Source organism: Brevundimonas halotolerans, assembly GCF_003730275.1.
In the GTDB taxonomy this organism is placed as follows: Bacteria; Pseudomonadota; Alphaproteobacteria; order Caulobacterales; family Caulobacteraceae; genus Brevundimonas; species Brevundimonas halotolerans.
Genome location: NZ_QTTA01000020.1, coordinates 56,391 through 143,537, shown reverse-complemented (window position 1 = coordinate 143,537; position 87,147 = coordinate 56,391). Strand labels below are relative to the sequence as shown.

The 87,147-nt window shown below is 68.0% G+C and carries 83 protein-coding genes, 2 tRNA genes, 1 pseudogene and 1 riboswitch (1 of these 87 cut by a window edge); of the genes and pseudogenes, 41 read left to right on the top strand and 45 right to left on the bottom strand.

What is annotated here, in order from left to right; genetic code table 11:
* Positions 1-187, bottom strand: a pseudogene (locus EG854_RS10540) (cell envelope biogenesis protein OmpA); the annotation flags it as partial.
* A 208-nt stretch (positions 188-395) separates the two neighbouring features.
* On the opposite strand from EG854_RS10540, the gene EG854_RS10535 reads away from it, so the two are divergent.
* Both EG854_RS10535 and EG854_RS10530 read left to right on the top strand, forming a co-directional pair.
* Positions 396-1,304: an SDR family NAD(P)-dependent oxidoreductase gene (locus EG854_RS10535; RefSeq protein WP_123288076.1), complete on the top strand. Its 909-nt coding sequence runs from the start codon at positions 396-398 to the stop codon at positions 1,302-1,304.
* A gap of 162 nt (positions 1,305-1,466) precedes the next feature.
* A complete protein-coding gene (locus tag EG854_RS10530; protein WP_123288075.1) occupies positions 1,467-2,669 on the top strand; it encodes an acetyl-CoA C-acyltransferase in 1,203 nt (400 codons plus the stop codon).
* Here the strand turns inward: EG854_RS10530 and EG854_RS10525 are convergent.
* From EG854_RS10525 to otsB, 3 genes are read right to left on the bottom strand one after another with little or no spacing between them, the layout of a single operon-like run.
* The gene (locus EG854_RS10525; RefSeq protein WP_123288074.1) at positions 2,666-4,078 is read right to left on the bottom strand and encodes an alpha,alpha-trehalose-phosphate synthase (UDP-forming); all 1,413 of its coding nucleotides are present in this window, start codon (positions 4,076-4,078) and stop codon (positions 2,666-2,668) included. The two genes, EG854_RS10530 and EG854_RS10525, sit on opposite strands and share 4 nt — an antisense overlap.
* Complete coding sequence (locus EG854_RS10520) at positions 4,075-5,859, bottom strand: glycoside hydrolase family 15 protein (RefSeq protein ID WP_123288073.1); 1,785 nt, start codon at positions 5,857-5,859, stop codon at positions 4,075-4,077. The genes EG854_RS10525 and EG854_RS10520 overlap by 4 nt, the downstream gene beginning before the upstream one ends.
* Positions 5,856-6,671, bottom strand: coding sequence for a trehalose-phosphatase (gene otsB / locus EG854_RS10515; protein ID WP_241153213.1), 816 nt, complete (start codon positions 6,669-6,671; stop codon positions 5,856-5,858). The genes EG854_RS10520 and otsB overlap by 4 nt, the downstream gene beginning before the upstream one ends.
* Before the next feature lie 258 nt (positions 6,672-6,929).
* On the opposite strand from otsB, the gene EG854_RS10510 reads away from it, so the two are divergent.
* The 5 genes from EG854_RS10510 to EG854_RS10490 are packed head-to-tail and all read left to right on the top strand — an operon-like array spanning position 6,930 to position 12,036.
* Positions 6,930-7,928, top strand: coding sequence for a KpsF/GutQ family sugar-phosphate isomerase (locus EG854_RS10510; protein ID WP_123288091.1), 999 nt, complete (start codon positions 6,930-6,932; stop codon positions 7,926-7,928).
* Position 7,929: 1 nt separating this feature from the next.
* On the top strand, positions 7,930-9,228 hold the full coding sequence (locus EG854_RS10505; RefSeq protein ID WP_123288071.1) for a glycosyltransferase family 4 protein: 1,299 nt from the start codon (positions 7,930-7,932) through the stop codon (positions 9,226-9,228).
* Positions 9,229-9,232: 4 nt separating this feature from the next.
* Positions 9,233-10,465, top strand: a complete 1,233-nt coding sequence (locus EG854_RS10500) for a glycosyltransferase family 4 protein (RefSeq protein ID WP_123288070.1) — start codon at positions 9,233-9,235, stop codon at positions 10,463-10,465.
* A 58-nt stretch (positions 10,466-10,523) separates the two neighbouring features.
* Entirely contained in the window at positions 10,524-11,666 is a 1,143-nt protein-coding gene (locus EG854_RS10495) for a polysaccharide biosynthesis/export family protein (RefSeq protein WP_123288069.1), read from the top strand.
* A complete protein-coding gene (locus EG854_RS10490) occupies positions 11,659-12,036 on the top strand; it encodes a hypothetical protein (RefSeq protein WP_123288068.1) in 378 nt (125 codons plus the stop codon). Before EG854_RS10495 ends, EG854_RS10490 begins: the two co-directional genes overlap by 8 nt.
* Here the strand turns inward: EG854_RS10490 and yihA are convergent.
* The 4 genes from yihA to rpmH are packed head-to-tail and all read right to left on the bottom strand — an operon-like array spanning position 12,026 to position 15,077.
* Positions 12,026-12,667, bottom strand: coding sequence for a ribosome biogenesis GTP-binding protein YihA/YsxC (gene yihA / locus EG854_RS10485; RefSeq protein WP_123288067.1), 642 nt, complete (start codon positions 12,665-12,667; stop codon positions 12,026-12,028). The two genes, EG854_RS10490 and yihA, sit on opposite strands and share 11 nt — an antisense overlap.
* On the bottom strand, positions 12,664-14,481 hold the full coding sequence (yidC, locus tag EG854_RS10480; RefSeq protein ID WP_123288066.1) for a membrane protein insertase YidC: 1,818 nt from the start codon (positions 14,479-14,481) through the stop codon (positions 12,664-12,666). Before yidC ends, yihA begins: the two co-directional genes overlap by 4 nt.
* A 34-nt stretch (positions 14,482-14,515) precedes the next feature.
* Complete coding sequence (locus tag EG854_RS10475; RefSeq protein ID WP_123288090.1) at positions 14,516-14,905, bottom strand: ribonuclease P protein component; 390 nt, start codon at positions 14,903-14,905, stop codon at positions 14,516-14,518.
* 37 nt (positions 14,906-14,942) lie between these two features.
* Positions 14,943-15,077 (bottom strand): 50S ribosomal protein L34, encoded by a 135-nt coding sequence (rpmH, locus tag EG854_RS10470; RefSeq protein ID WP_123288089.1) that lies wholly within the window; start codon positions 15,075-15,077, stop codon positions 14,943-14,945.
* Between the two features lie 137 nt (positions 15,078-15,214).
* Between rpmH and EG854_RS10465 the strand changes: the two genes are divergently transcribed.
* The 4 genes from EG854_RS10465 (at position 15,215) to EG854_RS10450 (ending at position 19,670) form a co-directional block, all read left to right on the top strand.
* On the top strand, positions 15,215-16,051 hold the full coding sequence (locus EG854_RS10465; RefSeq protein WP_241153212.1) for a TVP38/TMEM64 family protein: 837 nt from the start codon (positions 15,215-15,217) through the stop codon (positions 16,049-16,051).
* Complete coding sequence (locus EG854_RS10460) at positions 16,048-17,532, top strand: sensor histidine kinase (RefSeq protein ID WP_123288064.1); 1,485 nt, start codon at positions 16,048-16,050, stop codon at positions 17,530-17,532. Before EG854_RS10465 ends, EG854_RS10460 begins: the two co-directional genes overlap by 4 nt.
* Before the next feature lie 70 nt (positions 17,533-17,602).
* On the top strand, positions 17,603-17,992 hold the full coding sequence (locus EG854_RS10455; RefSeq protein ID WP_123288063.1) for a hypothetical protein: 390 nt from the start codon (positions 17,603-17,605) through the stop codon (positions 17,990-17,992).
* Positions 17,993-18,074: 82 nt separating this feature from the next.
* The gene (locus EG854_RS10450; RefSeq protein ID WP_123288062.1) at positions 18,075-19,670 is read left to right on the top strand and encodes a carboxylesterase/lipase family protein; all 1,596 of its coding nucleotides are present in this window, start codon (positions 18,075-18,077) and stop codon (positions 19,668-19,670) included.
* Positions 19,671-19,727: 57 nt separating this feature from the next.
* On the opposite strand, the gene EG854_RS10445 is transcribed toward EG854_RS10450, so the two are convergent.
* Positions 19,728-19,804 (bottom strand) — tRNA-Arg (locus EG854_RS10445).
* Positions 19,805-19,985: 181 nt separating this feature from the next.
* Between EG854_RS10445 and EG854_RS10440 the strand changes: the two genes are divergently transcribed.
* Positions 19,986-21,740 carry a gamma-glutamyltransferase family protein gene (locus tag EG854_RS10440; RefSeq protein WP_123288061.1) on the top strand — a complete coding sequence of 585 codons (1,755 nt, stop codon included), beginning with the start codon at positions 19,986-19,988 and terminating at the stop codon, positions 21,738-21,740.
* A gap of 4 nt (positions 21,741-21,744) precedes the next feature.
* On the opposite strand, the gene EG854_RS10435 is transcribed toward EG854_RS10440, so the two are convergent.
* Positions 21,745-22,653: a lipid A-modifier LpxR family protein gene (locus tag EG854_RS10435; RefSeq protein ID WP_241153211.1), complete on the bottom strand. Its 909-nt coding sequence runs from the start codon at positions 22,651-22,653 to the stop codon at positions 21,745-21,747.
* Between the two features lie 143 nt (positions 22,654-22,796).
* Positions 22,797-24,749, bottom strand: a complete 1,953-nt coding sequence (locus EG854_RS10430) for a ribonucleoside-diphosphate reductase subunit alpha (protein ID WP_375782299.1) — start codon at positions 24,747-24,749, stop codon at positions 22,797-22,799.
* A 333-nt stretch (positions 24,750-25,082) separates the two neighbouring features.
* Positions 25,083-25,186: riboswitch (yybP-ykoY riboswitch) on the top strand.
* Positions 25,187-25,295: 109 nt separating this feature from the next.
* On the opposite strand from EG854_RS10430, the gene EG854_RS10425 reads away from it, so the two are divergent.
* A complete protein-coding gene (locus tag EG854_RS10425; protein WP_241153210.1) occupies positions 25,296-25,886 on the top strand; it encodes a TMEM165/GDT1 family protein in 591 nt (196 codons plus the stop codon).
* A 156-nt stretch (positions 25,887-26,042) separates the two neighbouring features.
* Positions 26,043-27,104 (top strand): ribonucleotide-diphosphate reductase subunit beta, encoded by a 1,062-nt coding sequence (locus EG854_RS10420; RefSeq protein ID WP_123288059.1) that lies wholly within the window; start codon positions 26,043-26,045, stop codon positions 27,102-27,104.
* Here the strand turns inward: EG854_RS10420 and EG854_RS10415 are convergent.
* Genes EG854_RS10415 through EG854_RS10405 form a run of 3 tightly spaced genes read right to left on the bottom strand, consistent with a single transcriptional unit; the run spans position 27,101 to position 29,769 of the window.
* Positions 27,101-28,270, bottom strand: coding sequence for a serine hydrolase domain-containing protein (locus EG854_RS10415; protein WP_164462001.1), 1,170 nt, complete (start codon positions 28,268-28,270; stop codon positions 27,101-27,103). The genes EG854_RS10420 and EG854_RS10415 overlap by 4 nt on opposite strands.
* A 1-nt stretch (position 28,271) precedes the next feature.
* Complete coding sequence (locus EG854_RS10410; protein ID WP_123288057.1) at positions 28,272-29,033, bottom strand: molybdopterin-dependent oxidoreductase; 762 nt, start codon at positions 29,031-29,033, stop codon at positions 28,272-28,274.
* On the bottom strand, positions 29,014-29,769 hold the full coding sequence (locus tag EG854_RS10405; RefSeq protein ID WP_123288056.1) for a cytochrome b/b6 domain-containing protein: 756 nt from the start codon (positions 29,767-29,769) through the stop codon (positions 29,014-29,016). The genes EG854_RS10410 and EG854_RS10405 overlap by 20 nt, the downstream gene beginning before the upstream one ends.
* 97 nt (positions 29,770-29,866) lie before the next feature.
* Between EG854_RS10405 and EG854_RS10400 the strand changes: the two genes are divergently transcribed.
* From EG854_RS10400 to hisC, 5 genes are all read left to right on the top strand, one after another.
* Positions 29,867-30,493, top strand: a complete 627-nt coding sequence (locus EG854_RS10400) for a glutathione S-transferase family protein (RefSeq protein WP_123288055.1) — start codon at positions 29,867-29,869, stop codon at positions 30,491-30,493.
* Between the two features lie 505 nt (positions 30,494-30,998).
* Positions 30,999-33,899, top strand: a complete 2,901-nt coding sequence (locus EG854_RS10395; protein WP_241153209.1) for an ATP-dependent DNA helicase — start codon at positions 30,999-31,001, stop codon at positions 33,897-33,899.
* A complete protein-coding gene (locus EG854_RS10390; protein WP_123288054.1) occupies positions 33,896-34,960 on the top strand; it encodes a DUF2125 domain-containing protein in 1,065 nt (354 codons plus the stop codon). The genes EG854_RS10395 and EG854_RS10390 overlap by 4 nt, the downstream gene beginning before the upstream one ends.
* A complete protein-coding gene (locus tag EG854_RS10385; RefSeq protein WP_123288053.1) occupies positions 34,960-35,607 on the top strand; it encodes a hypothetical protein in 648 nt (215 codons plus the stop codon). Before EG854_RS10390 ends, EG854_RS10385 begins: the two co-directional genes overlap by 1 nt.
* A gap of 23 nt (positions 35,608-35,630) precedes the next feature.
* Positions 35,631-36,725, top strand: coding sequence for a histidinol-phosphate transaminase (gene hisC, locus EG854_RS10380; protein ID WP_123288052.1), 1,095 nt, complete (start codon positions 35,631-35,633; stop codon positions 36,723-36,725).
* Between the two features lie 4 nt (positions 36,726-36,729).
* Here hisC and EG854_RS10375 read toward each other — a convergent pair whose 3' ends face one another.
* From EG854_RS10375 to EG854_RS10360, 4 genes are all read right to left on the bottom strand, one after another.
* On the bottom strand, positions 36,730-37,170 hold the full coding sequence (locus EG854_RS10375) for a hypothetical protein (RefSeq protein ID WP_123288051.1): 441 nt from the start codon (positions 37,168-37,170) through the stop codon (positions 36,730-36,732).
* The gene (locus EG854_RS10370) at positions 37,170-37,994 is read right to left on the bottom strand and encodes a TIGR02186 family protein (protein WP_123288050.1); all 825 of its coding nucleotides are present in this window, start codon (positions 37,992-37,994) and stop codon (positions 37,170-37,172) included. The genes EG854_RS10375 and EG854_RS10370 overlap by 1 nt, the downstream gene beginning before the upstream one ends.
* 2 nt (positions 37,995-37,996) lie before the next feature.
* Entirely contained in the window at positions 37,997-38,920 is a 924-nt protein-coding gene (locus tag EG854_RS10365) for a sulfite exporter TauE/SafE family protein (RefSeq protein WP_123288049.1), read from the bottom strand.
* 124 nt (positions 38,921-39,044) lie between these two features.
* Positions 39,045-41,753 (bottom strand): SEL1-like repeat protein, encoded by a 2,709-nt coding sequence (locus EG854_RS10360; protein WP_164462000.1) that lies wholly within the window; start codon positions 41,751-41,753, stop codon positions 39,045-39,047.
* A gap of 199 nt (positions 41,754-41,952) precedes the next feature.
* On the opposite strand from EG854_RS10360, the gene EG854_RS10355 reads away from it, so the two are divergent.
* The 3 genes from EG854_RS10355 (at position 41,953) to EG854_RS10345 (ending at position 42,930) form a co-directional block, all read left to right on the top strand.
* Positions 41,953-42,156 carry a hypothetical protein gene (locus tag EG854_RS10355; RefSeq protein WP_123288047.1) on the top strand — a complete coding sequence of 68 codons (204 nt, stop codon included), beginning with the start codon at positions 41,953-41,955 and terminating at the stop codon, positions 42,154-42,156.
* Positions 42,157-42,217: 61 nt separating this feature from the next.
* Entirely contained in the window at positions 42,218-42,727 is a 510-nt protein-coding gene (locus EG854_RS10350; RefSeq protein ID WP_123288046.1) for a pyridoxamine 5'-phosphate oxidase family protein, read from the top strand.
* Positions 42,727-42,930, top strand: coding sequence for a hypothetical protein (locus tag EG854_RS10345; protein ID WP_123288045.1), 204 nt, complete (start codon positions 42,727-42,729; stop codon positions 42,928-42,930). The genes EG854_RS10350 and EG854_RS10345 overlap by 1 nt, the downstream gene beginning before the upstream one ends.
* A gap of 3 nt (positions 42,931-42,933) precedes the next feature.
* Here the strand turns inward: EG854_RS10345 and argF are convergent, their stop codons facing one another.
* The 5 genes from argF to EG854_RS10320 form a co-directional block, all read right to left on the bottom strand.
* Positions 42,934-43,851: an ornithine carbamoyltransferase gene (argF, locus tag EG854_RS10340; protein WP_375782298.1), complete on the bottom strand. Its 918-nt coding sequence runs from the start codon at positions 43,849-43,851 to the stop codon at positions 42,934-42,936.
* 44 nt (positions 43,852-43,895) lie between these two features.
* Complete coding sequence (locus EG854_RS13305; protein ID WP_277424051.1) at positions 43,896-44,144, bottom strand: GxxExxY protein; 249 nt, start codon at positions 44,142-44,144, stop codon at positions 43,896-43,898.
* 21 nt (positions 44,145-44,165) lie between these two features.
* Positions 44,166-45,344: an aspartate aminotransferase family protein gene (locus tag EG854_RS10330; protein ID WP_123288085.1), complete on the bottom strand. Its 1,179-nt coding sequence runs from the start codon at positions 45,342-45,344 to the stop codon at positions 44,166-44,168.
* A gap of 108 nt (positions 45,345-45,452) precedes the next feature.
* Positions 45,453-45,986, bottom strand: coding sequence for a YcxB family protein (locus tag EG854_RS10325; protein ID WP_123288042.1), 534 nt, complete (start codon positions 45,984-45,986; stop codon positions 45,453-45,455).
* Between the two features lie 17 nt (positions 45,987-46,003).
* Positions 46,004-46,852: an ABC transporter permease gene (locus tag EG854_RS10320; RefSeq protein WP_123288041.1), complete on the bottom strand. Its 849-nt coding sequence runs from the start codon at positions 46,850-46,852 to the stop codon at positions 46,004-46,006.
* A gap of 211 nt (positions 46,853-47,063) precedes the next feature.
* On the opposite strand from EG854_RS10320, the gene gcrA reads away from it, so the two are divergent.
* Positions 47,064-47,582 carry a cell cycle sigma 70 cofactor GcrA gene (gene gcrA / locus EG854_RS10315; protein ID WP_123288040.1) on the top strand — a complete coding sequence of 173 codons (519 nt, stop codon included), beginning with the start codon at positions 47,064-47,066 and terminating at the stop codon, positions 47,580-47,582.
* Between the two features lie 252 nt (positions 47,583-47,834).
* On the opposite strand, the gene apaG is transcribed toward gcrA, so the two are convergent.
* Positions 47,835-48,239: a Co2+/Mg2+ efflux protein ApaG gene (gene apaG / locus EG854_RS10310; RefSeq protein ID WP_123288039.1), complete on the bottom strand. Its 405-nt coding sequence runs from the start codon at positions 48,237-48,239 to the stop codon at positions 47,835-47,837.
* Positions 48,240-48,324: 85 nt separating this feature from the next.
* On the opposite strand from apaG, the gene EG854_RS10305 reads away from it, so the two are divergent.
* The 3 genes from EG854_RS10305 to EG854_RS10295 all read left to right on the top strand — a co-directional run bounded on the left by EG854_RS10305 (position 48,325) and on the right by EG854_RS10295 (position 50,445).
* Positions 48,325-49,350, top strand: a complete 1,026-nt coding sequence (locus tag EG854_RS10305) for a 2'-deoxycytidine 5'-triphosphate deaminase (protein WP_123288038.1) — start codon at positions 48,325-48,327, stop codon at positions 49,348-49,350.
* Between the two features lie 208 nt (positions 49,351-49,558).
* Positions 49,559-49,635, top strand: a tRNA-Lys gene (locus EG854_RS10300).
* A 42-nt stretch (positions 49,636-49,677) separates the two neighbouring features.
* Positions 49,678-50,445, top strand: a complete 768-nt coding sequence (locus tag EG854_RS10295) for a hypothetical protein (protein ID WP_164461999.1) — start codon at positions 49,678-49,680, stop codon at positions 50,443-50,445.
* Positions 50,446-50,464: 19 nt separating this feature from the next.
* Here EG854_RS10295 and EG854_RS10290 read toward each other — a convergent pair whose 3' ends face one another.
* Together EG854_RS10290 and EG854_RS10285 are read right to left on the bottom strand one after the other, a co-directional pair.
* The gene (locus EG854_RS10290) at positions 50,465-51,733 is read right to left on the bottom strand and encodes an MFS transporter (RefSeq protein ID WP_123288036.1); all 1,269 of its coding nucleotides are present in this window, start codon (positions 51,731-51,733) and stop codon (positions 50,465-50,467) included.
* On the bottom strand, positions 51,730-52,200 hold the full coding sequence (locus EG854_RS10285; RefSeq protein ID WP_123288035.1) for a cupin domain-containing protein: 471 nt from the start codon (positions 52,198-52,200) through the stop codon (positions 51,730-51,732). The genes EG854_RS10290 and EG854_RS10285 overlap by 4 nt, the downstream gene beginning before the upstream one ends.
* A 43-nt stretch (positions 52,201-52,243) precedes the next feature.
* On the opposite strand from EG854_RS10285, the gene dapE reads away from it, so the two are divergent.
* Positions 52,244-53,404 (top strand): succinyl-diaminopimelate desuccinylase, encoded by a 1,161-nt coding sequence (dapE, locus tag EG854_RS10280; RefSeq protein WP_123288034.1) that lies wholly within the window; start codon positions 52,244-52,246, stop codon positions 53,402-53,404.
* A gap of 5 nt (positions 53,405-53,409) precedes the next feature.
* Here dapE and EG854_RS10275 read toward each other — a convergent pair whose 3' ends face one another.
* On the bottom strand, positions 53,410-54,732 hold the full coding sequence (locus EG854_RS10275) for an amidohydrolase (protein ID WP_241153207.1): 1,323 nt from the start codon (positions 54,730-54,732) through the stop codon (positions 53,410-53,412).
* A 97-nt stretch (positions 54,733-54,829) separates the two neighbouring features.
* Here EG854_RS10275 and EG854_RS10270 point away from each other — a divergent pair, with 97 nt between their 5' ends.
* Genes EG854_RS10270 through EG854_RS10260 form a run of 3 tightly spaced genes read left to right on the top strand, consistent with a single transcriptional unit; the run spans position 54,830 to position 57,010 of the window.
* On the top strand, positions 54,830-55,189 hold the full coding sequence (locus EG854_RS10270; RefSeq protein WP_123288033.1) for a hypothetical protein: 360 nt from the start codon (positions 54,830-54,832) through the stop codon (positions 55,187-55,189).
* 39 nt (positions 55,190-55,228) lie between these two features.
* The gene (locus EG854_RS10265) at positions 55,229-56,524 is read left to right on the top strand and encodes an MFS transporter (RefSeq protein WP_123288032.1); all 1,296 of its coding nucleotides are present in this window, start codon (positions 55,229-55,231) and stop codon (positions 56,522-56,524) included.
* 54 nt (positions 56,525-56,578) lie between these two features.
* Positions 56,579-57,010: an SRPBCC domain-containing protein gene (locus EG854_RS10260; RefSeq protein WP_123288031.1), complete on the top strand. Its 432-nt coding sequence runs from the start codon at positions 56,579-56,581 to the stop codon at positions 57,008-57,010.
* A 15-nt stretch (positions 57,011-57,025) separates the two neighbouring features.
* Here the strand turns inward: EG854_RS10260 and EG854_RS10255 are convergent, their stop codons facing one another.
* The 10 genes from EG854_RS10255 to EG854_RS10200 all read right to left on the bottom strand — a co-directional run bounded on the left by EG854_RS10255 (position 57,026) and on the right by EG854_RS10200 (position 67,240).
* The gene (locus EG854_RS10255; protein ID WP_123288030.1) at positions 57,026-57,997 is read right to left on the bottom strand and encodes a type II secretion system F family protein; all 972 of its coding nucleotides are present in this window, start codon (positions 57,995-57,997) and stop codon (positions 57,026-57,028) included.
* Between the two features lie 28 nt (positions 57,998-58,025).
* Positions 58,026-59,003 (bottom strand): type II secretion system F family protein, encoded by a 978-nt coding sequence (locus EG854_RS10250; RefSeq protein ID WP_123288029.1) that lies wholly within the window; start codon positions 59,001-59,003, stop codon positions 58,026-58,028.
* Between the two features lie 5 nt (positions 59,004-59,008).
* On the bottom strand, positions 59,009-60,646 hold the full coding sequence (locus EG854_RS10245; RefSeq protein WP_123288028.1) for a TadA family conjugal transfer-associated ATPase: 1,638 nt from the start codon (positions 60,644-60,646) through the stop codon (positions 59,009-59,011).
* Between the two features lie 8 nt (positions 60,647-60,654).
* Positions 60,655-62,190, bottom strand: coding sequence for a cellulose synthase operon protein YhjQ/BcsQ (locus EG854_RS10240; RefSeq protein ID WP_123288027.1), 1,536 nt, complete (start codon positions 62,188-62,190; stop codon positions 60,655-60,657).
* Positions 62,191-62,196: 6 nt separating this feature from the next.
* The gene (locus EG854_RS10235) at positions 62,197-62,877 is read right to left on the bottom strand and encodes a CpaD family pilus assembly lipoprotein (RefSeq protein ID WP_123288026.1); all 681 of its coding nucleotides are present in this window, start codon (positions 62,875-62,877) and stop codon (positions 62,197-62,199) included.
* 8 nt (positions 62,878-62,885) lie between these two features.
* Positions 62,886-64,301, bottom strand: a complete 1,416-nt coding sequence (locus tag EG854_RS10230) for a type II and III secretion system protein family protein (protein WP_123288025.1) — start codon at positions 64,299-64,301, stop codon at positions 62,886-62,888.
* Between the two features lie 5 nt (positions 64,302-64,306).
* Positions 64,307-65,227: a Flp pilus assembly protein CpaB gene (gene cpaB / locus EG854_RS10225; RefSeq protein ID WP_123288024.1), complete on the bottom strand. Its 921-nt coding sequence runs from the start codon at positions 65,225-65,227 to the stop codon at positions 64,307-64,309.
* Between the two features lie 120 nt (positions 65,228-65,347).
* The gene (locus tag EG854_RS10220; protein WP_123288023.1) at positions 65,348-65,863 is read right to left on the bottom strand and encodes an A24 family peptidase; all 516 of its coding nucleotides are present in this window, start codon (positions 65,861-65,863) and stop codon (positions 65,348-65,350) included.
* Positions 65,864-65,986: 123 nt separating this feature from the next.
* The gene (locus EG854_RS10215; protein WP_123288022.1) at positions 65,987-66,166 is read right to left on the bottom strand and encodes a Flp family type IVb pilin; all 180 of its coding nucleotides are present in this window, start codon (positions 66,164-66,166) and stop codon (positions 65,987-65,989) included.
* Between the two features lie 894 nt (positions 66,167-67,060).
* Positions 67,061-67,240 (bottom strand): Flp family type IVb pilin, encoded by a 180-nt coding sequence (locus tag EG854_RS10200; RefSeq protein WP_123288020.1) that lies wholly within the window; start codon positions 67,238-67,240, stop codon positions 67,061-67,063.
* A 284-nt stretch (positions 67,241-67,524) separates the two neighbouring features.
* On the opposite strand from EG854_RS10200, the gene EG854_RS10195 reads away from it, so the two are divergent.
* The 3 genes from EG854_RS10195 to EG854_RS10185 are packed head-to-tail and all read left to right on the top strand — an operon-like array spanning position 67,525 to position 68,997.
* Positions 67,525-67,911, top strand: coding sequence for a pilus assembly protein N-terminal domain-containing protein (locus EG854_RS10195; RefSeq protein WP_123288083.1), 387 nt, complete (start codon positions 67,525-67,527; stop codon positions 67,909-67,911).
* A 1-nt stretch (position 67,912) separates the two neighbouring features.
* Entirely contained in the window at positions 67,913-68,452 is a 540-nt protein-coding gene (locus tag EG854_RS10190; RefSeq protein WP_123288019.1) for a TadE/TadG family type IV pilus assembly protein, read from the top strand.
* A 56-nt stretch (positions 68,453-68,508) separates the two neighbouring features.
* Positions 68,509-68,997, top strand: a complete 489-nt coding sequence (locus EG854_RS10185) for a TadE family protein (RefSeq protein WP_241153206.1) — start codon at positions 68,509-68,511, stop codon at positions 68,995-68,997.
* On the opposite strand, the gene EG854_RS10180 is transcribed toward EG854_RS10185, so the two are convergent.
* Genes EG854_RS10180 through EG854_RS10165 form a run of 4 tightly spaced genes read right to left on the bottom strand, consistent with a single transcriptional unit; the run spans position 68,994 to position 72,052 of the window.
* Complete coding sequence (locus EG854_RS10180) at positions 68,994-70,292, bottom strand: anthranilate synthase component I family protein (protein ID WP_123288017.1); 1,299 nt, start codon at positions 70,290-70,292, stop codon at positions 68,994-68,996. The genes EG854_RS10185 and EG854_RS10180 overlap by 4 nt on opposite strands.
* Positions 70,289-71,068 carry a tyrosine-protein phosphatase gene (locus tag EG854_RS10175; RefSeq protein WP_123288016.1) on the bottom strand — a complete coding sequence of 260 codons (780 nt, stop codon included), beginning with the start codon at positions 71,066-71,068 and terminating at the stop codon, positions 70,289-70,291. Before EG854_RS10175 ends, EG854_RS10180 begins: the two co-directional genes overlap by 4 nt.
* Before the next feature lie 55 nt (positions 71,069-71,123).
* Positions 71,124-71,426 carry a winged helix-turn-helix domain-containing protein gene (locus EG854_RS10170; protein ID WP_123288015.1) on the bottom strand — a complete coding sequence of 101 codons (303 nt, stop codon included), beginning with the start codon at positions 71,424-71,426 and terminating at the stop codon, positions 71,124-71,126.
* Positions 71,426-72,052 carry a hypothetical protein gene (locus EG854_RS10165; RefSeq protein ID WP_123288014.1) on the bottom strand — a complete coding sequence of 209 codons (627 nt, stop codon included), beginning with the start codon at positions 72,050-72,052 and terminating at the stop codon, positions 71,426-71,428. The genes EG854_RS10170 and EG854_RS10165 overlap by 1 nt, the downstream gene beginning before the upstream one ends.
* Before the next feature lie 123 nt (positions 72,053-72,175).
* Here EG854_RS10165 and EG854_RS10160 point away from each other — a divergent pair, with 123 nt between their 5' ends.
* Positions 72,176-72,928, top strand: coding sequence for an SAM-dependent methyltransferase (locus EG854_RS10160; protein ID WP_123288013.1), 753 nt, complete (start codon positions 72,176-72,178; stop codon positions 72,926-72,928).
* Here the strand turns inward: EG854_RS10160 and EG854_RS10155 are convergent.
* From EG854_RS10155 to EG854_RS10145, 3 genes are read right to left on the bottom strand one after another with little or no spacing between them, the layout of a single operon-like run.
* Complete coding sequence (locus tag EG854_RS10155) at positions 72,925-74,370, bottom strand: AMP nucleosidase (RefSeq protein ID WP_123288012.1); 1,446 nt, start codon at positions 74,368-74,370, stop codon at positions 72,925-72,927. The genes EG854_RS10160 and EG854_RS10155 overlap by 4 nt on opposite strands.
* A gap of 44 nt (positions 74,371-74,414) precedes the next feature.
* Positions 74,415-75,509, bottom strand: a complete 1,095-nt coding sequence (locus EG854_RS10150; RefSeq protein ID WP_123288011.1) for a hypothetical protein — start codon at positions 75,507-75,509, stop codon at positions 74,415-74,417.
* A gap of 38 nt (positions 75,510-75,547) precedes the next feature.
* Positions 75,548-76,417, bottom strand: coding sequence for an alpha/beta hydrolase (locus EG854_RS10145; protein WP_123288010.1), 870 nt, complete (start codon positions 76,415-76,417; stop codon positions 75,548-75,550).
* 555 nt (positions 76,418-76,972) lie between these two features.
* On the opposite strand from EG854_RS10145, the gene EG854_RS10140 reads away from it, so the two are divergent.
* Positions 76,973-77,284, top strand: coding sequence for a hypothetical protein (locus tag EG854_RS10140; RefSeq protein WP_123288009.1), 312 nt, complete (start codon positions 76,973-76,975; stop codon positions 77,282-77,284).
* A 77-nt stretch (positions 77,285-77,361) separates the two neighbouring features.
* On the opposite strand, the gene EG854_RS10135 is transcribed toward EG854_RS10140, so the two are convergent.
* Positions 77,362-79,458, bottom strand: a complete 2,097-nt coding sequence (locus EG854_RS10135) for a S9 family peptidase (protein WP_123288008.1) — start codon at positions 79,456-79,458, stop codon at positions 77,362-77,364.
* 123 nt (positions 79,459-79,581) lie between these two features.
* Here EG854_RS10135 and EG854_RS10130 point away from each other — a divergent pair, with 123 nt between their 5' ends.
* The 6 genes in view from EG854_RS10130 to addA are tightly spaced (at most 1 nt apart) and all read left to right on the top strand, a layout consistent with a single transcriptional unit that may run on beyond the window.
* Positions 79,582-80,427 carry a GNAT family N-acetyltransferase gene (locus EG854_RS10130; RefSeq protein ID WP_123288007.1) on the top strand — a complete coding sequence of 282 codons (846 nt, stop codon included), beginning with the start codon at positions 79,582-79,584 and terminating at the stop codon, positions 80,425-80,427.
* Position 80,428: 1 nt separating this feature from the next.
* Complete coding sequence (gene tsaE / locus EG854_RS10125; RefSeq protein ID WP_241153205.1) at positions 80,429-80,890, top strand: tRNA (adenosine(37)-N6)-threonylcarbamoyltransferase complex ATPase subunit type 1 TsaE; 462 nt, start codon at positions 80,429-80,431, stop codon at positions 80,888-80,890.
* On the top strand, positions 80,883-81,971 hold the full coding sequence (gene amgK / locus EG854_RS10120) for an N-acetylmuramate/N-acetylglucosamine kinase AmgK (protein ID WP_123288005.1): 1,089 nt from the start codon (positions 80,883-80,885) through the stop codon (positions 81,969-81,971). Before tsaE ends, amgK begins: the two co-directional genes overlap by 8 nt.
* Positions 81,968-82,681, top strand: a complete 714-nt coding sequence (murU, locus tag EG854_RS10115; RefSeq protein WP_241153204.1) for an N-acetylmuramate alpha-1-phosphate uridylyltransferase MurU — start codon at positions 81,968-81,970, stop codon at positions 82,679-82,681. The genes amgK and murU overlap by 4 nt, the downstream gene beginning before the upstream one ends.
* Positions 82,678-85,695, top strand: coding sequence for a double-strand break repair protein AddB (addB, locus tag EG854_RS10110; RefSeq protein WP_123288004.1), 3,018 nt, complete (start codon positions 82,678-82,680; stop codon positions 85,693-85,695). Before murU ends, addB begins: the two co-directional genes overlap by 4 nt.
* Positions 85,692-87,147, top strand: partial view of a double-strand break repair helicase AddA gene (gene addA / locus EG854_RS10105; protein ID WP_123288003.1) — the 5' portion only. The gene runs 2,006 nt beyond the window's last position; only the first 1,456 of its 3,462 coding nucleotides appear in the window; its start codon is at positions 85,692-85,694; the stop codon falls past the right edge of the window. The genes addB and addA overlap by 4 nt, the downstream gene beginning before the upstream one ends.

The window sequence follows — 87,147 nt, the reverse complement described above, 5'->3', positions numbered from 1 at the left end:
ACGCCGCCCAGCCTTCCTTGACCTCGAAGTCATAGCCATTGGGCCGGGCCGTGTCGAAGCCGTAAACGTCGTTGGCCTTGTGCCAACCCGCGTCTACCGCGCCATACCAGCCATTCGGCTCAGCCGAAGCCGCACCTGCGGCGAAAAGGCCGGCTGCGGCGACGCTGGCGAGAAGTTTTACCTTCATGCTCATCCCTCTAAATTCTGATCGTCAAACTTGACAGTGTGCCCCTGCTTACACGGGCGGCTCCAAGCATCGAACGGGATTATGCTGTTCGAGTTCCGGAATTGACGCATCGGTGGCGCGACTGTGGCCCGATTTCAACACAAATCCCCATTTCGGGGCGCCAATCTCCTGCTAGGAGAGGCCATTCACCATTAGGGGAGACGCCCGGATGCGGCAGGAACTGGACGGAAGGGTGGCCATCGTCACCGGCGCGGGCGGCGGACTGGGCCGTTGCCATGCCCTGGCGCTGGCTGAACGGGGCGCAAAGGTTGTCATCAATGATCTTGGCGGTGCCCGCGACGGCACCGGCGGATCGCTGACCGCTGCCGAGGACGTGGTCAAGGAAATCGAGACCCTGGGCGGCGAGGCCATGGCCGACGGCGCCTCGGTCACCGACTATGCCGCCGTCGAGGCCATGGTGGCGCGGACCATGGAGCGCTGGGGCCGCGTCGATATTCTGGTCAACAACGCCGGCGTGCTGCGCGACAAGTCTTTTGCCAAGATGAATCTGGACGATTTCCGCTTTGTCGTGGACGTCCATCTGATGGGGGCGGTGAACTGCACCAAGGCCGTGTGGGAGATCATGCGCCTGCAGAACTATGGCCGCATCGTCATGACGACCTCCTCCTCCGGCCTGTACGGCAATTTCGGCCAGTCCAACTATGGTGCCGCCAAGATGGCACTGGTCGGGCTGATGCAAACCCTGTCGATCGAGGGCGCCAAGAACGATATCCGCGTAAACTGTCTGGCGCCCACGGCCCATACCCGTATGACCGAGGATCTGGGCGCGGCCCTGCCGCTGGATCAACTGGGGCCGGAACTGGTGTCGCCGGGGCTGGTGCATCTGGTCAGCGAGGACGCGCCCACCCGCTGTATCCTGGCCGCCGGGGCCGGCGGGTTCGAGCGCGCCTATGTGACCCTGACGCAGGGCATCCGTGCGACCGGCGCCGACGCCCGCGAACAGGTTGCGGCCCGTTTTGGCGATATCTCGGACCGTTCGGACGAGATCGTGCCGGAGATGGGTGCAGCCCAGGGCATGATCGAACTGGGCAAGCTGCAGAAAGCCTTGGGCGCCTGACGGCGCGCGCCTATGTTCGCCGCGCGGCGGCTCACGGCTTGAGGCGCCAAAAGCCTTGTCTTGACGTCGCGGCAGGCGCGTACAGATTTGGAATAACCCGCGCTCAAGCAGCGAGCCTCCGCGAGGCGAGCGATAGCGCCCTACAAAGAAGGAGCATCGCAGATGCGTGAAGCCGTCATCGTCTCGACCGCCCGCACCCCGATCGGTCGCGCCTATCGCGGGGCCTTCAACGACACCCAGGCGCAGCAACTTGGTGCCCATGCGGTGCGCCATGCGGTCGAACGCGCGGGCGTCGATCCCGCCGAGATCGAGGATGTGGTGATGGGCGCGGCCCTGCAGCAGGGCTCGACCTCGACCAATGTCGCGCGTCAGATCGCGCTGGCAGCCGGCCTTCCGTCCAGTGTCGCGGGCATGAGCCTGGACCGGCAGTGCGCCTCGGGCCTGATGGCCATCGCCACGGCGGCCAAACAGGTGATGGTCGACGGCCAGACGGTCGCCGTCGGCGGCGGGCTGGAGAGCATTTCCCTCGTCCAGAACCAGCATATGAACCTGTATCGCTTCAAGGATGAGGCGCTGCTGAAGCAGGCGCCGCACATCTATATGTCAATGCTGGAAACCGCCGAGGTGGTCGCCGACCGCTATGGCATTTCGCGCGAGGCTCAGGACGAGTACGCCCTGCAATCCCAGCAGCGCACCGCCGCGGCCCAGGCCGCCGGCTATCTGGACGCCGAGATCGTGCCCATGACCACCACCATGCAGGTGATGGACAAGGCCACGGGCCAGACATCCTCGAAAGAAGTGACCCTCTCGAAGGACGAGGGCAACCGCCCGGAGACCACGCTGGAAGGCCTGTCATCGCTCAAGCCCGTGTTCGGCGGCGGCGAAAAGATCGAAGCGGGCCGCTTCATCACGGCCGGCAACGCCAGCCAGTTGTCGGACGGGGCCTCGGCCTCGGTCCTTATGGAGGCCAGGGACGCGGAAAAGCGCGGCCTGACGCCGCTCGGCCGCTACGTCGGCATGGCCGTGGCCGGCTGCGAGCCGGACGAAATGGGCATCGGGCCGGTGTTTGCCGTGCCGAAGCTGCTGAAGCGCCATGGCCTGACCGTCGATGACATCGGCATCTGGGAGTTGAACGAGGCCTTCGCCGTGCAGGTCCTGTACTGCCGCGACAAACTGGGCATTCCCAATGACCGGCTGAACGTCTCGGGCGGAGCCATCTCCATCGGCCACCCCTACGGCATGTCGGGCGCGCGCATGACGGGCCATGTGCTGATCGAGGGCAAGCGCCGCGGGGCCAAATACGGCGTCGTCACCATGTGCGTCGGCGGCGGCATGGGCGCGGCCGGCCTGTTCGAGATTTACTAGACCTCGGGCACCGGTTTCGCCCCGCCTGTCGGGATCGCTTGCAGGGTTGCGACGAACATGTCGCGCCACAGGGCGACGTCGGAATCGCGCACGACCTGCATCAGGGCCTGCCAGCGGTCCTTACGCTCGGCCAGCGGCATGGCCAGCGCGCGGCTGAGGGCGTCGGAAATTTCCTCGCGGCTGAAGGGATTGATCAGCAGGGCCTCGGTCATCTCCTCGGCGGCCCCGGCAAAGCGCGACAGGATCAGCACGCCCGGGTCTTCGGGGTCCTGTGCCGCGACATATTCCTTGGCGACCAGATTCATGCCGTCGCGCAGGGGCGTCACCAGGCCAACGCGGGCGGCGCGATAGATGCCGGCCAACTGGTCACGCCGGTAGGTGCGGTTCAGATAGCGGACCGGCTGCCAGTCGACATCGCCATAGGTGCCATTGACGTGCCCGGCCAGGCTGTCGAGACGGCTCCGGATGTCCTGATAGGCATCGACGTCGTCGCGGGACAGGGGCGTGACCTGCAACAGGAAGACCTTGCCGCGCTGTTCGGGCTTGTCCTTGAGGAACTGCTCATAGCCCAGCAGCCGCTGCTCCAGTCCCTTGGAATAGTCCAGCCGGTCGACCCCGACGATCATCGAGCGAAAGGCCGCCGACGCCGCCATCCGGTCATAGGTGCGGATGCCGAGCGCAGAGTTCCGCGCCTCGACGAAGGCATCGACGTCGATGCCGATCGGAAAGACGCCGGTCTGGACGGTCTTCCCGAAGGCCATCAGGGCATCATTGGGCAGAAGGCGGCCATGGATGCCGGGCTCTGACGCCACATAGTCCCGGAACAGGTCCAGCCACTCGCGGGTGTGAAAGCCCAGCAGGTCAAAGTCGAACAGCGATTCCACCAGCCGCCGGTGATAGGGCAGCGTCACCAGCAGTTGCCGTACCGGCCAGGGCGTGTGCAGGAAGAAGCCGATCCGGTTCTTGATGCCGCGCCGCCTGAGGTCCCGGGCCAGCGGGATCATGTGATAGTCGTGGATCCAGATCAGGTCGTCGGGCTGGATCAGCGGGGCCAGCGCCTCGGCGAACCGGTCATTGGTGCGCTCATAGCCCTCGCCGAAGGAGCGCTCATAGGCCGAGAGGTCTACCCGGTGGTGGAACAGGGGCCACAGGGTCTTGTTGGCATAGCCGTTGTAATATTCGTCGACGTCCTGGGGCTCCAGATCGACGAGGGCGACGGTGACGCCGGCCCGGTCCTCGATCTGGGCCTCGGGTTTCCAGACCGGCGTGGTGTTGCCGGACCAGCCAAACCAAAGGCCATCATACTTTCGCAGCGCCGCAGACAGGGCCATGGCCAGCCCGCCGGCCGAGCCCGCCGACGGGTCTGTGGGCGCCGAGACGCGGTTCGAGACGACGATCAGGCGGCTCATCGGACGTCCGTCCACGAACGGCTGAGCAGGATGGCGCAGTTGATGATACCGACCAGGGAATAGGTCTGGGGATAGTTGCCCCACAGCTCTCCGGACTCGACCGCGATATCCTCACTGAGCAGGCCGGCATGGGTTCTGCGGGCCAGCATTTCCTCGAAGATAGCTCGGGCCTCCTCGTCGCGACCGTTCTGATGCAGGGCCTCGATGAACCAGAAGGTGCAGAAGTTGAACGCCGTCTCGGGCTCGCCGAAGTCGTCGGGCTCGACATAGCGGAACAGGAAGGGACCCTTCTTCAGATCGCGCTCGATCACCTCAAAGGTGCGGGCCATGCGCCGGTCGTTGAGGGGCAGGAAGCCGACGTCGGTGAGTTGCAGCAGCGACGCATCCAGTTCTGTGCCGCCGAAGCTGGCGGCGAAATGGCCCTCCCCCTCCAGATAGGCCTCGGCCTCGATCCGTTCACGGATGATACGCGCCTTGTCGGCCCAGTCGGCGGCGCGATCCTTGAGCTTCAGATGAAGCGCGGCCTTGGCCAGCCGGTCGCAGGCCGCCCAGCACATGACGGCGGAATAGGTGTGGACCCGGGCAAAGGTGCGGAACTCCCACAGGCCGGCATCGGGCTGGTCGTGCATCTCAAAGGCGCGCTGGCCGACCCGCTCGAGGGCGTGGAAGTCCTCCAGCGTGCCCGGCCGGATCATCCGCTGGTCGTAGAAGGCCTGCACCAGCGGCAGGACAATCTGTCCGTAGACATCGTGTTGCAGATGCTCGCGCGCCTGATTGCCGACGCGCACCGGCTTCATGCCGCGATAGCCCTCGACCGTCTCCGTGATCCGTTCGTCGATATTCTCTTCCAGGCCGACGCCATAGACCGGCTGGACGTGGCCGCCGTCGGCCTGGTCGACCAGGTTGCGGAGATAGACGAGGTAGTTCTCGAGAATGTCGACGGCGCCGAGGCGGTTCAGGGCGCGCACGGTGTAATAGGCGTCGCGGATCCAGCAGTAGCGGTAGTCCCAGTTTCGGCCGCTGCCGGGGAATTCGGGCACGGAGGTGGTCAGGGCCGCGACGATGGCGCCGGTTTCCTCATAGGCGCACAGTTTCAGGGTGATGGCGGCGCGGATCACCGCCTCCTGCCAGTCGAGCGGCAGATAGAGTTTGCGCACCCACTCCTGCCAGTAGGCCACCGTGCGGTCCCGCGCGGCGATCAGTCCCGGGCCCACGTCCTGATCGTAGGCTTCGTCGGGCCCGAAGAAGAAGGCCATCGGCTTTTCGAGCCGGAACACCCGCTCATTGACGATATGGCTGACCGGGCAGTCGGTCGTCAGGCGGAAGGTGGCGCCGGTGCACAGATAGCGGATGTGATTGGAACCGCGGGTGCTGTCCGCCCTCCGCGCGCCCCAATCGGCGGCAGGCCTGAGACGGATGGCGATCCGGGGCGTCCCGGACAGGGGCCGGATCAACCGGCCAAAGGCCAGCGGACGATAGGTGCGCTGCTGATGCGCATGGCGGGGGCAGAAGTCGATGATCTCGAGGGCCGAACCATCGACCGCATGGAGAATCGTGCGGAGAATCGGTGTGTTGCGCACATAGTCCTGCTCGGCGCTGACCTGGTCTTCCAGCACAATGTCCCAGAAGCCATGCTCCGGATCGCTGCCGTCCATCAGGGCCGAGAACAGCGGGTCGCCGTCGAAGCGGGGCGCACAGGCCCAGACATAGCGCCCCTGACGATCGATCAGGGCACTGACGGCGCAGTTACCGATGGGGGCAAGATCGACGGAGGGCTTCATTGGGCGGCCTCGGCCAGTTGCGTCAGCCAGTCACTGACGGCCCGCGTATCCGCCAGACCATAACGCGCGGCACTGACCCAGCGGGGATCGACCAGAATACCGAACCCGCCCGCCGCCTCGGCCGCGCGAAAGGCAGCTTCGTCGGTGCGATCGTCGCCGATCATGACGGGACGCGCGCCGGCAAAGGGCGGTTCGGCCAGAAAGGCGGCCAATGCCCGACCCTTGTCCGTGTCGCCCCCTTTCAGCTCGACGACCATATGGCCGGGCTGAAGATGCAGGCCGTGATCCCGGGCAAGCGTTGTCGTGGCGTGGCGGACGTCGGCGGCCCGATCCGGCGCATTGCGGTAGTGGACGGCGACGCCGACCCCCTTGTTCTCGATCTCGACACCGTCGGCGATCTGGGCGCTGAGGGTCTGGGTCAGCCCTTCGACCGCCAGCGCCACATCGGCCTCGGCCCCGCGGCTCTCGACCTGTCCGTCAGCTGCCCTGCGCTCCAGACCATGCACCCCGGCGACCGGGACCACGCGGCCTTCCAGAATGCGGTCGACATCGGCCAGCGCTCGCCCGCTGAGCACCGCCACCCGCCCGTCCAACGCCGCGATCAGGGCGTCCAGCAGGCGCGAGCGACGCGGATCAGGGACGACATCCTCGGGCCGGGATTCAATCGGGGCCAGCACACCGTCGAGATCCAGGAACAGGGCCAGCGGCCCCCGGTTCCGGATCAGGGACGCCGGCGCCGGGGGTGGCGCGAGGTCTCGGGGGTCGGTCGGGGCGATCACGGCAGTCATCAGGTCGGGTCGGATCTTTCTCATGGCACGGGGCTACGCCGGAACGGGTGCCCGCAGTCTCGGGAGAGACCATCCAACGGGGGAGGAAGATGGTCGGCTCGGGGTTGCGGTGCTGCTAACGCCCCGCTGCGGCAAAGGTTGTCGCCTAACTGCGGTCAGGTCAAACCGCCGGGCTCAGGGATCTGAGAGGCAGGGTCCGGCATTGTGAAACGAGGCGGGATGCGGCACATCCTGCGGCTTCCTATCCGGCGGGCCGATGACGGCCGATCTGACGCGCGTGACATGACCCAGCCCCCCTTCGATGCCGACACCACCCAGGCCATTACCGATTACGCGCGCCGGGTGATCCGGCTGAACCGCGAGGCGCTGGAAGCGCTGGAGAACGGGCTGGACGACAGCGTGGCGCGCGCCTGTTCCGTGATCCTGTCGCGACCCGGCTATCTGGTGGTGACCGGCATGGGCAAGTCCGGCCACATCGGCGGCAAGCTGGCGGCGACCCTGGCCTCGACCGGCACCAATGCCTTCTTCGTCCACCCGGCCGAGATGAGCCACGGGGACCTGGGCATGCTGCGCGATGACTGCACCCTGCTGGCCATCTCCAATTCGGGCGAGAGCCGCGAGCTGCGCGATCCGCTGATCTTCTGCCAGCGGCGCGGCATTCCGGTGATCGGCATGACCCAGCGGCCGCAGAGCTTCCTCGGCCGCAACAGCGCCGTCCTGCTGCAGCTGCCGCAGGTGGCCGAGGCCTGTCCCAACAATCTGGCGCCGACCACCTCGACCCTGATGACGTTGGCGCTGGGCGATGCCCTGGCCATGGTGCTGATGGAGCGGCGCGGGTTCTCGGCCGAGGCCTTTGGCCTGCACCACCCGGGCGGCAAGCTGGGCATGGGCCTGCAGAGCGTGCGCGACTGGATGGGCGACCGCCCACGCAAGGTCGCGACGGTCACGCGCGACACCCCCTTTGCCGAGGTGATCTCGGCCATCACCGAGGGAATGAAGGGCGCCACCGCCGTGGTCGAGGCCGACGGGCGCCTGGCCGGGATCGTCACCGACGGCGATGTGCGCCGCGCCTTTGGCCACGAGCCGACCTCGCTGAAGGACCTGACCGCCGGTGATCTGATGAGCGCCAGCCCCAAACAGGTGTCGCCCGACGCCCGGATGAGCGACGCCGTCGACATCCTGACGCAGAACCGAATCTCGACCCTGCTGGTGGTCGAGGACGACCGGCCGGTGGCGATTATCCACCTCGCCGAACTGATGCAGGCGGGCTACGTCTCCTGACATGACCCGTGTTTGTATCGACGGCTTCAACATCGGCATGGCCAAGGGCACGGGGATCGCCACCTATGGGCGCAACCTGCTGCGGAATCTGAATGACGCCGGGCTGGACACCCAGGTCCTGTATGGTCCCAACGCGGCGATCAACAAGAAGCGGCCGATCCTGAACGAGATCGCCCTGATCGACGCCCACACGCCGCGCGACCGGCCGCTGCGGCGCAAGATCGAGACGCTGACGGCGCGGCTGGGCAAGACGGCGACGGGCATTGCGCCCAGCGACACGGTCATCTGGCCGTCGCGCGGAGGTGGGCGGCCTGTGGCCTCGGCCTACTGGAGTTCGCCCCGGCTGTTTTCGACCGCCAACCGGGCCTTTGCTGCGGACAGGGTGTTCACGCCCCTGAGCTTTCGCTCGCACGAGGCCGTCGCCCGGCCGGATGTGATGCACTGGACGACCGCCCTGCCCTGTCAGGCGCGGGGGGTGCCCAACATCTATACGATCCACGATCTGATCCCGCTGCGTCTGCCGCACACCACGCTGGACAACAAGCGGCTGTTCCTGGGCCTGTGCCGGCAGATCGCGAAAAAGGCCGACCACATCGCCGTGGTGTCCGAGGCGACCAAGCGCGATGTCATCGACATTCTGGGCGTCGAGGAAGACCGGATCAGCGTCACCTGGCAGTCCGTCGGCATCCCACCCCGCCTGCTGGCCAAGTCCGACGAGACCGTGGCCGCAGAACTGGCCAGCGTCCACCAGCTAGGCTGGAAGGGCTATTACCTCTATTTCGGGGCCATCGAGCCCAAGAAGAATCTGGGCCGGATCGTCGAGGCCTATCTGACCTCGGGTTCGACGCGGCCGCTGGTCGTCGTCGGGGGCCGCGCCTGGCTGGACGAGGACGAGACCGCCCTGATGCACCAGATCCGGCGGACCAAGAAGGCCCGCGAGAAGCGCATCCGCCTGTACGATTTCCTGCCGTTCTCGCTGCTGGTCGATCTGATCCGGGGGGCGCGGGGCACCCTGTTCCCGTCGATCTATGAGGGGTTCGGCTTGCCGGTGCTGGAGTCGATGGCGCTGGGCACGCCGGTCGTGACCTCGACCGCCGCCTCCCTGCCCGAGGTTGCCGGCGATGCCGCCCTGATGGCCGATCCCTATGATACGGCGGCCATCGCGGCGCAGATCCGGGCGCTGGACGCCGATGATGATCTGGCCGCCGATCTGTCGGCACGCGGCCGGGTTCAGGCGGAGGTCTTCAGCCCCGAGGCCTATCAGGCACGCCTGAGCGCGCTTTACGCCCGGGTGGCCTGAGGGGATGGCCCGCACCGTCCTGTTTGATGCCGGGCGTCTATTGCAGCGCAGCGGGCGCACGACCCCCACGGGGGTGGACCGCGTCTGTCTGGCCTATGCCGAATGGCTGATGGGCCACCCCGATGTGCGCTTCGTCCCGGTGCGCAGCCGGGGCGATCACCTGACGGCGCTGGACCGGAAATGGTTCGGTGAACTCGCGGCCTCCCTGCGTGAGCGGTGGACCGGTAATGGTGTGGGCGAGGCCGAGCGCACCCTGACCGACCTGCTGGCCCGGCCGCGCGGGGCGCGCTCGCTCTCTGGCCCCGTCAGCCGCGAGCGTGAACCCCGGCGGCAGGCGATGACGCGGCTGTTGATGTCGCGCGCCCTGCCCGAGGTCAGCCGGGGCACATTGTACGTCAATGTCGGCCACAGCGGCCTGACCAGTCCGCGCCTGCTGGCGAAGCTGGCGGAGGACGGGGCCCGTTCGGTGCTGATGGTGCATGACCTGATCCCCATCACCCACCCGGAATACTGCCGGCCGGGCGAGGGCGGACGGCATCGCACGCGGATGCGTCTGGCCCTGAAGCAGGGGTCGGTGCTGGTGGTGAACTCCGACACGACCGCCAAGGTGCTCAAGGCGTTTGCCGAGCGGGAGGGGCTGGCGACACCGACCGTGGTGGTCGCGCATCTGGGGCTGGAGCCGCCGTTCGCGGAGCCCGGCTGGCGGCCCGCCGAGCGCCCGTATTTCGTCCATGTCGGCACGGTCGAGGCGCGCAAGAACCTGACCTTCCTGCTGACCTTGTGGCGGCGTCTGGAAGAGCTGAGAGGGGGCGAGACCCCGGCCCTGGTCCTGATCGGCCGGAATGGTTGGGAGAATGAGTCCGTCATGGACCATCTGGAGCGATCGCCGCCGCTGCAGGGGCTGGTGCATCAGGCGTCCGAGCTGCCGGACGCGGCCCTGTCGCGGCTGATGCGGGGATCGCGCGGGGTGGTGGCCCCTTCGGCGGTCGAAGGGTTCGATCTGCCCGCAGTCGAAGCCATGGCCATGGGGGTGCCCCTGATCGCCTCGGATATTGCCGCGCACCGCGAACTGGTACCCAAGGCGAAACTGATCGACCCGCTGGACGGTCCCGGCTGGCTGAAGGCGCTGGACCGGGCCGCGCGCGGCGACGGGCAGCCCGCGCCCTACAAGCCGCCCAGCTGGAGCAGCCACTTCCAGATCGTGGCCGAGGCGCTGGGGATGAAGCCCGGTATCTGACCGCGCAGCCGGTCAGGCGCGACTGGCGCACCCTTTGAAACGCCGGTAAGTCAGACGCATGGCCCGACGTCTTGCCCTCCCTGCCCTGTTGTCCGCCCTGGCGCTGGCCGGATGCTCCACCCTGCCGGTCGAGGGGCCGTCGGCGCGTGATGTCAACGGCCATGCGGGCGACCAGAGCTATGCCGTGGTCGAGCTGGACGCCGGCGTCAGCCAGATGCTGAGAGCCGTCCCGGTGGACGCGACCGCGTCGCTGGCCGGGGCCGAGAGCACGGCGCCGCTCGACCGGATCGGGGTCGGCGATACGCTGTCGGTCTCAATCTATGAGCCCAGCGGAGCCCTGTTCGGCGCCCGCGGCGGCGGCGGTACGGTGCAAGGCGCCAGCCAGACCCTGCCCATGGCCGTGGTCGCCGACAGCGGCACCATCCAGATTCCCTTTGCCGGAATCGTCGCGGTCGAGGGCCTGACCGTCGCCGAGGCCGGGTCCGCCGTGCGCCGGGCCCTGATCGGGCGGGTCGGCAATCCGCAGGTCACAGTCGCGCGCGCTGAAGCCCCCTCTACCGGGGTGACGGTGCTGGGCGAGGTGCGCACACCGGGCCGGGTGCCCCTGTCGGTCAGCCGCGACCGGCTGCTGGATGTCATCGCCGCCAGCGGCGGGCCGTCGCGCAGCCCCGAGGAGATCGAGGTGCTGGTCAGCCGCGGCCAGACCACCTGGCGCGCGCCCTATAGCGCCGTCACCACCCGTTTCGACCAGAATGTGCGGCTGGCACCGGGCGACCGGGTCAGCCTGGAATACCGGCCGCGTCGCTACAGCGTCATGGGCGCGCTGGGGGCGGTGTCGCAGGCCGAGATGGGCCCCGGATCGCTGACGCTGGCGGCGGCGCTGGCCCGCGCCGGCGGTCCGAACCCGAATACCGCCGATGCCCGGTCGGTGCTGGTGTTCCGCTTTGAAAGCCCGGCGGTGGCTCGCGCCCTGGGTCTGAGCCAGCCGCCCAGCCCGCGCGGGGTGCCGGTGGTCTATCGGCTCGATCTGTCGGGACCTTACGGGATGTTCGTCGCCTCGGATTTCGAGATCCGGCCGGATGATCTGGTGTTTGTGCCGCGCGCGGGATCGACCGAGCTGCGCGAGTTCTTCGAACTGGTCCAGAGCGTGACGCGGGTGGTCTATGACGTCTCGGTCACCAGCGCTCTCAACCTTGACTGACCGTTCCCCGACCGCGCGGCTGGCGGCGCTGAGGGCGTCGGCTCTGGCGGTCTATCGGGCCCATGACCTGCCGACAAAGGCCGGTTTTTACCGCAAGGGGCCCAAGGCCAAACGCTGGACGCGGCTGGCCGATGATCTGGATGCGGGGGCCCGCTGGGACCTGATCCGGGCCCATGCGCCGGACAGTGGCTGGCGCTTTCTGGAGCGCGATCGGCTGGGCGAGACGCATGAGGCAGCAGCGGTGCGCGAGGCAGCTAGGGTTCTGGTGGCCTGTACGCGGCTGGAGACGGCGCTGGAGGGGGCTGAGGGGACGCTGGTCGCGCTGATCGATCTGGCCCTGTCGCTGCCCGCCGGGCCGCTTAAGGCGTAACCTCGGCAGCGGTCATGGCGAAGGCGCGCAGCTCCGCCATGCCGGTGCCCTTTTCCGATGAGGTCAGGGCCACGTGCGGATAGGCGGCCGGGCGTTTGGCGATGGCCTTCAGCGTTTCGGCGACCCGCTTTTCGCCCTCGCCCGACTTCAGCTTGTCGGCCTTGGTCAGCACGATCTGATAGCTGACGGCGGCCAGATCCAGGGCGTCGAGCGCCTCGGTATCGACCGCCTTCAGCCCGTGGCGTGCATCGATCAGCAGATAGACCCGCTTCAGCGTCACCCGGCCGCGCAGGTAATCCCGGCCCAGGTTCTGGAACCGCTTGACCTCGCCCTTGGACGCCTTGGCCCAGCCATAGCCCGGCAGGTCGACCAGACGCATGCGCCCGTCCAGCTCGAAGAAATTGACCTCGCGCGTGCGGCCCGGCTCGTTCGAGGCGCGGGCCAAACCCTTCATGCCCACCAGGGCATTGATCAGGCTGGACTTGCCGACGTTGGAGCGACCGGCGAAGGCGATCTCGGGCCAGTCGGGCGGCGGCAGCTGCTCGATCCTGGCGCAGCCCATGATGAAGGTGGCGGGCCGCGCGAACAGCACCCGCGCGGTCTCCAGCTCTTCCTCGGTGAAGTCGGTCACGCGGCCTTCTTCTTGAAGTAGCGGTCGATGAAGCTGTCGATCGGGTTCTCGGCCTTGAAGCGGTGCATGATGATGTACTGCTGCAGGATCGACAGGATGTTGTTCCACGCCCAGTAGACCAGCAGGCCGGCCGCGAACGGCGCCATGATGAAGGTGAAGACGAACGGCAGGAAGGCAAAGATCTTGCGCTGCATCGGGTCGGGCGGCGGCGGGTTCATGGCCATCTGCAGCCACATGGTCAGGCCGTAGAAGATCGGCAGGATGCCGAGGCCCAGCGTGCCCACCAGCAGACCCCCCAGCAGGGGCAGGCTGCCCGGATCCCACGGGATCAGGCCGAACAGGTTCCAGATGTTGGACGGATCGCGTGCCGACAGGTCCTGCAGCCAGCCGAAGAAGGGCGCGTGGCGCATCTCGATGGTGACGAACAGCACCTTATAGAGGGCATAGAAGACCGGGATCTGGATCAGGATCGGGATACAGCCCGCCAGCGGATTGATCTTCTCGCGCTGATACAGCGCCATGGTTTCCTGCTGCTGCTTCTGCACGTCGCCTTCGTGCTTCTTCTTGATCTCCTCCATCTTGGGCTGGAGCTTGCGCATCTTGGACATGCTCTCATAGGCCTTGTTGGCCAGCGGGAACATGACCAGCTTGACGACCACGGTCAGGGCCAGGATGGCCAGTCCGAAATTGCCCAGCACGCCATAGAAGAAGTCGACGATCAGGAAGATCGGGCGGGTCAGGAAGAACAGGAAGCCCCAGTCGATCGCATAGATGAAGCGCGGCAGGTCCAGCTGCTCCTCATAGCTCTTGAGGATTTCGTTGCGCTTGGCGCCGGCGAACAGGTGGCGGGTCTCGGTGATCTGACGGCCCGCCTGGATGGTCACGGCCTCGCCCAGCATATTGGCCTGCATGGACGTGACATTGCCCTGCTCGCGGGTGCGGAACTCGGCCTCGATGGACTCGCCCTGATCCGGGATCAGCGCGGCCAGCCAGAATTTGTCGGTGATGCCCAGCCAGCCGCCGGTCGATTCCTTGCGGATCGGAGGCTTCTTGGCCCAGTCCTTGTATTTGTGCTGCTCGGTCGAATAGCCGCCGTTCTCACCAAAGGTGCCGATAGCGCCCTCGTGCGAGATCATTTCGCGGCCCAGCGTCGGCGGCACGCCCTGGCGTTGGACCGAGCCATACGGCGCCAGCGTGATCGGCTGGGCGCTGAAGTTGGCGACCGTGTCGGTAATGGTGAACAGATATTGCTCATCGATCGAGATGACGCGGGTAAAGCGCAGGCCCTGACCATTGTCCCAGGTCAGGGTAACGGGCGTGGCGGGCGTCAGGGTTTCGCCCGACGTCAGCCGCCAGGGCGTGTTCAGCCCGGGAACGCCGCCGGCGACGTTGGTGCCCAACCAGCCGAACTGGGCGAAATAGGCATATTCCATGCCCTGCGGCCGGAACAGCTCGACCGGCTGGTCCGAGCCCAGCGTCTGGTCATAGCCCAGCAGGAACAGGTCATCGATCTTGCCGCCTTCCAGCGACAGGGAGCCCTTCAGCGTATCGGTCTCGATGGCCACGCGGCTGGCGCCGGCAAGGGCCGCCTGGCGGTCGGTGATGAAGACGGGCGGGTTGGCCGGGATGTCGCCGGAGTCGGTCGGCAGGGCGACGCCCGGCTGGCTCTGCTCTGCCACGGTTTCGCGCTGGGCATCGAGAGCCGCCTTGCGCTGATCCGCCTGGGGCTGGAGCACAAAGGCCTGATAGGCGAACAGGAAAATCACCGTGACCACGATGAAGATGATCGTGTTCCGATTGTTGTCGAGGTTCATGGATCGGCAGTCCTGGCCTGGTCTGGCGGAGAATTCAGGGCGCAGGCGAGGCCGAAGGCCCGACGGGCGCATCCGGCCGCGGCGGGCGCGGGGTCGCGAGCCTTGTAAGGGCCCATTTCACATCGTCAAGCAAACGTGGCCATGCACGGTCCACCGTGCCCATGCGCGCAATCAGCACATAGTCGGATCCAGGCCGTCCCAGTTCGGGGATCAAAAGGCGCGCCGCCTCGCGCAGACGGCGTTTCGCGCGGTTGCGGATCACGGCCCCGCCGACCTTGCGCGTCGCCGTAAAGCCCACACCGATCAGCGGGTCGCCGTCGCCCCGGTCGCGTCTCTGGACCACGACACCGCCCCGGGCTTCAGACATGCCTTTCGCGGCCGCCAGAAACTGGGGCCGCGAAGTAAGGCGTTCAATGCGGGTCATGGCCACATGGTCTCTCCGGACGGAGAGACCCGACGCATCAGGCGGTCAGGCGCTTACGGCCCTTGGCGCGACGGCGCTGAACGATCTTCTGACCGTTCTTCGTGGCCATCCGCGAACGGAAACCGTGACGGCGCTTGCGTACGAGTCGCGACGGCTGATAGGTCCGCTTCACGGTCGGCTCCATATATCTAGCAGTGACGCGGCAGACTTGATGGCGTCCACCGCAGGAGGGCGGGCGTATAAGACCCCGGGGCGCGGGTGTCAACGCCGTCGGCGTGCTACCGGGCCCCAGAAAGAGACCGTGGAGCCATGACTGAGCCCCGAATTCCTGCTGATCCCGAGGCCGTGCCGGGGATGGATTCCGCCCTTCCACCGGTGGCCGAGGCGGCGGTGAGCAGTCACACACCCCGCTCGGCTCGCGACTGGGCCCTGCGCCTGTCGCCCATCCTGGCGCTGGCGGCGCTGGTCATTCTGGCCTTTGCCATGGGCTGGAACAAGTATCTGTCGATGGAGATGCTGCGCGAGCACGGGCTGAATCTTCAGGCCTTTGCCGCCGAGCAATTCCTGCTGGCGCTGATCATCTTCATCGCCGTCTATGCCCTGGCCACCGCCAGCACCATTCCGGGCCCGGTGTTCCTGACGCTGCTGGGGGGCATGATGTTCGGACCGCTGGTCGGGGCGCTGGCCCAGGCGACCGGAGCGACGCTGGGCTCGATCGCCATATATATGTTGTATCGCAGCGCCATCGGCACCTGGCTGCGCGCCAAATTCGAGGCGGATGCAGGCATGATGCACAAGATCGCCACCGGCATCGACCGCAATGCCTTTGTCACCCTGTTGACCCTGCGCCTGATCCCCAGTGTGCCGTTCGTGCTGATCAATGCCACGGCCGGCATGGTCGCCGCCCCGCTGCGCCCCTATATCGCTGCGACCTTTCTGGGCCTGTTGCCCTCGACCTACATCTACACCTGGATTGGATCGGGGCTGGGCGACCTGTTGCAGCAGGGGGTTCAGCCGGACCTGAACATGCTGGTCTCGAAATTCTTCTGGCCTCTGATGGGGGTGGCCTTTCTGTCGATCCTCCTGCCGCTGATGATCAAGGGCGGTCAGGCGTGGTACAAGCGTCGCCAGAAGAGGATGGCATGACGGCGACCGCGGACCGGGTCTATCGCTGGGCGGTGAAGCCCCTGACGGCCCTGAAGGCGCGCGCCGATGCGCCTGTCGCGGCACGACCGGAGCCCCGGGTCATCTCGGGGCTTGCCTTCCGCCTGCTGCTGCTGACCGTGATATTCACCTTCGCCGTCGGCGCCCTGATCATCGTACCCAATGCCGCGAGTTTTCACGAGCGCTGGCTGCGCGACCGGCTGCAGGCGGCCGAGCTGGCCTCCACGGCCGTCGAGGCCCTGCCCTACAGTATGGTCGATGATGAGGTAGCCGAACAGTTGATGACCATCGGCGGCGTCCAGGCCGTGGTGGTCGGCGATCAGGGGGTGCGCCGCCTGTTGCTGCAAGCACCCAATCTGCCACGCACGCCCGATGTCATCGACCTGAGGGGACGGGGCACCTGGGCGCGGGTGGTCGAGCCCTGGCGCACCCTGTTCGGACACCCCGACCGCTCGATCCGGGTGCAGGCCCGGCCGCGCTATCGCTCGGGCGACTATGTGGAAATCCTCGCGCCCGCCGAGCCGCTGAAGCAGGAGCTGCGCGCCACCCTGGTCAACAGCCTGATCACTGCCGTTCTGGTCGCGGGACTGGCGGGTCTGATGCTGTATGCGGCGCTGGCGGTGCTGGTGCTGCGGCCGCTGAACCGGGTGACGCGCTCGATCGAGCGCTTTGCCGGCGATCCTGAGTCCGACCCCGAGACCCCCTCCAACCGCCGTGACGAGATCGGTCAGGTCGAGCGCGAACTGGCCCGCATGCAGGGCGAGGTGCGGCTGGCCCTGCGCTCTCGCGCTCGTCTGGCCGCACTCGGCGAGGCGGTGGCCAAGATCAACCACGACCTCAGAAACATGCTGAGCGCCGCCCAGATCGCCTCGGACCGGATGGCCGACTCCGCCGACCCCGCGGTGGCGCGCGCCTTGCCCCGGCTGGAGCGGGCGCTGGGCCGGGCCACGGCCCTGACCCGTAATGTGCTGGACTATGGCAAGACCGAAGAGCCCGAGCCGCAACTGCGCCGCGTGCCTCTGGGGCCCGCCGTCACCGCCGCCGCCCAGGATGCCGGGCTGGAGCACAGCGACATCAAACTGGTCCGCGCCCTGCCCGCGCGGCTGGCCGTGACCGCCGACCCGGACCAGCTGCACCGCATCCTCGTCAATCTGATGCGGAATGCCCGCCAGGCCCTGAGCGACACGCCCGAGGCCGTCAGCGGTACCCGCCCGCCGCGCCTGAAGGTCGCCGCCGAAGCCCGGGGCACCCGTGTCCACATCCGGCTGGAAGACAATGGCCCGGGCATCCCCCCGCGCGTCGAGGAGCGGCTGTTCCAGGCCTTTGTCACGGGCGCCGGGCGGGAGGGGTCGGGTCTGGGACTGACCATTTCGCGTGAGCTGGCCGAGGCCCAGGGCGGGACGCTGCGGCTGGTGTCGACCGGACCGCAGGGCACGGTTTTCGAACTGGTGCTGAACGCCTGAGCCTCCATGAGGAAACTTTCACAGGCTTGACCGTTTCCGATGGCGTATGAGTGTTCCTTCGGAGGACCCTATGATTACGCTTGTGACCCTTTCTGCCGTCCTGATACTGGGCAACCCCGTTCTGCAAGACCCCGCTCGCCCGCCGGCGCAGGACCCCGTCGCCGAACAGGATACGGGCAATGACGAAACCCAACGTCTGAATGCCCGGGTGCTGACCCAGCTTGAGGGCGCCGACGCCATCGAGGCCCAGGGCCGCGCCGCCTATGAAGCGGCCGTCGCTGAACGCGCGGCGCGGATTGCCGAAATCGAGGCCGAGGCCGCGCGCGAACGGGCCGCCTATGAGACCCGCATGGCCGAATACCGCGCCGAGGTGGCCGCAGCCGAAGCCCGCCAGGCCCGCTGGCGCGATCAGGTCGCGGCCTGCGAACGCGGAAACCGGGCCGCCTGCGCGGGTAACTGACGACAGATCGATTGCTGCCCCCGTATTGATGCCCTCGTGTAGCCGTGACAGCCTCCGTCTCCGGACGGTGGGGGGATACAACATGGCACAGCGGGGCGGACCCTGGACCTCGCGTCGGGGGGTGCTGATCGGCGCAGGACTGGCCGCCTCGCTGCCCGGCTTGGCCATCGGTCGTGATCGGGGGCCTCCGCGCGCGCAAACTCGCCATGGCCCGGTGCAAGGATTTGTGGATGACGGCGCACGCGCCTTCCTCGGCATCCCCTACGGCGCCGATACCGGCCCCCGGCGGTTCGCCCCGCCGGTCCCGCCCGCGCCCTGGACCACACCGTTCGAGGCCACCGCCTATGGCCCCTCTGCCCCCCAGCGGGCCGAGGCCGGGGCAACCTCTGAGGACTGCCTGCGCCTGAATGTCTGGACGCCGGCCCGCGTCGAGCAACCGCGCCCGGTCGTCGTCTATATCCACGGCGGCGCCTATGCGACCGGCTCTGGCTCCAGCCCCCTCACGAGCGGCGCGCGGCTGGCGCGGCGGCAGGGTCTGGTGGTGGTGACGCTGAACCACCGGCTGAACGCGCTGGGATATGGCTATCTGGCGCGTCTGGCGGAGGCCCACGGCATCCCCGGCTTTGAAGACAGCGGCAATCTGGGCCAGCTGGATCTGGTGCTGGCGCTGGAATGGGTGCGCGACAGTATCGCGGCCTTTGGCGGAGACCCGTCACGCGTGACCCTGATCGGGCAGTCCGGCGGCGGGGCCAAGATCGCCACCCTGATGGCCATGCCGCAGGCGCGGGGCCTGTTCCACCGGGTCATGACCATGAGCGGCCAGCAGGTCACCGCCTCGGGCCCACTGAACGCCACCCGCCGGGCGGAGGTCTGGCTGGACGCGCTGGGCCTCGCGCCCGGCCAGATCGGCCAGCTGCGCACCCTGCCGGTCGAGCGCCTTATCGAGGCGACCCGGGCCGAGGATCCGATCCTGGGCGGCAGTCTTTATTTCGGGCCGGTGCTGGATGACCGGGTGCTGACCCGCCACCCCTTCTATCCCGATGCCCCTGCCCTCTCGGCCGACATTCCGATGATCATCGGCAATACCCGCGAGGAGACGCTGGCGTTTCTGGGCAATGACCCGGCCAATCGCGACCTGACGTGGGACAGCCTGCCCGCGCGGCTGACGCCCTCGCAGATGCGCATCGATGTGGCGCCGGAACAGGTGATCGCCTTTTACCGCGACCTCTATCCGCAGATGTCGCCGGATGAGGTGCTGATCCGGGCCACCACCGCTGGCCGGTCCTGGCGCGCCGCGGTGATCGAGGCCGAGGAACGCGCGCGGCAGGGCAGCCCGGCCCGGGTCTATCAGCTGGACTGGCCCGCCCGCCTGCCGGATGGCCGGAGCGGGGCCTTTCACACATCGGACATTCCGTTGGTGTTCGACACCCTGGCCGCCGAGGAATCGGGCGTCATCGGGCCACAGGCACAGGACATGGCCGACCGGATGAGCGGCTTCGTCGCCCGCTATGCCGCGACCGGCGATCCCAATGGCGCCGGCCTGCCGGACTGGACGCCGTATTCGCTGGCGCGCCGCGAGACCCTGATCCTGGACCGGCCGCCCCGGATGGAGAACGACCCCCGCGGCACCGAACGCGCCTGGTTCGGCCGCATCCCCTACATCCAGCCGGGGACCTAGGCGCGCGCCAGCCAGCTCGGGACCGTGGAGCGGTTCAACACAGTGATTGAAGGAAAATGGCGCACCCGGAGCGATTCGAACGCCCGACCCCCAGATTCGTAGTCTGGTGCTCTATCCAGCTGAGCTACGGGTGCGGATCTGACCCTTGCGGGGCAGGGGCGGTTCTCTAGCCCCTCGGTTTCATCGGCGCAAGACCTGTGAGCTCCTGAAACGCCGAGAATCTGACTGGCGGGCAAGTCATCGTCGAACGGCGGGCCAAAATGGGCTAGGCCGGATCGAACTCCCCGCAATGTCGCAACGGACCTGTCCCTGTTCATGCCTGTGTCGAACCTCCTGCGCCCCCTGTTTGCCGTCGCCCTGCCTGGCCTGCTGCTGATCGGGGCCGCCTGTGCGATGCAGCCGGAGGCCCGGCCGGTCGACCCGGCCGCCCCGGTCGCGTCGGATGCGCCGAAGGCCGTCGGGCCGTTCGTCTCGGCGGCCAATCCGCATGCGGTGGCGGCCGGTATGGCGGTGCTGGACCGGGGCGGCACGGCAGCCGATGCAGCGGTGGCGGTGCAGGCGGTTCTGGGCCTGGTCGAGCCGCAGTCGTCGGGGTTGGGCGGCGGCGCCTTCATGATGTGGTTCGACGCCGAAAGCGGCGCGGTCACCGTCTATGACGGGCGCGAGACCGCCCCTGCTGCGGCCACGCCCGAGTTGTTCTGGCAGGACGGCAAGCCGCTGGGCTTTGCCGACGCCGTCATGTCGGGGCGCTCGACCGGCGTGCCGGGGGCGGTGGCCATGCTGGGCCTGGCGCACGAGCGGCACGGTCGGCTGTCCTGGGCGGATCTGTTCGGCGAGGCCGAACGACTGGCCGAGGACGGGTTCGAGATCAGCCCCCGGCTGGGCGGCTTCATCGCCTCGACGCGCGGACAGGCCCGCAGCGACTGGGCCAATGCCTATTTCACCGGGGCCGACGGACAGCGTGTGCAGACGGGCGATGTGCTGACCAATCCGGCCTATGCCGAAACGGTGCGCGTGCTGGCTGCCGACGGGCCGCGCGCCCTGTATGAGGGCCCGCTCGCCGAGGGGATTGTCGAAACGGTCGCCGAAGCCCCGCGCCCCGGGGCCCTGACGCTGGAAGATATGGCCGGCTATCAGCCGAAGGTGCGCGAAGCCCTGTGCCGCCCCTACCGGATCTATGTGGTCTGTGTGCCGCCGCCGCCGTCCAGCGGGGTGTCCCTGCTGCAGCTGCTGGCCATGGCCGAGCATGTGCCGGACGTATCAGCCGGCCCGGACGACGCAGGTGCCTGGGTCGCCTTCGCCCGGCTGCAGCGGCTGATGTACGCTGACCGGGATCGCTATGTGGCCGATGCGGATTTCGTCTATGTGCCGGTCGCAGGCCTGCTGGACCCGGGCTATGTTGCCGAACGCGCCGCCCTGGTACCCGGCCTGACCGGCGCGGCGGAGGCCGGCAACCCGCCCGGCATCGTCGCGGTCGGCACCGACGCCACGACCGAGCCCGCTGGAACCTCGCACTTCTTCATCGTCGACCAGTGGGGCAATGCCGTCAGCATGACGACCACGGTCGAGAGCGTGTTCGGCTCGGGCCGGATGAGCGGCGGCTTTTTCCTGAACAACCAGCTGACCGATTTCTCTTTCGAGCCCGTCGATGATCTGGGGCGCCCGGTGGCCAATGCCGTGGCGGGCGGCAAGCGGCCGCGGTCCTCAATGTCGCCGGTGCTGATTTTCGACCGCGAGGGGCGGCTGGTCGGGGGGCTGGGCTCGCCCGGCGGGTCGTCGATCCTAGCCTATAACGCCAAGGCCCTGATCGGCACCCTCGACTGGGGCCTGGGCGTGCAGGACGCCTTTGACCTGCCCAATCTGGTGGCGCGCGGGTCTGGGCTGGGGGCGGACACCGAGCGGTTCTCGCCCGAGCTTCAGGCGGCCTTGATGGAGCGGGACCTGCGATTGCGGCCCAATGCCAGCGAGAATTCGGGCCTGCACGGCGGCCTGTGGCGGCTAGGGCCGGACGGCTGGGCATGGGATGGCGGGGCCGACGATCGCCGCGAGGGCGTAGTGGCGCCCCGCTAGCGGATCACCAGTCGGGTTTGATCGAGAACTGGAAGGCCACCATGCCCTCGGTCACATCGGCCTCAATGCTGTCGCTCATGTCGCGCATGCCGCCGGGCTCGATCTCGCGATAGACCAGACCGACCGAGCTGTGGACGTCGCCCCGGCGGAAGGCGACGCCGATCGAGGCATCGCCAAGGAAGGCCCCTGAGTCGTGGCTGTAGCCCGAGCGGGCATAGTTGCCGTCGCGGGTGCGGGCGAAATTATAGCCGACCGCGCGGCCGGAACCTGCGGCGAACAGATACCAGCGCGCCCGGTCGCCAAAGACCTCCTGCCCCTCGGGCACCATGCGATCGACGTCCGAGCCGATCGACAGGGTGGCCCCGGCCTCGGCCACGGGACCCAGCGGCGTCAGGCCGACCCCGGCGTGGGGCGTCAGGGTCACTTCGAGGCCCGAGGCGGTATAGCCGAGCGTGGACGGCCAGCCCCGACGATAGCTGAGGCCATAGCGCTCGTCCTCGACCGCGACCGCATCGCCGGCGCCCGGCGGCAGCGGCCCGCCATCTGCGCGACGCAGGGTGCCGACGCTGTCGACCCTGAGGCTTTCGGTATAGGCATCCGTCTCGCGCCAGACCTCGCGGCTGGTCGCCACCCAGGGCGAGCCGCGCTCGATCTCCAGTGGCCGGACGTCGACGGACCGACTGTCGGGCACATAGGCAGGACCTGCGACGGTTTGGGTCCGGGCCGTATAGGTGGTGTCCGCATTGAGGCGCGAGGTTATTTCGCGGTCACGACGCTGGGCTTCCCAGCTGTCTTCCCACGGGTCTGCAGAGTTGAGTGACGCCGTCGTCGACGGGCCCGCCTGTGCAAAGGCAGCTCCCCCGAAACCGGTGGCCAGGACACACCCGACCAGTATGGACGTCGATCGCTTCACAGGCCCTCACCGTGCCCTTACGCAGCGTTACGCGCTTGAGCATGCTACATTCGCCCGCGTCCGACAAATGACTTTTCGGCGACGCGGCTCCGATCCCCTAACGGATCGGGATGGCTCCGCGTTCCCTCTCGCCGGGCCTTGCCCTACTGGCAGGCCAGACACTCGTCATAATCGGTGCGCGCCACCGAGAACAAATCAGGCTGGTTCGGATCGATTTCGGCCTCGGCCTTGTCCTCCGAGCCGGCGAACGATGCCCGCTGCACCGACTTGGACCGCAGGTAATAGAGCGACTTCAGACCCCGCTCCCACGCCGACCAGTGCAGCATGTGCAGGTCCCATTTCTCGACGTCGCCGGGAATGAACAGATTGACCGACTGCGCTTGGCAGACCTCGGGCGTGCGATCAGCGGCCAGTTCGACAACCCAGCGCTGATCCAGTTCAAAGGCGGTCTTGAAGATGGCTTTCTCGTCGTCGGTCAGCTCGTCCAGATGCTGGACCGAGCCTTCATTCTCGAGGATCGAATTCCAGATGGCGTCGGTGTTGAGACCCTTGGCCTCGAGGATTTCCTCCAGATAGGGGTTCTTGACCGCGAACGAGCCCGACAGGGTCTTGTGCGTATAGATGTTGGCCGGGATCGGCTCGATGCCCGCCGAGGTACCGCCGCAAATGATCGAGATCGAGGCCGTGGGGGCGATGGCCAGCTTGTGCGAGAAGCGCTCCATGATGCCGCGCTCTTCGGCATCGGGGCAGGCGCCCTTTTCTTCGGCCAGCAGGCGGCTGGCCTTGTCGGCCTCGCGGCGCAGGTGCTTGAACAGCCGCATGTTCCACGACTTGGCCATGGCCGATTCAAAGGCCACGCCCTGCGCCTGCAGGAAGGAGTGGAAGCCCATCAGCCCCAGACCCACCGACCGCTCGCGCTTGGCCGAATAGACGGCGGCCGACATTTCCGGCGGGGCGCGGCGGATGAAGTCTTCCAGCACATTGTCGAGGAAACGCATGACGTCCTCGATGAAGCGCGGCTCGTCCTTCCACTCCAGGAAGGTCTCGGCATTGACCGACGACAGGCAGCAGACCGCCGTCCGGTCGACGCCCAGGTGGTCGCGGCCGGTGTGCAGCATGATTTCCGAGCACAGGTTGGATTGCTTGACCGACAGGCCCAGCTCGCGCTGGTGGCGCGGCATCTGGCGGTTCACCGTGTCCGAGAAGATCAGATACGGCTCCCCGGTCTGCAGGCGTATCTCGAGGATCTTCTGCCACAGGCCGCGGGCGTCGACGGTCTTCATCACCGCCTGATCCTTGGGTGACAGCAGGTCGAAGGTCTTGCCGTCGCGCACCGCCTCCATGAAGGCGTCGGTGATGTTGATGCCGTGGTGCAGGTTCAGGGACTTGCGGTTGAAGTCGCCCGACGGTTTGCGGATTTCGAGGAACTCCTCGATCTCGGGGTGGTGCACATCCAGGTAGACGGCGGCCGAACCCCGGCGCAGCGAGCCCTGCGAGATCGCCAGCGTCAGGCTGTCCATCACGCGGATGAAGGGGATGATGCCCGAGGTCTGGCCCGCGCCCTTGACCTTCTCGCCGATCGAGCGGACGCCGCCCCAATAGGTGCCGATGCCGCCGCCGTTCGAGGCCAGGGCGACGTTCTCGTTCCAGACCGACTGGATGCCGTCGAGGCTGTCACCGACCGCATTCAGGAAGCAGGAGATCGGCAGGCCGCGATTGGCGCCGCCGTTCGACAGCACCGGCGTCGCCGGCATGAACCACAGCTGGCTCATATAGTCATAGATGCGCTGGGCGTGGTCGGTGTCATCGGCGAAGGCATTGGCCACCCGCGCGAACATGTCCTGATAGCTTTCGCCCGCCAGCAGATAGCGGTCTTCCAGCGTCTTCTTGCCGAACTCGGTCAGCAGGGCGTCGCGCGAACGGTCCAGAATGATGGAGGGCACCACCTTCAGATGCGGTCGTTCAGCGGTCGTGCCCACAGACGTCCCCGACGTCTCTGCCGTCTTCATTTCCGCCGTCTTCAGTGCTTCCACGCCAGCCATAATGCTCGATAATCCCCGAATGCCAATGCAACAGCGCCTCCTGCACAACCACATGATCTAGTGGCCGAAGCAGGTCCCGACGCCACATATGGGGCACAGATACCTAACGACCCGTCAACGGGCTTGACGATCACATTGTTCGCGAATCGGGGGGCAAGCCTCTCGGGACTGTGGAAAGCCCTGTGACACCGGGGTGACGCCGAAGCCCTGTTCACGAAATCGTGATCGCCCCACCCGCCCGTCGGAACAGCCGGCAACCGAGGTCGTTTGGCGACGATCCCGCTCGCCCGCCTGCGCCACCGAGGGGCCGAAATCCGGACCCAGCCGGCGGCCGGACGCCACCGCGAGGCCCGGCTTGCGCGGCAGGCCCCTCCGGCGTAAAGCGGCCCCCTCGTCATCGGGGAGTAGTCGCCCACGCAAAAGTGGGGCGCGCGTCAACACACTTTCCCTCGCCCGGAGGGAATGGCGCGTGCGGGGCTCCCGCAGACCTTCGGGTCGCGGAGCTGTTTGACAAGACCGCTGGCATCGCGGGGCGCATCCATGCGGGGGCGTTCGCGATGACCGTCGGTTCGCCCGTCGCCCCCGCCCGAGTGACCTGTTGTGATTCCTTTTGCAGACGGCCCCTTCTGGGAGGCCCTGGCTGTTTCGACCGGCCTGGTGGCCCTGGCCGAGATCGGCGACAAGACCATGCTGCTGGCCGTGCTGCTGGCGGCGGCGTGGCGGCGGCCCGTGCCCATCCTCGCCGGCATACTGGTGGCGACCGTCGCCAATCATGCGGTGGCGGCGATCGCGGGCTCCGTGCTGGCCAGCTTTGCCGAGGGGGCGTGGGTCAAATGGGGGATCGGCCTGACCTTTCTGGCCTTTGGTGCCTGGACCCTGTTCCCCGACCGGCTGGAGGACCGCCCGGCACCGAAAGAGACCAACTGGCGCGGCATCTTCCTGACGACCATGGCGGCCTTCTTTGTGCTCGAGATGGGCGACAAGACCCAGATCGCCACGGCGGCTCTGGCCGTTCGGTTCGAGGCCCTGATCCCCGTCGTGATCGGCTCGACCCTGGGGATGATGCTGGCCAATACGCCGGCCGTCTTCCTCGGCGAGAAGGCCGCGACACGCCTGTCCCTGACCTGGATCCGCATCGCGGCCGCCCTCGGCTTTGCCCTGACGGGGCTGGTCGTCCTGTTCTTCGACTGATCCATCCCCAGCCTGCGGCGATTAACCACAAGATTTGGGGGTCGCCGCGATCACAATCACAACATCCAGCGCCGGAGCCCCTTGGCAGGCCGCGTCTGTCCGCGCATGGTGCGGGCTCGCCCTGCAGCAATGATCCCTTCAGTTCACGAGACGCGCATGAACGCCCACAGCCCGATCACGCCCGCCAAGCCTGCCGGCAGCCTGCCCGGCCTGTTGACGCCCTCGGCGGCCTACAAGCCGTTCCGCTATCCGTGGGCCTTCGACATGTGGAAGAAGCAGCAGCAGGTCCACTGGATGCCCGAAGAGGTGCCGCTGGGCGAGGACTGCAAGGACTGGGCGGCCAATCTGACCAGTGCCGAGCGCAATCTGCTGACCCAGATCTTCCGCTTCTTCACCCAAGCGGACATCGAGGTGCAGGACAATTACATGGAGAAGTACGGTCGGGTGTTCAAACCGACCGAGGTCAAGATGATGCTGGCCAGCTTCGCCAATATGGAGACGATCCATATCGCGGCCTACGCCCTGCTGCTCGAGACCATCGGCATGCCCGAGAGCGAGTTCGGCGCCTTCATGGAATATGAGGCCATGCGGGACAAGCACGACTATATGGGTCAGTTCGGGGTCGAGACCGACGCCGACGTCGCCCGGACGCTCGCCATGTTCGGCGGCTTCTCCGAGGGGCTGCAGCTGTTCGCCAGCTTCGCCATGCTGATGAACTTCCCGCGCCAGAACAAGATGAAGGGCATGGGCCAGATCGTCAGCTGGTCGGTGCGCGACGAGAGCCTGCACTGCGAAGGCATCATCAAGCTGTACCACGCCTTCAACAAGGAGACCGGCGCGGTCACCAAGTCGGTCGCCGACGACATCCTTCAGTGCTGCGAGACCGTGGTGAACATGGAGGACAAGTTCATCGACCTGGCCTTCGAGATGGGGCCGGTCCACGGCATGACCCCGGACGACATCAAGAAATACATCCGCTTCATCGCCGACTGGCGCCTGCGCCAGTTGCAGCTGCCGGAGCTGTTCGGCGGCTCGCGCGAGAACCCCCTGCCCTGGCTGCAGTCGCTGCTCAGCGGCGTCGAGCACGCCAACTTCTTCGAGGCCCGCGCCACGGAATATTCCAAGGCCGCGACCAAGGGCGCCTGGCACGGCGCCGATGGCGTCTGGGACAGCTTCGACCTGATGGTCAAACGCCGTAACGAGACGGTCGAGGACTAGGTGCCTGCCGGGCTCTGGCGACGCTTCCGCGTGCGTAGCAGGGCGTTGGCGGCCGCTTCCGCCGAGCCCGGCCCCGTCAGCACCACCGCCGCATAGGCCTGATCCACCGGCGACCAGACCATTGCCGCCTTGATGCCACTGGCGCCGCCGGAATGGCCGATCCAGGTCAGCGGACGGCCGGGCTCGGGCACCTCATAGAGCATCAGGCCCCGACCATAGGCCATCGGCTGATCGAACATGGGCCAGGGCAGGTCAAGCATGCTCCGCACCCGCTCCGTCGGCAGCAGACGTCCGGTCAGCACCGCCTGCAACAGGCTGACCGCGCCCTCGGGCGTCGCCAGCATGGGCCCGGCGGCGCCCACCCAGGCCGGGTGGACCATACCCTCCCCCCGGGCGGCATCCGGCGGCGGCAGGGACTGCATATCGGACACGGCATCGTCCGGCGTCACGAACCGCACACCGGACAGGCCGGCCCGCTCGACGATCCGCCGGGTCAGGATCTGGTCCAGCGGCTGCCCTTCGACCGCCTCCAGCACCGCGCCCAGCAGCCAGTAGTTGGTGTTGGAATAGCGCCAGCCCTGCCCGGGGCAGAACAGGCTGCCCTCGTCGCGCGCCACCGCGACCAGTTCGTCGATCGTCCGCAAGCGGGGATCGGCCCGCACTGACGCGGCCTCGTTGGAACTGTAGAGGCCCGACGTATGATCCAGCAGCATGCCGAGGGTGATCCGCTCGCCCAGAGGCACCCCGTCGACCCAGCGCGACACCGGGTCGTCCAGCGACACCGCCCCCTCCTCGACCAATTGCAGCACGGCGATGGCTACCGCCAGCTTGCCGGCGCTGGCCCACCAGAACAGGGGAGCGTCGTTCGCTCCCGCCCGGCCCGACCACAGGCCGTCGGCGTCCAGCACGGCGGCCCCCATCGAATCCGTCCCCATGGCTCCCGAGGCTCGCGTCAGGACGTCATCGAGGGCGGCGTCCTCCCGCCCGGTCGCCGCGAAGGTCGAAGCGGGCCACAGATCAACGTCCGGGGCCGCGAGAGGGGGTGGTCCCAGTCGCGTGATCGCGCCTTCGCACAGCGGTGGCCGGGGCGGCGCGTCCGACGACGTCTGGGCCAGCAGTTGGGTCGGCCACAGAGCGATCAGCCCGGCAAGGACAAGGCCCCGCATCCTAGATCCCCGCATACCATTCATAGCCGCGGTCTTCCCAATAGCCGCCCTTGCCGCGGCCGATGTGGGCGAAGCTTTCCACCGCCTCGATGCGCTTGATGTATTTGGCCATCTTGTAGCCGAGCTGGCGCTCCAGCCGCAGACGGATGGGCGCGCCGTGCTTGATGGGCAGGATCTCGTCGTTCATCTCATACGCAAGGATGGTCTGCTCGTGATACGCCTCGCGGATGTCGACCGAGGTGTAATAGCGCTCGCCGTCCTCGGTCTGATCGAGGGCGTCGAAGCAGTGGAAGACCACGAACTTGGCCTCGGGCTTGAGGCGCGCGCGGTTCAGCACGGCGGACAGGCGCGCGCCCTTCCACTTGCCGATCGAGGTCCAGCCCTCGACGCAGTCGTGCTTGGTGATCTGGGTACGCGACGGCAGGCCCCGCAGCTCGGCCAGCGACAGGGCCAGCGGGGTCTCGACCAGACCGTCGACGATCAGCTGATAGTCCCGGAAATCATTGGCCTTGAGCGCCCGGTATTCGGCGGCGGACGGATCGACCGAGCCATTGGCGCGGAAGTCCTTGGAGATGTCCTTTTCCTCGTATTCGGGGGCCAGGGCGTCGCGGGCCAGGGCGCGCTGGGTGCGCTTTGACACCTGCTCGGCCTTTTTGACCGTGCACTGGGCCTGGGCATTGCGGACCAGACCGTCGCAGCCCGACAGGGCCAGAGCCCCGCCGGCCAGCAGCAGGTGACGGCGATCAGGACGGATCACGGTCATCGGACGTCTCCTCGGACGGTTCGGGTTCGGTGCGGATCACATACCAGCCGGTGACCATGGACCTGAGATTGTTGAGCGGGCCGCTGAGGAACACCAGCAACACATGCACCACGGCAAAGGCCGTGATGCCCATGGCGGCGATGAAATGCAGGGTGCGCGCCGACTGTCGCCCGCCCAGAATCGGCAACAGCTCGGGGATGGCGGCATTCATCATCGGCGACATGCCCAGCCCCGTGACCAGCATCATCGGCAGCAGGATCAGCAGCACGACCAGATAGGTCAGCTTCTGGATGACATTATAGGTGCGGGCGGCCTCGCCCTCGGGAAACTTGAGCTTCGCGTGCTCGACCACGCTGTCGGGGATGTGGGCCAGTTCCTCGCGGCTGGGCTCCATCATCCGGGCCAGCCGCCCCGAGAACAGGATGTACAGCAGATAGAGCATGCCGTTGGCGACGAAGATCCAGGCAAAGAAGAAATGCCAGTTCCGGCCCGCCGCCAGATCGCGATAGCCGGGCAGGGTCAGCCAGCCGGGAATGGTGCCAAAGCTGATCCAGGCATCATCAAAGGTCGAATCCAGCCCCCAGTAGAGATGCGGGTGGGCCTTCAGGATCTGCAGGCCGGTCATCAGCAGGAAGACCAGACAGATGACATTGACCCAATGGGTCAGCCGCACCGGCCAGGGGTGCCGCCAGGTCGCCACACGGTCAGGGCCCAGGGGCCGGTCAGGACGGGTCATGCGCGGACTATCCCCGACTTTGCCATTACGCGAAACCACAGTTGTGTGACGGGCGTCATCATCCGGGATTAGTGTGCCGAAAACCCGGGAGGACACCATGGCCGACGCAATCACCTTCTATACCAACCCCATGTCGCGCGGGCGCATCGTGCGCTGGATGCTGGAAGAGGTGGGTCGCCCCTATGACACCCAGGTGCTGGACTATGGCACCACGATGAAGGCGCCCGAATATCTGGCCCTCAACCCGATGGGCAAGGTGCCGGCCATCGTCTGCGACGGCGAGGTGGTCACCGAATGCGCGGCCATCTGCACCTTCCTCGCCGACCGCTTCCCCGAGGCCGGGCTGGCCCCGGGCGCGAGCGAGGCCGGGCGCGGCACCTACCTGCGCTGGATGTTCTTTGCCGCCGGACCGCTGGAGGCCGCCGTCACCGCCAGGTCGATGAACCTGATGCCCCCCGCCGACAAGGCCGGCACGCTGGGCTATGGCACCTTCGAGGCCGCCATCGAGGCGCTGGAGGGCGCGGTCTCGGGTGACGGGCCGTGGATTCTGGGCGATCGGTTCAGCGCCGCGGACATCTATGTCGGCTCGCAGATCAACTGGGGCCTGATGTTCAAGACCATTCCCGACCGCCCGGCCTTCGTCGCCTATGCCGAGCGCCTGCGCGCCCGTCCGGCTTACGTTCGCGCCACCGAAATCGACGACGCCCTGATGCCGAAGGGGTGAGGCCGCCGGTCCAGGGTTCATCACAGCGAACACAGCGAAGAAAAGCCACGGAGGGCACAGCGAGGGGGCGCCCGGGGTTGATGGCGGCACCTTTTCATCTCCTCCCCCCTCATGGGGGAGGTGGCGCGCCGCAAAGCGGCGTGACGGAGGGGGCGGCTGTATGGACATCCGTTTCCCCGACGAACGTCGGGGTCCAGACGGGCATGCAAGCCGCCTGCCTGCTGCTCTGGGCCCCGGCCTGCGCCGGGGAAGCGGAGGGGTGGGGTGAAAACCGAAGGTTTCATCACAAAGTCCACAAAGAAGGCACGACGGGGTGGTGCCGGGCTCCACGCCGCGGTGTTCTTTGTGTCTTCGCTTTCGCTGTGTTCTCTGTGATGAAATTTGCTTCGCAGGGCGGCGGATCGGGGACGGCCTGCCACGATCGATCCTCTGGTCGAGCCAAAGGATGACGGGAACTGTGCCGCGTTCCCGTTCCGTTTCGGCGCGGGCGCGGGTATGAGGGGGCGTGTCCCTTGTCGCTGCTCCTCCTTCGTCGCTGACCCTCGACCTGCCGCCAGCGCTGGCGACTCCGCCGGGTGCGGGGGCGGTGGCGGATGGGGCGGGGGCGCGGGCGATCGGGCGGGGAGCGGCCGAGGGGCTGTTCTGTGGGCCTACGCCAGTGCTGGTCGCCCATGCGGGGCTGACAGCGCGGCGGCTGGGGCTGGAGGCGCCGGCGCGGGTGGCCCACCTGCTGGATGTGCTGGAGCTGTTCGTCTTTGTGCGGCCGGCGCGGTTCTGTGCGCCGACGCCGACCGGGCTGGCCATTGCGCTGGGGCTGGACGAGCCGGTCGGGGCGGTGGCCCAGGCCGAGGCGCTGCGGGCGGTGGCCGGGCGGTTACTGGGCGAGCTCATGGCGGCGGACTATCCCGACCTTGAGGCGGCGCTGACGCTGAACGGGACGCTGACCCGGGCGGGCTGGAGCTGGGGCGAGCGGATTGATCAGGCGCTGCGGGCCGGGCTGGAGGCGGCGGGCCGGGGCGTGCGCGACCGGCGCGAGCCTGGCACGGGGCTGGACGTCTGGAACCGCCTGTCGGAATGGGAGGAGGTCGCGCCGCGCGGCGAGGCCGGATCGCACCCGGTCGACAGCGAGAGCGCCCGCATCCGGCTGGATCATATGCTGAAGGGGCTGGGTCTGGATGAGGCGCGGCCGACCCAGTCCGACTATGCCGCCGAGGCGGCCTTTGCCTTTTCCCCGCGCGATCACAAGGACCAGCCGCGCGCCCTGCTGGCCGAGGCGGGCACGGGCACGGGCAAGACGCTGGGCTATCTGGCGCCCGCCGCCCTGTGGGCCGAGCGCAACCACGGCACCGTCTGGGTCTCGACCTATACCCGCGCCCTGCAGCGCCAGATCGCGCGCGAGGGTCTGGCTCTGCCCGATCATGAGGGGCAGACGCGGCGGCGGGTGGTGGTGCGCAAGGGACGCGAAAACTACCTCTGCCTGCTGAACCTGCAGGAGATGGTGCAGCAGGCGCAACTGGGCGCGGGCGATGTAGTGGGGCTGGGCCTGACGGCGCGCTGGGCCGGGGCCTGTGCCGATGGCGACATGACGGGCGGGGATTTTCCGGCCTGGCTGCCGGGGCTGTATGCGGGCCCTGCCGCCCATCAGCCCACGCCCGCCAATCTGGTCGACCGGCGCGGCGAGTGCATCCATGCCGCCTGTGCCCACTATCGCCGCTGCTTCGTGGAAAAGACGGTGCGGGCTGCGCGCCACGCCGATGTGGTGATCGCCAACCATGCGCTGGTCATGGTGCAGGCCGCCTTTGACGGGGCGCGCGCCGCCCGCCATCCGACCACAGACAGCGAGACCGCCGCCCTGAAGCGGATCGTGTTCGACGAGGGCCACCATCTGTTCGAGGCCGCCGACAGCGCCTTTTCCTCCAGCCTGTCCGGTCAGGAGGCCGCCGAGCTGCGCCGCTGGATCCGGGGGCCGGAGACGCGGGCCCGGCGCGGGCGCGGGCTGGAGCAGCGGCTGGGCGATCTGATCGGTGATGATGGCGCAGCACGAAAGGCGCTGGGCGATGTGCTGGCCGCCGCCACCCGCCTGCCGGGCGAGGGGGCGCAGGGGCGCATCCTGCGGGGCTCTGAGTCGGGTGCACCGACCGGGCCGGTCGAGGTGTTTCTGGCCGCGGCGCTGGACCAGCTGCGCGCGCGGGCCGATCCGCGTGGGGGCTCGGAGGATCAGGGCATGGAATGCGCCGCCCGGCCGGCCATCCCCGACCTGATCACGGCAGCCGCCAAGGCCGCCGAGGCGCTGGCCGCGGTCGAGGCGCCGCTGCTGGCCCTGTCGCGTCACCTCGAGGATGTGCTGACCGAGGAGGCCGAGACGCTGGACGGCGGGGCGCGGGCCCGGATCGAGGGGGCGCTGCGCGGGCTGGACCGGCGGGCGCGCATGACCCTGCCGTCGTGGCGGGCCATGCTGAATGATCTGGCGTCCGGCGATGGGGGGGGCGACTTTGGGGGCGATCCCGATTTCGTCGACTGGCTGTCGGCCGAGAGCGCCTTTGGCCGGTTGTCGGATGTATCGTTGCGCCGGCACTGGGTTGATCCGACCCAGCCGCTGGAGGCAACCGTGATCCGCCCCTCGCACGGGGTGCTGGTCACCTCGGCCACCCTGACCGATCCGGACTTTGGCGAGGACCCCTTCCACCTGGCGCGGCTGCGCTCGGCCACCGGGCGGCTGGAGACGCCGGTGCGGACGCTGAAGGTCGAGAGCCCGTTTGATTATGCCAGCCAGTCGAAGGTGATTGTGGTGACCGACGTCCCGCGCGACGATCCGCGCCGGACGGCGGCGGCCATGCGGGCGCTGTTCCTGGCCTCGGGCGGCGGGGCGCTGGGCCTGTTTACCGCCATCCGCCGGCTGAAGGCGGTCTATGGCCTGCTGGGGCCCGAGCTGGGCCGGGCGGGCCTGCCGCTCTATGCCCAGCATATCGATCCGCTGGACGTGGGGGCGCTGGTCGATGTGTTCCGGACCGAGCGCGACAGCTGTCTGCTGGGCACCGATGCCATCCGCGACGGCGTCGATGTGCCGGGACGGTCGCTGAGGCTCTTGGTATTTGACCGGGTGCCCTGGCCCCGGCCGGACCTGCTGCACCGGGCGCGGCGGGAACGGTTCGCGCGCGCCGACGCTTCAGGCGGGGGCCGGACCTATGACGATGCGCTGGCGCGCGGGCGCATGGCCCAGGCCTTTGGCCGGTTGATCCGGCGCGCCGACGACAAGGGGGTGTTCGTGATGCTGGATGCGGCCTGCCCCACGCGGCTTTTCGGCGGCCTGCCCCCCGGTGTAGAGGTCGAGCGCATGGAACTGGCCGAAGCGGTCGCCACCCTTTCCCGGTTCCTCGGCCCCGAAGATCACAGGACGTCTGTATGACCGCTGACATGCCCGCCCGTCGCCACAGCCGCCGGGGCCTGTTCATTCCGCTGATCGTGGTGCTGGCCCTGCTGGTCGCCTGGACCGGCTGGTGGTTCGTGCTGACCCAGAGGATCGAGCGGGAAGTTCTGGCCCGCGCCGAGACCCTGCGCGAGGCGGGCTGGGAGATCAATCACGGCAAGATCGAGATCGATGGCTGGCCCTTCCGCGCCCGGCTGGCCCTCAGCGCGGTCGAGGTGGTCGCACCCTCGGGCCACGGGGCCCGCGCACCCGAACTGGTGGCCGAGGCCAATGCCTATGCCCCGCTGCACTGGGTGGTGATCGCCCCGGACGGCCTGACGATGCTGCGCGCCGACAAGGGCCGGGTCTTTGTGAACGCGGAGGCCATCCGCATGAGCGTGCGCGATGTGTCCGAAGCCTGGCCGCAGATGGCGCTGGAGCTGATCGAACCGACCTTCCAAGCCGAGCCGGGGGCCGAGGCCTTCCCGATTTCCGCCGCAGAACGCCTGACGCTGGAGGCGCGCCCGGCGACCGCCCGGCCCCGGGATGCCGCAGCGCCGGCGCCCGCCGCCGATGATCTGGATGTGTTGTTCCAGATGGTCGAGGGCCGGGGCCGTGAGGCGGGCCCGGTCGACCGGCTGACCGGCGAGGGACGGCTGAGCGTGCGCACCGAGGTGACGCTCGAACGCGCCGGGGCCCTGACCGGCATGGACCGCGCCGGGGTCTTCGATAGCTGGACACAGGCCGGGGGGCGCTTTGCCAATGTGCGGGTCGAGCTCCAGTCCGGCGACAGCCGCGCCCTGCTGACCGGCGGGCCGCTGGTGGCCGATGAGGACGGGCGGCTGAACGGCAGCCTCAGCGTGCGGGCCGAGCGCGCGGCGCCGGCGCTTGCCGGTCTGGCCACCACCGAGGACAGTGTGGTGAACCGGGCCCAGGCCACCGCCGCCGCCGGTGCCGCCGCCGTGGCCGAGCGCGCGCCCGTGTCCCTGACGCTGGAGTTCCGGGACGGTCGCACCTGGCTGGGACCCTTCACGCTTGCTCCCGCGCCCCGGCTGTTCTGATGGCCGCGAGCGATCTGACCCGGCTGATCGAGGCCCTGTCGAGCCTTGCGCCCCCGTCCGGCGACGGCGAGGCGATTGCGGACCTGCGCCGGGCGCTGAACGCCCTGCCTGCCGATCAGAAGGCCACGGTTCGCGCGGTGCTGGGCCGGGTGGAAGGCGCTGCCTCCGGGCCCCTGCATGTGCATGGCGGACTGTCGGCCCTGCTGGCGGCGGACCGGTTCGGTCTGGGATTTGAGCGGCTGGCCAAGGTCGAGGACGGGCTGAAACAGGCCGCCGGGGGTGCCCGCGTATTGATGGACCTGGCCGGGGTCACGGCCTGGTGGGGGCGGCTGCTGGCCACACCCGACGTCCACGTCATCGGCGCCCTGCCCGACACGGCCGCCCGCCTGCCGCAGGCGCTGATGATTGCGCGCGGCCGGCCCGAGCCGACCGGCGATGACCGCACCTTCTGGGTGACCGACTCAGCGATGCCCGAGACCCGGCTGGTCGAGGTTCTGGGCCTGAACGGTCTGGCCGCCGCGCCGCTGATCGCAACCGGCGGCTTGAAGCTGATGATGATCGCAGGCTATGTGCAGGCCGACGACGGGCGGCTGGACGGCCTGCCCGGCACCCTGACCGGCGTCATCGGCGCTGCTCCCCTTTTCTGAAATTCAGACCCCGCGAGGACCCCATGACCGACGCCAAGGCCCCCGCCCCCAAGCCCGGCATTCTCGACATCGCCCCCTATGTCGGCGGCAAGTCCAACATCGACGGCGTGGCCCAGCCCATGAAGCTGTCCTCTAACGAGAACATGCTGGGCGCCGGCGAGAAGGCGCGCGAGGCCTATGCCAACGCCGTCAGCGGCATCCACATCTATCCCGATGGCCGGGCGGCGAAACTGCGCTCGGCGGTGGCCGACAAGATGGGCCTCGAGCCCGAGCGGCTGATCTTCGGCAATGGCTCGGACGAGGTGTTTGCCCTGCTGAACCAGACCTATCTGACGCCCGGCGACAACATCGTCTCGGGCCAGTACGGCTTCCTCGCCTACCGCATCTCGGCGAAAGCCAACCAGGCCGAGGTCAAGCTGGCGCCCGAGCCGGACTACAAGCTCACGCCCGAGGCCATTCTGGGTCAGGTCGATGAGCGCACCCGCATCGTCTATGTCTCCAGCCCGTCCAACCCGACCGGCAGCTACAATACCGCCGAGGAAATCCGCCAGCTGCACGCCGCCCTGTCGCCCGACATCATTCTGGTGATCGACGAGGCCTATGCCGAATATGTCACCGAGCCGGACTGGCAGAGCAGTTTCGACCTGGCCCGCGACAGCGAGAACATCGTCGTCACCCGCACCTTCTCCAAGATCCACGGCCTTGGCGGCCTGCGCATCGGCTATGGCTATGCCCCGCTGAAGGTGGCCGAGGCGGTCGACCGCATCCGCCTGCCCTTCAATGTCTCGGTCGCCGGGATCGAGGCGGCGGTCGCGGCGCTGGGCGATGAGGCCCACCAGCAGGCCTCGCGCGAGCTGATCCAGACCTGGCGTCCGCGCCTGACCCAGGCCATCCGCGGCTTTGGCTTTCAGGTCCTGCCCAGCGCCGGGAACTTCGTGCTGGTCCGCTTCAAGGACGTGGACCAGTGCCAGGCCGCCAATGCCTATCTGAACACCAAAGGCATCATTGTCCGCCCGGTCGGCGGCTATGGCTTGCCCGAGGGGCTGCGCATCACCATCGGCACCGACGACCAGAACCGCGCCGTCATGGACGCCCTCAGCGAGTTCGCGGCGAGCTGAGGGCTCAGCAGGCGATCTTGGTTGCCTCGGGCCACCCATCGTCCAGTCGAAGGCATTCGGTGGGCTTCAGGCGATCTACCTCCACCAGGTCAGCGCGATCTCGTCTGACTTCACCGACATCGACGACGCGACCGTCGCGGATGAGCGCGACGGCCGTGATGCCGTCGTTGCGGTCAATTCCGATACGATCGAACCTTGCCTGCATCCATGGTGACGCACGCGGCAGGTCAGGGCTCGAGTAAGGCTCATAAACGAGGATCTCGTCCCACGGGCCCAGCCTCAAGGCGCTCATGCGGATCATGCGATCTTCCGCACCTTGCGTCCGGTCAGCGAGTACCTCGATCTGACGACCGACATCAGCGTCGGGCGATCTGAAATCGCAGCCTGAAATGGCGGATGCAAAAGCCGCAGCTACCCCGACCACAAGAATGCGCGCCATCGCCATCACCCCCTCCGGAACACCCGGCTCGCGCCCCAGCCGGTGAAGGCGGCGAGGATCACGCACAGGATGCCGTAGGTCCACGGGCGACCGTGGGCGAACTCATAGATGCCGCGCTCGATGCCGACCTTTTCGACGGTCAGTTCCAGCTCGGTGCTGGAGACCGGCTCGCCGTCCTGAAACAGCCAGACCTCGGCGTGATAGGTGCCCGTCGGCGCGCTGGTGGGCAGCACCACCTCGGCCCGGAACAGGCCGTCGTCGACAAAGCGCACGCCCTGCGGATCGGCGGCATACAGGCCCTCGTCCTCGCGCAGGCGGATCACGGCCCGGCGCCAGTCAAGATAGTCCTCGCCCAGACGGCTGACCACGACGTCGCGCACACCATATCGGGTCACCGTGCGGCGTTCCTCCGGAGCAGCGATGCGCAGATGGTCCAGCCCCACGCCCAGCCGCCGCAGCTGGCCGAAATTGGCGATGTCGCTGAGCGGGCGGGTGGACGACGTCATGTAAAAGCCGGGCGCGCCCTCGAACAGCACCGGCCGGCTGTTCTGCCAGACACCCGCCGTCTGGGACTTGCGAACCAGACGCACGGGGGCATCCGGGCCGCGCACCACCACGACCACATCGGCGGGCGTGTCGGTCGGGTTGAACACGGCCCCGTAGAGAACGATCGACGCCCCGGTGAAGCCCGAGTCGACCTGCACCTCCGTATCGGTCAGGGCGGCCGAGATGCGCAGGATGCGGCCGGTGGCAACCGACGGGTCCCGCACCCGCGCCGGGGCCGGCGCTTTGGCCACGACGGCCGGCGACGGGGGGGGCAGGTCCTGCATCATCATTCCGGCACCCCCGGCGCGATGGCGAACATGTCACTGGGCCGCACGAACAGTTCCAGCCCCATATAGATGCCGACGCCCAGCACAATCAGCCCCAGCATGGCCCGCAGCTCCTCGCCCCGGAAGCGGCCCGACAGGCGCGCGCCATACTGGGCCCCGATCACTCCGCCGAACAGCAAGAGGGACGACAGCACGATGTCGACCGTCTGGTTGCGTCCGGCCTGCAGCACCGTGGTCATGGCCGTGGTGATGATGATCTGGAACAGGCTGGTGCCGACGACGACCGAGGCCTTCATCCGCAGCACATAGAGCATGACGGGCAGCAGGATGAAGCCGCCACCCACCCCCATGATGGCCGACAGAATGCCGACCCCGCCGCCCAGCGCGATCGGCGGAATGGCCGAGATATAGAGGCCGGACTTGGGGAATTTCATCCGCCACGGCAGGCCGTAAAGCCACATCGGGCGGCGGCGCTGTTTGCGCGGGGCTGGCTGACCCCGACGGCGGCGCAGGATCTGCTCCAGACTTTCCTTCAGCATCAGGGTGCCGATGACGCCGAGGAACAGCAGATAGGCCAGAGCGACGACCAGATCGGCCTGACCCATCAGGCGCAGCCAGCGGAACATTTCGACGCCGACGAAGGCGCCCATGATGCCGCCCCCGGCCATGATGCCGCCCATGCGGAAGTCGACCGCCCCGCGCGAGGAATAGCTGATCACGCCCGAGGTGGAGGAGGCGACGACGTGGCTGGCCTGACTGGCGACGGCCACGGTCGGGGGGATGCCGAGGAACACCAGGATCGGGGCCATGAGGAAGCCGCCGCCGATGCCGAACAGACCCGAGACAAAGCCGACCACCCCTCCCAGAAGAACCAGGACAGGCCAGTTCACCGAAACCTCGGCGATCGGCAGATAGATATCCAAAGGGCGACCTTCGGCTGGAACAGAACCCGGAATCGGCGTGACCGTCAGGGCTTAGACCCGCGCACCGACCGTGGCCAGTGCATGAACGTGACAGGTGAAGACCAACCCCGTGCGGGGCCGGGGATCAGCTGGCGTCCGGCAGGCTTCCGGGCAGATAATCCTGGGCCATATCCTCGGCCCGGACGCGCTCGGCCTCGCTCAGAAGCGCGCCGACGCGGGTCACCGAGCTGGCGGCCTGTTCATCGCCCGAGCGGGCCGCGACCCGGTACCAGGCATAGGCCTCGATGTTGTTGACCGGCATGCCGCCTTCGCCGCGCTCATGGATGACGGCGGCATTGAACTGGGCATCGACCAGACCGGCCCGCGCCGCGCGCTGGATCCAGTCCAGACCCATCGGCCGGTCCGGCGTGCCGTCGGCCCCCTCGAACAGGCGCATGCCATAGGCAAACATGCCGCGCGGATAGCCGCTCTCGGCCGAGCGGCGGGTCCAGTCGAGGCTTTGGCCCATGTCCACCGGGGCCCCGGCCTCGCCGGTTTCAAACAGTCCCGCCAGCATCAGCTGCGCCGGGCCATAGCCCAGTTCGGCCGACTGGGTCAGCAGATCGAGACCCGCCGGATCGTCTTCCTCAATGGCGGTCAGGGCGCGCTCATAGAGGTCCGTTGCCTGGGCCACCGCTTCGGCGGACAGGGGCGCGGCGCCGGTGGCCAGCGCCACCAAAGCCGTCCCGGCCGCCGGATCGCTCGCACCGGCGGGCGTCCAGGGCATGGCCTGGCCCGTCAGTTCGGTAAAGGCATAGAGGCCGCCCATCAGGGTGACCGCGACCGCCGAGGCGCCCAGCGCCTTCTTCATGGTCGAGCCATCGCGGCTGGCCTGACGGTCCATCCGCTCCTGCAGGCGCGACTTGCCGCCGCGCTTCAGGCCAAAGGCCGAGCGGGTCGGTTCCGGCTCGGGCGCTGTCATGGCGGCGCGCGCGGCTTCGACCGCGCCGCGCGTCGAGCTGGATGCCCGACCGGCAGCGGCCGCCGCCCGCAGGGTACGCGGATCGACGAAATCGGTCTCGCCCGAGAATTCGTCGTCGTCGGGGGCCGTCGCCGCCAGAACATCCGAGACATCAGCCCCGCCGAAATCCTGCGGCGCACGGGCGACCGGGGCCGGGTTGGCGGCGGCCGGGCTGCCGAACGGGGCGGACGCGGCGCGGGGCGCGGCGAACCGGGGCGTATGGGGCTCATCGACCGGCTCGGGAGCCGGGACGGTCGCGGCGGGCTCGGGCGCACTGGCCGTCACGCCGCCGGTCGGGAAGGGGTCGGCCGGGCCGTCCAGCGGGTCGCTGGACCAGATCGGATCATCGGCCATGGCGGCCACGCCAAAGGCTCCGGCGCGCCAGTCAGCGGGGGCCGCGACAGGCTCGGGCTCGGCGACCGGCTCAGGCTTGGGGGCTTCGGGCTCACCCCGGCGGGCCATGCTCTCGCGGGCCTCGGCCAGCAGGCGGGCGGTGCGTTCCTCGCTCTGGCGCATGCGCTCGGCCAGCTCGCCCGAGGCGCGGTCATAGTGTTGTTCGATGCGCGAGGAGCTGTCGGTCAGCTTCTGGCCGATCTCGTCCAGCGCCTGGGTCGAGCGGCGCTCGGACTCGGCGATCCGCTCGCTGAGGCGGTCGGAAATCCGGCCGATCTCGGTGCCCAGTTTTTCCAGCGCCAGCGCATGGCGGTCCTCGCTGGCCACCAGACGGCGCTCGACGCCCTGGGTCTTGATCTCCAGATCGCGTTCCAGCCGGTCCATGCGGGCCGGGCTGTCGATCTCCATCTTCTGGACGCGGCCGTTCAGGTTCTGGGCGATGCGCAGCACCTCGCGGCCCATGACCTCGACCGCCTGGGCCGAGCCGCGCTCGGCCTGACGCACCTGATCGCCGAGCGCCGCGACCGCGCGCTCCATCCGCTCCATGCGGTTTTCGGACTGGGCCGTGTCCAGCCGGTGCAGCATTTCCGTGCGGCTGGCCTCGACCTGACGGGTCAGGGCCTCGGCCAGTTTTTCCAGACGCCCGTCGAAGCGCTCGGCGGGGTCGACACCCCGGCCCCGAACCTCGGCGCGCGCCTCGGTTAGACCCAGACGCCGGTCGAGTTCAGAGAAGGCCCGCTCCAGCCCGCGCAGGGCCTCGCCCGTCTGGGCCTGGGCGGCGTCCAGCCGGCGGCCGACGTGCTCGAGGATCTCGACGCCGCGATTGGCCTCGGCGGTTTTCTCGACCGCGTCCAGCCGCTGGCGCAGCTCATGGGTGCCGATCCGCTGGCGTTCCTCGATGTCATAGAGTCGGCTGGACAGGGCCCCGATGGCCGTCTCGGTCTTGGCAAAGCCTTCGGCCGTGCTCGGGCCGGTCTCCTGCTCGAAGCGGCGCAGGCGGCGATGCCCCTCGCGCAGTTCTTCGGCGATGTCATCGATGCGGCGGACCACACCGTTGTCGCGCCCGTCCTGGGCATCCAGACGCCGGACCAGACCGGCGACAGCCTGATCCACGCCCTGAATGGCGATGGTCGAGCGACGCTCGGCCGCCTCCAGCCGTTCGGCCATCATCTCGACGGTGGCCGACAGACGCTGGACCGGGTCGTCACCGCCCAGACCATAGGCATCGTCCAGACGGCGGCTGCGGCTGCGGCGCTCATAGGTGTCGGCGACATGGGCACGGCGGGGCAGAGGGACGATCCCGTCCTCGTCATCGCCTTCCATGATCATGGAATTGAGCCACTCGCCCAGAGTCATCCCTGAACGGCGGGCAAGGTCCTTGGCGACTTCGCGAGCCTTGGGGTCTATCCCCTTTACGCTCCACGGCGCGGCTGCGCTCACTGATTCGCCTCCCGACCACTAGACATTGACGCTACTCATCCAGATCAGGGGTGTAAACGTGTGGTTAACCCCAAGATATAGCGATCACGCCATCTTCCTGTGGACATCCGACCCGCTTCGGCCCTCACAAACGTGATTTAGTGAACAAACGGGGTTAACGCCCCGTAAAGATTAACCCTCTGGCAAGGACCGGGACCTGATGCCGCTGATCCCGACCCTGATTGCGCTGGCCGTCGTCGTCGGCTTCGGCCTGTTTGCCGGCTGGCGCGGGGCCCGGCCGCCGGACCTGATCCGGGGGCCGCGTCTGGTGCCCTGGCGGTTCCTGATGATCGCGGCGGCAGCCGTCGCTCTCCCCCTGCTGGTCCATCTGGTGCGATTGGTCGCGGGCGCGCCCGACGCCTGACCGGAACCTGATCGGCCCTGTCCTGTTCTTTTGGGTAACCCCCCGAAACAGGAGCCCTCCCATGGCCGACACCCGCCTCAGCCCCGCCGAAGCCGAAACCGAATTCTGGAAACATCTCGAAAAATCCAACACCGGCATGCTGGGTCTGGACCGGCCCGGCTATCACAGCCAGCCGATGACCGCCTTCCACGATGAGGCGACCGATACGATCTGGTTCTTCACCCGCGACGACACCGATCTTGTGCGTGACGTGGGCGAAGGGACCTCGGCCATGTTCACCTATGCGGCCAGGGACCAGCATGTGTTCGCCTGCATCCATGGCACCCTGATGCGCCACAACGACCGCGAGAAGATCGACCGCTGGTGGAACCCGGTGGTGGCCGCCTGGTACCCCGACGGCAAGGACGACCCCCATCTGACCATGCTGCAGTTCACGCCCGGCGACGGTCGCATCTGGGTGGCGGACAAGGGCGCCTTCGGCTTTGCCTATGAAATCCTCAAGGCCAACATCACAAAGACCACGCCCGACAGCGGCGGCGTCGCCGACGTCAATCTGGGAGGCACCCGCTGATGGACGAAATCCGCGCGCGTCTAAAGGCGTTCCGCACCACCGACTGGCTGATCCTGATCGCCGTGGCCCTCATCGGGTCGGTGATCCTCGACGGCATCATCGGCCTGATCGTCGGCGCCATCGTCGGCTATCTGGGCATCCTCGCCTGGCACAAGGGCGCCTTCCGCAGCCGTCGCGGCCCGCCGGACGAGCCCCGGGTCTGAGGCTCAGCTCCCCGCCAGACACCAGGCCAGCACGGCCTTTTGCGCGTGGATGCGGTTTTCGGCCTCGTCCCAGACCAGCGAGCGAGGCCCGTCGATCACGGCGTCGGTGACCTCCTCGCCGCGGTGGGCCGGCAGGCAGTGCAGGAAGACGGCGTCGGGCGCGGCCTCGGCCATCAGGCCGTCGTCGACCGTATAGCCTTCGAAGGCTTCCAGACGCTCTTCATAGTCCTGATCGCCCATCGACACCCAGGTATCGGTGACCACCACATCGGCGCCGCGTACCGCCTCATGCGGGTCGGACGTCAGCGTCACCGACGGCCCGCCGACGGTCAGGTCGCGCAGATCGGGATGGTATTCCGGCGGGCAGGCGACATTCAGGTGAAAGCCCAGTTTCTGCGCCGCATGCATGAAGCTGTGGCAGACATTGTTGCCGTCCCCGACCCAGGCCACCGTCTTGCCGGCGATCGGGCCGCGATGCTCCTCGATGGTCATCAGATCGGCGAGGATCTGACAGGGGTGGCTGCGGTCGGTCAGGCCGTTGATGACCGGCACGGTCGAAAACCGGGCAAAGCGTTCGACGTCCTCATGGTCATTGGCGCGGATCATCACCGCATCGACCATGCGCGACAGCACCCGCGCCGTATCCTCGACCGGCTCGCCCCGGCCCAGTTGCATGTCCGACGCCGTGGCGATGATCGACGATCCGCCCAGCTGGCGGATGGCGGCGTCGAAGCTGAACCGGGTGCGGGTCGAATTCTTCTCGAAGATCATCGCCAGCACATGGTCGCGCGCGGGGGCATCCGCATCGACCCAACCCTTCGGCCTGCCCTTGCGCGCTGCCTTGCGGGCGTGGGCATCATCCAGAATGGCCCGCAGGTCATCGGCCGGCAGCCGGGAGATGTCGAGAAAGTGTCGGGTCATGGGCAGTCACGAGCGGGGGATAGGAGGGGAAGAAAAGGGGTTCATCACAAAGAGCACAAAGGATGCACGAAGGACACAAAGAGGGCGGTGCGATCTCGTCGGTTGCGCCGATCAAACGACCAGGCGACCTTTGAAAATCGGAGATAAGTCAGCAGTTGAGCCGTGTGGATCGACGCCAGGGCGTCGATCGATTTGATCTCGATCACAATGCAGTCTTCGACCAGAAGGTCGAGACGGCTGACAGGGGCTCGGTCTCTTTGCGGCCTTCGTGCATCCTTTGTGCTCTTCGTGATGAACCTCTTCAGGCCACGCCGCTATCCGGCCTTCATCTTCCCCCGCGCGAACTCGCACGTCCGCTCGAACCGTTCGATGACGTCGGCGGCGTCTTCGCGGGTGAAGTTGAGGGGGGGCAGCATGCGGACGCAGTTGTCGCCGCCGCCGGCCACCAGCAGCTGGTTTTCGTCGCGGGCCCAGCCCATGAATTCGCGGTTGTTGGGTTTCAGCTTCACCCCGATCAGCAGGCCCTTGCCGCGCACATCCTCGATCACATCGGGGAAGCGTTCCTGCAGCCCGGCCAGCTGCTGTTTCAGATAGCCGGCGATCTCGCGCACATTCTCGAGGGTCTCGGGCTTGGTGATCTCGTCATAGGCGGCCAGTCCGACCGCCATGGCCAGCGGATTGCCGCCGAAGGTCGAGCCGTGCACCCCGACTGTCATGCCCTTTGCCGCCTTGTCCGAGGCCAGGCACGCCCCGACCGGGAAGCCGCCGCCCAGCGCCTTGGCGATGGCCATGATGTCGGGCGCCATGCCGGCCCATTCGTGGGCCCACAGCTTGCCCGTCCGGCCCATGCCGCACTGGACCTCGTCGAAGATGATCAGCACCCCGTGTTCGTCGCACAGCTCGCGCAGGCCGCGCAGGCAGACTTCGGGCACCGAGCGCGCGCCGCCCTCGCCCTGCACGGGCTCGAGGATGATGGCCGCGGTATCAGGCCGGGCGATGGCTGCCTTGATGGCGTCGTGATCGCCGAAGGTCAGCTGCGAATAGCCGGGCAGGCGCGGGCCAAACCCTTCGACATAGTTGGGATTGCCCGCCGCATTGATGGCGCCATAGGTGCGGCCGTGGAACGAGCCGTCAAAGCCGTAGATCTCGATCCGCTCGGGCTGGCCGTTGGCGTGGTGATATTTGCGGGCGGTCTTCAGCGCGCACTCGACCGCTTCCGAGCCCGAGTTGGTGAAGAACACCGCGTCGGCAAAGCTGTCGGCGCACAGCCGGTCGGCCAGCTCTTCCTGACCCGGGATCTGGAAGATGTTCGAGACGTGCCACAGCTTTTCGGCCTGATCCTTGACCGCCTGCACCAGCCGCGGGTGGGCGTGGCCCAGGGCGTTGGTCGAAATGCCCGAGACGCAGTCCAGATAGACGGTGCCGTCGGTCGCATAGAGGCGCGGCCCCTTGCCATGATCGACCGCCAGCGGCGCGCGGTTGTAGACACCCATCAGATGGCTGGACACGGGATCGGACCTCCAGAACGCGAAAGCCCCGGCGCGGGAACGGCACCGGGACCGATGAAACAGATGTCAGGCGTTGTCCGCCTCCGCCCCCGCTTAGTCAACACCGGGGGGTGGACCGTCCGTGATCGTCACCCCGGCGCCCGCTATCAGGGCCTGCAAGGCGGCATCCTGCTCGGGCGTCAGTAGCCGTCGTGGCAGAACCGGATTGTGAGCGGGCGTGAAGAGGAAGACATAGCGGTTCGGGTACCGAATGACCCCCCTCATGGCCGACCAGTACGTCCGGCTCTCCGCGTACATATTGCCAATTGCCAGCCCTTGATGATCGATCACGTATGTCGAGGCCTGACTTCCAGAGGCTGTGCTGCGGTGAAATTTCAGCTGGCGTCTGGCGAGCCACTGCCTCGCAGCGAGTTTGCCCAGCAAGGCGGCGACAGCAATCCCTACCGCCGCAGCCTTGGCCAAACCGGGTGCAGGGAAGATGAAGATCAGAACGACCAGTGCGGCCAGACCTCCGACCTCAATAAGAAGTGGCACTTCGGCCCAGCGCAGGGCGTCTTCCCAGCCCGTCTCCCCGGGCTGCAACTCCTCCGGCGTTGCCCGGACATGTTCGACGACGACCCGATCCATCGAAACCTTCTCCTGCCTCAGCTCTTCAGCCGCCAGCCTGAGCGGAACACGGCCCAGCAGATGACGGCGAACACAACCGTCAACGCGCCGGCTGCCGCGCCGCCGATCAGCAGATTGCTCTCGGCCTGGCCGATGAAGCCGGCCCTGAAGCCGTCGATCAGATAGAAGAAGGGGTTGAAGCGGCTGAAGGTGGCGAACGGCTCGGGCAGGCGCTCGACCAGATAGAAGGCACCCGACAGGAAGGTGAGCGGCATGACCACGAAATTCTGCACCGCCGACAGCTGGTCGAACTTCTCACTCCACAGACCGGCCAGCACCCCGACCATCCCCATCAGCAGGCTGGCACACAGGCCGAACCACAGGATCAGGCCGAGGTTCTGGATCTCAAGCTGCGCGAACGGCAGCACGCACAAAGCGGTCACCAGCCCGACCACCAGTCCGCGCGTGGCGGCGCCGAGGGTAAAGCCGATGGTCAGCTCCAGCGGGCTGAGCGGCGGGGTCAGGAAGTCGGTGGCTGTGCCCATGATCTTGGCCTGGATCAGGCTGGAGGATGAGTTGGCAAAGGCGTTGTTCAGCATGGCCATCATGATCAGGCCCGGCGCCACGAACTCGGCAAACGGCGTGCCGTGCAGGGGCGGGCGCCCGCCCTCGAAGGCCACCACGAACACCAGCATATAGAGCAGGGTCGTCACCACCGGGGCGGCGACCGTCTGGGCCCCCACCTTCCAGAAGCGGCGAACCTCGCGGAGATACAGCGTCCAGACACCGATCCCGTTGATCCCTGCATAGCGGCGCGGCACGGGCGGGCCCTTGGCGGCATCGGCGGTGGCGAGGTCAGCGAGGGTGGAGGGCGTGCGTTCGGTCATGTCCGGCCAGATGCGCCCGATAGGGCTCCGGTTCAAGCCAAACGGCCCCCGGAGCCTTCAGCGAACGCTGATTCAAGATGTGGTTTCTGTGGACACTCCGAATCGCACATCTTGCGTCTGTTAACGAGAGGTTTACGACTGGTTGTGGGTCAGGCGCTCCAGACGGGGCACCCGACGCAAGATATTGAATCGACCAAACCGGGAGGATGGCATGACCGCAGGCTGGACCGAGGATCGCGTTGGCGCACTGACCAAGCTCTGGCTTGAGGGCCAGTCGGCCAGCCAGATCGCCAAGGCTCTGGGCGGTGGCGTGACCCGCAACGCCGTGATCGGCAAGGTGCACCGCCTGGGCCTGTCGGGCCGGGCTGCGCCCAGCCAGCCGGCGCGCACGACCTATCGCCCCACCCGCCCGCGCGCGGCGGCCCCCGCCCCGGCCCAGCCGTCGGCCCCGCGCCGCATCGAGGCCGCCCAGTCGCGCCCCGTGCCGCCGACCCGTCCCGACCCGACCCCGGAAATGCCCGGCACGGCCACGGTCATGACGCTGGGTGCCCATATGTGCAAATGGCCGATCGGCGATCCGTCCTCGACCGAGTTCAGCTTCTGCGGCCGTCGCGCCTCGGAAGGCGTCTATTGCGTCGAGCACGCCCGGGTCGCCTATCAGCCCCAGGTCAAGCGCGGCTCCAAGGACGGCAGCACCGATCTCGCTCGTTCGCTGCGGCGGTACATCTGAGTGACGAGTGGCGAGTGGCGAGTTCTGCTTTCGCCGCCGACTGTGTCTGACTACTCGTCACACGCCACTCGCCACTCGTCACTCCTGAGGCTTTCAGGATCGCCCCTTGTGGGCCACCACCCCCTCGTCTGGCGTTCGCGCCGGGCGAGCCTTCGGGGGGCGGGGCTGCGGTTCTCCGGGTTGACGCAGCCCCGGCCTCGAAAATTTGGGGCGCTAACGCTCGCCGCGCGGCGGCTCGCTGCTTGAGCGCAGTCAGTTCAACGTCCTCGCGCCCGGCACGTCGAGGCTGAAGGCGGGGATTTCGGCCTCGAACCGTTCGCCGTCGGGCGTTTCCATCACATAGCTTCCGCGCATGGCCCCGGAGGGCGTCGGTAGCGGGCAGCCCGAGGCATAGCTGTGGCTGTCGCCGGGCGCGATCACCGGCTGTTCGCCGACCACGCCGTCGCCGATCACCACCTCCTCGCGGCCCGTGGCATCGGTGATGACCCAGTGGCGGGACAGCAGCTGTACCGGCACGCCGGTCAGATTGACGATCTCGATCTGATAGGCCCAGACCCACAGCCCCTCGTCGGGGTTCGAGCGCCCGGCGAGATAGCTGGGCTGAACCTTGACGCGGACGCCCCGGGTTTCGGCGGTATAGGCGGCACTCTCATACATGCCCCCATGCTCGCCCCGCCGCGCGCGCGCCGCAAGCCTGTTTCGGCTTGACGACTCGCCCGGAAATCCGTGGAAGACTGAGGCCATGACCTTTACCGCTTCCCGCCCCGGCATCCTGCCCTGCCAGGCCATCGATACCCTGATCGCCGCCGGGGCCGTGACCTCGGACACGCCCTTTGATGCCGATCAGGTCCAGCCCGCCAGTCTGGACCTGCGCCTGTCCGACCGGGGCTGGCGGGTGCGCGCCTCCTTCTTGCCCGGCGAGCGCACGGTCGAGACCCGCATCCAGGACGTGGTCATGCACACCATCGACCTCGACGGCGGGGCGGTGCTGGAAAAAGGCTGCGTCTATATCGTCAAGCTGCAGGAGCGGCTCAGCCTGCCGCCCGGCGTGGTGGCCCGCGCCAATCCGAAAAGCTCGACCGGCCGGGTCGATGTGTTCGTCCGCCTGATGACCGACCGGGGCGCCACCTTTGACGATGTGGCCGAGGGCTATGACGGGCCGCTGTATCTGGAAATCGCGCCCCAGACCTTTTCCGTGCTGGTCCGCCCCGGCACCCGGCTGAACCAGCTGCGGCTCAAGGCGGGCGAGCCCCCCCGTCTTGAAACCCGCAGCGTCGGCGTCGATCTGGCCTTCAAAAATGAGGGCGGCATCGTCGGCTATCGCGGGCGTCGCCACGCCGGCCTGATCGATCTGGACAAGGTGGCCGGCCACGACCCCGCCGACTTCTGGGAGCCGCTGCGCGCCCAGCGCGGCGAGCTGATGCTGGACCCCGGCGAATTCTACATTCTGGCCTCACGCGAAGCGGTCGAGATCCCCGTCGACCAGGCCGCCGAAATGACCCCCATCGACCCCTCGGTCGGCGAGTTCCGCGTGCATTATGCCGGCTTCTTCGACCCCGGCTTCGGCACCGACGAGGCGCACGGGGCGGGCTCAAGGGGCGTGCTCGAGGTCCGCACCCACGACACCCCCTTCATGCTGGAACACGGCCAGATCGTCGCTCGCCTGGTCTATGAACCCCTGACCGAACGCCCCGACCGCCTCTACGGCGAAGGCGGCAGCCACTACCAGAGCCAGGGGCTGAAGCTCAGCAAGCATTTCCGGGCGTAGCTCCTCCCCCGTGCAACGGCGTAGGGGGACCGCGAAGCGGTGGAGGGGGCGGAAACGCCCGCGTGCTTTCCTCCGTCACCCTCGGACTTGATCCCAGGGTCGGTCCGGGCTGATCGGTTGAGAGCCGCACCAAAGCCCGCCGTCGACACTGGCACGGTTCCTGCTCCACTCATCCTTGTCCGGGTCATTCCGGGACATGACAAGTGACGGGCGTTTAGCTCAGTAGCGCAGAGCGGCGGCTTCTTAACCCGCAGGTCCGTGGTTCAAGTCCACGAACGCCCCCCACTTCATGTCTGAACAGAGGTCGGGGAGGTTGCCTTGTCGTGGATGACAGTAAGTACGGGGCTGGCCGGGCTGTGCGGACTGGCCGTCTGCCTTCACGCGTGGAGGGTTCGCGAGCGGGGCAATGGTGCCAACCCGGCCGTGCTGTCCCGGACCGGGATAGGTGTGCTCATCCTCACCTGGGGCGTGCTGGTGCCGATCACTCTCTATCTGTGGCGTGAAGGCCTTGCGGCCCCCTGGCTGTTCGGGGCTGAAACCTATGATGGCGGCGTGGTGGAAACCGTCACTGCCGTCGGGCTGATCCTGATCGTCGTATTGGCCGTACGGGAGGCGGTCGTCTCCCGCGCTGTACTCAAGGTCGGCTTCTGGTCAGGCGTCGCCCTGTTCGGGGTTCTGGCCTTTGGCGAAGAAGCCAGCTGGGGCCAGCACATCTTCCAATGGTCCGCGACCGGGGCCTTCGCCACCGCGAACCTTCAGGCCGAAACCAATCTGCACAACTTCGTCTCACCCCGGCTCTATGACATTGCCTATGCGGTAGTCGGCTGGGGCATGGTTGTCGCGGCGGGCCTGCTGAGCCTGCGGCCGCCATGGCTGGCTCCACTGCTGCGTCAGCCCCCCCTGGACCGGAGGTCGGTGATCCGGATCGCGCTGCTGGTTTCGGCCGGTGCGCTTCTCCAGCACGAACTGTTTGAAGAGATGGCCGAGGCGGTCGCCATTCTGGCCTTCGTCTTCATTCAGGCCGAACTGGCCCTGACCCGGCCTGCCACCCGTGTGCCCGCGCACCATCCCGCCGCCCCGTGCCCCTCCGCATAGGCGGCGCGAGCGAGACCCCTCACTCCAGCCGGTCCGCCTTCCTGAGGTCCGGGAACATCTTCGCCCAGATGCCCGTCGAGGCCAGGGCGCCGAACCCGCCGAAGACCGCCGCGCCTACGGGCCCCAGCAGCCGCACCATCACGCCGGAATAGGCCTCGCCCAGTTCGTTCGACGCCCCGATGAACAGCATGGAGACCGAGCTGACCCGGCCGCGCATGTGATCGGGCGTGGCCAGCTGGATCAGGGTCTGGCGGATATTGACGCTGATCATGTCGGCGGCGCCGCCGATCAACAGCACCAGCGCCGACAGCCAGGCCATCCGCGACAGGCCAAACGTCAGGGTGCAGATGCCGAACACCGCCACCGCCGCCAGCATCCAGGTGCCGCCGTTGCGGGTGATCGGAAACCGGCTGAGATAGACCGCCATCGCCAGCGCCCCGACCCCGAAGGAGGCGCGCAACAGGCCAAACCCCAGCGCCCCCACATGCAGAATGTCGCGCGCGAACACCGGCGTCAGCAGGGCCACGCCCGCGAACATGACGACCACCAGATCCAGCGAAATGGCGCCCAGCACGATCTTGGTCTTCCACACATAGCGCAGGCCCTCGGTCACGGCCTGCAGCCGCGTCAGCCCCGTCTGGATGACCGGCGGGCGCCCCGAGGTGCGGATCAGCAGCAGGGCGGTGACCGCCACGGCGAACATCACCGCCGACACGCCATAGGCCAGCGGCACCGACAGGCCGACGATCAGCCCGCCCAGCGCCGGGCCGGCAATGGCGCCGGTCTGAAAGGCGATCGACTGGGCGGCAATCGCCGGGGCCAGCGCCCGCCGGCCGACCACCATGGGCAGGAAGGCCTGGGTCGCGGGGGCCAGAAACGCGCGCGCGGCGCCAAAGACGGCGGCAATCGCCAGCAGCCCCCACAGCGGCGGATCGCCCCGGATCGCCAGCGCGAGGAAGGCCCCCGCGCAACTGCCCTCGACCAGAACCGACAGGATGACCGTCGTCTTGCGGTCGCGCCGGTCGGCCATGGCCCCGGCGGGCAGGGTCAGGGCCAGCAGCGGCAGGAATTGCGCCAGCCCCACCAGCCCCAGATACAGGCTGGCCTGTTCGATCGGATGGTCGCGCCGGGCGATCTCATAGACCTGCCACAACAGGGCCGACGACTGGATCTGGATGCCCAGCACCGCCGCCAGACGGCCCAGCCACAGCCAGCGGAAATCGGGCACCGACCAGGGACTGGCCGGGCCTTCGCTTAAGAGAGAGGCGTCGGGTCGCTCGTCGCTCACGTGCGCCGGTCAGACTTGGGGTAAGGCGTGCCGTCGCGGTGCGAGAAGACGCCCGAGCGGAAGGTCATGTCGATGTCGGGATATTCGCCCTGGTCGCCGCCGGGCTTGCGGGTGCCGACCTCGAGCAGGACGGCATCGGCGTCGCTGCGGTTTTCCAGCTTGTGGCCGTTTTTGACCCCCGCCTTGAACCCGGCGCAGTCGCCGGCGCGCAGCACGGTCTCGCCCTCATCCTCGACCAGCACCACCTCGCCCGACAGCACCCAGACGAATTCGTCCTCGCCTTCATGCCAGTGACGCTGGCTGGACCAGGCGCCGGGCGGCAGGGTCAGATGGTTGACGCCGAACTGGTCCAGACCCACGGCATCGCCCAGCTTCAGCTTCCGGCGCGCCTTGCACGGCCCGGCGTGCTCCTCGGGATAGGTGGTGCCGTCGGCCCGCGGCGCTGTGTTCAGATCGATACGGGGCATGGGGTCTTCTCGCAGGTCCTGACACCTCCTAAAGCATGGAACCATGCACGCACCAGCCCGCCTGATCGATCCCGTTGCCCTGACCCGCGACCTGATCCGCAGCCCGTCGGTCACCCCCGTCGATGCGGGGGCGATGGCGACGCTGAAGGCCGCGCTGGAGGGGCTGGGCTTCACCTGTCGCGACCTGCCGTTCGAGGGCACGCCCAACCTCTATGCCCGACGGGGAACCGAGGGGCCGAACCTCTGCTTTGCCGGCCACACCGATGTCGTCCCGACCGGCACGGTCGCCGCCTGGTCGCACGACCCCTTCGCCGCCGAGGTCCGGGACGGCGTGCTGTACGGTCGAGGCGCGGTCGACATGAAGGGGGGCATCGCCTGCTGGGTCGCCGCCGTCTCGCGCGTATTGGCCGGGGGCGGCGTGCCGGGCTCGCTGTCCTTCCTGATCACCGGCGATGAGGAGGGCCCGGCCCTGCACGGCACCAAGCGCGTCGTTGAGCAACTCATGGCCGAGGGTGAGCGGATCGACGCCTGTGTGGTGGGCGAGCCCTCGTCGTCCCAGCGGCTCGGCGACATGATCAAGGTCGGCCGGCGCGGCTCGCTGAACAGCTGGATCACGGTCAAGGGGCGTCAGGGCCACGTCGCCTATCCCGACCGGGCCGCCAATCCGGTGCCGGTGCTGGTGCGCCTGCTGAACCGCCTGGCCGAGGCGCATCTGGACGACGGCTATCCGAAGTTTCCGCCCTCGAACCTCGAGATCACCACGGTCGACGTGGGCAATCCGGCGTCCAACGTCATTCCGGCCGAGGCCACCGCCCGGCTGAACATCCGTTTCAACCCGACCCACACGGGCGACGCCCTGTCCGCTTGGCTGGACGAACAGGCGGCCGCGGTCGCCGCCGAGACCGGGCTGGCCATTTCGCTGGAGCATCTGTGCTCGGGCGATGCCTTCCTCACCGATCGCGGTCCGCTGGTAGAGGCCGTCGAGGTCGCCGTAGAGGCTGTCGAGGGTCTCCGGCTCGAAAGCTCGACCACCGGCGGCACTTCGGACGCCCGCTTCATCCGCGCCCTTTGCCCGGTGCTGGAGCTGGGTCTGGTCGGCCAGACCATGCATCAGATCGACGAGCAGGTGCCGGTCGCCCAGCTGGAATCCCTGACGGCAATCTACACCGCCGTGATCCGCACCTGGTTCGCCCGTACCGCCTGAAATCCCTACTGTTCGAGGAACCTCAGGGCGGTATAGACGTGCGCCTTCACCCCCACGATCAGCACATCCTCATTGACGTCGAACAAGGGCGAATGGTTGGGCGCTGACGTGGCCGGATCGACCCCCTCGGCGCTGGCGCCCAGATGCCAGAAAACCCCCGGAATTTCCGCCTGATAATAGCTGAAATCCTCGGCCACGGTGGTCGGCGGAACGGCCGGATTGACCTGTCCCGCGCCCGCCGCCTCTTCCAGAACGGGGGCCAGCCAGGCCGACAGCGCCGGGTCGTTGTAGACCAGCGCCGCATTTTGCTTGATCGAGAATTCCGCCGTCGCGCCATAGGCTTCGGCCACATGGCCGATGGCCGCCTCGGCCCGCGCCACCACATCATCGCGCTGGGCGATGTCGAAGGTGCGCAGCGTCCCGCTCAGCCGCGCCTCGTCCGGAATGATGTTGTAGCGCACCCCCGCCTCGATCGTGGCGATGGTGAAGACCGTCGGCGTCGCCGTCGGATCGACCGTGCGGGCCGTCAGCGTATTGACCGTCTGCACCACCTGGGCGGCGACCGCGATCACATCAATGCCCTTCCACGGCCAGGCCCCGTGCGTCTGGCGCCCGGTCAGGACGATGTCGACCCGGTCCGAGGCCGCCATGAAGCCCTCCGGCCGATAAAAGATGGTACCCGGCAGGCCCGGCACGACGTGCAGGCCAAAGATCGCCTCGGGCCGGGGGTCGTCCAGCACCCCTTCCGCGATCATCAATGCCGCCCCGCCCATGGGCTCGCCCGGAGGGGCCCCTTCCTCGGCGGGCTGGAAGATGAAGACGATGGTGCCGGAAATCTGGTCGCGCATGCCGGCCAGCACCTCGGCGGCACCCATCAGCATGGCGATGTGGGCATCGTGGCCACAGGCATGGGCCACCGGCACGGTGCGCCCCTGATAGGTGCCGGTCGCGGTCGAGGCGAACGGCAGGCCCGTCGCCTCCTCGACCGGCAGGGCATCCATATCGGCCCGCAGTGCCACGGTCCGGCCCGGGCGCCCCCCGCGCAGAATGGCGACCACCCCGGTCTTGCCGACCCCGACCCGGACCTCCAGCCCAAGTCCGCGCAGGTGCTCGGCGATCACTTCGGCCGTGCGATGCTCCGCAAAGCCCAGCTCGGGGTTCTGGTGAAAGTCCCGTCGCCACAGGATGACATCCGGCATGACGGCCTCGACCGCTGCCTCGACCTGTGCGGACTCGATGGACTGCGCGCCCGCGGGGACCGTCCCGGCCAGCGCCAGCGATGCTGTGAACCCCATCAGGACTGTCACGCGTTTGAGGTATTCGATCATCACAAGCCTCCCTGCCTGCTGGCCATGCTGTGTCCCCCTCATGCTGTGCCCTTGTGCCGCCTTGCACAAGCGCGGGCCCCGTCCAATCTGGAATCCCATGCCTATCAAGACCGCGAAAACCGAATGGCAGGACGTGGTTCTGGTGTGCCGCAAATGCACCAAGAAGCTGAAACGCAAGGGCTTCGGCCCGGATCAGGACCGCAGCCTCAGAAAGGCGCTGAAACGCTGGATGAAACCCGGCAAGGGACTGAAGGCGACCGTCGCCGTGGTCGAGACCGGCTGTTTCGATCTGTGTCCCAGGGGCGCGGTGGTGGCCGCCAATGCCCGCGCACCGGAAAAGCTGCTGGTTATCCAGCCGGGCACCGACCTGACCGAGATCCGCGACAGTCTGGGCCTGCGCGACGGGCGCCGCCGGAAACCCGACGCCACACGAATTGATCCGACCACCGCGTCCTGACACTGGCCACGGGGCCGCCCCCGGGCCTATCGAAGGGGTGTGAACCTCAAGAGCCCCACCTTCATGCTGTTGTTCGCGGTCAGCCTGATCGCGGCGGCGGGCAATATGGCGCTGCAGTCGGTGCTGCCGGCGCTGGGCCGGGCGTTCGAGCTGTCCGATACGCTTGTGGCCGGGGCCTTTGCCATCTCGGCCCTGATGTGGACCCTGACCTCGCCGGTCTGGGCGCGGCTGTCGGACCGGCTGGGGCGCAAGCGTGTCATCCTGATCGGGCTTGGCGGCTTCATCCTGTCGATGAGCGGCTTTGGTCTGGCCGCGACGGCGGGGCTTGAGGGCTGGCTGCTGGCGGTCGTCGCCTTCTCCCTGATGGTCGTGGCGCGCACCGTCTATGGCCTGTTCGGATCGGCCGCGCCCATCGCGTCGCAGGCCTATGTCGCCGACCGCACCAGCCCGGCCGAACGGACCCAGGCGATGAGCTGGCTGGCCTCGGCCCAAGGGCTGGGGACCGTCGTCGGCCCGGCGCTGGCGCCCTTCTTCGTCCTGCCGCTCGTGGGGCTGGCGGGGCCCCTGTATGCCTTTGCCGCCATGGGCGCGATCGTGCTGTGGGCCGTGTGGCGCTACCTGCCCAGCGGCGATGTGGTTCGTCAGCCGACCGACCGCCTGCGCGACCCCGGGCGCGGCCTGTGGCGCGACCCCCGCATCAAGGACTATCTGATGTACGGCCTCGCCCTGATGGCGGTGCAGGCGATCAACATCTCGGTCCTCGGCTTTCACGTCATCGACGAACTGGCGGTCGAGGGACTGGCGCCCTCGCAGGCCCAGCCCTTCATCGGCGTGGCCATGCTGGCCGGGGCCGCCGCCACCCTGATGGTGCAATGGGGGCTGATCCCCATGCTGAAGATGCAACCGCGCGACCTGATGCGCTGGGGCGCGGGACTGGCGCTGGTCGGCAATGCCATGAGCATCGCCTCACCCGGCTTCTTCGGGGTGGTCGTAGGCTATGCCGTGGTGTCGATGGGCGTCGGCTTTGCCCGGCCGGGCTTTACCGCCGGGTCGTCGCTGTCGGTCGGGCCGCATGAACAGGGCGCGGTCGCCGGCCTGATGATGTCGCTGGCCGGGATCAGCTTCCTCGCACCGCCCATCATCGGCGTCGGCCTGTATGAGCTGATGGAGCCCGCCCCCTTCGTGTTCAATGTGATTCTCGGCCTTCTGGCCCTGATCGGCTGTTTCCTCAGCCCTGTGCTGCGCATCGGCCCGGAGGACCTGCCCGACCGCGACGAGACACCGGGCCCCGATACGGCCCCCGCCTCCCAGCCCGGCCCCGAAGGCAATCGCTAGTCCCCCTGCCAGACAGTATGGTCAGACGCGGCGTCTCATGGCACATCCCCGCCCATGGACACACGCATTGAAAAACGAGTGGGCATTCAGGCGACCCCCGACCGCCTGTGGGACGTTCTGATCGACTTTCCCGGCTGGAGCCGCTGGAACCGGTATGAGACCGAGGTCGAGGGTCAGCTGGCCTTTGGCGCGCCGATCCGCATGACCGAAACCTGGCCGGGCATGGCCAGCCGTCCGGTCGACGGTCGCATCAATGAGTGGCAGCCGCTGGCCCAGCTGGTCTGGGTGGAAAAGCGCGGCTGGCTGTTCTCGACCGTGCGCTATTTCGAGATCGAGGAGTTGGACAAGGAGTCCTGCATCCTGGCCACGGGCATGATGTTTCAGGGCCTGCGCGCAGAGCTGTTCATGGACAAGCACCGCCGGGTGATCCGCGATGCGCTGGGCGACATCTGCGACCGGCTGAAGGTCGTCGCCGAACAGGGCTGAGGCCTCGCCCGGGCTCTATCCGCCCTTGGCCATCGTGTCCTGGATGTTGATGATCGCCGGGGTCAGGATGACGATGAACAGCACCGGCAGGAAGAACAGGATCATCGGCACCGTCAGCTTGGCCGGCAGGGCCGCGGCCTTCTTTTCGGCGGCCGACAGGCGCAGGTCGCGATTCTCCTTGGCCATGGTCCGGAGCGCGGTGCCCAGCGGCGTGCCATAGGTCTCGGCCTGGGTCATGGCCGTGGCCACCGACCGGATACCCGGATGGTTGGTGCGCTTGGCCAGACCCTCATAGGCCAGACGCCGGTCGGGCAGATAGCTGAGCTCGGCCGACAACAGGGTCAGTTCCTCGGCCAGATCTATGGAGGAGGCACCGATCTCCTGGCTGACCTTTTGCACTGCCGCCTCGATCGACATGCCCGCCTCGACGCAGATCAGCAGCAGGTCCAGGGCATCGGGGAAGGCCTGCATGATCGAGGTGCGGCGCTTGGAAATGCGGTTCGAGAGATAGAGGTTCGGCGCATAGAAGCCGACCACCGCCGCCGCCATCACCGCCGTCACCCGGGTCATGACCGGCAGGCCAAAGTCGTTGAACACGAACAGATAAAAGGTCACCACCGCCATGAAGATGAACGGCATCGAGAAGCGGAAGAAGTAGAAAGTCGTCAGCGGTCGCGGCCCGCGATAGCCCGCCTGGGTCATCTTTTCGGCGACCTTGGGATCTTCCAGCAGCTTGGTCAGGTTCAGCCGGTCGACGACCCGTTTCTTGAACCCTTCGTCCGACTGGCGAAGGGTGCCGCCCTGGGTCGCCATGGCCTGACGCGAGCGGCGCTTCAGCTCCTCACGCCGGGCGGCGACGGCCTTCATCCGCTTGTCCAGCCCGGCCCCGCCCCCCATCGACGACAGCAGGGTGAAGACCGTGGCGAACACCGCCACCGCCACGCCCAGGCTGAGCAGGTTCTGCGGATTGGTCAGGAACTGGATCATGCCAGCATGTCCATTGAAGCGGGGCCCATCAGAACTTGAACGAAATCATCTTCTTCATGACGAAGATGCCCAGGGACATCATCGCCACGGCGACCAGAAGCATGAACTGGCCGCGCGGGTCGGTGAACAGGATCATCATGTAGGCCGGGGTCGTCAGCGTCACGAGGATCATCACCGCCGGCGGCAGCGAGCCGATGATCCCGGCCGAGGCCGTGGCCTCGGACGACAGGGCCTTGATCTTCTCGCCCATCATCCGCCGGGCGCGCAGCACGGTCGACAGATTGGTCAGGGCCTCGGCCAGATTGCCGCCGGTCTTCTGCTGGATGGCCATGACGATCGAGAAGAATTTCAGCTCGGGCGTCGGCATGCGCTCGTACATCTTGTTCAGCGCCTCCGACAGCGTCAGGCCGACGCCCAGACCCTCGACCAGCTTCTGGAATTCGGGTCCGAGCGGAGACGGGCTTTCGCGGCCGATGATCTTGAAACAGTCGTGCACCGGCAGGCCCGACTTGATGCCGCGCACGATGACGTCGACGGCATCCGCGAACTGGCTGGAGAATTTCTTCATCCGCCCCTTGGCCAGGAACGACAGCACCCAGCGCGGCAGACCAAGGCCGAACACCAGCGCCAGACCCAGACCCAGCAGGATGTTCAACCCGAACATCAGCGCCATCAGCAGGGCGGTGACGCCCAGCCCGCCGCTGATGATCCAGAAGGTGCGGACATTCAGGCTCAGCCCTGCATGGCGGATGCGCGCCTTCAGCGACATGCGCGCCTTGCGGTCGGCTCGATCGGCCTCCTGCAGCTGGTCGACGATCTGCTTGCGGCGCGCCTCGGGGGTGTTGGCGGCGGCGGTCTTTTTCAGCCGGCCATTGTCAACCTTGGGGCCGCCGAAGGTCTGGGCGCGCTTGACGGCCTGGGCGCTGGAATCGTCACCGCCGACCAGCACCCAGCCGACCGAGCCGATGGTGATGAAGGCGAGGACTGCAGCAAGGAGGGCCAGCATCGGCGCTACTCCGCCGCGTCGAGGGCTTCGGCCAACTCGCGCTCAAGGCCATAGTATCGCGCACGGTCCCAGAAGCGCGGGCGGGCGATCCCGGTCGAGCGGTGGCGGCCGATGATCTTGCCGTTCTCGTCCTCGCCCGTGATCTCATAGACGAACAGGTCCTGGGTCACGATCACATCGCCTTCCAGCCCGACCACCTCGGTGATGTGGGTGATGCGGCGCGAACCGTCGCGCAGACGGGCGGCCTGGATGATGACATCGACCGAGCCGACGATCATCTCGCGGATGGTCTTGGACGGCAGGCCATAGCCGCCCATGGTGATCATGGACTCCATCCGGCTGATGGCTTCGCGCGGGCTGTTGGCGTGCAGTGTGCCCATGGAGCCGTCGTGGCCGGTGTTCATGGCCTGCAGCAGGTCAAAGGCTTCCGGACCGCGCACCTCACCGACGATGATCCGCTCGGGACGCATCCGCAGACAGTTTTTGACCAGATCGCGCATGGTGATCTGGCCCTGTCCCTCAAGGTTCGGGGGCCGGGTCTCAAGCCGCACGACGTGCGGCTGCTGCAGCTGCAGTTCGGCCGCGTCCTCGCAGGTGATGACCCGCTCGGTCGGGTCGATGAAGGCTGTCAGCGTATTCAGCAGGGTCGTCTTGCCGGAGCCCGTGCCGCCCGAGATCACGAGATTACAGCGCGACGCACCGATCACGCCCAGAACACGGGCGCCCTCGGGACTGATGGAGGCATACTCCACCAGATTCTTCATCGTCAGCTTGTCTTTCTTGAACTTCCGGATCGTCAGGGTCGCGCCGTCAATGGCCAGCGGCGGGGCGATGACGTTGACGCGCGACCCGTCGGGCAGGCGCGCGTCGCAGATCGGAGAGCTTTCATCCACGCGGCGGCCGACCTGCGACACGATCCGCTGACAGATGTTCATCAGCTGGGTGTTGTCGCGGAAGCGGACATTGGTCAGCTGGACCTTGCCATTGACCTCGATGAACACCCGGCCGGCACCGTTGACCATGATGTCGGCGATGTCGTCGCGGGCCAGCAACGGTTCAAGCGGGCCATAGCCCAGCACATCATTGACGATGTCCTGGACCAGATGCTCCTGCTCGGCCACCGACATGGAGACGTTCTTGATCGCCACCAGCTCGGCGACGATGTCGCGGATTTCCTCGGACGCCGCCTTCTGGTCCAGCTGCGCCAGCTGGGACAGGTCGATGGTGTTCATCAACGCGTTGAAGATGGTCGTCTTGGTCGCGTGATAATAGTCGGACTGCTCCCGGACGATCTCGGTGACCGTCTGGACCTTCTTCATCTGCTCGAAGGCGGGGGTGGCGCGGGGGCCAGGCCCCTTGGCGCGCGAGGGGTCGGGGGCCGGCGGGGCCTTGGCCTGCGGACGCGCCTGCGGGCGGGCAGCCAGCGCGTCCAGCCGGTCCGCATGTTCGGACGGCGGCCGTGTCGCATGGGCCTCGGCGGTCTGGACCCCGGGCGCCGCCTCGGCCTCGTCAAAGCCAAAGGCAAAGGCCTCGGTCTGGATGCCGGGTTTGGGCTCGCGCGCCTCAGCCGGGGTCGGCGCGGCGGGGGCCGGACGCGGGGCCGCGCCTCCCGGGGCCGTCGACTGTGTGCGCTTGCCAAACACGGGTCCCGTCAGCCCTTCCTGAACAGGTTGCCGAACATCGACTTGCCCTTGGCCTTGGGGCCGGCCACAGCCGGCATCTCACGGCAGGAGACGATCTGGGCCAGGGTCTGGAAGGCGGCCGCCGACTTCGACTTGTCGTTCAGGTCCAGCACCATCTGGCCGTTGTTGGCGGCCGTGCCGAACACCTTGGGCTCGAACGGAATGATCAGGCTGGGATGAACCCCCAGCGCCGCGCCGAAATCCTTGGCCGGGATCTCGGGCCGTCCCGGCACGCCGACCTGGTTCAGCACCAGCCGAGGCGGCGCATCATTGGGCCTGCCCTGACGGACCAGATCGATCATGTTCTTGGCATTGCGCAGCGACGCCAGATCCGGCGTGGCCACCACCACGACCTCATCGGCCGAGATCAGGCTGCGGCGCATCCAGCCGCTCCAGATGTGCGGCAGGTCCAGCACCACAAAGGGCGCCGTTGCCCGGATGCGGCTGGTGACCTCCTCGAACGCCTCGACCGAGATGTCCCAGTCGGCTTCCAGCGTCGCCGGAGCGGCGAACAGGCTCAGCTTGTCGGTACAGCGGACCATCATCCGGTCCAGCAGGGTGGCGTCCAGACGATCCGGCTGGCTCAGCGCATCGGCCACCCCGTTCAGGGGGTCCTGATTGAAGTCCAGACCCGCCGTGCCGAACGGCAGGTCATAGTCGACGATCACCGTATTGGCGCCGATCCGCTCGCTCATCGCATAGGCAGTGTTGTGCGCCACCGAGCTGGAGCCCGTGCCGCCGCGCGCGCCGACAAAGGCGATCGAGCGACCGACGAACGGCTGGGCCGGATCGGAGAACAGGCCGCCGATGGCCGCGATGAGTTGCAGCGGCTGCAACGGCGCGACCAGATATTCGCTGACGCCGCGCCGCATCAGCTCGCGGAACAGCAGGATGTCGTTGGTGGCCCCGATCACGACCACCTTGGTGCCCGCGTCGCAGACCTCGGCCAAGGCATCGATCTCGGCCAGCAGGCTGTGGGGGTCCTTGAGGCATTCGACGATGATCAGCGGCGGCGTCGGCTCATGGGCATAGGTCTCGATGGCCGCCGGAATGCCGCCCACGCGGATGTGGGTGGTGGCGCGCGCCATGCGCCGGTCCTTGCCGGCCCGGTCCGCCGCCGCCAGCGTATCCTGACGCTCGGCGAAGACATGGATGGCGATGCGCGGGATAGAGACTCCGGAGGTGTCCTGCTGGCCATAGCCGGGACTGGAGGCGACCTCGGGCAGGCCCGCCTCGATCGGCGCCAGCGCAGCCGACGCCCCAGCCACCAGTTCGCCGACGGGATTGAACGGCTCGCCCTGATCAAAGGATGCGGCAGGGACCGTTGCCGCCGGAAAGGGCGTCGGCTCGCTGCCGATGGGCGCGGTGAACTGCAGCGGCTCGTGAGCCGGCGCAGGGGCAGACGCACGTCCCTCCGGCCGGGCATAGCTCATGTCCAGGTCGAAGGACTCGTCCACGTCCGCGTCATAGGCGTCTTCAGGTCTGGGGAAGGCTGAGGCGTTCATCGGGCCCTATTCCACCGCCCGCGCGATGCGGCCGCTGACCAGTTCGTCCTGGGGTGCCGACGTCGGCTGACCGGCGCGGTAGTTCTGGAAGACCACGGCGGCGCGGCCGGAATCCGCCGGCGTCATGGCGCGCGGGCGCACGATGTCGCGCGGATCGTCGATCTGGGCGGCCATGTTCGCCGTCACCGAACAGCCGAGGCCCGGCGACGGGGCATTGGTATAGCGCGGACGTCCGGCCCCGTTGACCGCGGCGCAGTTCGGGATCACCGCCTGGACGATATCGAAGCCGACCAGCACCGGCGCCCGCGGATCGGGGGCGGCATAGCCTTCGACGCGGATACGTTCTTCGGGCACGCCGCGCGCGGTCAGGGCCGCCTTGACCGACCAGGCCATGTCGGCCGCTGCGGCATCACCGCCACCCGGCGCCTGGATCAGCACACCCCCGGTCCCGGAGGCCCAGTAGCGCTGGACCAGCGCATCGATAGCCGCGCTCTGGTTGGCGGACATGCCCCGGTCGTGGACCGCGAGGGCGATCCGGTCGAGACCCGGCTCGACCTGCATATAATACTGCGAGATCGGCGTCAGCGGCGTGACGCCGCCTGCGCCGCCGCCGCCACAGGCCGACAGGGCCAGCGCCGCCGCCGCAACGGTCAGGACAGCCAGGGTGCGAGGGGTGCGTACGGTCATGTCCGGCCTCATTCAATCACATAGCCGACCGGGCCGACCCAGCGGGCCGGAGCCTCGCCGCCAGTCTGGCGCGGCGGTCCATAGGCCTGGGTCAACTGGCCGAACAGCAGGGCCGAGGCATCGCCCGCGACCGTCAGGCCGTCGGCCGGGGTCTGCAACTGGTTCGGACTGGTCGGCGAGACAATATAGGCCTCGAGGATGATCACCAGCTCGGTCTCGTTCGACAGATAGTCGCGCGACCGGAACAGGCCGCCGGCCACCGGGATGTCGCCCAGCAGCGGCAGCTGGTCGATGTTCTGGCGGGTGTCCTCGCGCAGCAGGCCCGCGATCATGAGCGATCCGCCGGACGGCAGTTCCACGGTCGAGGAGGCACGGCGCACGTTCAGGGCGGGGATGACCAGGGCGTTGTCGGCGGTGCCGCCCAGGGTAAAGGCACCCGAGGTGCTCAGCTCCGACACCTCGGTCGACAGCTGCAACGAAATCCGCCCGCCCGACAGCACGATCGGCCGGAAGGCCAGACGCACACCGTAGGGCTTGAATTCAATCAGGATATTGCCGCGGTCGTCGCGGCCGACAGGCACGGGAAACTCGCCACCCGCCAGGAATTCGGCATTCTCGCCCGACACCGAGGTGGCATTGGGTTCGGCCAGAACCCGCACCAGTCCCGCCCGCTCGAACGCCCGAAGCGTGCCGGTCAGGCCCTCGCCGTCATTGTTGGCGTCGGTATAGGTCAGGTTTCCGCCGCCCAGCTGGCTGCCAGCCACGGCAAAGGTCGCCGAGCTGGTCAGCTGCAGGCCGTCACCGACCGTATCCAGAATGGTGGTGACGTCGAAGCCCAGCTGTTTCACGGCCGAGCGCTGCACCTCGATCACCCGGGCGCGGACCATCACCTGATCCGAGCCGGTGATGGTCATCATGTTGATGATCTTTTCCGGCGAGTCGACGAAGGCACTGGCGATCTGGGTGACCCGGTCGGCCTCGCCGGGGCTGGAGACGGTCCCGGTCAGCAGGATCCGGTCGTTGACCGCCTCGGCCCGCACATCGGTGCCCGGCAGGATCCGGCTCAGCGTATCCTGAAGCGCGCTGACCCCGGCATCGACGCGGATCCGCAGGGTCAGGATCGAGCGACCGGCGGAGTCCAGAAACACCGCATCGGTCTCGCCAGGCGCCAGGCCGATGATGGTGATGCGGCGCGGGGTATGAAGAACCGCCTCGGCGACTGTGGGGTTCGAGACAATGACATCGCGCGCATCATTGGGCAGATCGACCGCCATGGATGTGCCGCGCGGCAGGCTGACCAGACGCGTGCCGGTGCCCATGGTCACCACTTCGCGGCTCTGGGCCTGCACCGGCGGGGCGGCGAACGGCATCCCCAGCAGCAGGGTGGCCGCAGCGGCTAGCGCCGTGCCTCCGCGTCGGAACATCGGGCTCATGGGACCACCACCACTTCGGTTTCGCCGCCGCGATAAACGCGCACCGTGCCGCTCTCGGCGCTCGGCGCCGCGCCAACCCGGCCGGAGGGACCGCCGGTATCGGCATAGGAGCGCAGGACCAGGCTCAGCTCACCCTCGGACTTGGCCAGGGCCAGGGCCTCGGCATCGCCGGGCCGGACCTCGAGCGTGGCCGTCGCGCCAACTACGGCCTGTTCGGCGTCCGAGACGCTGGTCGACTGGTCGATGGCCAGCACCTTGACGTTCTGCAGCACGGTAGAAGAGGCAAAGCGCGGCCGGTCGCCTTCCTGGGCGCCCATATTCGCCAGATTGGTCTCGCGCGTCAGCAGCACATCGACGCGGTCGCCGGGCAGGATGAACCCGCCGGCGGCGGTCTCGACCGTCACGCGGATGGCCATGGCCCGCATGCCCGGCTCCAGATAGGCGGCCATATAGCCGCTGTCCCCGGCGGGCACGACCTTGCGCGCGACGATCGGCTCTCCGGCCAGAATGGTCTCGCGCACGACGGCGCCGACAAAATCGGATTTGGAGGCCTGGGTCACGGCCTCGGTGGCGGCCCGCGTCACACGGGCTACGGCGCCGTCTGGCTTTTGCGCCACGGCGACCGTCTGGCCCTTGGCCGGAATCGGCACCGTGCCGTCGGTGACCCAGGTGGCATCGACGGCGCTGACGGCCCAGTCCTTCCAGACCATATCCGCGGCGGTCAGGCGGCTGCCTGCCTCCAGGTCCTTGGCCGCGACCAGCACCTTGGCCATTGGCTCGGTCGGTCCGGCGGGGGATTCAGCGGCGGCGGGGGTGGTCGGCTGGCCCGAGGACGAGCCCATCGTGCGCACCACCAATGCCAGGCCGATGGCAGAAATGGCCGCAACGCAGATCACGACGATACGGGCGGGCTTCATCCAGGGTCTCCGGCGGCAAGCGGTCGACCCGAATCATGCCTCGGGCAACCTGACCGTTAACGACCATGAAGCCCGCGAGTTAACGCTCCCCTAAGCCCGGATTCACAAGTGCTTCCTGGTTCAGAAGCCGGCGGCGAACCGCTCGACCAGGGTGCTGGCGGGATAGGCCAGAAGCGCGCCCACGGCGATGGCGACGCCATACGGAATATCGCCCTTGGGTTCCATCAGCTGCGACACCCAGCCGGGCGCGCCGAACAGGAACGGCCGGGCGTGAAACCGGGCAAAGATCAGCGCCAGACAGAACACCCCGCCCGCGATGCCCGTCCACAGCAGGAAATAGCCGGACCCCGCTACCCCCAGCCACAGGCACGAGGCCGCCATCAGCTTGGCGTCACCACCACCGATCCAGCGCAAGGCAAACATGCCGGCCCCGGCAAACAGGGCCAGTATCGCGACGCCCACATGGGCAGCCACGGTTGATAGTGGCAGTCCGACCGCCAGCGCCGTCGGAAAGAACGCCCCGATCAGGATCAGCGAGATCCAGTTGGGGATGGTCATCGACGTCAGGTCCTTGAGCCCGGCGATGATCACCAGGGCGGGCAGGGCGGCCAGAAGCATCAGGGTCAGCGTGTCCATAGGCGGCACCCTTGCACGGCACGCGTTAAAACGGGGTTTCCCTGACCGGCCCTCCGCGCCAACGACAAGGGGCCGAAGCGTCGCCGCTCCGGCCCCCGATCGGTTTTCAAGACGCGTCGGCGATTAGGCGCCGGCGGTGCCACCCATGCCGGTGACGACTTCGTTGAACTTGGTCTTGATGGTCGTGCCGAGGGCGGTCACGGCCGAGATGATGACGACGGCGATCAGGGCGGCGATCAGGCCGTACTCGATGGCCGTGGCGCCGGATTCGTCCTGGGCAAAGCGCGAGATGAACTTGGTCATGGTATCCTCTTGGTCGGTTCTTTGCGGGCTTGGTGGGGGAGACGGTCGCCCGCTTGGCCCCCCGAGTTGCAGGGTCAAACTAGCGGAGGGCAGTTAAGGAGCCGTCGAGAATAATGGTTATTCGTGCATTTACTTTGATTTTACTGTGACGCGCAGCACGCCTCGTCGCGACGCGGGCTGTCCTTCTCCCCTCGTGGGAGAAGGTGTCAGGCGGAGCCTGACGGATGAGGGGGACTCTCGATCCGGAGCGGAACCCAGCAGCTTTGGCGCCCGCCCGCCCCCTCATCCGAGCCGCTCTGCGGCCCACCTTCTCCCACAAAGGGGAGAAGGAATGCTGAGCTGAAGCCCTCAGATAGGATAGCCGCCCCCAAATTCCCCAACCCTTTCAACACCCCTACCGCTTCCCGGACCGTTCTGCCCGACCAGGTCCGCCGGTGTGCCACTCTTCCCCCGTCCCGTTGCACGGAGGGCTCGTAAGGCCTGCGACCTTGTGAGCGGCGGGAGCGGATGGAGCGGGGTTGTTGGGACACCGCCGATCAAACTTCGGGCCTCAAGCAGTGAGCGCCCGCGGCGCGAACGGCAGGCCCCAAAAACATTGGGTCGAGGGGGATACTCGACCGTTCCGGGAGGTGTCGCAGGACATCCCCGCCCGCCGGGGGCGCTGCGGTAAGGCCCGAATACGGCCACCCGACGCAAGCTCCTGGAAAACCACCCGCGCGGAGCGTCTGTCTTCGTCGAAACGGTATTTCTTGTTCTCATCCGGGCGAAGGCCCGGCGCTCCGCCTGCCCTCCAACCCGCCGCAAACACGGACGGGGGCACAGGCGTGCCGCAACGACAAGGGGCCGAAGCGTCTCCGCTCCGGCCCCCGTTCGGTTTTCAAGACGTGTCGGCAGTTACGCGCCGGCGGTGCCGCCCATGCCGGTCACAACGGCATTGAACTTGGTCTTGATGGTCGTGCCGAGCGCGGTCACGGCCGAGATGATGACGACGGCGATCAGGGCGGCAATCAGGCCGTACTCGATGGCCGTGGCGCCGGATTCGTCTTGAGCGAAACGCGAGATGAACTTGGTCATGTGATAGTCCTTTTCCTTGAGCGAGCTAACGATTGCACCATCAGGGTCGTCGGTTTTGCCCGCTTGACCCCCTACACGCTCATCATGCACGGCACCGCTTAAGGACAAGTAAAGTGAACAGCTTTGCTTGGATTATTCATGGTTACCGGGATATTTACTCTAACATGGCTGTTTTTGCAGGCTTTCAGCCTTTCTTGAGGATTCAGTGGTCCCTTGGGCCTCGCGCGCGCCTGACGCGGGCGCGCTGATGATATTGGAAGGCAGACCGCCCCATGGCTCGCTACATGCCCCGCTCCCTGATGTTCGCCGCCGCCGCCCTCGCGGCCTCGGCCATTGCCGCACCGGCCCTGGCCCAGGACCCGCTGCGGGTCGACATCGACCAGACCGCCCGCATCCAGCTGCGCGCCCCCGCCGGCTCCGTAATCGTTGGCAATCCGCAAATCGCCGACGTGACCGTCGTCGATGCCAACACCCTGTTCGTCACCGGCAAGGGTTATGGCGTGACCCAGATCGTCGCCGTCGACAGCATCGGTCGCACCGTCTTCCAGAGCCAGATCGTGGTCAGCGCCGGAGACTCCGGTCAGGTCCGGGTCTGGCGCGGCGGTCAGGTGACCGAAATGGCGTGCGGTACCACCTGCTCGCCCAGCCTGCGTTCGGACGGCACGCCGTAATATGCTCCGGGCGGCCCGATCGCGAACGGCCCTTGACCGCTTTCTCGCGGCGCGTCGGGGCTCGACCGCGGTCGAGTTCGCCATGGTCGCCATGCCCTTCTTCTTCATGATGTTCGCCGTTCTGGAACTGGCGTTCGTCTTCGTGCTCGATTCCGTCCTCGAGAATGCCGTCATTGAGACCGGCCGTCTGGTGCGCACCGGCCAGGCCGAAAGTCAGGGCTTCAATGCCACCCAGTTCAAAACCTCCATGTGCGGCCGGATGAGCATCTTCTCCAGCGACTGCATGGCCAAGGTTACGGTCGATGTGCGCGAAATCCCCCAGTTCACCAATCCCAATCCGCCCGATCCGACCGCCGGTAGCAGCTTCAGCGAGGCCGGCCTCGGCTATGACGGCGGCGACCCGGGCAGTCTGATGCTGGTCCGCGCATGGTACCGGCACACCCTGTTCACCCCCTTCCTGGAACAGGGGCTGGCGCGAATGGGTGACGGCAAGGCGATCCTGACGGCCACCACCGCCTTCCGCAACGAGCCCTGGCGATGAGCGGACGCGGCATCCCCAGGCGCCCCTGGCAACGACTGGGATCCGACCGACGCGGCGTGTCCGCGGTCGAATTCGCCATGCTGGCCCCGGTGATGATCTTCTTCTACTTCGGCCTGGCCGAATTCTGTCAGGGCTATATGGCCCAGAAACGCGCCAGCCATTCCGCCGCCATGGTCGCCGACCTGATCGCCCAGCGCGAGCGAATCACGCCCGGCGAGATCGACGACATCTTTGAAGTCGGTGAGCTGATCATGGCGCCCTTCACCGCCACCGGCATGAGCCTCAGGGTGTCCAGCGCCCGACGGATTGATGACAGCACGGTGCGCATCGACTGGAGCCGGGGCAGCGGCATGACCGCCCGGACCACCGGCAGCACCATCACCGTGCCCGCTGGCCTGATCGCGATCGGCGAGAGCGTCGTGGTGTCCGAGTCGCTCTACGACTACGACTCCCCGGTCGACTATATGATGCCGGGGATCACCACCTTTTCGCACACCTTCTATCTGCGGCCGCGCACGGTCGAGCGCGTGGCGCTGGTGCCCTAGGATTCCATCAGGGCCCGTCTGATCGCCGAGATTTTGGACAGGACCTCGGCGGATTCCGCCGCCGGATCGCTGTCGGCGACGATGCCCGCCCCTGCCTGCGTCCGCCAGTGCCAGCCCTCTTCCCGCTGCTCGAAGGCGAGGGTGCGAATGAGGACCGAGGCGGTCATCCGCCCCTCCCCCTCCCGCAGCAGCAGGCTACCGCACCACGGCCCGCGGGGCGGCTCATGCCCGGCGATGACCTTCATGGCCTGATGCTTGGGCGCCCCTGTGATGGACCCCGGCGGAAAGGTCGCGGCCATCGCCTGTCCCACGCCCTGCCCCGGTCTCAGCCGGCCGCTGATGGTCGAGACCAGATGATGCACATTGGCATAGGACTCCGGGTGAAACAGGCGCTCGACCCGGACCGAAGAGGGCACACAGACCCGCGACAGGTCGTTCCGCATCAGGTCGACGATCATCAGATTCTCGGCCCGGTCCTTGGCCGACGCCAGCAGGGCCTCGACCTCGGCCTGGTCTGCGACCGGGTCGGTGCGACGCGGGCGAGTGCCCTTGATCGGTCGCGTCTCGATCCGTCCGCCCGGTTCCAGCGTCAGGAACAGCTCCGGCGAGTTGGACACCAGCGCCCGCTCCCCCCGCCGCCAGAAGGCCGCATAGGGTGCCGGACTGTCGCGGACCAGACGCAGGAAGACGTCCAGCGGATCCGCTTCCCACGTCAACTTTCCGCTCCATGCCCGGGCGATATTGGCCTGAAACAGCTCGCCCGCCGCGATGCGCGCCACAACATCGGCCACCGCGGTGCGATAAGCCGTCTCATCGGCCTCGGCGTTAAAGGTCGCGGACAGAGGGCCCTCAATGGCGCCCCGCGCGCTCGCCGCCTGCGACCAGTCCTCGGCCAGATCGAGCGCCTGCTCAGCCTCAACGGCATCCTCACCTCGCCCGACCGCCGTCAGGGTCCGGGTCGCGGTCTCGAACACCAGCCAGGCCGGATAGCGGGCCGCCATCAGGTCGGGCCAGACCTTCGGCCTCAGCCCCGTCGCGGGCCGGACCCCGCCATCATAGGCCAACAGCTGAACCGCCCCTTCGGCCCAAGCGGGATCATCCAGCAGGGCCGTGACCTGCGCCGCATCCCCGTCGATCTGACGGATGGCATCCGGATCAGCGGCGATCAGCACCCGTCCAGCCGTTCCGCTGAACAGGCCCAGCGCACCGTCCCGCGCACCGATGGCCTGCAGAATCTCCAACGGATCGCGCCACGGCAGGGCGCGTTCCCGCCGCGCCGCGTAAGGCCGGATCATGCCGACAGCCGCTCCACAATCCGGTCGCGCCGGTCGGTATCGATGCCCAAGGCCTCGGCCAGATACTCGTCGACCGAGCCATGGGCCGTCGTCATCTCAGAGATGGCCGCGTCCAGGAACTCGGGCGCCACCCCCAGAAAGGCCACGACCGCCGCATGCGACGCTGTACGCCCCGTCATAGTCTTCAGCCGTTCGGCGATGAAGCCGGCCTGCCCCTCAAGATCGACCGCCGTATTGGTCAGCAGATAGTCGGCCATCAGGTCATCGTGACCGACGCCCAGCAGATGGTGGGTCAGGGCCGCCAGCAGCCCCGTCCGGTCCTTGCCCGCCGCGCAGTGGATCAGCACCGGCCGGTCGCTTTCGGCCAGCGCTTCGAAATAGCGGCGGAACAGGTCGATGTGAGACGCCTCGAACGGCAGGCGGCGATAGGTGTCGGTCATGAAGGCCCGGCCCGACTCCTCGGTCAGATCGGCCGTCTTCAGGAAGGTCATATGGGGCGCTTCGCCCCCGTCGTCGTGGGCGCTCTCGATCAGCCTGGCGGCAAAGCCTGCGGGCCTGCGGCTGGGCTGGCCGCGTCGCTCGCCGGGACGGCGCAGGTCGACCACCACCCCGAGGTCGAGCTCTGCCAGCGCCACAAGATCCGCCTCGGTCGCCCGGGCCTGATGGGCGCTGCGGAACAGCCGCCCGGGCCGCACATGCCGACCCGCGACCCCGGCGTAGTCACCGAAGTCGCGGAAGTTGTCGATCGCCTCAAAACGTCTCAGTCGCTCGCTCATGCCCCCTCATAGCGTAGTCGGGCGGGCGTGCCACCGTGACCCTTCGTCTGGCGGGTCAGCGGGGCGGAATCAGGGCCGACAGCGTATCCAGATAGGCCATGAAGGCGGTCCGGCCGGCGTCGGTCAACTGCGCCTCGGTCAAAGGCTTGCGACCCTGGAAGCGCTTGGTGATCTCGACGAAGCCTGCCTCTTCCAGCTTGCGCAGATGCACCGACAGATTGCCGTCCGTGGTCTTCAGCCGGGCCTTGAGATCGCTGAAATCCGCCATGCCCGCGCTGGACAGATAGGCCATGATGCCCAGCCGCACCCGGCCGTGGATGACGTCATCGATCTCATTGATGTCAAACGATGGCTCCATCAGATCACCTCGGCCGGTTCCTGACGCACCAGGATCAGGCCGGGGATCAGGGCCAGCAACACCAGTCCGGCGGCATAGCCCAGCCACAGCACCGGCGTACCGATGAGCGAGGCGATGGCTGGCGCGCCGACCCAGCCACCGATAGCCAGCCACCACTGCCACTTCTGTCCGGACATGGTCGCCGACACTGCCCAGCCCGCACCGTAGAGGGCGAAGATCAGCGACGGAAACAGAAAGACCGGCACCTCGCTCTGCAGCTTGTAGGACAGGATCGCCATCGACAGCGCCATCGTGAAGATGCCGAGGCCGACCCCCATCCATCCGGCGCCGACGGCCCGGTTGACCGCCGAACGCGCTCCGGGTTTGCTGCGGATCTTCGATTTGAGACCAATCAGACCGATGAAGAACAGCACGAGGGCGCCGAGCCAGACGTAGTTGTAGACGACCGGTTCGGCGGCGATCAGACCGCTGTCGATTCCGTAATGGATCAGGGAGGCGATCCCGAAGACCGTGCCGGCAACGATCAGAACGCCCCCGCCAAGGACAGGGGTGTTGCGCCCTTCCTCGGCCAGGGCGCGGATGTAGGCGATGTCGTCCTGCGGGGACGTGGTGTCGTGATGGGGCATTGGCCCTTCCCTCCAGTCAGCGGGGGCACTGCGCCCCGTGTGTGACCCTTGATTGCCCCATATACTTTGTGTTGTAAAGTGCTTTCTTGTGGCCTTGCCAAGCCATGGCGCTACGGCTGGGCCATGCGCATGAATTTCCACCGACTGGCCTATGAGGCCCTTGAGGTCTGCAACGCCCTGACGCTGGAGACCTTCCGGACATTTCTGGCGCAGGCTGGTCCCAAGCCGGGCGGCCGGGCGCTGGAGATCGGGGCGGGCAATGCGGCGCTTGCCATCAGTCTGGCCCGCGACTTTGCCATGGTGGTCGACGCGGTCGAGGTCGATATGGCGGTGGCGGCGCTGGCCCAGTCGCGCATCAATGCGGCGGGGGTCGCCGACCGGGTGACGCTCAGCCGGATGCGGTCGCTGACCCTGCTGGAGGATCTGCCGCCCCAGGATCTCATCTTGTGCGTTGGCGCCACCGATCCTGTGGGCGAGGAGCACCGCGATCCTGACGCCGCCTTCCGCACGCTGGCAGGCCATCTGGCGCCCGGAGGCCTGCTGGTCTGGGGCGACCTGTACTGGACCGAGAGCCCGCCCGAGCCGCTGGCCCGGGTCATGGCCCTGACCAATGCCTGCACGCCGCTGGCCGACTGGACCACGGCAGCCGGGGCCGCCGGGCTGGAGGTGCTGGACATCCACGTGGCCGACGATGCGACCTGGGACGCCTATGTCGCCACCATGGACCGGGCGGCGCGCGACTGGATCGCCGCCCATCCCGGCCGGATCGAGCGCCCCCACATCGAGGCGACGGCCGACCGGGTCCGGTCCTTCCTGACCTTTGCCCGACCCTATACCGGCTTCGCCCTGCAGCTGATGCGCAAACCCGCGCCCTAGCGGAACGGCGGCTCGTCGAAGGCGCGCAGCTTGCGGGAGTGAAGGCGCTCGCCCTCTTCGCGCAGCAGGTCGACGGTCTGGATGCCGATCTGCAGGTGCTCCGAGATCGAGCCTTCGTAGAAGCGGTTGGCCTGTCCCGGCAGCTTGATCTCGCCGTGCAGCGGCTTGTCCGAGACGCACAGCAGGGTCCCGTAGGGCACCCGGAAGCGATAGCCCTGGGCCGCGATGGTCGCCGATTCCATGTCGATAGCGACCGCCCGGCTCTGGTTGAAGCGCAGGGCCGAGCGGGTGTAGCGCAGCTCCCAGTTCCGGTCGTCGGTGGTCACCACGGTCCCGGTCCGAAGGCGCAGCTTGACCTGATCGCCGGGCATTCCGCTGACGGACTTGGTGGCGTCATAGAGGGCGCGCTGGACCTCGGCGATCGAGGGGATGGGGATGTCCGGCGGCAGCACCGCATCCAGCACATGGTCATCGCGGAGATAGGCGTGGGCCAGCACATAGTCGCCGATCGACTGGCTGGCGCGCAGGCCGCCACAGTGACCGATCATCAGCCAAACGTGGGGTCGGGTCACGGCCAGATGGTCGGTGATGGTCTTGGCGTTCGAGGGGCCCACGCCGATGTTGACCAGGGTGATGCCTTTCGCGCCCGGCGCCGTCAGGTGATAGGCGGGCATCTGGTGCTTCTTCCAGGCCGTGTCGCTGATCGCGGCCTCGGGATCGGGGGTGTCGCGCGTGATCAGCACCCCGCCGGCGCAGGACAGGGTTTCATAGGGGCTGCCGGGGCGTTTCAGCTCACCGATGGCCCAGCTGACGAACTCGTCGACATAGCGATTGTAGTTGGTGAACAGCACATAGGACTGGACGTCATCGACCGGCGTGCCGGTGTAGTGCTTGAGCCGGGCCAGCGAGAAGTCGGTCCGAAGGCCGTCGAAATGCGACAGCGGAAAGTCGCCTGAGGTGTCGAACAGGCCGTCCGGAATCTCGTCGCCGATATGGGCCAGCTCGGTCGTCGGGAACCAGCGGGCCAACGCCGCCGTCATTGACCGGTCCAGCGCCACCTCGGCCCCGTCCAGCACATAGGGGAAGGGGATTTCCTGACGCGACAGGCCGACCTCGAAGGTCGCGTCATATTCGTCGGCCAGCAGGGTCAGCTGTTCCTTCAGATAGCTGCGGAACAGGTCGGGGCGGGTGACGGTGGTGGCATAGGTGCCCTGCTTCGACAGCCGGGCATAGGCGCGGGGCTGAAGGTCCTGGGGCCGGTCACCGTGCCAGCGGATGCGTAGTTCGGGATAGGCGAACAGGCCATCGGCACGGGCGGCGGCATCGGGCCGGGTGCCGTGGTCGACGAAGTCCCGCACCGCCTGGCGCAGGGTGTCGACGGATTTGACGTAAAGGGATTCAAGGCGGTCGATTACCGCGTCGGGGGTCATTTGCTCTGTCATGGCCTCCTCTAGCGGAACAGTATGACCTTGGCGAGACGGGGCCGCTAATCCGTGCCGCGCACCCGTTCGATCAGGGCCAACGAGACCTCGTCGTCGGCATAGTGCTGGACCAGCGCCGCCTCGTCAGCCTCGAGGCTGTCGCATTTCAACTCGGCGACGGCCGCCTCGATCTGCGCGCCGCGCTCCGCGTCATAGGCGTCCTCGCCCCTCCAGTGGTCGCAACCCAGCCGGCGACCGGCCCAGCCCAGAATGTCGGCCGGAACGGTCGTGGCGGCGGTAATGAGTGGATCATTGACCTGCAGGTGTTCGACCACCAGCCGGTCCCCCTCGATCGCCAGCGACACCCAGGCGTCCCCGCCGGTCGGGCAGCAGTTGGCGTCATTGTCCTGCCACAGGCTGGTCTCGGCCATCAGGGCGGGCCAGCGATAGCCGACACCCTTCCACACCGCGAGGCCAGGCGGCAGCTGGTCGGCCAGGTCGGCTTTCCACGAGGTCACGTCGATCTGGGTGAAGGGGGGCTCGGCGTCGAGGACCCAGCGGAACAGGACGTCGGCATTCATGCGCCCGGTGCCGTCATGATAGCCGGGGATGGCGACATAGAGGTCGTCATACCCCTCGATCAGGACCGGCGGCTCGTGGACGATCGCGGTCTGCACCCAGCTGCGGGCCTCGAGACGCCCGTCCGCCATCGGCGTGTAGAGGACGACGGCCGCCAGAGGCATATCCCATTGGCCGCCGGTCCGGAGCTGTTGCCAGTAGAGGCTGCGCGCGGGCTCTCCTGCCTTCGCGTCAGCCGGCATGAGCATGACACCGGCGGCCTCGACCCGGCAGGCGTCAGGCCCGAGCGGCGGGCAGGCGGTGGCCAGGGAGTCGAAGTCGGTGACGTGGCCCGCCAACTGGCGATCCCGGGCGGTGGCGCGCTCCAGCTCGGCGATCCGTTCCGTCTCCCTGGCCGGGCGTTCGGCGGGGTCCGTCTCCTGCCACCACAGGCGCCACTCGCGGGCCGCATCGCGGGCGTCGACCGGCAGAGGCGTTGCGGCCAGATAGTCCGCCTCGGCCCGGTCGACGGCGGTCTGGGCGTAGACCGGGGCGGCGGTGACCAGCGTCAGGGCCAGGGCAACAGCAAGACGGCGCAGCATCACAGATCCTCCTTCAAGCGTGGCCGCACTGTGCGCGCTCAGGCCGGGCGATCCAAGGTCCGGTGGAAAAAGTCAGAGACCTCGGCCAGCACGGGGGCCTTCTTGCGGAACAGGGGCGAGAAGGTCGCGACCAGATCGGCGTGGTTCAGCCCCTCATAGAAGCGGGCGGTGCAGGTGCCGCCAACCGCGTCCATCCGCTCGCACAGCAGGCGGGTGTCCTCGGCATGGACCACCTCGTCAGCGGTGCCGTGGCCCAGCCACAGCGGCGGGGCATCCGCCCGCGCGAAGGTGATCGGCTGGGTCAGGGTGGGGTCGGGCGCGCGACCAAAGGCATTGACCGAGGCCTTCACGTCGAACGGCAGGAATTCGTAGGGGCCCGCCAGCCCGGCCGCAGCCTTGATCAATCCCGGGCGGTCGACGGCGGCCATATAGCGGCGGTCCAGCGCGATCATCAGGGCCAGATGGGCGCCCGCCGAATGGCCGATGACGCCCAGCCGGTCGGGGTCCCCGCCGAGGTCCCGCGCGAGCTCGGCCGCCACGGCCGTGGCCAGCGCGGCATCCTCGATGAAGCCGGGGAAATGAACCTCGGGCACCAGCCGGTAGTCAGGCAGGGCAACGACGAAACCCTTGGCCGCCAGCGCCTGAGCCGCCCAGCCGTAGACCTCGCGCGATCCCGAATCCCAGCCGCCGCCGTAGAAGAAGACCAGCGTCGGCACCGTCGCGGCGGGCGAGGCGCCGGTCGGGGCATAGATGTCCATCCTCTGGCGCGGGTCGTCGCCGTAAGGCTGGTCGCGGGCGACGCGTCGGGCACCCGGATCGCGGGGGCCGAGCTTGTTGAGCAGGCCCAGCGGCGAACAGGCGACAGCCAGCCCGCCCAGCAGGGTCGCCAGGGTAGCGCGGCGGGTCATAGGGGAACTCGGGATCAGCGTCATGGGACCCTAGATACGCGCGAACGGCCGATTTGGCTGCCCGGGGTGGGGGAGCGCCGGGAGCGGGTGGGGAAAAAACACCGTCTGAATAGTCTGAATGGTCTGAACCGTCTGAACCGTCTGAATGGTCTGAAATGCGCGCCTCCATCAGCCGGGTTGTGGCAACCGGACAGTATGGGTGAGGCGACGACCCGCGCGGGAAGAACGGTGCGGCAAACGGCACAGGTATTGAAACGGTTGGCGTTTCGGGCGGCGGGCATGATGGTTGCTGCCCTCAGCCCCTCGTCATCCTCCGACTTGATCGGAGGATCGGTTCTGGCACGTCGTCAGCCGTCGCGGGTGACACCGATCCTCGGGTCAAGCCCGAGGATGACGGGAGGAAGCGCGGAAGGGCCAGAAAAATAGGCCGTATACCAAGGACATGTCATTTTTTCTGTCACAAACTGTCATATAATATTTACATTGAGATCAATCGGCGCATTCTGTGCGGGAAGACGTCTGAGAGCGTCCCCTTTTTGCTGGAGGCCCACGCCCATGATCCGTACTGCCCTGTCCCTGTCCCTTGCCGCCGGTCTGGCCCTTGCGGCCGCCATGCCCGCCTCGGCCTCGGTCGATCCGAAAACCCAGCGCGCGCCGGCCCAGACCGTGATGATCTGTGCCGAAGATTCCGCCACCCGGGCCAGCTTCGAGCGCGAATATGGCGAGCGTCCGGTGTTCGTCTCGGCCCGGGACCTGCTGGCGGCGCGCGATGCCGGTGAGCGCTGGGAGGCTCCGCGCTGCATGACCGAGCGCGAATACGCCCGCTATGAGCGGATCAGCGAACAGCGCGCCGAACTGCGCCGCTAGACTCTTCACCCCTTGACATGACGAAGGGGACGCCGGTTTGATCCGGCGTCCCCTTTTTCACGCCCTGCGGCGATCGCTTATTCGCCGATGTGTTTGTCCAGCCAGCCGAACACCTCATTGTGCCATTGCAGGCTGTTCTGGGGCTTGAGCACCCAGTGGTTCTCGTCCGGGAAGATCAGCAGGCGGCTTTCGATGCCCTGACGCTGCAGGGCGGTGAAGGCCGACAGGCTTTGCGAGGTCGGGATGCGGAAGTCCTGCTCGCCATGGATGACCAGCATGGGGGTGTTCCACTTGTCGACATGGTTGGCCGGGTTGAATTCCTGATAGCCCCGCGGGTTTTCCCACGGGGTGCCGCCGTTTTCCCACTCGGTGAACCACAGCTCTTCGGTGGCAAAGCCCATGCTGAAGGTGTCGAAGACGCCGTCGTGGTTGACCATGCATTTAAAGGCATTCGGCCAGTTGCCCGCGATCCAGTTGACCATATAGCCGCCGTAGGAGGCCCCGAGCGCGCAGGCCCGGTCGCCGTCGAGGAAGTCATAGGTGTCCAGCGCGTGGGCCCAGCCCTTTTGCAGGTCTTCCAGCGGGCGATCGCCCCAGTGCTGGCTGATCGAGTCGGTGAAGGCCTGGCCGTAGCCGACCGAGCCGTGGAAATCGATCATCACCACCGCATAGCCGGCGCCCGCATAGGTCTGGGGATTCCAGCGCCACGACCAGTTGTTGCTGAAGGTGCCCTGCGGCCCGCCGTGGATCAGGAAGGCGACGGGGTATTTTTCGCCCTCGACATAGTTGGCGGGCTTGATCACCCAGGCGTGGACGGTCTCGTCGTTCCAGCCCTCAAAGGTGAACTGCTCGGCCTCGCCAAAGGCCAGCTCGCCCACGACGGGATTCACCTCGGTCAGGCGTCGCGGCATTTCGCGGCCGCGATAGGTCTTGAACCAGAGGTCGCCCGGCTGATCCAGCGCGGCCAGCGAATAGACGATGCCCGAGGGTGTCAGGCTGCTGGAGGCAACCGACCCCTCGCCGGTGAAGGGGATGACCGCACCGTTACGGGTATCGACCGCGAACATCCGATAGTGGCCGGTGTCCTGGGCGGTGACATAGAGGGTGTTGCCGTCGGGGCCCCAGGCCAGGCTGCTGGCCGAGCGGTCCCAGTTGGCGGCGATCTGGCGGACCTGACCGGTTTCCATGTCGCGCAGCATGATGGCGAATTTGTCGGCCTCGAAGCCCGGGCGGGACATGGCGCGATAGGCCAGGGTGCGACCGTCCGGCGAGAACGCCGGGCCGGCGTCCCAGGCCGGATTGCTGTCGGTCAGATTGGTGAAGTCGCCGCTGTCGCCGAGGCCATCGGTCAGCCACAGGTCGAAATCGGTGCTCCACGGCTCGGTCAAGCCGGCCTCGCGCGCCGAAAAGACGATCGCCTCGCCGTCCGGCGTGAAGGTAAAGTCCTCCTCGCCGCCGAACGGCTTGGAAGGGGTGTCGCCGTCAAAGCCGCGCGTGACCCAGACGGGATCGCCCTCGGCCCGGCCATCGGCGCCCAGCGAGACGACGAACAGATGGTTCTGGGTGCCGTCCTTCCAGGTGTCCCAGTGGCGGACGAACATGCGGTCATAGACGCGGCCGGTGCTGTTGCGGGCGGCCTCGGCCTCTGAGCGTTCGACCGAACATGCCAGGGTCTCGCAATCCGGATAGACGGCCAGCGCCACGACCAGTCGCTCGCCGTCCGGTGAGATCTTATAGCCCTGAACGTCGAACGGCAGGTCGGTGACCTGGACCTGTTCGGTGCCCTCGGTGTCGGTGGCCCAGATCTGGTTCGAGCCCGAGCGCGACGACAGGAAATAGAGGGTGCCGCCATCGGGGGCCCAGCGGACGGTGTTGCCCTTTTCGCCATTCGGGAACAGGGGACGGGCCTCATCCGATCCGGTCAGGTCCTGCAGCCACAGGGTGGTGCCGCCGCCGCCCATGACGGGATCGACCTCACGCACCTGATAGGTGACCCAATGACCGTCGGGCGAGACCTGCGGGTCCGACAGGCGGTTGAGGCCCAGCATGATGTCGTAGGTGAAGGGCTCTGCCCCCGTGTCCTGGGCGGTGGCCGCCGGGGCGGCGATCAGACTGATCGCCAGAAAGGCTGCAGCCGCCGTGGAGCGGATCAGGGATGTCGGGAGGGATCGCATGCGCCGGACCTCTTGGGCTTGCCAGAACGTAGGAACGCAGGCGTAGCACCGCCGGGCGGCTCCGGCAAAGCCTGCTCGCACACCGCGCTTGCCCGACCGCGCGGGAGCGGCGACAACCGGATCATGACGGTGGCCCCCGATTCCCGACATATCTGCGATGTGCTGATCGCCGAGCGCGCGCCGCGGCTGACGGGCTCGGTCGGCTGGCCGGTGATCCGGCCGTTTCTCTATGCCCTGCTGGGCTATGGCAAGGCGCGCCGGATGGCCGATGCGGTGGCGCCGATGGGCGGGGCCGAGGCGCTGGATCACGTCTCGAAACTGCTGGCGCTGGACGTCAAGGTGATGAATGCCGACCGGATTCCGGAAAGCGGCCGCTGTGTGATCATCAGCAATCATCCAACCGGGATCGCCGACGGCATCGCCGCCTATGACGCCATTCGCGCGCGGCGGCCCGATGCGATCTTTTTCGCCAATGCCGATGCGTTGCGGGTCGCGCCGCGACTGGGGGAGGTGGTCATTCCGGTCGAATGGGTGACGTCCAAGCGCACCCGTGAAAAGACCCGCGCCACGCTGGAGGCCGCCCGCGCGGCGTTCGAGGCCGAGCGGCCCGTGGTGCTGTTTCCCGCCGGGCGGCTGGCGCGCATCGCAAAAGACGGCAGCCTGACCGATCCCGAATGGCCCCCGACCGCCGTCAGTCTGGCGCGCAAATACGGGGCCCCGGTGGTGCCGATCCATATGGCGGGTCCGTATTCGCGCCTGTTCCATCTATTCGCCCGCATCTCGCCCGAGCTGCGCGACATCACCCTGTTTCATGAAATGTTGAACAAGGCCGGGGGGACCTTCCGCCTGACGGTCGGACCGACCATCCCGGCCAGCCGGCTGGACACCGATGCGGCGCGCGCCACCTATGCGCTGAAGGCCTATGTCGAGCGGGTGCTGCCCGGCCAGCCGGATGCGCCCTTTGCCTGAGGTGCGCGATATCCCCCTGGCGGACGAGGCGGCGACCACCCGGCTGGGCGCGGCCCTGGCGCTGCAGCTGGCGATCGGCGAGGCCCTGCTGCTGAACGGCGAGCTGGGCATGGGCAAGTCGACGCTGGCGCGCGGCCTGATCCGGGCCCTGACCCGCCCCGACGAGGATGTGCCCAGCCCGACCTTCACCCTGGTGCAATTCTATGAGGGCAGCCCGCCGGTCGCCCATTTCGACCTCTACCGGCTGGAAGACCCCGAAGAGATCCAGGAGATCGGCCTTTATGAAGCGCTGGAGGACGGGGCGGTGCTGATCGAATGGCCCGAACGTCTGGGGACAGGCGGCGGAGAAGCCTTGAGCCCGGACCGGCTGTCGGTCACGCTGGAAACCGACGGCGCGGGCCGCCGCGCGCACCTGACCGGCTATGGGGCCTGGGCCGGAAAGCTGAAGGAACTGCATGTCTGACCGGAATGCCCTGATCGCCGATTTTCTTGCCGGAGCGGGGCTGGCCGAGGCGCGGCGCGATCCCCTGCCCGGCGACGCCTCGACCCGGCGCTATGAGCGGCTGACCACGCCTGCAGGTTCGACCCTGATGCTGATGGATCAGCCGCCAGCGACCGAGTCCCTGCCCTGTGACCCGTCGTGGACGGCGGCACAGCGTCATGCGGCCGGCTGGAACGCCGTGGCGCGGCTGTCGGCCGGACGGATCGAGGCCTTTGCCGCTGTCGCCGCACACCTGCGCCATGCGGGTCTGTCGGCGCCGGAGATCGTGGCGGTCGATGCGCCGAACGGCCTGGCGGTGATCGAGGATTTCGGCGACGACCTGTTCGCCCGGGTGATCGAGGACGGCGAGCCGCAGGCGCCGCTGTACCTCGCCGCCGTCGAGGCCATTGCGCGGCTGCACCTGACCGGCCTGCTGCCCGAGGTCATGCCCGGCCTGGGGGGCGACTGGCCGCTGCTGACCTATGACGCCATAGCCCTTCAGGGGGGTGCCGACCTGTTCGTCGAGTGGATGCCGAAACTGCACCCCGGGCTCCACTTCGGTCCGGCGGCGCGGGACGAATGGCAGGCCGCCTGGGCACCGGTTGTGGCCATGGGCGAGGCCAGGGCCTGGGTGATGGCACACCGCGACTATCATGCCGAAAACCTGCTTTGGCTGCCGGACCGTAGCGGCCATCGCCGCGTCGGCCTGATCGACTTTCAGGATGCGGTGCTGGCCCACCCGGTCTGGGACCTGCACTCCCTGCTGCAGGACGCCCGCCGCGATGTGCCGCCAGAGTTGGAGGCGGTCGCGCTCGACTACTATTTCGACATCATGCAGGTCGACCGCGAGGAATACCGCCGCGACTATGCCGCGCTGGCTGCGCTGAACGAGGCGCGGATTCTGGGGGTGTTTGCCCGGCTGATCGCGCGGGACGGAAAGCCGCGTTATCGCCAGTTCATGCCCCGCATGTGGGGCCATCTGGAACAAAACCTGAAACGTCCGGAACTGTCGCAGGTCAGGAGTTGGTTCGACCGTCATGTTCCGAAGGAGATGCGCGGATGACGGTTCCGACCACAGCCATGGTGCTGGCGGCAGGGCTGGGCACGCGGATGCGGCCCCTTACCGATGACCGGCCCAAGGCGCTGGTCGAGGTGGGCGGTCTGGCCCTGATCGACCATGTGCTGGACCGGCTGGCGGACGCGGGCGTGACCCGTGCGGTCGTGAATGTCCACTGGTTCGCAGACCGGCTGGAGGCCCATCTGGCGGCGCGGGGGCGCGGGCCGGAGATCACCATATCCGACGAGCGGGCCGAACTTCTGGAGACCGGCGGCGGGCTGAAGAAGGCCATGCCCCTGCTGGGCGATGCGCCGGTGTTCGTCGCTAATATCGACAGCGTCTGGACCGACCGGGGCGATGCGCTGGCGGACCTCGCAGCACAGTGGGACCCGGAGCGGATGGACGCGGCCCTGCTGCTGGCGCGGCGCGCGGGCGCCATCGGCTTTGAGGGTGGCGGGGATTTCTTTCTCGGCGACGACGGCCAGCTGACCTTCCGGGGCGAGGCGGCCGAGGCCCCCTTTGCCTATATGGGCGTGCACATCTGTCGGCCGGGCTATGTTGCCGAGGGGCCTGACGGGCCCTTTTCGCTGAGCGGATTGTGGCGACGGTCGGCGGCAGAGGGCCGGCTTTATGGCTGTGTGCTGGACGGGGAGTGGATGCACGTCGGCGATCCCGGGGCCCGCGACGAGGCCGAGGCCCGGCTGACGAACCCATGAGCCGGTTCGATCCGTTTGCGGGCGCCGGGCCGCGCTGGTGGTCCATCGAGGCGCACCGGCCGTTTCTGGAGGATCTGGCGGCGGGGGTGCTGGACTGGCTGGGCGAGGACGCACCCGAGACCCTGAGCGATGCGGTCATCCTGCTGCCCAACCGGCGCGCGGCACGGGCCTTCACCGAAGCTCTGACCCTGCTGTCGGGCGACCGTCCCGTGCTGCTGCCCCAGGTGCGCCCCTTGGGCGATCTGGAGGAGGACGAGCCACCATTCGCGCCGGGCGAGCTGGAGCTGGACCTGAAGCCCGCCATCTCGCCGCTGAAGCGCCGGTTCGAGTTGGCGCAACTGGTGGCCGCTCACCACGGGGGGGCGGTCGAGCCCCTGCGCGCGCTGGAGATGGCCGAGGCGCTGGCGGCGTTTCTGGACTCCTGCCAGATCGAGGAGGTGGCTGACCCGGGCCGGGTGGCCGATCTGGTGGAGGCCGATCTGGCCGAGCACTGGCGCTCCACCGCCGCCTTCCTCGCCGTGGCGGTGGAGGCGTGGCCGAAGCGGCTGGACGAACTGGGCCTGAGCGACCCGTCCGCGCGGCGGGTGACCCTGCTGAAGCGGCTGGCCGAGGTGTGGGATGAACGGCCGCCGGCCTTCCCGGTGATCGCGGCGGGCTCGACGGGCACCGTGCCCGCCGCGGCGGCGGTGCTGGGGGCGGTGGCGCGCGCGCCCTCGGGCTGCGTGGTGCTGCCGGGACTGGACCGGGACCTGTCGCAAACGGCGTGGGACCAGATCGCAGACGACGACGGCGAGCAGCATCCGCAGGGGGCGCTGAAACGCCTGATCGGGCGGCACGGCATTGACCGGGCCGAGGTACGGGCCTGGCCCGCGCGGGACGCGGGAGAGAGCGCGCGTCTGGGCCGGGCGCGGCGTCGACTGATCGCCGAGGCGCTGAAGCCGCCGAAGTCCACCGCCGACTGGACGAAAGCCATCACAGAAATGCGCGAGGGCGGCGGCGATCCCATCGCCGAGGGGCTGGAAGGCCTGACCGCCGTCACCGCCCGCACCGAGGAGGCCGCCGCCGCGCTGGCCGCGGTGCTGATGCGGGAGGGGGTGGAGAAACCCGGGCAGACCGTTGCGCTGGTGACGCCCGATCCGCTGTTCGCCCGAAGGGTGCAGGCGCGGTTGGGGCGGTGGGGGCTGAAGGCCGACTCCTCGGCGGGTTCGCCTTTGTCGGAAACGCCGGCGGGCGTGCGGCTGGCCCAGCTGGCGCAGCTGGCCAAGGCCTTCGGGGCGGTCCCGCTGCTGGCCATTCTGAAGCATCCGTGGACGACGCTGGCCGGGGCGGACGAGATCGAGGCGCTGGAGCGCGAGGGTCTGCGCGGGGCGGGGCCCGCCGACTGGGACGCGGTGCGACGGCGGCTGGAGACCAACCGATATCGGGCCGGCAAGCGCCGCAAGGATGAAGATCAGGCGCGCATCGACACGGGCCACGGTCTGGTGGACCGGCTGGAGGGCGTGCTGTCGGCTCTGACCGGCATGGACGAGGCACCGCCCGCCGACTGGGCGCGGGTGATCTGCGCGGCGGCGGAGGCGCTGGGCGAAGGCGTTGAGATCTGGCGTGGGCCGGACGGGGCCAGCGCGGCGCGGCTGATGGCGGCCTTGATGACCGAGGGCGCGGAGGCGGGCGTGCTGAACGCCTCCGCCTTTGCGGAACTGCTGGGCCGACTGATGGGCGCGGAGGTGGTGCGCACGGGCGGCGACGCGCATCTGCGTCTGAGAATTCTGGGCGCCATCGAGGCGCGGCTGGTCCGGGCCGACCGGGTCATTCTGGCGGGGCTGGAGGAAGGGGTGTGGCCGCGCGGCGGGGGGACGGATCCGTTCCTCTCCCGGCCCATGCGCAAGACCCTGGGCCTGCCGCCGCCCGAGCGCCGCATCGGCCTGTCGGCCCACGACTTCGCCCAGATCGCCTGCGCGCCGGAGGTCTATCTGTTGCACACGGAGCGGCGGGACAATCAGCCGTCGGTGAAGTCGCGCTGGCTGTGGCGGCTCGAGACGCTGGTGCGCGGGGCGTTCCCGGAGGCGCCGCGCCTGCCGCAGCGGCCGGACCTGCATGATCTGGCCCGGCGGCTGGACGCGCCCGACGCCGATCCGCCGCAGACCCTGAAGCCCGCCCAGCGCCCCGCCCCGACGCCGCCCGTCGCGGCGCGCCCTGACAAGATGTCGGTGACGCGGGTGGAGGAATGGGTGCGCGATCCCTACGCCACCTACGCCCGCTTCGTGCTGAACCTGCACCAGATGGAGCGCCCCGACGAGCGGGTGGAAGCCCGCCTGCGCGGCACGGCCATCCACAGTGCGCTGGAGGTATTCGCCCGCGAGTGGGAGACGTTGGGTGAGACCGGGGCGCAGGACCGGTTCCTGACGCGCTATCTGGACGAGCTGGAGGCGGCGGGCATGACCCCGGCGGCACTGGCCCGCGAACGGGCACTGGGCGCGCGCATGGCGGACTGGGTGACCGGGTTCGAGCGCGACCGCCGGGCCGGGCGGCCCCATGTGGCGTTGGAGGCCTACGGCGAGTGGTCGCCCATCGAGGGCTTCCTGCTGACCGCCCGGGCCGACCGCATGGAGGTCGCCGAGGGCCGCCTGTCGGTGATGGACTACAAGACCGGCGCCCCGCCGACAAAGAAGCAGGTGGAGAGCGGGTTCAGTTCGCAACTGTCCCTGACCGCCGCCATCGCCCGCGAGGGCGGGTTCGGGGCCGTGCTGAAGGCGGAGCCCGACGACCTTCTGTATGTGCGCCTGACCGGGCGAGACCCGGCGGGCGAGATCATGGATCGCAACGGCGAGGCGGGGGCCCCCGCCCTGGCCGATGAGGCGGTGGAGGGGCTGAGGAAACGCATCCGGCAGTACGCCAGCCCGAGCCAGCCCTACCGCTCGCGCATCGCGCCCCAGTTCGCCCAGGCGCGGGTGTCGGACTATGACCATCTGGCCCGGGTGGCCGAATGGTCCACGGCGGCGGAGGATGAGGGATGACGCGCTCCCCCCAGGCCATCGCCGCCGATCCGGCGGTCAACGCCTTCGTCATGGCCAACGCCGGGTCGGGCAAGACCACGACCCTGGTCAACCGGGTTGCGCGGCTGCTGCTGGCCGGGTCGGCGCCCGGCGCGATCCTGTGCCTGACCTTCACCAAGGCGGCGGCGGCGGAGATGCAGCGGCGTCTGTACGAGCGGCTGGGCGACTGGGCGGTGGCCGGCGACGCGCGGCTGAGGGACCAGCTGGCCGAGCTGGAGGAGCGCGCGGCCGACAGCTTCGACGCCCATGACCTTTCGCGGGCCCGCGCCCTGTTCGCCCGGGCGCTGGAGACGCCGGGCGGGCTGAAGATCCAGACCATCCACGCCTTCTGCGAACAGCTGCTGCGGCGCTTTCCCGTGGAGGCAGAGGTCTCGCCCCTGTTCCGCGTCATCGACGAGGCGGAGGCCGCCGACATCCGCCGCCGTGCCCGCGACCGGGTGGCGCTGGCCGACGACATTGCGGGGCTGGCGGGCGCCTATCTGCACATGGCGGGAAAGCTTTCCCAGCCCGATTTCGAGGCCATGTTCGACCGGTTCGAGTCCAAGCGGGCCGAGCTGACCGCCTATGTGGCCGAGGACGGCGGGGCGGCGACCCTTCAGGACCGGGTGGCGGCCTCGGTGGGGCTGGAGGGATGGACCGAGCCGGAGGCGGCGGAGCACGCGGCGGTGACGGCGCCGGACTTCGACGCGGCGGCCTGGCTGGACGCGGCAGCGATAGCGGCCGGATGCAAACAGCCTACGGCGCAGGTGCTGGCTCAGAACCTTCAAGCTGCGGCTGAGGCCGTGCTGAACGGCGAGGCGCCTGTCGAACTGGTCCAGACGATATTCTTCACCGATAAGGGGCTACCCCGTGGGCGTCTGGGCGTGAAGGACATGGGTCCCGCGACCCTGGACTGGCTGGCGCGCGAGCAGGCGCGGCTGGCGGAGCATTTCGAGCGGGCCCGGGCGGCCAGGGTGGCGCTGGACACGGTCTCCGCGCTGGTGCTGGCCTATGCCTATGGCCGGGCCTATGAGACGGCCAAGGCCACGACCGGTGCGCTGGACTTCGCCGACCTGATCCAGCGGGCGCGGCATCTGCTGACCGACGGGCCGGGCGCGGCCTGGGTGCTCTACAAGCTGGACGGCGGCGTCGATCACGTGCTGGTGGACGAAGCCCAGGACACCTCGCCCGAGCAATGGAGCATCGTGCGCGCCCTGACCGCCGAGTTCTTCACCGGGGCCGGATCGCGGGACGGGACAGCGCGCACCGTCTTCGTGGTGGGCGACGAAAAGCAGTCGATCTTCTCGTTCCAGGGGGCCGCGCCCGAGCGACTGGCGGCCGAGGCGCAGGACTATGACCGGGCTATCACCGGCGTGGGCGGGGTGTTTCAGGGGGTGGAGCTGCTGCAGTCCTGGCGCTCCACCGCCGAGGTGC

Coding starts and splice junctions, on each gene's coding strand:
- EG854_RS10145 (WP_123288010.1), bottom strand. CDS start 76,417: ATGACCCGCCGCGCTACCCTGGCGACCCTGCTGGGCGGGCTGGCTGTC.
- EG854_RS10390 (WP_123288054.1), top strand. CDS start 33,896: ATGACCGCTGACATGCCCGCCCGTCGCCACAGCCGCCGGGGCCTGTTC.
- EG854_RS10175 (WP_123288016.1), bottom strand. CDS start 71,068: ATGAGCGAGCGACTGAGACGTTTTGAGGCGATCGACAACTTCCGCGAC.
- EG854_RS10270 (WP_123288033.1), top strand. CDS start 54,830: ATGCCTATCAAGACCGCGAAAACCGAATGGCAGGACGTGGTTCTGGTG.
- EG854_RS10165 (WP_123288014.1), bottom strand. CDS start 72,052: ATGCCCCATCACGACACCACGTCCCCGCAGGACGACATCGCCTACATC.
- EG854_RS10130 (WP_123288007.1), top strand. CDS start 79,582: ATGACGGTGGCCCCCGATTCCCGACATATCTGCGATGTGCTGATCGCC.
- EG854_RS10525 (WP_123288074.1), bottom strand. CDS start 4,078: ATGAGCCGCCTGATCGTCGTCTCGAACCGCGTCTCGGCGCCCACAGAC.
- EG854_RS10535 (WP_123288076.1), top strand. CDS start 396: ATGCGGCAGGAACTGGACGGAAGGGTGGCCATCGTCACCGGCGCGGGC.
- EG854_RS10215 (WP_123288022.1), bottom strand. CDS start 66,166: ATGACCAAGTTCATCTCGCGCTTTGCCCAGGACGAATCCGGCGCCACG.
- EG854_RS10460 (WP_123288064.1), top strand. CDS start 16,048: ATGACGGCGACCGCGGACCGGGTCTATCGCTGGGCGGTGAAGCCCCTG.
- EG854_RS10135 (WP_123288008.1), bottom strand. CDS start 79,458: ATGCGATCCCTCCCGACATCCCTGATCCGCTCCACGGCGGCTGCAGCC.
- EG854_RS10410 (WP_123288057.1), bottom strand. CDS start 29,033: ATGACCGTGATCCGTCCTGATCGCCGTCACCTGCTGCTGGCCGGCGGG.
- otsB (WP_241153213.1), bottom strand. CDS start 6,671: ATGAGAAAGATCCGACCCGACCTGATGACTGCCGTGATCGCCCCGACC.
- amgK (WP_123288005.1), top strand. CDS start 80,883: ATGTCTGACCGGAATGCCCTGATCGCCGATTTTCTTGCCGGAGCGGGG.
- EG854_RS10370 (WP_123288050.1), bottom strand. CDS start 37,994: ATGCAGGACCTGCCCCCCCCGTCGCCGGCCGTCGTGGCCAAAGCGCCG.
- EG854_RS10430 (WP_375782299.1), bottom strand. CDS start 24,749: ATGTGGTTGTGCAGGAGGCGCTGTTGCATTGGCATTCGGGGATTATCG.
- EG854_RS10510 (WP_123288091.1), top strand. CDS start 6,930: ATGACCCAGCCCCCCTTCGATGCCGACACCACCCAGGCCATTACCGAT.
- EG854_RS10295 (WP_164461999.1), top strand. CDS start 49,678: ATGACAGTAAGTACGGGGCTGGCCGGGCTGTGCGGACTGGCCGTCTGC.
- addB (WP_123288004.1), top strand. CDS start 82,678: ATGAGCCGGTTCGATCCGTTTGCGGGCGCCGGGCCGCGCTGGTGGTCC.
- EG854_RS10275 (WP_241153207.1), bottom strand. CDS start 54,732: ATGATCGAATACCTCAAACGCGTGACAGTCCTGATGGGGTTCACAGCA.
- EG854_RS10235 (WP_123288026.1), bottom strand. CDS start 62,877: ATGACCGTACGCACCCCTCGCACCCTGGCTGTCCTGACCGTTGCGGCG.
- EG854_RS10500 (WP_123288070.1), top strand. CDS start 9,233: ATGGCCCGCACCGTCCTGTTTGATGCCGGGCGTCTATTGCAGCGCAGC.
- EG854_RS10180 (WP_123288017.1), bottom strand. CDS start 70,292: ATGATCCGGCCTTACGCGGCGCGGCGGGAACGCGCCCTGCCGTGGCGC.
- EG854_RS10345 (WP_123288045.1), top strand. CDS start 42,727: ATGGACGAAATCCGCGCGCGTCTAAAGGCGTTCCGCACCACCGACTGG.
- EG854_RS10285 (WP_123288035.1), bottom strand. CDS start 52,200: ATGCCCCGTATCGATCTGAACACAGCGCCGCGGGCCGACGGCACCACC.
- apaG (WP_123288039.1), bottom strand. CDS start 48,239: ATGTATGAGAGTGCCGCCTATACCGCCGAAACCCGGGGCGTCCGCGTC.
- EG854_RS10320 (WP_123288041.1), bottom strand. CDS start 46,852: ATGACCGAACGCACGCCCTCCACCCTCGCTGACCTCGCCACCGCCGAT.
- EG854_RS10530 (WP_123288075.1), top strand. CDS start 1,467: ATGCGTGAAGCCGTCATCGTCTCGACCGCCCGCACCCCGATCGGTCGC.
- EG854_RS10255 (WP_123288030.1), bottom strand. CDS start 57,997: ATGATCCAGTTCCTGACCAATCCGCAGAACCTGCTCAGCCTGGGCGTG.
- dapE (WP_123288034.1), top strand. CDS start 52,244: ATGCACGCACCAGCCCGCCTGATCGATCCCGTTGCCCTGACCCGCGAC.
- EG854_RS10200 (WP_123288020.1), bottom strand. CDS start 67,240: ATGACCAAGTTCATCTCGCGTTTCGCTCAAGACGAATCCGGCGCCACG.
- EG854_RS10220 (WP_123288023.1), bottom strand. CDS start 65,863: ATGGACACGCTGACCCTGATGCTTCTGGCCGCCCTGCCCGCCCTGGTG.
- EG854_RS10420 (WP_123288059.1), top strand. CDS start 26,043: ATGAACGCCCACAGCCCGATCACGCCCGCCAAGCCTGCCGGCAGCCTG.
- EG854_RS10505 (WP_123288071.1), top strand. CDS start 7,930: ATGACCCGTGTTTGTATCGACGGCTTCAACATCGGCATGGCCAAGGGC.
- EG854_RS10195 (WP_123288083.1), top strand. CDS start 67,525: ATGCCCCGCTCCCTGATGTTCGCCGCCGCCGCCCTCGCGGCCTCGGCC.
- EG854_RS10350 (WP_123288046.1), top strand. CDS start 42,218: ATGGCCGACACCCGCCTCAGCCCCGCCGAAGCCGAAACCGAATTCTGG.
- EG854_RS10240 (WP_123288027.1), bottom strand. CDS start 62,190: ATGAACGCCTCAGCCTTCCCCAGACCTGAAGACGCCTATGACGCGGAC.
- hisC (WP_123288052.1), top strand. CDS start 35,631: ATGACCGACGCCAAGGCCCCCGCCCCCAAGCCCGGCATTCTCGACATC.
- EG854_RS10475 (WP_123288090.1), bottom strand. CDS start 14,905: ATGACCCGCATTGAACGCCTTACTTCGCGGCCCCAGTTTCTGGCGGCC.
- cpaB (WP_123288024.1), bottom strand. CDS start 65,227: ATGAAGCCCGCCCGTATCGTCGTGATCTGCGTTGCGGCCATTTCTGCC.
- EG854_RS10385 (WP_123288053.1), top strand. CDS start 34,960: ATGGCCGCGAGCGATCTGACCCGGCTGATCGAGGCCCTGTCGAGCCTT.
- EG854_RS10170 (WP_123288015.1), bottom strand. CDS start 71,426: ATGGAGCCATCGTTTGACATCAATGAGATCGATGACGTCATCCACGGC.
- EG854_RS10495 (WP_123288069.1), top strand. CDS start 10,524: ATGGCCCGACGTCTTGCCCTCCCTGCCCTGTTGTCCGCCCTGGCGCTG.
- EG854_RS10250 (WP_123288029.1), bottom strand. CDS start 59,003: ATGCTGGCCCTCCTTGCTGCAGTCCTCGCCTTCATCACCATCGGCTCG.
- EG854_RS10520 (WP_123288073.1), bottom strand. CDS start 5,859: ATGAAGCCCTCCGTCGATCTTGCCCCCATCGGTAACTGCGCCGTCAGT.
- EG854_RS10230 (WP_123288025.1), bottom strand. CDS start 64,301: ATGTTCCGACGCGGAGGCACGGCGCTAGCCGCTGCGGCCACCCTGCTG.
- EG854_RS10450 (WP_123288062.1), top strand. CDS start 18,075: ATGGCACAGCGGGGCGGACCCTGGACCTCGCGTCGGGGGGTGCTGATC.
- yidC (WP_123288066.1), bottom strand. CDS start 14,481: ATGAACCTCGACAACAATCGGAACACGATCATCTTCATCGTGGTCACG.
- gcrA (WP_123288040.1), top strand. CDS start 47,064: ATGACCGCAGGCTGGACCGAGGATCGCGTTGGCGCACTGACCAAGCTC.
- argF (WP_375782298.1), bottom strand. CDS start 43,851: ATGACCCGACACTTTCTCGACATCTCCCGGCTGCCGGCCGATGACCTG.
- EG854_RS10415 (WP_164462001.1), bottom strand. CDS start 28,270: ATGCGGGGCCTTGTCCTTGCCGGGCTGATCGCTCTGTGGCCGACCCAA.
- EG854_RS10150 (WP_123288011.1), bottom strand. CDS start 75,509: ATGCTGCGCCGTCTTGCTGTTGCCCTGGCCCTGACGCTGGTCACCGCC.
- EG854_RS10375 (WP_123288051.1), bottom strand. CDS start 37,170: ATGGCGATGGCGCGCATTCTTGTGGTCGGGGTAGCTGCGGCTTTTGCA.
- EG854_RS10325 (WP_123288042.1), bottom strand. CDS start 45,986: ATGGATCGGGTCGTCGTCGAACATGTCCGGGCAACGCCGGAGGAGTTG.
- EG854_RS10400 (WP_123288055.1), top strand. CDS start 29,867: ATGGCCGACGCAATCACCTTCTATACCAACCCCATGTCGCGCGGGCGC.
- EG854_RS10405 (WP_123288056.1), bottom strand. CDS start 29,769: ATGACCCGTCCTGACCGGCCCCTGGGCCCTGACCGTGTGGCGACCTGG.
- EG854_RS10455 (WP_123288063.1), top strand. CDS start 17,603: ATGATTACGCTTGTGACCCTTTCTGCCGTCCTGATACTGGGCAACCCC.
- EG854_RS10160 (WP_123288013.1), top strand. CDS start 72,176: ATGCGCATGAATTTCCACCGACTGGCCTATGAGGCCCTTGAGGTCTGC.
- EG854_RS10140 (WP_123288009.1), top strand. CDS start 76,973: ATGATCCGTACTGCCCTGTCCCTGTCCCTTGCCGCCGGTCTGGCCCTT.
- EG854_RS10465 (WP_241153212.1), top strand. CDS start 15,215: ATGACTGAGCCCCGAATTCCTGCTGATCCCGAGGCCGTGCCGGGGATG.
- murU (WP_241153204.1), top strand. CDS start 81,968: ATGACGGTTCCGACCACAGCCATGGTGCTGGCGGCAGGGCTGGGCACG.
- EG854_RS10330 (WP_123288085.1), bottom strand. CDS start 45,344: ATGGGTGTCTACAACCGCGCGCCGCTGGCGGTCGATCATGGCAAGGGG.
- EG854_RS10440 (WP_123288061.1), top strand. CDS start 19,986: ATGCCTGTGTCGAACCTCCTGCGCCCCCTGTTTGCCGTCGCCCTGCCT.
- EG854_RS10305 (WP_123288038.1), top strand. CDS start 48,325: ATGACCTTTACCGCTTCCCGCCCCGGCATCCTGCCCTGCCAGGCCATC.
- EG854_RS10260 (WP_123288031.1), top strand. CDS start 56,579: ATGGACACACGCATTGAAAAACGAGTGGGCATTCAGGCGACCCCCGAC.
- EG854_RS10190 (WP_123288019.1), top strand. CDS start 67,913: ATGCTCCGGGCGGCCCGATCGCGAACGGCCCTTGACCGCTTTCTCGCG.
- EG854_RS10155 (WP_123288012.1), bottom strand. CDS start 74,370: ATGACAGAGCAAATGACCCCCGACGCGGTAATCGACCGCCTTGAATCC.
- EG854_RS10355 (WP_123288047.1), top strand. CDS start 41,953: ATGCCGCTGATCCCGACCCTGATTGCGCTGGCCGTCGTCGTCGGCTTC.